The following is a 102684-nucleotide window of genomic DNA, read 5'->3' as shown; positions in this document are numbered from 1 at the left end:
CGGCTCCAGGGCGCACCCGAGGCACTGAACCGGCTCAAGGCATACGACTTCGAGCCCCCGTCGGCCTCCTTCGACGCGGCCTTCGGAGGCAACGACAAGTAGGTACTCCGCCGCTGGAGCACGGCGTACGAACGGGCTTCAGCGGCGCCGCCGTGGCCGGTCGTGCCGCGCGACGAAGCCGTACATGGCCGCAGGATGCGCCCAGTTGGGGCGCCGACGCACGGCGGCTGCTTTTCGTCGGCCCTGAGGGCCGGTCAGGTCGGGGCCCGGCGGCGGGTGAGTCGTCGGGCTGATCCGGGCTGCCCCAATGCCGCTTTGTCCTGAACCTGGAGAAAGTTCGTCCTCTTCGTGCACAAGGGGTTCCGGTCAAGGACGAACGCGGCTACGTTCCCCTCGTGCACAGGAACCACACAGTGGTCCGAAACTGACGGCTCATCCAGATCGTGTGCCACACCGCTCGACCGACCTACGAAGGAGGTCCTGCACAGCGCAGGGCCAAGGGCCTTCAGGTGTCCCGCATCTCTCACCGGCGGTCCATGTGCCGCCCACGTGCACGCCGTAACCGCGCCGACCACGGAGACAGCCCTCTTGGGGCCGCGGCCGAAGCCGCCCAAGTGCCGGCGGTGGGCGGGAGGCCATCGAGCCCCCACCCACCGCCCTCCACACCACATCGGAACATCGACATGGCAGGGAGGCAGCCCGTGAACAACGACGGGAACGCATCGGAACCCCAGATCGGCGAGCGGACCGCACGCAGCGGTGTCTGGTTCGTCGGAGCCCGCGGATCGGTGGCCACGACCGCCGTCGCCGGATGCGCGGCCGTCACCGCCGGATTGCATGCCCCGACGGGCATGGTCACCGAGACCCCACCGTTCGACGGCACCGGCCTGCCACCGCTGACCTCACTCGTCTTCGGAGGCCACGACACCGCCCACTGCCCGCTGCCCAAGCGGGCCGAACACCTCACCGACGCGGGCGTCCTGCCGCACGGCCTCGCCCCCGCCGTGCGCTCCGAACTCCGGGCCGCCGACGAGGAGATACGGCCCGGCGGCCCGCTCCCGGACGACCCGCGCGGCGACGAGGAACTCATCGCGGACTTCGCCGCCGACCTCACCTCGTTCCGCGAACGCAACGCACTGGCACGGGTGGTCGTCGTCAACGTCTCCTCCACCGAGCCGCTGCCCGCACCCGACGCCGAACGGTTGCCGCCCAGTTCCCTGTACGCGGCCGCCGCCGTGCGCGCCGGCTGCCCCTACGTCAACTTCACCCCGTCCACCGGGTTGCGCACCCCGGCCCTGACCGACGCCGCCGCGGCGACCGGACTTCCCCACGCGGGCCGTGACGGCAAGACCGGCCAGACGCTGCTGCGGGCCGTGCTCGCCCCGATGTTCGTCCAACGCGCCCTGCACGTACGGGCCTGGTCCGGCACCAACCTGTTGGGCGGAGGCGACGGGGCGGCGCTGGCCGACCCGGGGGCCGCCGCGGCGAAGAACGCCGGCAAGGAGCGCGTCCTGACGGAAACCCTCGGGCACACACCGCAGGGCGAGGTGCACATCGACGACGTACCGGCGCTCGGCGACTGGAAGACCGCTTGGGACCACGTCGCCTTCGAGGGCTTCCTCGGCACGCGCATGGTCCTCCAGACCATCTGGCAGGGCTGCGACTCGGCCCTGGCCGCACCGCTCGTGCTGGACCTGGCCCGCCTGGTCGCCCGCGCCCACGAGGCGGGCCTGTCCGGTCCGCTGCCTGAACTGGGCTTCTACTTCAAGGATCCCGACGGGGGCCCGGCGGGGCTGCCGGAGCAGTTCACCGCGCTGCTGTCGTTCGCCGAGCGACTGCGGGAGGCACGGTGATCCGCCTTCTGCAGGCCCGCCTCGCCCCGCCGGCCCTGACCCGCCTCGCCTCGCTCGCCCCGACCCGCCTCGCCCCGCCCACCACGGCGCGCACCCCACAGCCCGCCCGACTCCGAACCGGTCAGGGCCCCGTGGACGCCGGACCGATGCGCGGGCTGCGGACGCGGCTGCGGGACTGGACCGAACTGCTGCGCGTCTCCGCGCTGTTCACCGTCCCTGGCGACGCCCTCGCCGGTGCCGCGGCCCGCGGACTGCGGCCCAACCGAGGCACGGCATATGCGGTGGGCGCCTCGCTCTGCCTCTACGAGGCGGGCATGGCACTCAACGACTGGGCCGACCGCGACGAGGACGCCCTCGACCGCCCCCATCGACCCGTCCCCTCCGGCCGCATCTCGCCGAGGGCGGCGCTGGGCGCGGCCGGAGTCCTGACGGCGGCGGGCCTGGCCCTGGCCGCCCGCGCCGGCCGCCCAGCACTCGCGGTGGCGTCGGCGCTTACCGCCATGGTGTGGGCGTACGACCTGAGGCTGAAGCACACCCCTGCGGCCCCGGCGGCGATGGCCGCGGCCCGAGCCTTGGACCTTCTGCTCGGCGCCACGGCCACCATGTCCGCGGCCGGCGCGACGAGTTCGGGCCAAAGAGGCGCCACGACCACCACGCTGCCCGCTCACCGCACGCTGCGGAGCGCGGCTGTGGCCGGGAGCGGGGAGCAGCAGCGCCAGGGGCGAGCCCCCGGCTGGCGACGTCCCACCGCACCCGCACCCGCATCCGCATCCGCGCCGATGTCCGCGCCGATGTCCGCGCCGACGTCCGCGTCCGTATCGGTAGCCGCGTCCACCGTCGCCCTGGCCGCCCACACCTACGCCATCACCGCCGTCTCGCGACACGAGACGCACGGCGGCTCCCCAGCCACCCCCCTCGCCGCCCTCGGCGCGACCACGGTGCTCGGCGCGTTACTGGGACGGACCAGTGCGACGACGGGACCCCTCCCGGTACTGACCGCGGCCTCCTACGCCCGTACCGCAGCCGTTCCCTTCCTTCATGCCGCCCTCAATCCGTCCCCGCCCCTCACCCAACGCGCCGTCGGCGGCGGGATCCGCGCCCTGATCCCACTCCAAGCCGCGCTCGCCGCCCGGTCCGGGGCGAACGGCACCGCCCTCGCCCTGCTGGGGCTCGTCCCCCTGGCCCGCACCCTCGCACGGAAGGTGAGCCCCACATGAGCGGCCGACAGCGACTGCGCCTCGGTTACGGCACCAACGGCCTCACCGACCTCCGTCTGGACGACGCCCTCGGCCTGCTCGCGGAGCTGGGATACGACGGCGTCGGCCTCACGCTCGACCACATGCACCTCGACCCGCTTGCCCCCGACCTGGCCGCCCGCACCGCCCAAGTCGCCCGTCGGCTCGGCGCCTTGGGCCTCACCGTCACCATCGAGACGGGCGCCCGCTATGTGCTCGACCCGCGCCGCAAGCACGGCCCGTCGCTGCTGGACGCGGAGCCCGAGGGGCGCGCCGCCCGCACCCGGCTGTTGATCACGGCGGTCGAGGTCGCCGCCGACCTCGGTGCGCACGCCGTGCACTGCTTCAGCGGCATCATGCCGCCCGGCATCGACCGCGACACCGCGTGGCAGCGCCTGCGAGAGTCGCTCACGCCCGTGCTCGACGCCGCGGCCGCCGCCGGCGTACCACTGGCGATCGAACCCGAACCGGGCCACCTCCTGGCCACCCTCGCGGACTTCCATCACCTGCGCACCTCGCTCGGCAGCCCTCCTCCGCTCGGTCTGACCCTCGACATCGGCCACTGCCAGTGCCTGGAGCCGGACCCGCCCGCCGAGTGCGTCCGCGCGGCGGCGCCCTGGCTGCGCCATGTGCAGATCGAGGACATGCGCCGCGGGGTGCACGAGCATCTGCCGTTCGGCGACGGCGAGATCGACTTCCCGCCCGTGCTGGACGCCCTCGCCGCCACCGGCTACCAGGGCCTGACCGTCGTCGAACTGCCCCGGCACTCCCACGCCGGTCCTGAACTGGCCCGCACCTCCATGGAGTTCCTCCGCACCGTGGCAGCCACCACCATGAAGGGAGCGTCGGCAGCATGACGCACACCGCTCCCTGGACCCGCGGCGACGTCACCGCCTCGCTGGCCGCCGACACCGCGCGGGCCTGGCTCGACGAAGCGCCGGCGGATGCCGCGGCCGCCGTACAGGCAGCGCCGGCGGCCCACTCCCCGTACCTCACCCACAGCTGGGAGCTGTGCTTCGCCGCCGCCGGGCGGCACTGCGGCGACGACCACGCTGACGCCGTCCGTACGCTGCTGCTGTTCGAGGCCCGGGCGGGAGCCCAGACCTTGACCCGACTCCACCAGCAGGGCAGTGCCGCCGAAGGCCGAGCCGTGCTGCGGGCCCTGCCGGCGCTGGTCGACGGACCGCACGCCGTCCACCTCGTCGAGGACGCCCTGCGCAGCAACGACACCCGGCTCATCGCCGCCGCCGTAGGCTCCTACTCCGCCGCCCACCTCGATGCGCACGCCTGGCGTCACGCCGTCCTGAAGTGCCTGTTCACCGGCGTCCCCGTCGACGCGGTCGCGAACCTGGCGCAGCGGGCGGCAGGCGACGGCGAACTCGCCCGCATGCTTACCGACTTCGCCGCCGAGCGCACCGCCGCCGGCCGTGACGTCCCTGACGACCTCGGCCGCGTGCTGACCCTGACGGGCGGAGAGCCCAAGGAGGCGTGATGCGCATCTTCGACCCGCACATCCATATGACGTCCCGCACCACCGACGACTACGAGGCCATGCACGCCGCCGGTGTGCGCGCTGTCGTGGAACCGTCGTTCTGGCTGGGCCAGCCCCGCACCAGTCCGTCCAGCTTCCTCGACTACTTCGACGCCCTCCTCGGCTGGGAGCCCTTCCGCGCCGCCCAGCACGGCATCGCCCACCACTGCACTCTCGCGCTGAACCCCAAGGAGGCCAACGACCCGCGCTGCACACCGGTCCTGGACGCCCTGCCCCGCTACCTCGTCAAGGGCGGTGTCGTCGCCGTCGGCGAGATCGGCTACGACTCCATGACTCCGGCCGAGGACACCGCGCTGGCCGCCCAGCTCCAGCTCGCCGCGGACCACGGCATGCCCGCCCTCGTCCACACGCCCCACCGCGACAAGCTCGCCGGGCTCCGCCGCACCGTGGACGTGGTCCACGAGTCGAGCCTGCCCACCGAGCGGGTGCTGCTCGACCACCTCAACGAGACCACCGTCAAGGAGGCCAAGGCCAGCGGCTGCTGGCTCGGCTTCTCCGTCTACCCGGACACCAAGATGGACGAGGACCGCATGGTCGCCGTACTGAAGGAGTACGGACCGGAGAAGATCCTCGTCAACTCGGCCGCCGACTGGGGGAGAAGCGACCCGCTGAAGACCCGGAAGGTCGCCGACGCCATGCTCGCCGCCGGATTCGGCGAGGACGACGTCGACCAGGTGCTGTGGCGCAACCCGGTCGCCTTCTACGGACTCGGCGGCCGCCTCCGGCTCGACGTCCCGCAGGCGCGGAACCTGCACGAGGGCAACTCCATCCTGCGCGGGGGCGAGTAGAGCGATGCGCTTCCGCCACCCCGACGGCTCCACCCTCCACCTCGCCTACCGCACCAACGTCCACCCGGCCGAGACCCTCGACGGCGTCCTCGCCCTTTGATCTCTCCCCCATCCGCGGCAGCCACGGCCGCCGCCCCACGAGCGACGACGAAGGTCCGCTCGTCCTGGTCTCCACCCCCCGCGCAGTGTCCGGCCGCGTCGCGGCCACCGAAGTGAAGTCCCTTCTCCTGCGGCTCGCCGGCCTCTCCTGAGGCGGCGGACGTCAGGCACCCGCAGCACCGCGACAACGAAAGAGAGAACCACTGTGACCGCGTTCAACGACGAAGCCGTCACCGGCGACGCCCTGCGCCGCACCCTCGGCGTCAACCGCCGCCGTTTCCTCAGCACTTGCACGGCCGTCACCGCCGCGGCGATCGCCGCCCCGGTCTTCGGCGCCACACCCGCCCTGGCGCAGGACAGAGCACTGGCCGCAGGCCCCGACCGGGGCCGTTCCGCCCTGGTCCCGCCGAACAAGCGCGGCATCATCCTCTACACCGTCCGTGACGCGGTCGGCCGTGACCCGCTGGCCTCCGACCTGCCCTCCGGTTTCCGCGAGGTGTTCCGTCAGCTGTCGCGCTTCGGCTACCGCCAGGTGGAGTTCGCCGGCTACGGCCAGCACGCCAACGCGCCCGGCGGCGCCGATCTGGGCACCGTCGCGGGGGCCAAGCAGCTGCGTTCCTGGCTCGACGAGTACGGCCTGCGGGCGCAGGGCAGCCACGGCTACATCCCGCCGTCCTGGCCGCTCACCTCGTCCGACCTGGACACCTTCAAGCGCTTCCTGGAGATCTCCAACATCCTCGGCATGGAGCAGATGGGCACCGGCGCCGACCCCACCAACACCCCGTACCGGGCCGACTGGGACGTGGCCGCGGAGAAGTGGAACACCCTGGGCGCCATCGCCCGCCGCGAGGGCATCAAGCTCTACACCCACAACCACGACACGGCCTACGACTTCCTGCTCGACGGTGGCCCGCTCGACGCCCAGGGCCGGCCGACCCGCAGCTCCGGTATCCGCAAGCTGGAGTACTTCCTGAAGGTGACGGACCGCAAGAACGTCTATCTGGAGCTGGACGTCTTCTGGGCACACGTGGCCCAGTACAAGTTCCACACCTACACCGCCCACGACGGCTCCCAGCGCAAGGACGTCTTCGACCCGGCGGCGCTCGTGGTCCGCAACACCAACCGCTTCCCGCTCTTCCACGCCAAGGACGGCGTCGTCAACCTGCAGAGCGGCCTGGGCTACGACATGGTGCCCTTCGGCACGGGCGACATCGACTACCGGAGGTTCTTCACCCGGGTGGGTGCGAAGAACTACCACAACCCGATGGTCGAGCAGGACAACGCACCCAGCACGACGGTCCCCGCCCAGTCCCTGGAGTTCGCCAAGGTCGGCTACGACAACCTCGCGGGCCTGCGCGCCTGCAACTGACCGACTGTCACCCGCGGTGCCCCGCCCGCCGGCGTCTTGCCGTCGGGCGGGTCCCCGGCGTGCCCAAAAGGGCCCGGAAACCAAGAAAGACCGGGACAAACTTTCTTCGAATCCATCGAAACTTTGTCCTTGACGAGTTGAAAGTGGGCGCCCTAGCGTCCAACTCACGCATTTCGCCTGGCTTTTCACGTGCCGGCCAGACCAAAGGAGTTCTGAGTGCGCAACAGACGGATCGTCACCCTCATGGGGGCGGCTGCGATGGCCGGAGCCGTCGGGCTCCTGCCGCTCTCCCCGGCCCAGGCCGCCAAATCGGACCCCGTACCGCCGGCCGCGTCGGACTTCCAGAAGGTCACCCTCAACGACCGCCCGGGCGAGCCCATGGCCCTGGCCGTCCTGCCCGACCGTCGGGTCCTGCACACGGCGCGCACCGGAGAGGTGCGCATCCACGACCCCAAGAGCGGCGTGAACTTCCTCGCCGCCGACATGAAGAAGAGCCCCGCCGGGCTGTACCAGCACGACGAAGAAGGCGTGCAGGGCATCGCCGTGGACCCCGGCTTCGCGAAGAACCATTGGGTCTACCTCTACTACTCGCCCCGCCTGGACACCCCCATGGACGACCCGGCCACCCCGGGCGTCAACGAGGGGGACGCACCGCAGTTCGGCACGGACGCGGACTTCGCCAAGTACAAGGGCGTCACCCGCCTGTCGCGGTTCAAGCTCGTGGGCAACAAGCTCGACTTTGCCACCGAGCAGAAGGTCATCGACGTACCCGCCGACCGCGGCATCTGCTGCCACGTCGGCGGCAAGATCGACTTCGACCACAGGGGCAACCTGTTCCTGTCGACCGGCGACGACTCCAACCCGTTCTCCTCGGACGGTTACGCCCCGCTCGACGACCGCGCCGACCGCAACCCGGCCTACGACGCGCGGCGCACCGCGGGCAACACCAACGACCTGCGCGGCAAGGTCCTGCGGATCAAGGCCAAGCGCAACGGCGGCTACGCGATACCCGACGGCAACCTCTTCGCGCCGGGCACCGCCAAGACCCGCCCCGAGATCTACGCCATGGGTCTGCGCAACCCGTTCCGGTTCGGAGTGGACGAGAGGACCGGCGAGGTCTACGTCGGCGACTACTCGCCCGACGCGCAGAACGCCAACCCCGGCCGCGGCCCCGCCGGCCAGGGACGCTGGATGGTCATCGACCGCCCCGCCAATTACGGCTGGCCGTTCTGCGTGACCCGGGACATGCCCTACCAGGACTACGACTTCGCCACCCAGACCTCCGCCGGCGCCTTCAACTGCGCCAAGCCGGTCAACGACTCCCGCCACAACACCGGCCGCACCGAGCTGCCCCCGGTCGAGAACGCGGAGATCGTCTACGGCTACGGGGCCTCCGCCGAGTTCCCCGAACTCGGCACCGGCGGCATCGGCCCGATGGGCGGCCCGGCGTACCGCTACGACCAGCACAACAAGGCCGCCAACCGCTGGCCCCAGTACTTCGACGGCAAGCCGCTCTTCTACGAGTGGACGCGCGATCAGATGAAGGCCATCACCCTCGGCAAGAAGAACGAGGTACTGAAGATCGAGGACGCCATCCCCTCGATCAAGACGGACGGCCCGATCGACGCCGAGTTCGGCCCGGACGGCGCGCTCTACGTCCTGGAGTACGGCACCGGGTACTTCGCGGAGCTGCCCGAGGCCCAGCTCTCCCGCATCGACTTCACCCGCGGCAACCGGACCCCGGAGCCCAAGGTCGCCGCGGACGTGGTCAACGGCACCAGCCCGCTGACGGTGCAGTTCTCCAGCGCCGGCACGAAGGACGCCGACGGCGACGCACTGCGCTACGCCTGGGACTTCGACGCCGACGGCACCGTGGACTCCAGGGAGGCCAACCCGAAGCACACCTTCGACAAGAACGGTGTCTACGACGCCACGCTGAAGGTCACCGACAGCACCGGGCGCTCGGCCTCCGCGTCGGTTCCCGTCGTGGTCGGCAACAAGGCGCCGGTCGTCTCCCTCACCACCGACCCGGCCCCGCACGGCGGCACCGCGTTCCACTGGGGTGACACGGTCACCTGGCAGGTCACCGTCACCGACGACCAGCCGGTGGACTGCTCGAAGGTCACCGTCTCGTTCATCCTCGGCCACGACTCGCACGGCCACCCGCTGTCGTCGAGCAACGGCTGCTCCGGATCGTTCAAGACCTTCGTGGACGGCGGCCACAGCGGTTCGGACAACCTGAAGGCGGTCTTCAACGCCACCTACACCGACACGCCCCCGGCCGGCCTGCCGTCCCTCTCGGGCAGCGCCGAGGTCGCGCTGACACCGGCTGACTGACCTGGCGGAGAACAGATGCGGGGCGCCGACCCAGGGAGGGGCGGCGCCCCGCTGGCCTTGCCCGTGCCTGAGGACGCGCACCAGATCCCCCATGCCATGGTGGGGCCGGCCTCCAGGGTGCCGTGCGGGATGTCGGCCCGTTCCCGCAGGCGGCAGTCCATCCGTGAGCCTCGCACGAGTGCCGCTCGAGTCCACGAGCTGAGGTCGGCCAGGGTGGGTTGCGGAGTCGGCTCGGTGGCGTCGCTGCCGGAAGCACGCAACAGAACGGATCGCGGGAGCCGCCTCCTGTGCGTCCGCGTCGAGGGTGGCGGCGACCTGCATGGCTCCGGCCCGTACAGCGATCAGGCTGACCTGGTGGGAGACCACGCCGGCATCTCGCGGGCCAGTTGGGCACATGCCCGGGCCAGCACCGCCTGGGCGTGCAGCACCTGCTCGTGCTCCTGGCCTCCTCGATCTCGGCCAGCCGTCACGACAGGTCCCGTTGGGCCTGAAGGAGCTGGCCGTGGAGGACTGGGGCCGTGGTGGTCACCGGGTTGTAGACGAAGACGACCAGTGTCATGGCCCGGTCGTCCTCGGTCAGGGGCCAGAACGGTGCTCGTGACGGCGACCGGGGCGCTGCACACCGCCTTGGTGAGGCGGTGCCGGCGTCCACGCTGCGGCGGCATCTACGACGGATCCGCCGCCATCGGCGTTCGGTGAGAAGTGACACCGCTCCGCTCGGTGTCGTCGTGTTGCGTGCGCTGGTGCTGCGCCTGGGATCGGTCAGGAAGGCGTGATTGCCGATACGGCGGTGACGGTCACGGTGTCGTCGCACTCGGCGAACTGCCCGTCGTCTAGGGCCACCTGGTGCGCTCCGGACCCCGGCAGTCGGACGACCATCGTGGGATACAGCACAGGCGCCGAACCGGACACGCAGTACCCGTCGGCCTCTCCCTGCACCTGGACGAACGTCAGCTTCACCCACGCCTTGCCGCCGGGGGCCACCTTCACCGGTGCCGCGGCTCCGGTCGGCTTGACGGTGAGCGGCACGTTCATCTCGGGAGAGCCGTTCGCGGCGCCGGCAACTGTGGGGTGCCCCTGGAGGATGCACGTTTGTCCGGACACGTTGGTGAACTCGACGACGGCCGCCCCGGTCCCCGTACCGGTCGGCCGCACGGCGGCCTGGCGGGCGGTCGCCTTCAGACTGCCCGCGGCACAGGTCGCCGCCGAACCGCCCGAAGCGGACGCGGACGACGCAGGTGCGGAGGCGGAGGGGGTGGAGGAACCGGAGGCGGAGCTGCCGGGCTTGGGGGCGCCGGACGTGGAGGAGGAGGCCGCTGAGCTGATGGCCCCGGACGGGGTGACGTCGCCGTCTGAGGTGTCCGCACTGCCCCCACCGGGCTGACATCCCGCCACCGCCAGCGCCGCCGAAGCCACGACGACCGCCATCGCCGAACCGCGCATTCCGTTCATGTACCGCATGCTGTCCCCCGAGTTCCAGGTGTCCGGAGCATGGCTCCTTGCCGCTCCCGTCGAACCAGACAGAACCGTGGAGCCGGCAGTTCTCCCGCACTCCGACCTGTGACCCACCGGTGACGAAATCCGGCCACAACCATCGTGGAGCGCCGAGGACAGGCCAGCGCGCACGTCGGCTTCACCGGCGAAGAGCAACTCAGATCATCGGGACCGGTGAGGGACGCCCTGTTTCGAGGGCCCGGCAGGTTCTGGTGAGCTTCTTCTGGCGTGCCGATGAGTGCCAACGGTCCATTCGAGTCCCGGTGTTGGCCGGTGGAAGTCGTCGAGACGAACCACCGTCACACTGTGCGGGGGAAGGGTCAGAAGGCCGTCTGCGATCTCGGTCCGGACCTTGCTCGGTTGTATGACGTCCGGATGCCCCACGTCGTTGTACGAGTGGGGTGAGGGGGCTCCGAGAATGACCAGGTCGGCACGCGTGTTCACGAGGTCGCCGCCGATACGCAACCGCACCTGGGCCTCTCTGTCGTCCGACTTGTTGAGCAGGGCGATGGCGAGCGCACCCGTTTCTGGGTTACCGGTGGCGACGACGTCGACCAGGGGAACCTCTGTATCGCCGGTTGCCAGCCCGCAGCTCTGGGCCGACGTGGGCATGGTGTGAGTCTCCAGAAGAGACGCGTACATGGCGAAGATGTGGTACGTGGATCGTTTTACGATTCCGGACTCATGCACGAAGAGCGGTCCACGGGCGTTTACAGCGGGGGCGAAATTGGCCATTCGCACCCGATCGCCATGCCGTATGCAGGCGTTCAGGAAAGAAGCCGCGAATATGGCATCAGCCATGGTGTAGGTGGCGTTGTCGTCGTTGAGGTCCCGGGCGTTGATGGCATCGGGACCGTTACCGTCCGGATGGTGCCAGCCGCGAAGGTTCCACTCGTCGAACGCGATCGAGATGTGCGGCATGCCGGCAGTCTCCAGCAAGGCGACGAGCTTCTCGATCGTCCGCTCAGGCTCAAGAGTCTGAGCCATGCTGCGCATGTAGTTCGCCGGCTCGTTCACGTCGGCGAGCATGTCCCAGTAGCGGTGGACGGAAATGTAGTCGAGATACTTTCCGGCGCTGTGGAGCATGGGAAGAGTCCATTGCGGGTCGCCGTTGCTGGCCGCGATCAAGCGGATATCCGGGTCGACCCGGCGCATGATCTTGGCGGATTCTGTCACTCGTCGTGCCCAGGCATGAGGGTCCTCGGCACCGAGCTCCCACTCTTCGTAGTTCTCGTTCCCAACACTCCAGTAGCGGACTCCATAGGGCTGCGAATGCCCGTTCCGCGCCCGTTCGTCAGCCCATCTTGTTCCGGTGGGCGCGTTGCAGTACTCGACCCAGTCGCTCATCTCGTCGAGGGTGCCCGTACCCGCGTTTGTGCAGATGTACGCCTCGGCGCCGAGCTCGGCAGTCCACTCCAGAAATTCGTCCGTGCCGAATGTGTTCGGTTCGGGGACACGCCATGCCCGATCGAAGACGGTGGTTCGATTCGGTCCGATCGCGTTCTTCCAGTGATAGCCGGAAGCAAAGGAACCGCCTGGCCAACGCACCACAGGCGTGCGGAGATCGCGGAGTGCGTCGAGGACATCCTTCCGGAACCCCCGGTCGTCGGCCAGCGGCGACCCCGGGGCGTATATGCCGCCGTAGATCTCACGGTGGAAGTGCTCGATGAACTGGCCGAAGACCTTGCGGTCGTACGAAAAGAGGGGCGTGGTATCGATCGCGATGTCAGCGGCGAGAGGAGTTGCATTCACTTGACGGGGCTCGCGTTCTTTGCGATCGGCTCTGCGGACGCGGTCTCCTGGGCGCGGACAGCGCCGCGGGAAAGGAGCAGCGTGGCGACGAATCCGATGATCATCGCGACGAGGACGCCGAGGTTCGCGTAAGCCCATGCCCCTTCCCGGCCGCCCAGCCCGAACGGCTCCAGGAGGAATCCCTGCCAGTCGAGCCAGCCGGCGGACGTGTTCGTGACCAGTCCCCAGCCTGCGACCGTCGAGCCCGCGAGGATGAGCAAGGGAGCGATGGGCGTGGCTCCGTAACGGCCTCGAGGATCGTAGAGATCGCGTTCGGCATAGTCACTACGGCGCAGGGAGAGGTCGGCCAGGAAGATGCCGCACCATGCGGCGACGGGTACACCGAGGGTGATCAAGAAGCCCTGGAAGGGGCCGATGAAGTCGGTTGAGAAGAAGGCGACATAGATGGCGCCCAGGGTCATGATGATTCCGTCGAGACCGGCGGCCGCATACCGGGGAATCGGAATTCCTGCGCTCAGCAGGGCAAGCCCGGACGAGTAGATTCCGAGGACTGCTCCGCCGACCAGGCCGAGAACAGCGACAACGGCGAACGGAATGAGGAACCAGGTCGGCAGAAGTGTGGCGAGTGCGCCGACCGGATCGATCCCGATGGCCTTGTTGAGTTCGGGGGACGACCCTGCCAGCAGAATGCCGAAGACGAGCAGGATGGCCGGAGCGAGAGCTCCGCCGATCGTTGTCCAACCGACCACACGAGAGTATGGGGTACTCCGGGGCAGGTAACGTGAGAAGTCGGCGGCGGAAATGACCCAACCCAGGCCGAAGCCGGTCATGATGAAAACGCAGCCGCCCATGAGTGCCTGCGGAGAACCGGCCGGCAGATCGGCGACGACGCCGAAGTCGATGCGGTTCGCCACCAGCGCGATGTAGACAACCGTCAGGACGCCGGTGACGATCGTGATCCACTTGTGCATCTTCATGATGACGTTGAAGCCGGCGATTCCGCCTGCCAGGACCAGCACCACCACCACGGCGAGAGCCGCGATTTTCGTACCGAGACCTCCGTCCCATCCGAGTTGGACGAAGACGGTGGCCGTGGTCAGCACGGCCAGGGAGGTGAGAACGGTCTCCCATCCGACGGCAAGCAGCCAGGAAAGGACGGACGGAGCGCGATTCCCGTGCACGCCGAACGCCGCACGGCTGGTCACCATGGTGGGCGCTGATCCTCGCTTGCCCGCGATCGACACCAGCCCGCAGAGCAGGAAGGAGAACACGATCCCGACCAGACCGACGATCGTCGCCTGCCAGAGCGAGAGCCCGAAGGCGAGCAGGTATGAACCGTAACTCAGCCCGAGCACGGAGACATTGGCTCCGAACCATGGCCAGAAGAGCGAACTCGGCTTCTGGGTGCGCTCCTCCTCCGCGATGGTGTTGAGTGCGTTGAGCTCGACACCCAAGCCCTCGAGGCGTCTTGATTGATCAGGTGAGACACCTTCGAAATCCGACATATCTTCTCCGATGGGATAGCGCGATTCCTCAACCCCAGCAGCGCTTCCGCAGGTGGACGCGGCGAGGGACGGCTCTGGGGTAGCGGCACAGGACTTCGGAAAAGTGTCGGCGCCGGTCTATTACCTCGTTGTTTCGTGGTGGCAGGTACGGCACTATCCGAGCGAGGTGTGGCCAGATCGGTGGGGTGGGCGCTGTTGGCGCAGGTACTCCGACGGCGAGAATCCCGTGTGTGTGACGAAGGACCTGCGGAGCGCTTCGGGGGTTCCGAAGCCGGCGTTGGCCGCGGCGAAGGCCACGGAGTGCCCGCTCTCGACGAGTGCCTTCGCCACAGCGAACCGTGTGCTCTCCACATACTTCTGCGGTGTCGTGTTGAGCTCGGTGCGGAACAGGCGGCTGAGCTGCCGGGGGCTCATGTGGGCGTAGGCCGCGAGATCCGCGAGCGTATGAGGTCCGACCGGATCCTCGTTGATGTGCTGAAGGAGTTCCCGGAGGGCGATGTTGCGCGGGACGATCCCGGTGAGGAGCTCGGAGTGCGGGGCGCGGTGGGTTCGCCGCTGTTGAAAGACGATGAGGGAGCGGGCAACGTCCCGTGCCTCCGCAGTACCGTGCTCTTCGGCGAACAGAGCCAGAGCCAGGTCGATCGCAGCGGTGAAACAGCCGGAGCTGTACACCGTGCCGGACTTCACGTAGCTCCTGTCCGTTCGGACCGTGATCGTTGGGTGGCGTGTCGCGAGTTCCGCTGCGTGATCCGGGTGTGTTGTCGCCGTGTGTCCGCTGAGGAGACCCGCCGCCCCGAGAACGAAGGCTCCGGTACAGATCGAAGCCAGCCGGTGGGTGCGGGTGGAAAGGTGTCGTGCCGCTTCCACCAGGGGCGCGGTGACAGGACTTGTAGGGAAGATCTCGCCCCCGGCGACCAGCACCATGTCGAATTGCTCCGCCGCGAAGGCTGAGGCGTCGACGGGAATCCTCATACCCATCGACGCGGTGACGTCTTCGCCGCTGACCGAGAGTGTCTGCACTTCGTACTGTCGGCCGCGCTGATTGGCTTCGGCGAAGACTTCGAGCGGGCCGGCCAGATCGAGGAGGCAGGCTCCGGGGAAGACGAGTACGCCGATCTTGCGTGCGTCCGACATCTGCTCATCTTTCTTGGTGCCGCGGTGGAGACTGGTTGTCGGTCCCTTGGGGGGTTTGTCCTGGTCCGACGCACGGGACGCAGCCGTCGCCGCAGCGGTCGGCTGGGGTTGGGCCTGATGACCAGGACCATCAGCGTACTGAAGATCGCAGAGAAGACGGCTGTTCGGGCTCCTCCTTCCTGCGCACGCCGAGATCGCTGCCCGGCGCTACGGCGTCGACGCCCGCCCGCTGCTGCTGGAGGTCGGCCGGCGTGGTCTGGTCGGCGGCCAGGAGGACATCGCCCCCGACCTCGTGGCGGGCGGGGTGACCCCGGCCGACTGAGCACAGACTCGGCCATGCCGGTCGGCTCCGGTGGCTCGAGTCCTCCTGCTGCCGGGCGCCGAGGGCGCCCGGGCCGTGGCGGTGACGGAACCGATCCGCGCCGTCGCCGGACCCCGCACATATCCTCCGCCCGGCCGCCGCTGATCTGCCCGACACCGAAGCGAACACATAGGCAACCCGTCCTCCCCGATCTTCACCAGCTGCTGTACTTCCGCGATCTCGCCGTATGAGCCGCTGGCGGCTATGGCGTCGCCTGGTCCGGTGGATCGGGCCGACGGCCGCGACCAACGAGGCGACGAGGCGAATGACGCGAGGGGTCCTCATCGCGCCCCGGACGTGCGCGGCCCCCGCTGCCCGACAGGCCCCTTCGCAGGGTTCACGGGCGCCCGCGGAGCCATCACAGGGGTACTCGAGCCGCTGCCGCCGCTCTGCCGCTCCGCGACGGCCGATGTCGGCGTTGCGCCGGGCGGGCGCCGACAACGCGCGCGACCTGAGGGAGGCGTCCGACCGTCAGCGGAGAACCGCCGTGCGCCGGCCCTGGACGCACACCCGGCCTTCGCAGTGCCATCGGACCGGTCGGGCCAGGGCTGCCGACTGCGCGGCGCGGCCGACGGCGGCCAGGTCGTCGGGGTGTGGCTGTGGTCGACCTCGAAGCCGATCCGGTGCTTGCCGGCCAGGAGCAGGGTCTTGCTGTTCCGCACCTCCGCACCTCCGCGACCCGGTCATCGGCCCGGTCGGTGTCCACGGTGGCGGGATCCTCGTCCTCCAGTCCGAGCACGACTGCCTTGTCCGAGCCATGGCCGTGCACCGGTCGCGCCGAGTGACCCGAACAGTTCGGCCCGCACCCGGCTGACGGAGGGCAGCAGGCCCTCGCCGTCCAGACGCCGGACGAAGCGCCGGGCCGCCCGCATCGGCCCCACCGTGTGGGAGGAGGAGGGGCCGATGCCGACCGGGTACAGGTCGAAGTCGCTGAGCGCCGTCAGGGGATCTCGGGGCCGCGGTACTCGCTCATCGCGTCGATGAGCCAGCGGGCCAGGTAGTCGGCGAACGAGGACCGGGGGAACAGCCGGTACGTGGGCGTGTCGTCGACCTGCCAGAGCAGCACGGCGATGGGGCCCACCGTGGTCGACACGGCCTGGCCGGCTGCGAAGGCGCGGGGATGCAGGTCCAGCGGGCAGCCCTTCTCGAGGACTTCGCGGGCGGCCGGGCCGCTCAGCTCCAGCGTGGTGCGGTTCGCCGAGACGTCCACGACCGAGCCCGGGTCCGCCCCGAGTGCCTCCCGCAACTCGGCCGTCACGGCGGCCACTTCGGCCTGGGACACGACGAGCCATTCGTCGGGGCCGAGCCACAGGACCGTGTGGGGGCCGGATGTGGTGGTGTGACCGCACTCGCGGGGCAGTGCCGCGCCCAGGGTGTTCTCGATACGGCCGGCCGCTTCGGAAGCGGGGGCGACGCGCAGGTTCACCATGGTGAGGAACGGCCACTCGGTCAGCGTGACGCCGCGGGCGCCGGTGACGGCGGCGGTCCGCATCCGCTCTTCCAGGGGCGCCAACGGGCTCACCCGTGCGTCGATCGTCGGCTCAGCCATCTCGCCGGGTCCCTTCGGGGTCGTAGAGGACGAAGTCGGTCACCTCGACCGGCACAAGCGCCTCGCCCACCGGGGCGAGCAGGGTCTGGCCCTTCCTCGCCTGTCCGTCGGCGACGAGCGCGAGGGCGAAGGGGCGGCCGAGGGCCGGGCTGTGGTAGCTGGAGGTGACGTGGCCGAGCATCGGCACCGGCACCGTCCCCAAGTCGACGTCCGGCGCGACGAGTTGGGTGCCCTCGGGCAGCCGGGTCGTGCGGTCGGCCGGGAGCAGGCCGACGAGTTGCTTGCGGTCGGCGCGGGAGGTGTCGGCGCGGGCGAAGGACCGTTTGCCGATGAAGTCCTTCTGCTTCGAGACCACCCAGCTCATACCCGCGTCCTGCGGGGTGACCGTCCCGTCGGTGTCCTGGCCGACGATGATGTACCCCTTCTCGGCCCGCAGGACATGCATGGTCTCGGTGCCGTACGGGGTGATGCCGTAGGGCCGGCCGACCGCGTCCACCTCCTCCCAGACCGAAAGGCCGTACCAGGCGCAGACGTTGATCTCGTAGGCGAGTTCGCCGGAGAAGGAGATCCGGCAGATCCGGGCCGGGACGCCGGAGGCCAGGGTCGTCTCGCGGAAGGCCATGAACGGGAAGGCCTCGTTCGACAGATCGAGGTCCGGGGCGAGATGGGCGAGGACCGCGCGCGACCGGGGACCGACGACGGCGATCGTCGCCCACTGCTCGGTCACCGAGGTGCAGTGCACGTCGAGTTCGGGCCACTCCGTCTGCAGCCACTCCTCCAGCCAGTCCAGGACGTTCGCGGCGCCGCCGGTCGTGGTGGTCATGAAGTAGCGGTTGTCGTCGAGGCGCAGGGTCACACCGTCGTCGAAGATCATGCCGTCGGGCTTGCACATCACGCCGTAGCGCCCGGTGCCGGGCTTCAGCTTCTTGAAGGCGTTCGTGTAGATCCGGTTGAGGAACTCACCGGCGTCCGCACCCCAGATCTCGATCTTGCCGAGGGTGGAGGCGTCCATGAACGCCACCTCCTCCCGGGCCGCCCGGCACTCGCGTGCCACGGCCGCGTCCATGTCCTCACCGGCCTGCGGGTAGTACCGGGGGCGCTTCCACTGCCCGACGTCCTCGAACTCCGCGCCGTGCGCCACATGCCAACTGTGGATCGAGGTCGTGCGCTCCGGGTCGAACAGCTCGCCGCGCTCGCGGCCCGCCAGGGCGGCGAAGGCGATCGGCGTGTACGGCGCCCGGTAGGCCGTGGTGCCGATCTCGCCCAGCGAGCCGCCGAGGGCCTCGGCGATCACCCCGATCGCGTTGACGCCGGACGTCTTGCCCTGGTCGTTGGCCGTGCCGAGCGAGGTGTACCGCTTGACGTGCTCGACGCCGCGCATCCCGGCGCCGGTGGAGCGCCAGACGTCGGCGACGGTGACATCACGCTGGAGATCGACGAAGTGGCTGTCCCAGGTGCCCGGTTCACCCTCGGGGGAGGGCACCAGCCACAGCGCGCGCGTCGGGCCGGGAGCGGACGGCACACCGACGGCGGACGGTACGGGCACCGGGAACCCCGCCACTGTCGCCGCCACCGCACCGGCCCGCGCCCCCTCGGCCAGACAGCCGTCGAGGTCGTACGTCCCCTGGGCCGCCCCCACGACCTGCTGGTCCCGTACGGCCCCGTCCGGAACGAACGCGGCGAGCCCGGAGTCCCAGCGCAGCTTGCCCTGACGCTGGCTGTGCAGATGCACCACCGGGCTCCAGCCGCCCGACACGGCGAGCAGATCGCAGGCGAACGACTCGGGTTCACCGGTGAGTTGCCCGTCGGTGTCGAGGGTTTGCACGGTGACGCCGGTGATCCTGTGGCCGCCGGCGGTGTCGACCACCGCACTGCCGGTCAGCACCCGCACCCCGGTCGCCGCGGCCACCTCTGCGGCCCGCTCGGACAGTTCAGGGCGCGCGTCCACGACGACCTCAACGGGGATCCCGGCGGCACACAGGTCGGCGACCGTGTCGTAGGCGCTGTCGTTGGTCGTGCTCACCACGGCTCGCGAACCCGGTGCCACGGCATACCGGTTGAGGTACGTGCGTACGGCCCCGGCGAGCATCACGCCGGGCCGGTCGTTGCCCGCGAAGACCAGCGGACGCTCGTGCGCGCCCGTCGCCAGGATCACCTGGCGGGCCCGGATGTGCCACAGCCGCTGCCGCGAGACGTCTGCGGGAGCGTCCGCGCCGAGGTGGTCGGTGCGCCGCTCGAGCGCCAGCACGTAGTTGTCGTCGTACGACCCGAAGGCCGTGGTCCGATGCAGTACGACCGTCTCGGGCGCGGCATCGAGCATCGCACGCAGCTCGGCGGCCCGCTCCCATTCGCCTGACTCGGGCCGCTCGTCGACGAGGATCACGCGGGCCCCGGAGGCGGCGGCGGTGGCGGCCGCCGCGAGGCCGGCCGGGCCGGCGCCGACAACCAGGACGTCGGTGTGGACGTACTTCTTGTCGTAGACGGCGGGGTCGGGGGTGGGGTCGAGCCGGCCCATCCCCGACAGCGTGGTGGCGGACAGGCCCTCGTACAGTTCGACGGTGGTGGCCGGGAGCATGCCCTCCGAGTACGAACCGCCCAGCTGCACCAGGGCGTTGGGCTCCTCGACGCCTGCGGAGACGATGCCGCGCGGGCGGCCGCGGTAGAGCGAGGGGGCGACCTCGACGAGTCCGTGCGCCAGCATCGCGGAGGCGAGGGTGTCGCCGGGGTGGCCGGTCAGCTCCCGTCCGTCGACGGTGAATCGCAGCAGGGTGTCGCGGTCGACTCGGCCGCCTCGCGGCAGCCGGAAATGCTGGTCGGTCATCGGTTCCCTCCGGCCTGGGGCATCTCGGGGCGTGGCTCGTCGGGCCGGTACGAGGTCAGCACCTCGTGGGTGGCGGTGTCGCGCAGGACGTTGAACCAGCGGCGGCAGCCGATGCTGTGCATCCACCGTTCCGCGAAGGGGCCCTTGGGGTTGTCGCGGTAGAAGACGAACTCGGCCCACTGCTCGTCGGTGAGGTCGGCGGGGGAGTCGGCGTAGGGGACATGGGCCTGTCCGCCGTAGTGGTACTCGGTCTCGTTGCGCGGGCCGCACCATGGGCAGGTGATCAGCAGCATGGCGTTCTCCTCAAAGCCTCAGTGCTTCAGTGGGCCACGGCTGCTGCGCCGTGTTCGTCGATCAGTGCGCCCGTCGTGAAGCGGTCGAGGGCGAAGGGGGCGTTCAGGGGATGCGGTTCGCCTGTGGCGATGGTGTGCGCGAAGGTCCATCCGGCCGCCGGGGTGGCCTTGAAACCGCCGGTTCCCCAGCCGCAGTTGACGTAGAGGTTCTCGACGGGCGTGCTGCCGATGATCGGCGAGGCGTCCGGGGTGACGTCGACGATGCCGCCCCAGGTGCGCAGCACATGTGCCCGCGCGAAGACCGGGAACAGCTCGACTGCGGCGGCCATCTGCTGCTCGATCACATGGAACGAGCCGCGCTGGCCGTAGCCGTTGTACGAGTCGACGCCCGCGCCCATCACCAGCTCGCCCTTGTGGGCCTGGGAGACGTAGACGTGCACATGGTTCGACATGACGACGGTCGGGTGCACCGGCTCATGCAGTTCGGAGACCAGGGCCTGCAGGGGGTGGGACTGCACCGGCAGCCGTACGCCCGCCCGCTCGGCCAGCACGCTGCTGTGTCCGGCGGCCGCGAGACCGACCCGGCCGGCGTGGATGCGGCCGCGGTTGGTGTCGACGCCCACCACCCGGTCGCCGTCCTTGAGGAAGCCGGTGACCTCGCAGCCCTGGATCAGGTCCACGCCCAGCTCGTCCGCGCGGCGGGCCAGCGCCCAGGCCACGTGGTCGTGCTTGGCGATGCCGGCCCGGGGCTGGAAGGTGGCGCCGAGCACCGGGTACCGGGTGCGGGAGGAGACGTTGAGGATGGGGCAGACCTTGGCGACCTCGTCCGGCTCCAGCCACTCGGCGTCGACCCCGTTGAGCCGGTTGGCGTTGACTCGGCGTACGCCCTCGCGGACGTCCTGGAGGGTGTGCGCGAGGTTGAGGACTCCGCGCTGGCTGAACAGGAAGTCGTAGTCCAGCTCCTCCGGGAGCCGCTCCCACAGCTTCAACGCGTGCTCGTAGATCGCCGCGCTCTCGTCCCACAGGTAGTTGGAGCGGATGATCGTGGTGTTGCGGGCCATGTTGCCGCCCGCGAGCCAGCCCTTCTCCAGGACGGCCACGTTGGTGATGCCGTGGTTCTTGGCGAGGTAGTAGGCGGTGGCCAGCCCGTGCCCGCCCGCGCCGACGATGACGACGTCGTACGACCGCTTGGGGTCGGGGTTGCGCCAGAGGAAGTCCGGGTGCTCCGGCAGCGGTTCCGCGGTCATGCCGGGCCTCCGTCGAGGTGGGGGTAGAGGGGGAAGGCGGTGGCGAGTTTCTCGACCCGGGCGCGCAGTTCGTCGTCGGGCCGTTCGCCCTTCAGGGTCTCGGCGATGATGTCGGCGACCTCGCGGAACTCCGTCGCGCCGAAGCCGCGGGTGGCCAGGGCAGGGGTTCCGATCCGCAGGCCCGAGGAGACCATCGGCGGGCGGGGGTCGAAGGGCACGGCGTTGCGGTTGACGGTGATGCCGACGCGGTGCAGCCGGTCCTCGGCCTGCTTCCCGTCGAGCTCGGAGTTCCTCAAGTCGACCAGGACCAGGTGGACTTCGGTGCCGCCGGTGAGGACGGTGATCCCGGTCTCGGCGACGTCGTCGGCCAGCAGCCGGCCGGCGAGGATCTTGGCGCCCCGCAGCGTGCGCCGCTGGCGTTCCTTGAACTCCTCGCCCGCCGCCACCTTGAAGGCCACCGCCTTCGCCGCGATCACGTGCTCCAACGGGCCGCCCTGCTGGCCGGGGAAGACCGCCGAGTTGATCTTCTTGGCCAGGTCGGCGCGGCTGAGGATGACACCGCCGCGCGGGCCGCCGAGGGTCTTGTGCGTGGTCGTGGTGACGACGTCGGCGTAAGGCACCGGGCTCGGGTGCATGCCCGCGGCCACGAGCCCCGCGAAGTGCGCCATGTCCACCAGCAGATACGCGCCCACCGCGTCGGCGATCCGGCGGAACTCGGCGAAGTCCAGCTGCCTGGGGTAGGCCGACCAGCCCGCGACGATCATCTTCGGCCGATGGGCGAGAGCGAGCTGTTCGACCTCGTCCATGTCGACGCGCAGGTCGGACTCGCGTACGTGGTACGGGACGACGTCGTACAGCTTGCCCGAGTAGTTGAGGCGCATGCCGTGGGTCAGGTGCCCGCCGTGCGCCAGGTCGAGGCCGAGGATCGTGTCACCAGGCTTGAGCAGGGCGAACATGGCTGCCGCGTTGGCCTGGGCGCCCGAGTGCGGCTGGACGTTGGCGGCCTCGGCACCGAAGAGCTCCTTCACCCGGGCGATGGCCAACTGCTCGATGACGTCGACGTGTTCGCAGCCGCCGTAGTAGCGGCGCCCCGGGTAACCCTCGGCGTACTTGTTGGTCAGGACCGAGCCCTGGGCCTCCATCACGGCGGCCAGCGCGAAGTTCTCCGAGGCGATCATCTCGAGGGTGGACTGCTGGCGGCGCAGCTCGGCGGCCACGGCGTCGGCGACGTCCGGGTCGAGTTCGCGGAGGGGGAGGGAGAGCGGCGAGGGGGGCGTGGTGAGCGACGTTTGCGTTGCCATCTGTGCACCGTCCTGGTAACTGACTAGTGAGCAACTGATATATCAAGCTCTGCGGTAAGGTATGGGAGCTTGCCGGACAGGTCAAGGGGGCACTTATGCAGCAGACGGCGCTCGAGCCCGTCGAGGAGGAGCTGACCCTCGCCGAGCGCGCCTACCGGGCCATTCGTGACCGGCTGGTCATGCTGGAGATCCGGCCCGGCGCGCCGATCAACGAGGATCAGCTAGGACAGTCCCTCGGCGTCGGACGCACACCCGTACGTGAGGCGCTCAAGCGGCTCCAGTACGAGCGGCTGATCTCGACGTACCCCCGCCGCGGCACGTTCGCCACCGAGGTCAACATCACCGACCTGGCCCACATCTCCGAGGTCCGCCAGGAACTGGAACCCCTGGCCGCGGCGCAGGCCGCGCGACGCGCCACGGCCACCGACCGGGCGAAGCTGACGGCCCTGCGGCGGGAGCTCGAAACCGCCGGGACTCCCGGGCGGGACTCCACCGCGCTCATGCACTTGGACCTCCAGGTCCACCGCGCCATCTACACCGCCACGCACAACCCGTATCTGGAGGACACCCTCGTCCGCCACGACAACCTCGCCACCCGCATCTGGTGTCTCTTCGTCGACCGGCTCGCCGACATGGCCGGCCATGTCGAGGAGCACGGACCCCTGATCGACGCCATCGTCACCGGTGACGCCGGCAAGGCCGCACGACTCGCCCGCAGCCACGTCGAGGACTTCGAACAGGCCATCCGCGACGCCATCTGAGCATCAGCGATCACCGCGCGGCGCCCGGTCTCCGCATCCGCCGAGGACTGTGGCGCCGCATACCGTCGACGGCGCCGGCCGGCCACGGAACAGGCTGGCGCGAGGTCACAGGATGCTGTTGATGAAGGTGCGCGTGGACTCATGGACGGGTGCGTCGATCACCTGGGACGGCGGGCCCTTCTCGACCAGTCGGCCCTCGGACATGAAGACCACCTCGTCGGCGACACCGCGAGCGAAGCCGATCTCATGGGTGACCACGATCATCGTCATACCGCTGGTCGCCAGCCGCTTCATGACGCTCAGGACCTCACCGACCAACTCGGGGTCCAGGGCCGAGGTCGGCTCGTCGAACAGCATGACGCCGGGCTTCATGACCAGCGCCCGGGCGATCGCCACGCGCTGCTGCTGGCCGCCGGACAGGGTGCTCGGGTAGACGTCGGCCTTGTGGGCCATGCCCACCTCATCGAGTGCCCGCAGCGCGTCACGCACGGCCTCGGCCTTGTCCACGCCCTTGACCCGGCGCGGCGCCTCGATGAGGTTCTCCATGACCGTCATGTGCGGGAAGAGGTTGTAGGACTGGAAGACCATGCCGGTTCTGGTGCGCTGCTTCGCGATGGCCGACGGCGGCAGTTCGTGCAGCTTGCCGCCCTTGAGGCGGTAGCCGATCACCTCGCCCTCCACGATGACGCTGCCTCTCGACGGGCGTTCGAGGTGGTTGACACATCGCAGCATGGTGCTCTTGCCCGAGCCGGATCGGCCGAGGATGACGACCACCTGGCCACGGCGCACCTCCAGGTCGACGCCCTTGAGGACCTCGACCGGGCCGAAGCTCTTGTGGAGGTCGATGATCCGGACGATGGGGTCTGCCGTCGAGGCGTCGGTACTGCCGGGCGCGGGGGTTGTTGCGCTCATCAGGTGTTCACCGGTCCTTTCGTCACGCCGGAGTCGGGTTGTCGTTCGACCGGGACCGCTGCGAGAGCCGAGGGCCGAACGACCTGAGCTTCGCCAGGCCGCCCGGCCGGAGCGGGCCGACCTGCACGCCGCGCCCGTAGTGACGCTCGATGTGACTCTGGGCGTAGGACAGGACTGTGGTGCACAGCAGGTACCAGAGAGAGATCACGACGAGCAGCGGGATCGTGCGGAAGTTCTGCGAGTAGATCAGCTGCGCCGAGTACAGAAGGTCGGCGAGAGCGATGATGCTCACCAGCGAGGTGTGCTTCAGCATGCCGATGACCTGATTGCCGGTGGGCGGGACGATGACTCTCAGGGCCTGGGGCAGGACCACCCTGCGGAAGGTCAGCCACCGGTTCATGCCGAGCGCGACGGCCGCCTCCGTCTGGTGCCTGGGCACCGAGAGCAGCCCGCCACGGACGATCTCGGCCATGTAGGCCGACTCGTTGAGGGTCAGGCCGATGATGGCGACGGCCCACAGACTCAGCACGCTGTTGGTGGCCGCGCCGGCGATCTCAGGACCGCCGAACGGCACGCTGAGCGACAACCGGGGGTACAGGGCGGAGAGGTTGAACCAGAAGATCAGCTGGACGAGGAGCGGTGTGCCCCGGAAGAACCACAGGTAGGCGCCTGACAGGTAGGAGAGGACCCGGTTCTCCGACATCCGGCAGGCGGCCAGGACGATGCCGAGGATGATGCCCAGCGTCATGGCCACTGCGGTGAGGAGCAGTGTGGTGCCGAGACCCTTCATGATCTCGTGGTTGAACAGATACTCCCGGACGACGGGCCATTCGAAGTTGTCGTTGGTGAGCACGGAGTAGCCCAGGCTCGCCGCGGCCAGGAGAACGAGCAGGGCGGCGAGGCGCCGTCCGGGGTACCGCATCGGCACGAGTTCCGTGGGCGGGGTGGCTGACGGGTCCACACGGGTGGGGTCCATGACGGTAGCTGCTTTCATCGGAGGTCTCTCGTCGATCAGCCGGTGGCGGACGGAAGGATCTCGGCCTTCGTGATCAGGCCCTTTCCGGCGTTGAACTCGTCGAGGATCTTCTGCAGCTCACCGTTCCCGATCAGGTGGTCCGTGGCCGCCTGAATCGCCTTGGCGAACTTCGCCGTGTCACTGTTGCGCCCCAGCACCAGGCCGGTCTTGTACTTCGGGGCCCACGGCAGGTCGATCAGCGAGAACTGGTTCTTGGCCTGGCTCATCACATAGGCGATCTGGCTCGCGCTGCTCACCGCCGCCTCGACCCGGCCCCCGCGCAGAGCGAGGTTGACGTTGGCCTGGGAGTCGAAGGTCTTGACAGAGATCGGATCCTTGCCGGCGGCCTTGCACTTGCTCACCAGCCCTGAGGCCAACTTCGCCTCGGCGGAACCGAGCAGCGCGGCCACCGTGTGGCCGCAGAGGTCCGTCTCACTGGCGGCACTGCTGATCTTGCTGCCGACGGGCACCATGAGGGCGTCGCTCGACTCGTGGTTGGTCACGAACGTGACGGTCTCCGTGCGCTCGGCCGTCGCGTAGATCTCCCCGGTCGCGCCGTCATAACGGCCCGCCTGCAGACCGGCGATGATGCCGTTGAACGGGACGATCTTGACCTTGACCTTCAGACCCATGACCGCGGCGATCCGGTTCACGTTCTCGACGTCCCAGCCGGTGGGCGTCGCGCCGTTGGCGGGCTCGATCACCGCGGGCGGGTAGGTGGCGGCGGCGATCGTCAAGGCCCCCTTGTCGGCGATCGACTTCGGGACCATCGCGGCGATCGAGTCGACCTTCTTCGTCCCGCCCCCCGACGCGGCGGTCGACGAACTCGCGTCGGCGGACGAACCGCACGCGGCCGTCGAACCGACCAGGGCAACGGAACCGAAAATCGCCCCGAAGCGGACCAGACGTGAATCGCGAAGACGCTTCATGACTCTCCCTGTGGCTGAAATACCCGGGTGCATTAATCACGACATAGGCCCTGTTTCGGATGAGGTAGGGCGCGGTGATGGCAGGTAACTTCGCACCTTCATGGAGGTCTGACAAGATGTGATCACAGATCTTTTTTGCATCGTTGTCTGCGAAACCTGCTCCGACCTGGGAAATCTCGCCGGTGAGGAATTTTCAGGAGCGAGCGGAGGGCCGATCGCGACGATCAAGGCGCCGAAACGGGCGGGCAGGCGCATGGCGGCCCGCCTCGATCACTTACGGTCCGTCCATGTCGCGCAATTCGTAGCAAATGGGCAACCGGCCCGTAACCGGTGGGGCTGAAAATGGGCCACACATGCATGGCGCCGCTCGGGGCCGGGTGATCGCGTCGGCGCCGAAGTCCCTCGGCTGTGACTCGGGGACCGGAGCGTTGTGCCGTCCGGTGAGGCGTCTACCGCGAAACCAGCTGCGCCTTGATCCGGTCGGTGGCGTTGGCCAGCGACTCGTTGTTGATGGTGGCCGCCGCCTCGGCGTCACGCGCGTGGGCGGCCGTGAGCAGTTGCTCCTGGTATCGCCAGAGCGAGTCGTCGCCGGGTGTGTCGAGGGACGCCCGGGCTCCGACGATCTTGTAGGCGCGGCAGTGCTGCCAGAGGGTGCGAATGGTGTTCAACAGAACGGGGTTGCCGGATGCCTCGTAGAGAATCGCGAGCAGAGCCTCGTCGTGGTCGAGGTACGGGACCACGGCGCCCTCGTCGATCGCGCGGCGCATCAGCTCGAACTCCTCACGCATGCGCCCGACCTCGGCCTCGCCGATCTGCGCGGCGCCCCGGCGCGCTGCCTCGACCTCCAGGATCTGGCGCGTGTCGTAGATGTGGAGCAGTTCGGTGGGGTCCTGGCCCTTCACCACCGAGCCCCGGTGCGGAACGCGTTCGGCGAAGCCGGCCTCCTCAAGGCGCCGGATGGCCTCGCGTACCGGCATCACGCTGGTTCCGACCTCGGCAGCGAGATCACGGATGCGCAGGCGGTAGCCGGCCGGATACTCGCCGCTGGTGATCGCCTCGTGCAGCACCGCGTACACCCGGTCGGTGAGAGAGAGCGACGGCTCGACACGTTTGGACATACGCACGACTGAATCATAAACAGCCTGGTCGGTGGCAGAGGTTGGGCGAATGCTCACGTCAGCGGCGCCGCGCGACTGTCAACAGCCTTCGGTGACTCCATCTGAATTTCATTCCGACCCATTGTGTGATCTGTGATCACATCCTAAGGTGGCGGGCACCACCCAGGCGAGCTGCCCAGGCACGCGTGGCGACTTCCCCCGCCCGGTCGACCGGCTTGCACCGGGGCATCAGGGCCGGGCGTCTGCCACGAATCCTCAAGACATCAACACCGACGTGGCCCGGACCTGCCCCTGTAAGGGCATGCCCGGGAAGCGCTCCCGGAGGCTGTGATGACCGTGAACTCAGGACCGAACTCAGGAAATCGACTGGATGACGCGCCCCTGTCGCGCTTCCACAAGAAGCTCGCGCTGTACTCCTCCGGGGGCCCGTTCCTCGACGGCTACGTCCTGAGCATCATCGGCGTCGCCATGGTGCAGATCTCCGACCAGCAGCACCTGTCCGACTCCGCGCAGGGTCTCATCGGCGCGTCCGCGCTCATCGGCATCTTCCTCGGCGCGTTCGTGGGCGGCCGGCTCACCGACCGTTTCGGCCGCCAGCTCCTCTACACCATCGACCTGATCGCCATCGTCGTCTGCTCCCTCGCGCAGTTCTGGGCCGACGATCCGGTGTGGCTGTTCGTGCTGCGGCTGCTGATCGGCGTGGCGGTCGGCGCGGACTACCCCATCGCCACCTCGCTGCTGGCCGAGTTCACCCCGCGCCGCTTCCGCGGTCCGCTGCTGGGCGGCCTGGTCGTCATGTGGTTCGTCGGCGCGGCCGCGGCATACATCGTCGGCGAGATCATGCTGTCCTCGCTCGGCGACGACGCCTGGCGGTGGATGCTCGCCAGCGCCGCCCTGCCGGCGACGATCATCGTCCTCCTGCGCCACGGCACTCCCGAGTCCCCGCGCTGGCTGGCCAACAAGGGCCGCACCGAAGAGGCCGAGGTCGTCCTGAAGAAGGTCTACGGCCCCGACGTGACCATCGCCGACCTGTCGGACGAGGCGGAAGAGCGCGAGAACGTCGACCTCAGGGCGATACTGCGCTCCGGCTACGGCGGACGGATGCTCTACATCTCGGTCTTCTGGACCTGTTCCATCGTGCCGCTGTTCGCCATCTACGCCTTCGGCCCCAAGATCCTCGACGCACTCCGGCTCAAGGGCGGGCTCGCCAACATCGGCGAGGCCATGATCACCGTGATGTTCCTCATCGGCTGTGTCGTCGCCCTGTTCTGTGTGAACCGCCTGGGCCGACGCCCCCTGGTCATCCACAGCTTCGTCTGGTCGGGCCTGGCCCTGCTGCTCCTCGGGATCCTCCCGGACGCGCCGTCCGGCGTGATCATGACTTTGTTCGCCCTGTACGCCATCATCATCGGCGGCACCCAGATCCTGCAGTGGGTCTACCCCAACGAACTCTTCCCCACCGAGGTACGTGGCTCCGCCGTCGGCCTGGCCTCGTCCGCCAGCCGTATCGGCGCAGCCGTCGGCACCTACCTCGTCCCCATGGCCCTGACCGGCTGGGGAGTCGGCGGCACCATGCTCGCGGCCGCCGCCATCAACGCCGTCGGCGTCGTCGTCTCCGTCGCGTGGGCGCCCGAGACCCGCGGCATGGCCCTCCACGAGGCCGCCGCGCTGGCACCCCGGACCCGACCCGCGGTCCGCCCCGCGAACATCTGACCGGCCGACCGGGCCCCACCTGGTGGAGGTCCGACGGCCCTGGCCGCACGACCAGGACCTTCGTGCACGCATTCCTCACCCGTGAACCCGCAGGAGGGTACCGATGAAAGATGTAGTGATCGTGGGAGGTGGCATCGCGGGCCTGTCCGCGGGCTGGCGACTGCGGCACTGGGACACGCTCCTGCTCGAGTCGGAGGGACGGGTCGGCGGACGTATCCGATCGGAGCGCCGCGGACCGTACTGGCTCAACTGGGGCGGACATGTGTACGCCGGCGGGGACTCGGCGACGTCATGGCTGCTGAACAACACCGGCGTCGACTCGGTACCGGTGCCCGGTTCGCTGGCCGGACTGTCGATGAACGGCAAGCTGCTGCTCAAGGGCCGGGTGGAGAGCTATCCGTTCCGCATCCCGATGCCGATGTCGGCACGGGTGGGCATGGTCAAGGCGGGCGCCAAGGTCGCCCTGCACGTGGCCCGCTACGCCCGCATCGTGCAGCTGCGCAAGGGCGAGACCGAGGCCCAACGCCAGCAGCGGGTCTACGACTTCATGAACGACCGCTCCTTCAAGGACTTCATCGGCGACCTGCCCGAGGACGCCGAGGCCCTGTTCAAGCCCACCGTGACCCGCTCCGCCGCCGACATCGACCAGCTCTCCGCCGGCGCGGGCGTGGGTTACTTCAGCCTGGTGTGGAACATCGGCGCCGGCCTCTCGCAGAGCATCCTCGGCGGGCCGTCCACCCTCACCGAGAGCATCGCCGCGGCACTGGGTGACCGGGTGCGGCTGAACGCGAGCGTCGAAGAGATCGTCCAGAAGAACGGCTCGGTCGTCGTCCGTTACCGGCAGGACGGCGTCGAGCAGGAGGTCGAGGCCCGCTGCGTGGTCCTGGCCACCCCGGCGACCGTCACCCACCGGATCGCCGTCGACCTCGACCCCGCCGTCCGCGAAACCCTGTCGAAGATCGTCTACGGCCCCTACGTGAGCGCGGCGTTCCTCAGCGACGAATCCGAACGCCAGGTCTGGGACGACGCCTACGGCATCGCGACGCCGAAACGCTCCTTCAATGTCGCGCTGAACATGTCGAACGTCGTGCACGGGTACGAGCGGGAACGCACCCCCGGCAGCAGCATCATGACCTTCTCGCCGGGCAGCCTGGCCCGGGAACTGCTGGAGCACGACGACGACAAGATCCGCCGGATCTACCTGGACGACCTGGACCAGGTGCTGCCCGGCTTCGCCGACAAGGTCGTCGAGGCGGAGATCCAGCGCTGGCCCACCGGTGCGCCGTACTGCTTCCCCGGCCGCGGCAAGCTGCAGCAGACGCTGACCCGTCGCACCGGCCGCGTCCTCCTGGCCGGTGACTACCTCGGCACCCTCTACACCGAGACCGCGATCCAGAGCGGTCTGTCCGCCGCGCACGAAGCGCGCAGCCTGCTAGCCACCGAACGGCAGACCGCAGGCCGTGACCTGACCCCGATGGCTTCGTAAGTTCACCCCCGCCTGTTCACCATGCGCAGCTTCCCCCCGAGGAGATTCCACAATGTCGTCACAGCTCAGCGGTGTCCTGACCGCCCTCGCCACACCGTTCGCGCCGGACGGGGAGATCGACGAGAAGACGCTGCGCCGCCTGGTCGACCGCAGCATCGACGGCGGAGTCGACGGAGTCGTCGCCTGTGGATCCACCGGTGAGTTCGCGGCCATGAGTGGCGCGGAGCGGCGGCACCTCGTCGAGACCGTCATCGACCAGACGGCCGGACGCGTGCCGGTCGTCGCGCAGACCGGTGCGCTGAGCACCAGGGAGGCGGTCGAACTCTCCCGCCATGCCGAGGCCGCCGGAGCTTCGGTGCTGATGGTGGTCGCCCCGTACTACGAGCCGCTCACGCTCGAAGAGACCCTGCGCTACCTGCGCACGGTGGCCGACGCGGTCGACATCCCGATCATGCTCTACAACCTGCCCGGGGCCACCGGCGTCAATCTCTCGCCGGACACCGTCGGACAGCTCGCCCGTGAGGTCGAGAACATCCAATACATCAAGGACACCAGCGCCGACATGGCTCAGGCCGGGCAGCTGATCCACCGCCATGGCGACGTCATCTCCACCTTCGTCGGCTGGGACAGCCTCCTCCTCACAGCGATCTCCGAGGGCGCGGCCGGCGTCATGGCGGGGACCGCGAACGTGATGCCGGCCGAACTCGTCTCCATCCACCGGGCGTTGCGCTCCGGCGACCTCGACCGCGCGCGGGCCGAGTGGGCGCGGATCTACCCGCTGATGGACGCGATCATGTCCGCCCCTTTCATCCCGGCGGTCAAGGCCGCCCTGGACGCGGTCGGGTTCCCGGTCGGAGGCCCGCGTGAGCCGGTGCTCGGACTCGACGCCGCCACCACCGCCACGATCTCCTCCCTCGTCCAGACGCTCTCTCAGCCGTCTGAGTCCCACTGACCAAGGGTGCGGCTGCCGTGAGAATCCTCGACGAGCGGGACGTCCGTTCCGTGTTCGACATCGATACCGCGATCGCCTCGCAGCGGGCGGCGTTCCTCTCCCTTGCGCGAGGCGAGGCGTGGCAGCCCGAGAAGATCCTGGGCGGCCACGCCGGTGATCCCGACACGGTCTTCTGCTACGCCTCCCGCCTCGACGGCACCAGCGGACCCGTCTGCAAGTTCGGGAGCGTCACCCCCGGGAACGCGGGTGCGGGTCGGTCGACCATCCATGCCGTGGTCGCCGTGCTCGACCCGCACACCGGCGTCCCGCCGGCGTTCATGGACGGCACCGCGCTCACCACACTGCGCACGGCCGCCGCGAGCGCGGTCGCCGTCGAGGCGCCAGGAAGGAGGCTGGCCGCCTTCTCGTCCTGGGGTCCGGCGTCAAGGGGCAGGCGCACGTCGTGGCCCTGCAAGCCACCAGGCCCTACGCCTGGACCGGCATGTGGTCGCCGCGTCCCTCCTCGCTCCACGCGTCGGTCGACCGTCTCCGGGAGCGGGGATTCGACGTCGAGGCGGTGCCCTCCCTCGACGAGGCGATCGCCACGGCGGACGTCGTCGTCTGCGCCACCCTGGCCACCGAACCGCTCTTCTCCGCACGCTCCCTCTCTCCCGGCACCACCGTCGTCAGGATCGGTTCCTTCGACCGGCACCGCTGCGAGATCGGCTCCGACGTCCTCGACGCCAGTCACCGCGTCGTGGTCGATCACGAACCGACCGCCCGGCAGAACTGCGGGCCACTGCTTGCCGCCAGTGCGCGAGCCGAGAGGGCGGAGCCGGTCGTCGTCGAACGCGGCCATGTCCTGACCGGCGACGTCGGCGGCCGTGACAGCGACGACGACGCGGTGACGTACCTCAGCGCCGGCCTCGGCGTCCAGGACGCGGCGGCCGCGTGGAGCGTCTACCAGCGGGCCGAAGCACACGACATCGGCCGCGGCCTCTGACCCACCCAGCCCGGCGCCGCCCGTTCGCAATCCAGCTGTTCCACACGACCATTCTCAGGGAGTCACTGATCATGACCACTTCCACCGGCCCCACGACCGCCACCGTTCGACGCGCGGCGGACGCACCCCCTCTGATCACCACGGCCGACCTTCCTCCGGCCCGGCATTTCGTCGACGGGAAGTTCCTCGACGGATCGCCCGAGCGTCTCATCGACGTCGTCGACCCGAGCACGGAGAACGTCATCGCCCAGGTCCCCGAGGGCACCGCCGAGGACGTCGACCGAGCGGTCGCCGCCGCCGTTGAGGCCAAGGACCAGTGGGGACGGCTGGTCCCCAAGGCCCGCTCGGAGGTGCTGCACGCCATCGCCGACCGGGTGGCCGAGAACGCCGAGCTGCTCGCCAGGCTGGAGTCGGCGAACACCGGAAAGCCGTTCGCGGTGTCGCGGGACGACATAGGCATGACCGTCGACACCTTCCGCTTCATGGCCGGTGCGGTGCGGGCGACCACCTCCCTGGCCGCCGGTGACTACGCCGAGGACCATCTGTCGGTCATCCTGCGGGAACCGCTCGGTGTGATCGGCGTGGTCACGCCGTGGAACTACCCGCTCCTCATGGCGGCCTGGAAGATCGCACCCATTCTCGCCGCCGGCAACACCCTGGTCCTCAAGCCGTCCGAGCAGACTCCGCTGACCACCCTGAAGTTCGCCGAACTCGTCGCCGATCTCCTGCCGCCCGGCGTTCTCAACGTTGTCAATGGGTACGGCCCGGTGGTCGGTGCCCGGCTCGCCGAGCACCCGGACGTGAACATGATCGCCCTGACCGGATCGGTGCCCAGCGGTCGAGCCGTCGCCCGGGCCGCCGCCGACTCCCTCAAGCGGGTGCACCTCGAACTCGGCGGCAAGGCCCCGGTCGTGATCTTCCAGGACGCCGATCTCGCGGCTGCCGCGTCGTCCCTGCGTGTCGCGAGCTTCTGGAACTCCGGCCAGGAGTGCGGGGCCGCCTGCCGCGTCCTGGTCCACGAATCGGTCGCCGAGCAGTTCGTCGAGCAGCTCGTCGGCGAGGTCGGAGCCCTGGTCGTCGGTGAACCGAGCGCCGGCGACGACGTCGAGGTCGGCCCCATGGTCTCGAAGGCCCACTTCGAGCGTGTCACCGGGTACTTGGCGCGAGCCAAGAGCGAAGGCCTACGTGTGGCTGTGGGAGGCGGGGCCCTCGACGGGCCCGGTTACTTCGTGGCCCCGACGGTGCTGGTCGACGTACCCGAGGGGGCCGAAGCCGCCCGCGAGGAGATCTTCGGCCCCGTGGTCACGGTCGAGACCTTCAGCGACGAGGACGAAGCGGTACGGCGGGCCAACGACGTCCCCCTCGGTCTGTCGGCTTCGGTGTGGACCGAGAACGCCCGCCGCAGTCACGACGTCGCCGCCCGCCTCGACTTCGGAACCGTCTGGGTCAACTCCCATCTCGTGCTGGCCGGCGAAGTCCCCTGGGGCGGGTTCAAGGGATCCGGCTACGGCCGGGACCTGTCGATCTACGCGCTCGACGACTACTCGCGAACCAAGCACGTCATGCACAACCACGGGCGCTGACCGCGTCGTTCTCCTGGAGGTGCGGGGTGACCCTGACCGCCCGCTGATGACCCCGTTCGTGCGCCCCCAGCGCGTGGATCCGTTCGATCGTGGCCGGTGCCGACCGCGTCACGGGACCGGCCCTTCGATGGTGGGCGAGCGCGGTGGGCGTCGTAGCCCGACGGACGACCGAGGGATGTCTAGCGCTTGATCTCGGCGAGCTGCCGCTTCATTTCGGTCGGATCGAAGTAGTCGCGCCAGACTGTGATCATGCCGTCCTCGACAGTGATCGTTTCCATGACCGGCAGCGAGACCACCCTGCCACTGGAGTGATGGAAGTCATCGACTCGCTCGTTGAGTACGACGTTGCCGACGGCCGCGATGTTCACGATCTTCCAGTCCGCTCGGAAGTCCGTACCCATCCCGAAATCGAGATGGAACCCCGGACGTTGTGGCGGCCTGTGATGTCCGGATACGGCACATTGTCGTAGAGCACGTCGTCGGAGAGCATGGCCAGGGCCTCCTCGACGCGGTTGGCGTTCCAGTGCGCGATGAACGTCTCAGCGATCTCGGTCGGGGTTGCGGACATGGCTTGTCTCCTTTCGTGTGGGATTAGCGAGAGCGTCCATCTGATCCTCTGTCGTCATGCCGGCTGAGCGGGGGCGGCACTGATCTGCTGGGTCAGCTTGAGCAGTTCCTCGACGTGGTAGATCTCGGTGATCTTGCCGTCGACGATGCGCATGATGTCCTGGCCGTCGATGTCGACCGGGTTGCCGCTGGCGGCGAACCCGAAGGCGTCTCCGGTGTGGGTCGCGGTCATCCGCCAGCGGAGGACCACCCAGCCCCCGGGAAGCTCCTCCTGGAACAGGATCCGGTGCTGTGTGCCGGTGAATCCGTCGCGCACCGCGGCGATCGACGCGCGCATGCCGTCGATGCCCGAGACGGCTTCGGTGACGGGGTTGTGGTCGATCACGTTCGGGGCGAACACCTCGTCCGCCCCGGCGACGTTGCCCGTGTCGTAGAGCTCTAGCTCACGCGCGGCCACCCGCAACGCGGTGCTTGTCGCCGAGCGCACCATCTCGCTCGCGGTGTTGTTCGTACTGACGGTGCTGGACGGGACTTGGGCGACGCTGATCGTGCGGGAACTGCTGACCGGCCCGAAACGCTTCACCGAGTTGCGCGTCGCGCTACCGGGGATCAGCCCGAAGACCCTGTCCTCACGGCTACAGCGATTCGTACTCACCGGGCTGGTCACCCGCACCGCCTACCCGGAGATCCCGCCCCGAGTGGAGTACGAGCTCACCGAGGCAGGCGCACGACTTCAGGTCGTCTTCGACGCCATGGCCGCCTGGGCCGAACAAGACCTTCCCCGCAACTGAGCTCGGTGAACGCGGTGCCGCTGTCGAGCGCCTGGAATTCGGAGTGCTCCGTGGCGGTGTGCGGGGGCTCGGCGAGGGCGTCCACCACCCTGCGCGGGTCGGCAACCGGTCATGCGGGCCGCTGTGATGACGTGGGGACTCCGGCGGCGTGCCTTCTGAAGCGCCGCGCCTCGCTGGCGGCAGGTGACTTCATTCCAGGTCATGCGCCGGCGGTGGGGAGCGTCGGGGCCGGGTGGTTTCGGGGTGGGTGTACGTCTCCCACTCGCCGCGCACCACAGCAACCTCGTCCGCGGTCACACCCTCCCCCCAGCCCTACTGGTGTCAGTCGATCTGTACGATTCCCCGTTCGTCAGGCTTGTCGGGCTGTCGTCGTGGGACGCCGCGCTGGGACGTCCCGCCAGAAGACGAGACCGGCGCAGAGCACGGTCCACCCGGCCAGAATGGCGATGCCCTGCACGAGGCCGTCGTTGTCGAAGTGGGACAGGCCCTGGATGGCGCGCACTCCGACACCCACCGGAAGAATCTCCGACAGCGGGCGCAGCCAGCCGGGCAGGTAGGCGGCCGGCAGGGTGCCGCCGCTCGTGCTGTTGCCCAGGGTGAGCAGGATTACGGAGGCCAACGGCAAGCCGGCCCGGCCGAACAGCCGCATGATCGCCATCGTCGCACTGCCGACCGCGGCGCCCATCAGAGCGACGAGGCCCGCAATCCCGAGGAAGGGACCGGGCAGAGCACCGAAGCCGAGACTTCCCGTCAGCAGGGCCACGATCACGCCCCCGAGCACGCTGAAGGAGGCGAGGCTCGTCATGCGCCGGCGGAACTCCAGGCGGGGAGCCATCTGATAGGTCATCATGCCGAACAGGAAGCCGGCCAGGACGAGGCCGAAGGCAGCGTAGAACACCGACATGCTGCGGGTGTCCCCGTCCGCCGCGGGCACGACGTCCTCCTCGGCGAGCGTGTGCCCGCTTGTTCTGGCGACCGCTGAGAAAGCACTGCTGACCGTGGAGGTGACCGACGGCCCGTTGGCACCGGCATACAGCAGCTTGGCCGGGCCGTCAGTGCCTGTCACGTATGCGGCGTACACCGTGCGGTCCTGCACGGCGTGACGGGCGGTGCTCTCGTCGGCATACCGCTTCACTTCGAAGCCGCCCGGTATGCCGCGCTCCAGACCGTCGGCTGTCTGCCGGGTCTGCTGTGCGGTGCCGACGACGGCCACCGGCAGGTCGTGCGGCTCGGGTGCGTGGAAAGCCGCGAGGTACACGCTGACGAAGATGGAGCCGATGACTAGCACGACGACAACGGGCATCAGCACACCCTTCAGCCCGTCGGCGGGGCGCTGCGGCGGAGCTGTGTCCAGGACGTGATCATGATGCTTTGAGTGTGCCGTTGACGGCAGTGGCGTTGATGGGGTGGACACGGGGCCTCTTCGTTCGATGTGGGGCTCAACGAGGCGTACGAGGGGGTCGCCGCCAGTGATGTGCGCTGCCGGTTCGTGATCGACACCGCAACCTTCTGAGATCGGCCGTGCGAACGAGAGTCCTGGCGGATGTTCCGACAGGGCCCTCAGACGGACAGCGCACCGGCAGATGCGACCCCTGGCGTCAGGGCGGGGGAGGTGTTCCCGTTGACCTGGAGGTCGGTTCGGTCGTGGTGGATCGGTATGTGCGAACCGCTCAGCGGGAGACCTGTTCCGCCGTGGCGGGCGGCGACGATCTCGGCGGCGATGGACAGGGCGGTCTCCTCGGGTGTGCGGGCGCCGAGGTCGAGGCCGATGGGTGAGTGCAGGCGGGTCAGTTCGGCGTCGGTGAGGCCGATTTCGCGGAGTCTGCGGTCGCGGTCTTCGTGGGTGCGGCGGGAGCCCATCGCGCCGATGTAGGCGGCCGGCAGCCGCAGGGCCGTCTCCAGCAGGGGTACGTCGAACCTGGCGTCGTGGGTGAGCACGCACACCATCGTGCGCTCGTCGGTTCGGGTACGGCGCAGGTAGCGGTGTGGCCAGTCGACCACGATGTCGTCGGCCTCGGGAAAGCGCGTCCGGGTGGCGAAGACGGGTCGGGCGTCGCACACGGTGACGTGGTAGCCGAGGAACTTGCCCGCGCGTACCAGGGCCGCGGCGAAGTCGATGGCGCCGAATACGAGCATGCGGGGCGGCGGCACGCTCGACTCGACGAGCACGGTCAGGTCCGGCTCGCAGTGGGACCCGTCCTGCGCGATGTCGAAGGTGCCGGTGCGGCCCGCGTGCAGCAGGGAGCGGGTTTCCTCGACGATGGCGCGGTCCAGGTCCGGGCGTCCGCCGAGTCCGCCTTCGTAGGATCCGTCGGGACGGACCGCCAGCGCCCGGCCGAGGAGTTCTGCCGGGCCTCGGACCACGCGGGCGAGTGCCGTCGCCTCGCCCCGGGCGGCGGCCGACAGCGCCGTCTGGAATGTCTTCCTGCCGGGCGCGTCGGCGGGTATGGGTGTGACCAGAATGTCGAGGACGCCGCCGCAGGTCAGTCCTACGGCGAAGGCGTCCTCGTCGCTGTAGCCGAACCGCTCGCGCACCGCCTGGCCTTCCTTGAGCGCCTGGGTACACAGGTCGTAGACCGCGCCCTCCACGCAGCCGCCGGAGACCGAGCCGATGGCGGTGCCGTGGGCGTCTACGGCGAGCGCGGCGCCCGGCCCTCGCGGTGCGCTGCCGCTGACGGCCACGACTGTGGCGACGGCGAAGTCGCGTCCTTCCTCGATCCACCGGTTCAGCTCGTCCGCGATGTCCAGCATGGCGTTTCTTTCCTGTAGTGGTCGGATGGTGCGGATCTGCCGGGAGGCGGCTCAGTCCCTCGTCGCGCCGCAGGCGCCCGAACGGGCACGGCGCGACGAGGGCTTTTGACCGCCGGCGCTTCAGAGCAGTTTGTCCAGCGTGATCGGCAGGTCCCGCACCCGCTTGCCGGTCGCGTGGTACACGGCGTTCGCCACGGCCGCACCGACACCCACGATGCCCACCTCGCCCGCGCCGAGGATGCCGAGGGGCGTGTTCGGATCCGGGTGGTCGAGGAAGGACACGTCGATCGGCGGGACATCCGCGTGCACGGGGACGTGGTATTCGGCCAGGCTGGGGTTCATGATCCGTCCGGTGCGCGGGTCGAAGAGGGTCTCCTCGGCCATCGCCAGGCCCAGGCCCATCACGATGCCGCCGCGCACCTGGCTGGCCGCCGTCTTCGCATTGATCACCCTGCCGATGTCGAACACCCCGACCCAGCGCGACACCCGCGTCTCACCGGTCTCCGCATCCACGCGCACCTCGCAGAACTGCACACCGGAGGCAGCCTTGATCAACCGTTGGGCCCCGAGCAGGAATCCCGGGAGGAACCGTGCCCGTCCGGCGATGCGGCCGAGCCGCGTCTCGGATCCGATCTTGGCTTCGACGTGCGGCACCTTCGCGCGCCGGAGAATCTCCTCGTGGCTGTCGCCGCCGGTCTTGCGGGCCATGGACTTCAGCGTCTGCTTCAGCTCCTCGCACGCCTGCATCACACTGGCGGCGGTGCTCGCGGTCTGGACAGAGGAAGCGGCGGCCGGCCCCATCGGCAGATCGGAATCGCCGTACTCCACACGCACGGCGTCGAACGGCACACCCAGTGCGTCGGCCGTGATCTGGGCCTGGGCCGTGGCCGCGCCCATGCCCATCTCGTGGAAGGCGCAGCGCACCAGGACGCTTCCGTCGGCCGACAGACGGACCATGACGTTGACCGGCATCATCAACGCCGGGTGGAACGCCGTGGCCACGCCCGTCCCGACCAGCCACCGCCCCTCGCGCGTCGAACGAGGTTCGGGGTTGCGCTCATGCCAGCCGAACCGCTCCGCGCCCAGCGCGTACAGCTCTGGCAGCTTGCGGTGGGAGAACTTCTTCTTGCCGTCGATCGGGTCGACCGCGGTGTCATTGCCCAGGCGCAGCTCGATCGGGTCCATACCCAGCTCATAGGCCAGTTCGTCGATCGCGGACTCCAGCGCGAAGGTGCCGATCGCCTCGCCCGGCGCCCGCATGAAGGTGCTGGGCAGCAGGTCGAGCTGGACACGGTCATGCCGCGCGAGGATGTTCTCGGCCGCGTACAGATGCTGGGACGCAGAGGTGACCTGCTCGAAAGTACCGCCGATCTCGCTGGCGCGGGTGACGCTGGTATGCAGCAGCGAGGTCAGCCTGCAGTCACGGTCCGCTCCCAGCGCGACCCGCTGGATGGACGGGGTGCGTCCGCCCACCGTGCGGTAGACCGCCTCCCGCGACAGCACCAGCCGCACCGGCCTCTTGGTCGCCCGGGCCGCCAGCACCGCGAGAATGGTGCCGGGCCACATCGAGACCTTGCCGCCGAAAGCGCCGCCGACGAAAGGCGCCAGCACCCGTACGTTCGCCCTGGGCACGGAGAACCGCAGCGCGAGGTGGGTGCGGAGCCAGTCGATCGACTGCGTCGCGTCGTGAACGGTCAGCCGGTCGCCGTCCCAGACGGCGGTGGTGGCGTGCAGCTCCAGCGCGTTTTGGCTGTGCGGTGGGGTGGTGTACCGCAGGTCCAGCGACACCTGCGCGGTAGCCAGCGCCGCCTCCGCATCACCCCTGGTTGCTCCCCGGGGGAAGAACGAGTCGTTCGGCTGCGGCTGTGCGTCTTGTTCGGCCCCCTCGAAGTCCACCGAGGACTTGGTGACGGTGTACTCGGCGCGCACCAGCGCGGCTGCCTCCCGGGCGGCGGCGGAGGTCTCCGCGACGACCACCGCGATCGGCTGCCCCTCCCAGTGCACCTCGTCGCTCTGCAAGTAGTTCACCGAACTCCCGGAGAACAAACCGGCGAAGTTGAATGTTCCGGGCTTGTGCGCCGGTTTCATGGGAGGCGCGTTGAGGTGGGTGAGGACGGCGATCACGCCCGGCACCGCGCTCGCCTCGTCGGTGTGCAGGGCGGTGACCCGGCCGCGGCTGATGGTGGCGTGCACGAGTACGGCGTGCGTGAGGCCGGGATAGGAATGCTCGGCGGCGAACTTCGCCGCACCCGTCGTCTTGACCCCGCCGTCGACACGGTCGAGCGGTTGTCCGATCGTCGTCATGCCGCCCTGCCTTCCTCAGTACGGCCCGGGCGCACATCACGCGGAGGCCGCGCGGGCCGGGCAGGGATGGTTGTCACACTGACCGGGCGTGAACCGGTTGCCTTTGACCTCGACATCAGGCCGCGCTCCCGTCGGTCAGCAGCTGCCGCAGGGTGGCCACGATCGTGCGCTGCGCGAGCTCGATCTTGAAGGCGTTCTGCGGCCCGCCCACTGCGGCGGCGAGTTCGGCTTCCGCCGCCTGACGGAAGGCTTCCTCGGTCGCCGGCCGGCCGAGGAGCGCGCGTTCGGCTTGGGTGGCACGCCACGGTTTGGTGCCGACGCCTCCGAGTGCGAGGCGGACCTCGGCGACCCGGCCGTCCTCGACGGCCAGCGCGGCGGCGACGGAGACCAGGGCGAAGGCGTAGGACGCGCGGTCGCGGACCTTGCGGTAGCGCGAGTTCGCCGCCACCGGAACCGGCGGCAGCTCGACGGCCGTGATCAGCTCGTCGGCGGCCAGCACCGTCTCGATGTGCGGCGTGTCGCCGGGCAGCGTGTGGAAGTCGGCGACCGGGATACGCCGCACGCCGCGCACACTCTCCACCTCGACGACCGCGTCGAGCAGCACCAGCGCCACCGCCATGTCCGAGGGATGCGTCGCGTTGCAGTGCTCGCTCGCTCCCAGCACCGCACTGCCCCGGGAGAATCCGCCGATCGCGTCACAACCACTGCCGGGCGCGCGTTTGTTGCACGCCGAGGTCTCGTCGTAGAAGTACATGCAGCGGGTGCGCTGCAGCAGGTTCCCGCCCACCGTCGCCATGTTCCGCAACTGGGCGGACGCCCCCAGCAGGACCGCCTGCGCCAGCACCGGATAGCGGGTCCTGACCAGGGGGTCGGCCGCGAGCTGGCTGTTGCTCACCAGCGCCCCGACACGCAGGCTGCCGTCGGGGAGTTCCTCGATCCCGGTCAGCGGCAGGCGGGTGATGTCCACGACCGTCGCCGGATGCTCGATGCCCTCGCGCATGAGGTCGACGAGGTTCGTCCCGCCCGCCAGGAACTTCACGTCCTCGTGGTCCGCGATCGTGCGCAGCGCCGTGGCCGTGTCCGGGGCGCTGAGGTAGGAGAACGACTTCACTTCGCGACCTCCTTGATCGCCGAGACGATGCCGTTGTAGGCGCCGCAGCGGCACAGGTTGCCGCTCATCCGTTCCCGGATCTCCGCGTCGTCCAGCTCCCCGCCACGGTCGGCGAGATGCTCGGTCGCCGCGCTGGGCGCGCCGTCCTTGTACTCGGCGAGCATGCCGATCGCCGAACAGATCTGCCCCGGCGTGCAGTAGCCGCACTGAAAACCGTCCGTGCGGACGAACGCCGCCTGCAGCGGGTGGTCGACCCCTTCGATGGTCGTGATTTCACGGCCCTGGTACTGCACCGCCAGCGCGAGGCAGGCGTTGATCCGCCGGCCGTCGACCAGCACCGTGCAGGCACCGCACGCGCCTTGGTCGCAGCCCTTCTTGGTACCGGTCAGACCCAGATACTCCCGCAGCGCATCGAGCAGGCTCACCTGCGGCGCGACGTCCAGTCTTCGGGCGGACCCGTTGATCCGCAGCTCGATCTCCACCGTGTCATTCCTCCGGTTCACCCGAGGGCTCGTTCTCTTGAGGGGGGCGCCATCAGGCACCGGGCTGGATTGGAAGGACTCTGGCCTGCGGCCTGGACACCGCGTTCTGCCTCGTCATGCTCGCGAATGGTGATCTTTGTTCAGGTCATGCGCTGTCGGCGTGCAGCGCCGGGTAGTCGGTGTAGCCGTGGTGGTCGCCGCCGTAGAAGGTGGCCGGGTCGGGGGTGTTGTAGGGGCCGTCGGTGGCGAGGCGAGCCGGCAGGTCGGGGTTGGCCAGGAAGAGCGCGCCGAAGGCGATGATGTCGGCGGTGCCGTCCTCGATGAGGGTGAGAGCGTCGGGGCCGGTGGTCTCGGGGTGGGTGAAGGGGTTGAGGATGAAGGCGGTGGGCCAGTCCTTGCGCAGCCGGCTGGTCAGGTCGCGGTCCGGGCTTTCGAGCAGGTGCAGGTAGGCGAGGTCCAGCCGGGCGAGTCCGGCGGTCAGGGTGGTGTAGGTCTCCAGCACGTCGGCCGGGTCGGTTTCGGCGATGTCGTTGTAGGGGTTGCCGGGGGAGATGCGGAAGCCGGTGCGGTGGCCGCCGATCGCCTCCGCGACGGCTGTGGCGACCTCGATGCCGAAGCGGACCCGGTCCGCGGGCCCTCCTCCCCAACTGTCGGTGCGCAGATTGGTGTTGGGGGCGAGGAACTGGTGGATCAGGTAGCCGTTCGCCCCGTGGATCTCCACGCCGTCGAAGCCTGCGGTGATCGCGTTGCGCGAGGCGTCGGCGTAGTCGGCGATCGTCTGGGTGATGTCGCCGGGGGTCAGTTCCTTCGGTGTGACGTAGTCCTGGGGGCCCTGGTAGGTGAACACCTGGCCCGCCGCCGCGACGGCGGAGGGGGCGACGGGGATGAGTCCGTCGGGCAGCAGGCTGGGGTGGCTGATCCGGCCGGTGTGCATCAGCTGCGCGAAGATCGTGCCGCCCTGGGCGTGGACGGCGTCGGTCACCTTCCGCCAGGCGTCGACCTGTGCCGCGGAGTGCAGGCCGGGGGTGTTGGTGTAGCCCTGGCCGACGACCGACGGCTGGATGCCCTCGGTGATGATCAGGCCGGCACTCGCGCGCTGGGCGTAATAGGTGGCCATCAGTTCCGTCGCCGTGGCCGCGGAGGCGTCGGCGCGGCTGCGGGTCATCGGCGCCATCGCGATGCGGTTGGCCAGCGCCTTGCCGCTCAGGTCGATCGGGTCGAACGCGGTAGTCATAGCAGCTTCCTTGGATGAATGGGTCGGGTGAAGGAGGCCGGCGGCAGCCTGGCGGGTGCCGGTTCGCAGCACTTCGTTCGCGAAGCCTCCGTTGAGAGACCCTACATCCATGTGAGACTAAGTCTCAAGATGATTTGTCGTCCGAATGTGGTGGTGCTGGTGAGATGCTGCTCTCATTCGAGACTGAGTATCAGTTTGAGTCGTGAAGGTAGTATTGCTCGCATGACTGACTCCGCCGACACCGCCAAGCGCACCCCTCCGAAGCCGCCCGGTCTGCGTGAACGCATGCGGGCAACTGTCCGGGCGGAAGTCACCGAAGTGGCGCTCCGGCTCTTCACTGATCAGGGCTTCGACCAGACGACCGCGGACCAGATCGCCGCTGAAGCGGGACTGTCGCGCGCCAGCCTGTTCCGGTACTTCGGGACAAAGGAAGACATCGTGCTGAGCGGGCTGGAGGGCGATGGCCAGCAGGTCACGGAAGCGCTCGCCGCCCGCCCCGACGTGGAGCGGCCCTGGGTGGCGCTGCGCCGGGCCTTCGATGTCCTGGTGCGGGTGAACGGGGAAGCACCCGAGCGGGCGCTGATCTTTCTGCGCCTGCTGCAGCAGACGCCGTCACTGCGCGCCCGGCACTTCGAGAAGCAGTTGAAGTGGCAGGAACAGATGGTGCCGGAGATCGCCAGGCGACTGGACGCCAGTCCTGGCCGGCCGGAGGATCCCAGGCCGACCGCGCTCGTCGCAGCCGCCCTCGGCTGCCTGGACGCGGCCGCGAGAGGGTGGGTGGCCTGCGAGGGCACTGTTCCCCTCGCTGTCCTGCTCGATCGGGCCATGGGCGCACTGGCGGAGTAATCGCCCGCCAAGGCCCGCGAGCCGCCGGCTGTTCAGTAACAGTGGCCCGGTGCTTGGGAGTTCAGGCGAAGAGGCAGCCGATAATCAGGAAGAGATCGTCCAGTTCAGCGACAACTCATCCGGCGTCGGCGAAGAGTCCGCCTCAACGCGACTCTCCTGGGACGCTCAAAAGGGGGGACGGCGAGCAAGGCCCATCCGGCAGCGACCGCAAGTGCCGCCCGCTGGCGTTCGCGCTGATCGCGGGCCAGGCCGCGGACAGTCCGCGGTTCATCCCGGTGCCCAAGAAGTAACGGGTCCGCGGCCCCGGCGGCTGCCCCCGTAGGCGGCCGGAGTCGGTCACCGGGGCAAGGCCTACTTCTCCCGCAGCAACTGAGCCCACCTGCGCACGGACGCCGACCTCTGCAAAGAGAGGAACACCGTCTAGCGGGGGAAGGGGCCAGGACGGGAGCGTGAAACGCATCGGATCCGGACCGGACGGCGGGCCCCCGACAGGCTCGACGGACCGCAGGATCTCGACCCGTGTTCGATCCGGGACCGTCGGATTCTCCGATTCGCGGTGGACGACGGAGACGGCAGTGGCTCGGTCGGCAGACAACGTCCGGGCTGAGCAAAGCTGCGGCCGACAGCTCTCGTAGGGCTGTCGGCGGCAGCGAGTCTGGCAGTGTCCGGCCAGCCATGGGGTATCAGCGGCCGTCCCTGCTCTGCGTCAGCTGCGATTGTCAGAGGTGCGCATTACGGTCCTGCTATGGCAGCCAGAATCGATCTGACCCTTGATTGCGCAGACGCGAAACTCCTCGCCGCGTTCTGGAAAACGGCCCTGGGGTATGTAGACGAGCCGCCGCCTGCTCCCTTCGCAACCCGCGAGGAGTGGCTCGCGCAGTTCGACCTTCCGGAGGACGAATCCGAGGACGACGGTGCGTGGCTCTGCGATCCTGACGGAGCCGGTCCCCGGCTCTGCATCCTCAAGGTCCCCGAGGCGAAGACCGCGAAGAACCGACTCCACATCGACGTCCGGGTGCCGGGACACGGCAGCTCCGGCGAGCGGTGGGCACGAATCAGGACGGAGTCCGAGCGGCTGGTGGAGGCGGGCGGGGTCGTCCTGGAGGAGTTCGAGGGGCACCATGTGGTGATGGCCGACCCCGAGGGCAATGAGTTCTGCGTTGCCGCGGCCTCGGCTTGAGGCTCCGCCCGGTGGCGGCTCTGAGCGGCCACCGGGCGGCCGGGCCAATGTGCGCGTTGAAGGTGACCCGGTCCACGATCGCTGCGCAGAGCCGGGGGTAGATGAAGGTCTGCGTCCATTCCGAGAACGGGGCGTTGGAGGCGACAGCGATCGCCCGTCGTTCCTCCCGTTCGGTGAACACCTGGAACAGCAGCTTCGCGCCGGTCTTGTCCAGGTCGAGATACCCGAACTCGTCCAGGCAGCAGATCAATGCGCCCGTAGCGGGCGAGGGTCCGGCCGAGTTTCTTCTCGTCCGCGGCCTCGGCGAGCTCGTTCACGAGGTTGGCCGTGGTCGTGTAGCGGACCCGCAGGCCCGCCTCGGCGATCGCGGTACCGATCCCGATCCCGATCCGCAGGTGGTTACCGGTGCCGGAGTCGCCGATCAGGCAGAGCGGCAGACCGGCCTTCACCCCGCCGCCCTGGAGAGCCGCTCCGATGTGCTCACACGTGCCGCAACTTCGCCGAAGGGTTCCTCCGCCTGGATCTCGCCTCGCCCCTCGACCAGGTGCAGTCCGTACCCCTTCCGCGGGCTTTACCTGGGCGCGGAAACCTGATCCCCGGGCGGGCGGACAGCTGAGGAAGGCGGGCCGCATGCGCCCTGCCCCGAACTGAGCCCTTCCAGGAGGAGGTCCCCGAGTTCGGAGAAGGCGTCGCCGGCGGTCAGGCCAGTGCTCTCCAGAAGGACCCCCGACTGGACCGCGTCGATGGTCACTGCCACGACCTGGGCGGCGAAGTGCCCGTTGAGCGCGCGGAAGACGCCGGCCTCTACGCCTTCCTCGATGAGTTGGTGGACCCGGTGGGCGGCGGCGGCGGAGTTCTTGCGGTAGATCTGTGCGGTCGGTTCGTAGCCGACCATGTCGTCATAGAAGGCGTTGGAGTGGCGGCGCATGGCGGTGCCGACGCCGGTGAGGTAGACCCGGATACGCTGCCTGGGGTCGGGCTCGGCCTGGACGGCCTGCTCGATCTCGGCGGTCGCATCCCGGAAGAAGGCCCGGGTGACCGTCAGCACCAGCTGCTCCTTGGTGGAGGCCAGGCTGTACAGGGTCGCCTTAGAGCACTCCAGTCTCTGGGCGAGCTCGTCCATGGTCACCGCGGTGAAGCCCTCGGCCAGGATGATCGCCTCGGCCTGGCGCAGCAGTTCGTCGCGCCGGTGTGTGTCGACGACCCGCCTGCGCGTCGTTCGGCGCGGGCGTCGGTCACGCGAGTCGGTTGGGGCTGTCACCGCAGCAGTCTCCCATGAGCGTCTTCGCCGGAGGCGGCGGGTGGTCGTCCCGGCCGTAGGGTTGATCTTGCATGCGGGTACTAGCGTATCGTATAACGTACCCAGGCGGGGGCTCCAGCGGCGACTGGTTCGACGTCATTCCTCTGCCGTCGCTCCGTGCCGCCTTCGTCGTCGGTGACGTGATCGGTCACGGCCTGAAGGCCACAGCCACCATGGGACGCCGGCGCACCGCCGTGCAGACTCTGGCCGACCTGGAACTGGGTCTACGATCCGGTCACCCGCCGTTGGACCCTGGCCAGCGCCGGCCACCCGCCGCCCTTCGTCATACGGCCCGACGGCCCGACGGCCCGACGGCAGCGTCCGCCACGTGGAACTCTCTCCCGGGCCGCCGGTGGGAGTCGGTGGCATGCCTTTCGAGACGACGACTGTCGAACTGGAACCCGGCAACCTCCTGGCCCTGTACACCGACGGTCTCGTCCGCCGTTTCCCCCCGGACCCGTACGTCGGCCTCCGGCACCTGGCCGACCGCCCTGCCGCGTTCTCCGGCCGAGACTCCCGGCTGATCGACGTCGGCCGTTCGATGCTCGCCGATGCCGTCGCCCCGCCCCGCGACGACATCGCTCTCCTCCTCGCCCGGGTCCGCGCCTTGGCCGAGGACACTACGGCGTACTGGGAGTTCCCCGCCGTGGCCGATCGATCTGCGTCTCATTCACAACGAGAACCTGGTCTGCGAAGCCCAGAACCAGCACCAAGCGTGCCTGCGCGCTCTCCTCGACACCAGGCCCCCTGAGCCGTGACGGTCCCCGACGGCGAGCCCACCGTCACGGCCTGAGCGTCGAGGCGGCGCTATCGGATCGAGGATCCGATGGAGATGCCGCCGTCCACGTCCAGGACGACGCCGGTGATGTAGCCGGCGGCCTCGCTGGCGAGGAAGGTTGCGGCTTCGGCGATGTCCTCGGGGCGGCCGGTGTGGCGCATGGGGATCTTGTTGGTGAGTTTGTCGCGTGCGGGGCCGTTCATGGAGGCGAGCATGGGAGTTTCGATGAGGCCGGGGGCGATGGCGTTGGCCGTGATGCCGTGGCGGGCGCCCTCGAGCGCGAGGGTGCGGGTCATGCCGACGATGCCGGCTTTGGCGGCCACGTAGTTCGTCTGGCCGAAGTTTCCGCGCCAGGACATGGAGGAGAAGCTGACGATACGGCCGTAGCCCTGGCGTTTCATCGGTCCGAACGCGGCGCGGGCGCAGTGGAAGCCGCCGGTGAGGCTGACGCCGACGACCGCGTGCCAGTCGTCGTCGGTGATGTCCTCGACGCGGTTGTCGCGGATGATGCCGGCGTTGTTGACCAGCACGTCGAGGCGGCCGAGTTCGGTGGTGACCCGGTCGATCCAGGCGTTGACCTGGGCCGAGTCGGTCACGTCCACCTTGTCGGTGCGGAGGTTCGCGTCGTGGGCGTCGGTGATGGTCTCGGCGGCGTCGGTGAGGGCCTGTTCGTTGACGTCGGCGAGGGCAACCGTGGCTCCCTCCGCGGCGAACCGGGTGGCCATGGCGAGGCCGAGTCCCTGTGCGGCTCCGGTGATGGCGACAACGCGTCCCTGGTAGCGATTCACTTGATGTCCGCTTTCGTGGTGGAGGGAGCGAGGAAGGCCCGCAGGGCGTCGGCCACCGAGCTTGCCGACCAGTTGGCGGCGAAGGTGGCCAGTTCCTCGCGCAGGGCCTGCTCGGGGGCCATGCCGTCGATCCGGTGCAGGAGTGTCTTGAGGTGTTCCTGGGCTGGGCTGTGGCGGTCGGCCAACTGGCCGCAGATACGGGTGGCGGTGGCTTCGAGGTCGGCCTCGGGCACGATCGCGCGGATCCAGCCGGTGTTCTCGAAGGCGGTCGCGGGCAGCAGTTCGCCGGTGAGCAGGAGCCAGCGGGACAGGCCCCGTCCGACCGCGCCGGGCAGCCGGACGCTCGACCCGCCGGCCGGCACCAGGCGCCGGTTGAGGTGGCCGTCGCCGATGAGGGTGGTGTCGGCGGCGACGACGACATCGCAGGCCAGCGCGAGTTCGAGGCCCCCGGCGACGGCGTGACCGTGCAGCACGGCGACCCATGGCTTCGGGCTGGCCGCGATACGGCTGAAGCAGGCCGAGACATCGGTCAGGAAGCCGACCGGATTGTCGCCCGCATCGTGGAGCTCCAGGAACTGGTGGAAGTCTCCGCCGGCGCAGAAGCTCGGCCCTCTCCCCGCCACCGCGATGACCGCGGTGTCGGGGTCGGCCTCGGCGCTGCTGATCTGCTTGTCCAGGGCTTCTATGAGGGTGATGTCGAGGGCGTTGCGGCGCTCGGGGCGGTTGAGCAGCAGCCATCGGACGGGGCCGCGTTGCTCGACGAGCAGCGGTTCCATGCCGGTCAACGTGACTCCGGGGTGGTGAGTTCGGCGCGTCGGCGTTTCCGCAGCAGGTAGCGCTGCGTCTTGCCGCTGGGCGTCTTGGGCAGGCCGTCGATGAAGTGGATCGTGCGCGGGTAGGCATGGGCGGCGTAGCGGGTCTTGACCAACTGCTGGAGCTCGGTGGCCAGTTCCGGTGAACCGTCGCCGCCGTCGCGCAGGACGACGTACGCCTCGATGACCTCGCCGCGGACGTCGTCGGGTGCGCCGATCACGCTGCACTCGGCGACCGCGGGATGCTTGGCGAGGACGCTCTCGATCTCGAACGGCCCGATCCGGTAACCGGCCATGATGATGACGTCGTCGTCGCGGGAGGAGAAGAAGAAGTCGCCGTCGGCGTCCACGCGCCCGGCGTCGCCCGTGAGGTACCAGCGGTTGTCGGGAGTGAACTTGGAAGCGCTCTGCCCGGGAATCTGGTAGTCGCGGAAGGTCATCAGCGGGCTCGCCGCGACGTCGATCGCGACCCGGCCGAGCACTCCCTCTCCGGCGGGCTCGTTCTTCTCGTCGGCCAGGACGGTGAGGCTCCAGCCGGGTACCGGCCGGCCCATCGATCCTGTCTTGAGGGGACGGGCGAGTTCGGGATGGTGGTGGTTGGCCAGCGGCATGCCGACCTCGGTCTGGCCGAAGTGGTCGTGCACGGCAAGACCGAGCGCGGTGGCGGCCCACTCGTTGACCTCGGGAGTCAGGGGCTCGCCGGCGCTGGACGCCCGCTCCAGCCGCAGCCCCTCGGGCACCGGCACCGACGAGGAACGCAGCCCTCGGTACACGGTCGGGGCGGCGGTGAAGTCGGTGACCTGGTGCTCGACAAGGGTGCGCCAGGTCGTCTCGGCGGAGAACCCGCCGGACAGCAGCAGGCTGGGAATGCCGGCGGCCAGCGGAGCGACGATGGCGGAGTACAGCCCGTAGGCCCAGCCGGGGTCGGCCGCGCACCAGTAGCTGCTGCCTGGGGTGACGCCCAGGGCGTACTCCAGGTAGATCTGCCATCCCGTGATGTAGGAGACGGGGTGGATGACGCCCTTGGGCTTACCGGTGGTGCCGGAGGTGAACATGTGGACCAGGGGCCCGTCCCCGCTGGTCGTGACGGCGGGCACCGGCTCGGGCGACGCGGCCGCGACGAGGTCGGCCAGCGACAGGTCACCGTCCGACGTGCCGGGTCCGGTGACGACGATCCGGCGCTCGGGGTCGTCAGTCATGTCGGGGCCCGGGTCGAGTTTGTGGCGCTGGTCCGGGGCGACGACCACGACGTGCGCACCCGCCCCCTCCAGGCGCAGGGCGATGGCCTGGGGTGCGAACGCGGTGAACAGCGGGACGTAGACCGCGCCGAGCCGCCAGATCGCCAGGATGACGGTGACCAGCTCGGTGCCCTTGCCCATCAGGGTCGCCACCCTGTCACCCGGACCGACGCCGAGTCCCTGGAGCGCCCGCGCACAGCGGTGCGAGTCGGCGGCGAGCTCGCCGAAGGTCAGAGTGGAAGCCTTTCCCTCGCTGTCGACCACGGTGAACGCGACGCGGTCGGCGGGGTGCCGGTCGCACAGCAGATGGGCCACATCGAGGGAAGGAGCGGCGAAGGTCGCGGTCAGCTCGGCGACCCGGTCGGCGGCGCTCATGACTGGTCCTTGCGGTCGATGACCGGCAGCACCAGGCGGCTGGGGTGGTCCGGTCCGTGATGGATGTGGTTGATCGCGGGGATCATCTGCTCCTCGCCCTCACGGGCGATGACGCCGCCGGTGTTGGTGTTGCGGTCGTAGCGGGGGAAGTTGCTGCTGGAGACGTCCACGCGGATGCGGTGACCGGGAAGGAACACATTGGACGTGGCGGTCATGTCGACGGTGATCTCGTAGACCGAGCCCGGCTCCATCAGCTCTTCCGTGGCGAGGCCGCCGCGATAGCGGGTGCGCAGGATCCCGTCGCACAGGTTGATCGCCTTGCCGTCGGGGAAGACGTCGACGAGCTTGGCGGTGAAGTCGGTGTCCACTGCCGACGAGGAGACGAACAGGGTCAGGCTGACCGGACCGGTGACCTCGACGGCCTCTTCGAGTACGGGTGTGGCGAAGCACAGGACGTCCTCGCGGGCGGCGACGGTCCGCTGGTCGACCGGGCCGCAGAGTTCCAGTGTCACCGGCATGGTCGCCCCGCCGGCCGTGGGAACCGGACGGCGCGGGTCGTAGAGGTAGGTGTCGCGCCCTGCCCCGGTCGGAGCCTCGGTCGTCAACACGCCGTCGCCGTCCGCTGTGTTGGCATGGCCGGTGCTTGTGAGGTGGAAGTCGGTCCACCTGGTGTCGGGCAGTGGCCACTCCTGCTCGTCGCGCCACTGGTCGATGCCCATCACGAAGATCTTCACCGGTGCCACGCCGTCCAGAGCGGTGGTGTCGCCACGGAGCCAGCGGTCGAAGAACTTCACGTGCAGGCCGGTCAGACCCATCATCTGCGCACTGGCCGGCGGACCGAAGGAGCGGTCGGGATAGATGCCGGTCGAGGAGATGTGATCCCACGGACCGATGATCAACCGCTGCCCCTCACGCGCCTGCCCACTGCCCGCCTTCTGACGGGCGGTGGTGTAGGTGCGCACCGTCTGCCCGATGTAGAGGTCGTACCAGCCACCGATGTTGAGCGCCGGGACGGTGACGTTCTTGAGCTCGGGCGTGAGCTCCATGGCGTCCCAGTACTCGTCGTGGGAGGGGTGGGCCATCCAGTCGTCCCACCACTTCCCGTACTCCGCCAGTACCGGGACCTCGGCCGTCGGCAGCACGTCGTTCAGCGGCTCCGGGAACAGCGCCGCCTGACCGAGCTGCTGCAGCTGGGACACGGAGCCCTCGCCGGCCGCCAGGGACCGCTGGGCGTCGGCCATGTACATCATGGCGTTCCACAGCGTGACAAGGCTCAGTGAGAGCGCACCGCCCGGGCCGTACCAGGGTGCCTCGTAGTTGTCGATCGAGGTGACGGACGGTGCGATCGCCTTGAGGCCGGGGGCGCCGGTCACGGCGGTCTCCCACTGGACCATTCCCAGGTAGGACCCGCCGTACATGCCCACCGTGCCGTCGGACCAGGGCTGCTCGGTGATCCAGGCGACGGTGTCCTCGCCGTCGTCGCGGTCGGCCATGTGGGGCACGAACTCGCCCTCCGAGCGGTGTGTGCCCCGGCAGTCCTGCACCACCACCGCGTAGCCCGCCTCCAGCAAAGGCATGAGGTCGGGCATGGCCCCGCCCTGGGTGACGCCGACCGCGTCTTTGCCGTAGGGCATGCGCACGAGCAGCGTCGGAGCCTTCCCCCCGACTGGATGCCACACGTTGGCGGCGAGGGCTACACCGTCACGCATCGGAACTCGGACATCTATCTCGTAAAGGTGCTGCATCGGTGCTCCTCGTCGAGCCGCGGCGGCATTGCCCGGATGTGGGTACGTTAAGAGGTACGCGCGTACCCTGTCAATTACTGAACGGCAGGCCGACCTCCCCTCATTTCCCCTGCGCGGGGTCGATGGGCTGGGGGCGGGTGGGCAGCTCGCCCGGTCAATGGGAGCCGCCCGGCGGGCCCCCGACGCGTGAGAGGCATTTCGGTCCGTGGCCCTTCGCCGGGTCGGCGACGCCCGGACCTCATTCGTCGTAGGCGGCGAGTTCTCGGACGCCGGGCCTCGTTGTGCCTACTCCGGCACAGTCGTCAGAAGGCGCCCGCCGGTGAGCGGAGTCAGCCTCCGGTTGTCGTGGGTCACGCGGTAGGCGCCCCGGCCGATCTCTTGCACCTCCAGCCGCGGGCGGGGCGCAAAGCGCCTTCTCGTCCGGCCCGTTCAAGATCGCCTCTGCGACGGCAACCGGCGGCACCCTCGTCATCAAGCCGTCGCCGGAGACCGTGCTGGACTCCAACCTGTCGGCCGAGGTGGCCGAGGAAGGCGGGGTCATCAGCATCGTCTCCGCCGCGCAGGAAGTCGGCGCCTACCTCGTCTCCCACCCCGCCTTGGTCAAGGTGGCCTGCACCGGCTCCACTGCCGCCAGAGGCGGCCTCGCTGAGGCCCGCGGCCGTGTGCTGCGCCCCGTCACCCTTGAGCGCGGGGGCAAGTCCACGGCGGTCGTCCTCGACGACCACGTGGACCAGGCGAAGATCGGCGAAGGCCTGTGCGACTTCTCGACCGCCTTACGCGGGTTCTGCAACAGATGGAACCTGTCGGCGATGTGGACGGCGTCCGGAGCGGCCCTCCAGATGGTCTCGGCATACGCACTTGTGCGATCACGGCACACGATCTCCGCGCCAGGGTGCTGCTCGAGCCAGACGGTGAACGTCCAGGCAGTGCGGTCCGGCAGCACGTCGACGACGGGACCGCTCCCGATATCGATCAAGGCGGTGCCGTAGACGTGACCGCGTTCCAAATCTGACCACGACTGGTGTGGCGGCCGCCGATGACCTGTGATGTGTCTGGATGCGGCACCAACGGGTCGTCGGTCAGGCCTGATCGCGCGTTGAGGGTGATAGGGGCGGGCGGCGGGGGCTCGGTTATCCGGTGAGGACGACGTTGTACAGGCGGACGACGCCGAGCATGGCGTAGTGGACGCCGTACCCCTTCAGGCGGCAGTCGCGGAGGATCTTCCAGCCCTTCATCCGGGCGAAGCTGTGCTCGACGCGTGCCCGAACTCGCTTGTGCGAGCGGTTGTGTGCCCCCTGCCAGGCTGGGAGTTCCTTGCCCTTGGCGCGGCGGTGCGGAATGACGAGTCCGGCGTCCTTGGCGCCGGATTCCTCCCAGCCGACGCTTGCCGGGCACGGGCCGGCCGACTATCACGACCGCCCGGCTGTCGGCGTCGATGACGACCTGGTGGGCGGTGGAGCAGCGACAGTTCTTTGACTGCTCGGCAATGCTGCGGCCGCGGGTCGGTGCGTGGGTGCCGTTCACGATCGGCACTGTGTCCTTCGCGAACCGTTTGCGTGGTGTGAGCGCGAGCTTCGGACCCAGGTGGTCGATGATGCGACTGGCCGCGGACTTCGACACACCGAACAGCGGGGCAAGTTGACGTAGCGTCAGATTGGCCCGCCGTCACAGCGGCAGCCTCCACGGCCGCCCGCGACCCGGAGCGTCGGATCCCTCCCTCCGCAGCTAGGTCGCCAACTTGCTCAAGGTGCGCGGGCCCAGCCCCGTCATCCTCGATTGTTACGGCTGCCGCACCGGGAGATCCCCGCGCGAGGTTTTCCCATGATCGTCCCCTGTACCTGGCGATACCGCCCGTCAACTGTTCCGGTCAGGAGGCGCTGCGGGGCGATGGGGCGGCTGTGGCGTGCCGATGAGGGCGGAAACGGACGCGGGTGTGACCGTGGCCGGCCGGTTGGGGTGTGGGCCGGCCACGGGGGGCCTCAGGACTGCATGCTCAACTGGCGGCTGAGAACACGAAGGAGAACTCGGTCGGTTCGGCCCGCAGCCAGTACGGCGGCAGTACGCCCGGGCCGCAGGATCCGGTGCCGATGCCGTGCTGGCCGTGGTCGAGGTTGACCCAGACCGTCCCGCCCGGGGTGAGGTCGGTGAGGTGGGTGGCCGCGTCGAGCTGCTCGCTCGTCCAGGGCCGGGCGGTGAAGGAGAACTCCGGGTCACCCTCGATCCGCAGGCCGCCCAGTTCCACCCAGCGGACATCGGCGCGGGCGCCGTTCTCCTGCGGACGTAGGTACGGTGTCTGCAGCCCGTCGATCGTGGACTGCCAACGTCCGATCCTGGAAGCCGACTTGGTGTCCGGGTATCCCTCGCCGGGACCGCCGCCGTACCACTTAACGGCTTCCGCCTGTGCGAGCCCGAACCGCACGCCGAGCCGCGGCAGCGGCACCGGCCACTCGCCCTGGGGACCCACGGACACGGTGAGCTTCAGGCGGTTGCCGTCCGATGTCCAGCGGTATACCGCGCCGAGGCCGAACTCCCAGGCGGCCGGCGCCACCCGGGTCCGCACGGTCAGTGCGTCGTCACCGAGTTCCACGGAGTCGAGGCGGTGCCGCATGCGGTGCAGGCCGTACTTGCGCCACAGCTGCGCATAGCGGGTGCCGGTCTGCCAGTCGGCGCCCTCGTCGTTGTCGGTCGTCGCCCGCCACAGGTCCAGCCGCAGGGCGCTCACCTCGACCCCGCCGATGGTCTTCAGCGCACCGGTGCGGGCGTCGAACGAGGCGGGGCCGAGCGTGATCACACCGTCGCTGGCCAGCGGACCGTCGGTCGGGGCGACTACCGGCAACGGCCGTGCGGACAAGGCCACTTGGCCCCAGGCCACCTCGTGGCCCTGCGGGGCCCAGGCGGTGTCGGACGCCAGCAGCGCGCGTACCGTCCAGTGCGCCTCCGCGCTCTCGTGCGCGGGCTGTTCCGGCAGCTTCAGGTCCGCCGACTCACCCGGTGCCAGCGGCGGCACCGCGAGCGTGCCCGCCTCGACCGTCTCGCCGTCCACCTGGTACGACCACTCGAAGGCGAGATGGGACAGGTCCGCGAAGTCGTACGTGTTGGTGACGCGTACGGTGCCGTCGGCGCCGTCGATGCGGACCGGCTCGATGACCTTCTTGTACTCGGTCAGGCCGGGGGAGGGCGTGCGGTCCGGGAAGATGAGGCCGTCGCAGACGAAGTTGCCGTCGTGCAGCTCCTCGCCGAAGTCGCCGCCGTAGGCGTAGCCCAGTTCGGCGTGCTTGACGCCGTGGTCGATCCACTCCCAGACGAAGCCGCCCTGGAGGCGGTCGTACTTCTCGAAGAGGGTTTGGTAGTCGGCGAGGCCGCCGGGGCCGTTGCCCATGGCGTGGGCGTACTCGCACTGGATGAAGGGGAGTTCGCGGCGTTTCAGGGTGCCGCCGTCGAGCTTTTTGCCGATCTGCTCGACCTCGGCGTGGTTCGCGTACATCCGCGAATACACATCCGTGTCCCGGCAGTTCCAGTCGCCCTCGTAGTGCACCAGGCGCGAGGAGTCCCGGCCGTGGATCCACTCGGCCATGGCGGTCAGGCCGCGGCCGGTGCCGGCCTCGTTGCCCAGCGACCAGAAGACGATCGAGGGGTGGTTCTTGTCCCGTTCGACCATACGGGCCGCGCGGTCCAGGAGAGCCGGGGTCCAGCGGTCGTCGTCGACCGGGTTGTCCCGCCAGTCCTGCTCGGTGAAACCGTGGGTCTCCAGGTCGCACTCGTCGATGACCCACAGGCCGTACTCGTCGCACAGGTCCAGGAAGGCCGGGTGCGGCGGGTAGTGCGAGGTGCGCACGGCGTTGATGTTGTGCCGCTTCATCAGCAGCACGTCCTCGCGCATGGTCTCGAGGTCGAGGGTGCGGCCCTTCTCGGGGTGCCACTCGTGCCGGTTGACGCCCTTGAACAGGACCGCCTTGCCGTTGACCTTGATCAGGCCGTCCTCCAGGACGACCGTACGGAAGCCGATGCGCAGCGGGACCCGCTCGCCCTCGGTGACCAGTTCGCCGTCGTAGAGCCGGGGGCTCTCGGCGCTCCACGGGGCCACCAGGGCCGTCACGGACTCACCGGTGGCGACATCGATGCCCAGCGCGGGCACGAGCACCCGCCCGTCGACGTCGGAGTCGACGCACAGGGTGCCCTCGCCCGTGAGGTGGTCGTAGGAGGCGTGCACGAAGAAGTCCCCGGCGGAGCCGGCAGGCCGGTGCAGCAGGGTCACCTCACGGAAGATGCCCGGCAGCCACCACTGGTCCTGGTCCTCCAGATAGGACCCGGCCGACCACTGGTGCACCCGGACGGCGAGGACGTTGCCCGTCGGCTTCAGCAGATGGCCCACCGCGAACTCGTGCGCGAGGCGGGAGCCCTTGAACTCACCGATGTCCGTGCCGTTGAGCCAGACCCGCGCGCAGGACTCGACGCCGTCGAAGCGGACGACGGCACCGCCGTCCGAGGGCCAGTCCTCAGGGAGGTCGAAGACCCGCAGGTGGTCGCCGGTCGGGTTCTCGGTGGGGACGTGCGGCGGGTCCACCGGGAAGGGGTAGAGGTGGTTGGTGTAGATGGGCAGCCCGAAGGCGCCGTCGCCCTGGAGGACCCAGTGCCCGGGGACCGTGACCTCGGCCCAGCCGTCGGCGTCGTATCCCTCCTCGGCGAAGGAGTCGTCCTCGGCGTCGGCGGTCGCCGACAGCCGGAAGCGCCAGGCGCCGTCGAGGGGCAGGGCCTTCGCGTCGGAGGACGCGTACCAGGCGCGGGGCGGGAGGGCCCCGCTGCCCGGGGATACGTCCTCGACGTAGTCGAAAGCCGTGGTGGTGCGGAAAGACATCGGTCTCCAGGTCCTCAGAGAGGTGTCAGCCCTTGATGCCGGTCTGCGCGATTCCCTGGACCAGCCAGCGCTGGAGGAAGAGGAACACGAACACCAGGGGCAGGATGGAAATGGCGGTGGCCATGAAGATCAGGTGGAAGTTGACGGTCTGGTTGGTCATGAAGGAGGACAGTGCGACCTGGACGGTCCAGGAGCTCGGGTCCTGGCCGATGACCAACGGCCACAGGAAGGCGTTCCAGCCGCTGATGAACGTGATCGTGGCCATCGCCGCGAAGAAGTTCAGCGAGTTGGGTACGACAATGCGCCAGTATGCGCCCCAGTAACCGAGCCCATCCACGCGTGCCGCCTCCTCCAGCTCCTTCGGGAACCCGAGGAAGTACTGCCGGAACAGGAAGCAGGTGAAACCACTGAACAGGCCCGGGATGATCAGACCCCGGTAGGTGTCGATCCAGCCGAGGGACGAGACCAGCACGAAGCTGGGCACGAATGTGACGGCGGTCGGGACCATCAGGGTCGCGAGGACGACGTAGAAGACCTTGTTGGCGTGCTTGTAGGGGATACGGGCGAGGCCGTAGCCGGCCAGGGAGCAGATCAGCAGCGTGCCGACGGTCATGGAGACGGCGATCACTGTCGAGTTCCACATGGACCTGGCGAAGTCGACCGTCGGGTCGTCGAACAGCTCGCTGATGTTGCCCCACTGGAAGGAGGGGAGCAACTTCCAGTTCTCGCCGGTGATCTCTGGGTCAGTGGAGAGGGAGTTGCGGAGGATCAGGTAGAAGGGGAGCAGGAAGAGCAGGGCGGCGACGCTGACGGCGATGTACAGGCCCGTGTTGCCGAGGACGCCTCCGCGCTTCTTGCGGCTCTCCTTGCCCACCTGAGGTGCGGTGGTGGTCACTTGGAGTCCTCCCCCCTTCCGAAGCCCATGAACTTGCCCTGGAGGAGCGTGACGGCGCAGATCAGCACCGTGAGGATGACGGCGCCCGCGCTGCCGGCGCCGTAGTCCTGGTTCTCGCCGAGGGCGGTCTTGTACAGGACCATGAGCGGGGTCTGACCCCAGGTGGCCTTGGTCGTGATGATGTTGAAGAACTCGTCGAACGCCTGGTAGGCGGCGACGAGCAGCAGCAGGATCACCGCGGTCGAGGTGGCGCGCAGCTGGGGCAGCGTGATGTACCGGAAGGTCTGCCAGCCCGGCTTGGCGCCGTCGATCGCGGCCGCCTCGTACAGCTCCGCGGGGATGTTCTGCAGCGCGGCCAGGAACAGGATCATGTAGAAGCCGGCCTGAAGCCACAGGCGTACGGTCACGATGACCAGCCAGTACCAGGGAGGGTTCGGGTCGGACAGGTAGGCGATGTTGTCCACGCCGAACCAGCCGAGCACCGTGTTCATCAGGCCGAAGCGGACACCGGTGAAGATGGACATCTTCCAGATCAGCGCGGCGGCGACGTAGGACACGGCGGTCGGCAGGAAGAACACCGACCGGAAGAACGCCCGCATGAACCGCAGCCGGTGCACCAGCATCGCGAGGGCCAGCGACAGGGCCCAGGTGAGGGGCACGATGAGCGCGGCGAACACCGTGAACGTCACCAGGGAACCGGTGAAGTTGGAGTTCGTCAGCATGCTCTTGTAGTTGTCGAAGCCGATGAACTTGCTCGGCGTGACGGTGAAGCGTGCGTCGAAGAAGCTGAGCCAGATGCTCCAGATGATCGGCACGAAGACGAATATCGCCAGGCCGATGAGGAAGGGCCCGGTGAAGAGCCAGAAGTTGAAGGTCGGGTTGCCCCGAAGGCCCCGCCGCGGCCGGGCCGGTGAGGCCTTGGCCGGGGCGGGCTGGGCGACCCCGCGCGTGGTGGTGGTCGACATGTCGTGGTTTCTCCGTCGACCTAACCGAAGAGCTTCTTGAGCTCGGCGTTGACCTTCTTCTCCGCCGTGGCGAGCGCGGCGTTCGGGTCGCTGTTCTTACGGACGCTGTTGGTGAACGCGTCGGTGAGGGCGGTGATCATCGACTGGGTCCAGCCGATGTTGTCGAAGTGCCCGAACTCGTTGAAGAGCTTGACGCCCTCGGCCGGCAGACCCGACTTCAGCTTGGTGGCGGACTGGGCGATGGAGGTGCGCGGCGGGATGTGGAAGCCGTACGAGGTGGCCCAGTCCTCCTGGTACTGCTTCTGGTCGATCCACAGCCACTTGACGTACTCCTTGGCCGCGTCGACGTTCTTGCCCTTGGCGTTGACGAACATCGACCAGCCGCCGTTGTAGACCGACTGCTTGCCGTTGTCGCCGACCTTGGGGAAGGGGAAGACGCCGAGGTCGTCGCCGAGCGCCTGCTGCATGGCGGGCATCGCCCACATACCGCAGAACTGGATGGCACACAGGCCCTGGTTGATCGCGGACGGGTCCCAGTAGTCGGCCGGGGCGTCAAGGAGCAGGTTGCCGCTGGTGAACAGCTGGCGCAGCTGCTTCATGCCGGCGGCCACCGCGTCCGTGTGGAAGGCGGGCTTGTTGTCGGGGGTGAGGGTGTCGGCGCCGGCCGACCAGAGGAGCGGGTTGATGGCCGGGGTGAGGTCGTTGCCGAGGAAGACGCCCTTGACCTTGTTCGTGGTGAGCTTCTCCGCGGCCTCGAGCAGCTCGTCGAGGGTGGTCGGCACGTCGACCTTGGCCTTCTCCAGCATCGACTTCCGGTAGAAGAAGAACTGCGGGTCGTCGATCATGCGGACGCCGTATATCTTCCCGTCCACGGTGTGCGACTTGATGTCGGCCGGGTTGAAGTCGTCCTTGACCGGGTCGATGATGTCGGTCAGGTCTGCGACCTGGCCGCTCTTGACCATCTGGATCTGCGGGTGGAACTCGAAGACGTCGGGCGCCTGCTTGGTGAGCAGGGACGCGAACAGCTTGGCCTCGAAGTTGTTGCCCGTGATCCAGTTGGTGGTCACGTTGGCCTTCTTGTACGCCTTCGCGTACCGCTTGATCGCCTGCTCCGTGCCCGCTTCGCCGTAGGCGTGGAAGAACTGGACGAGCGCGTCGTCCGACCCACTGCTGCGGCCCGTGTTGCTGCCGCACGCGGCCAGCCCGCCGGCGGCGGCCAGGCCCATCGCGGCCCGCAGAACGTTTCGACGGTCCCAGTTGCTGTTGCTCAATGCCGACATGCTGACGTCCTTGTCTCGAATACGGCTACGGCTCTGCGCCATGGCTCTGCGGCTCAGTGCCAGTTGGCTCAAATGGACCTGCGGTGCGGGACGTTAACCTTCTGCTAATGCTTCGGCAAGAGGTTGGACGAAGTCTGCACGAAGCGTTGTGTGGCGTTCGGGATACCGGACGCCCCAGGGTCGCGGGCCGCCGCACCAGCGGCCCGCAACCCCCTTGCACAGGTGAGGTGTTACTGCCTGAACCAGGCCTGGTTGGTCCCGCCGTTGCAGGACCACAGGCCGACCTTGCTGCCCTCGGCCGTCGCCTGCCCGCCGACGTCCAGGCAGGTGCCGGACGCCTCGCTGACGACTTGGCCGTTGGAGTTCAGCAACCATCGCTGGCTGCCGTCACGGGTCGTCTCCGGGCTCGTGGTGAGCCCCGAACTCCCCGCGGTCAGATAGCCGTTCACGCCCTTCAGGCGGCCCGTCGAGTCGTACGACCACACCTGCTCCGACCCGCCCGTGCAACTGGTGATCACGGCGCCCGAGGCGTTCGCGGTCAGGCACTTGCCGGACTGCCTGCCCGCCAGCGCGCCCGTGACCGCCGAGGTGCTGCGGCCCTTCTGGTCCAGGACGTACGTCGTGATGGACCGGGCCGGCAGGGTCGCAGAGACGGTGTTGCCCTTGACCGACGGCTTGGTGACGTTCGCCCAGCTCTCGGTCGCCGAGGTCCGCACGGCCTTGCTCGCGCGCACCGGCGCCCTGCTGTTGAAGTGCAACTGCAGGGCGGTGTCGGTGGTGTTGTGGTTGTTGACCACCGCCACCCACGTGCCGTGGTCGTCGTACGTCGACACCTCGACGCCGTCCGGTGTGCCGGTCACGTTGTGGGCGACCGAGCCCGGCCGGACGAACTTGCTGTACTGGCCGAGCGCGTAGTAGCGCTTGGTGTAGTACAGGGTCTGGTTGCCGTTGGTGGCGTAGTTGGGGTCGTAGTAGATCAGGCCGTCGTTCCAGCCCTCGGAGTTCTTCGCGAGGGGGTCGGAGCCGACCATCTCCGACAGGGCGACCCACCACTGGAACGCCGAGTCGTGCGCGGTCGCGAAGTCCTTGTAGATGATCCGGGAGAGGTTCAGACCGCCGTCGATGGTGGGGTCGTACTCCTGGGCCCAGCCCGTGCCGCCGTTGCCGAAGCAGCAGATCTCCGTGGACCAGGACTGCTTGCCGACCGACCTGGACGTCTCGTAGATCTTCGCCCGCTGGTCGTCGCCCGGGTTGTTGTACGTGTGGTGGGCGAGCTTGTCGACGTACTGGGCGGTGTCGGGCTGCGAGATCCACTGGGGGACCTCGGTGTTGAAGCTCACCGTGCTGCTGGACTCGTCCGCGATGATGCCGGTCTTCTGACCGCGGGCCTGCTGCTCGGCGCCCAACGCCCGCACGATGTCGTCGCGTTGGCCGACCGGCACCAGCATGCCCTCCTGACCGCAGTCGTCGAAGCTGTTGGTCGGCTCGTTGAAGGGGCTGATGTAGTCGAACCGCACGCCCTGCTTGGCGAAGTGGTCGGTGACGTCGGCGACGTACTTCGCGTAGTCCTGTGTGTTCTCCGCCTTCAGATAGCCGCCGCAGCTCTTGGCGTTGGTCTTCCACTGCGCCGGCGCGCTGTTGACGAAGGCGATCAGGTCCTTCACGCCGTACTTGGCGGCCGCGTACAGGAACGTACGGCCCGCCTTGTCCTTGCTCCAGTCGTAGGACCCGTCGTCGTTCACGAAGGTCTCGGGGGCGCGTGGCGCGTAGCTCACGCCGGTGCCGCCACCGCCGATGTTGTAGCGGTAACTGCTGAGCGCCAGGCCGTCCTTGGAGAACAGCAGCCTGGACACCCGGGCCTGGACCTTCGGGTCGAAGTTCTTCAGGTCGTTGACCCACCAGGCGCCCGAGGCGCCGATGTTGTCGATGGTCTGGGCGGCGTGCGGGGACACTTCGGCCACCGTGGGGGTGGCGGCCGACGCGGGCGGAGCGGATATCAGCGGTCCCGCGACAGCGAACGCGGCTGCGGCTGTCAGCAGGGCCGATCTCTTGTGGTGGGGGTGAGACACGTGCATCCCTTCCGTCGTCATGAAGGTGCTGCGGTACGGCTCCTGGGCTGTGTCGTCGCATGTCCGCCCGCCCTGCCGGGCGAACGAACGCAAAGGTGAGGACGGGATCTAGCGCAGGTGCGTCTTGGCCCGCACCGGGGTGGTGCGTCTGGTCGTGGCCGGCTTCTGTCCGACGGACTGGAGCGCCCCTTCGAGCGCGAACGTCGCCGCGCCCAGACACACCGGGTCCGTCGGGATAGGGGAGAGGACGATCTCGGTGGCGGCCATCGGCCGGGGCAGCGCGTGCCGGGCGACGGCCTCGCGCACCTCCGCGGCCAGGGGCTCGCCGAGGGCGGTCGCGACCCAGCTGGCGAGCACGACCACCTCGGGGTTGAACAGGTTGACCAGGTGCGCGATGGAGGCGCCCAGATAGCGGGCGGTGTGCCGGACGACCTTGACCGCCACCGGGTCTCCGGTGCGCATCCCCCGGGCCAGCGCGGCGATCGTCGCAGTCTGGTCGCCCGGGTGCAGCAGCTCGCTGTCGGGGCTCAGCTCCCGCAGGTTCAGCATGATCCCGGGCGCGCCCACGTACGTCTCCACACAGCCGTGGTTGCCGCAGCGGCACAGGCGTCCGTCCAGGACGATCGTGTTGTGGCCCCACTCGCCGGCGCTGTTGGAGACACCGCGGTGCAGCGCGCCGCCCAGGACGAGACCGGCGCCCACGCCGGTGCCGAGGTTGACCACCACGGCGTTCTGGCTTCCGCGCGCGGCCCCGAACCAGAGCTCGGCCACGGCGGAGGCACGCAGCGGGTTGTCCAGGTAGAGGGGGTAGGCGATGCACTCGGAGAGCAGGTCGAGCAGCGGCACGTCGTGCCAGTCCCAGTTGGGCGCGTACTCCGAGATGCCGGTCTCGCGGTCCACCTGCCCCGGCACGCTCACGCCCACGCCGAGCACCCGGGCGCCCTCGATCCCGGCCTGCGTGACCACCGAGCCGACGGCGGCGGCGACATGGCCGACCACCTGTTCGGGGAGGCTCTCGCCTGGGCGGACATCCTCCTCGGCCCGGGCCAGGACGTTCAGCGCGAGGTCGAACAGCTCGACTCGGACGTAGGTCTCGGCGATGTCCACGCCGATCAACGCGCCTCCCGACGCGTTGACGGCCACGAGTCCCCGGGGGCGCCCGCCGGCCGAGTCCTCGAACCCGACCTCCGTGATCAACCCGAGGTCGAGCAGCTCGCCCACGAGCGTGGCAACCGTGGCGATGCTCAGTCCCGTGGCCGCCGCCAGCTCCTTCCGGGAGGTGGGAGACTCGGCGATGATCTGGCGCAGTACCTCGTAGCGGTTCGCGGTGCGGATGTCACGTGATGTGCGCTTCACCGGGGTCTTCACCAGGGGAGCCTCCATCCCTTCCCGATGCTGGGCCGGCCGGCCTCAGCGCCGACACGCCGCAAGACTAGGACCTGGAGGGAGTTTCAACAAGGGGTTAGGAAATGGGGTGAAAGAACCTCTGGCGGCCCGTGTCCGGGACGTGGCGGTGTCCCGGTATGTTTCTCGAGCTGGAGACTCCGTGACATGTGATCATCAATGCTCTGGAAACCGCCCAGGACGGGATTGACGGGCCGTCACGAAAGGCTTGCGGATGGCGAGCATCGGCTGCATCGCCATGTCAGGGGTGAAGTACGTCGCGTTGGCGGACGTGGCCCTGCTGCGGGCGCCGTGATCGTGCGGGTGGGCTCGTCGGCGGGGTGGAGCCAGGTCACCTGGGCGAGGTAGGGGAGTGGGCGCCCCTTTCCGCCGGTACCGCTACCGGCCACGGGCTGCTCACCACGTCCCGGGGATCTCGGCGAGACCCCCGGGAAGCCCGTCCGCTCGATGGCCGTGTGGTCAGGGCGCGTCGATGAGCATCCGGCCGTCAGCGGGCGCGAGCCCGGCAATTCCGCTTGCGTAGGCGGACTGTACGCGGGAGCGCTCGGTGGCATTCGGTGTGGCGTTGGTGCAGGCCGTGCCGGCGCTGGACCCCGACATCAGCTGTGAGCAGGGGCCGGGCTTGGTGTCCGGCAGGCCGAGGCTGTGCCCCAGTTCGTGAGCGGCGATCCGGGTCTTGTTGTAGCCCTGGTCCACGGCCTGGCTGCCGAGTTCGACGCGGACCTGACGGCCCGGGCGAACGGGGCCGAGCGTGGCCTGCGGCCAGCCCGTGGTGGCGACGATCACGATCTCGGCCGCGGTGCCGGGCGCCGCTTCCACCAGATGGACGTTGCTCACGTTCGCGTTCCACGAGGCGACACCGGCCGCGATCGAGGCCTCCCAGCCTGCGGCGCGGCTGTCGTCGTAGCGAAGGGTCACCGCTGCGGCCAGCGCGGCGGACGATTCACCCGCGGGAGCGGGAGAGGAGGCGGGGGCGGCGGTCGCGGCGCCCGCCATGGCGAGGACGAGCGCTGTGGCGGAAGTGCCTGCCTTGAGCCAAGTGCCGAGGGGCATTGCTGCTCCTTCATCCGTGGGGGGAATCCGGCCCCGGCGGGGCCGGGTACGCGAAGGAGCGGCACGGGTTGTCCGGTGGGGGCCGGACGCACCGTCGACCGCCCCTCCGGGGCGTTGTGATGGTATGCCCTGGAATCCCTCCCCGTCATGTACCTGACATGATGAATATCCGTCAGAAATCAGTTTTCAGCGGAGGTTGGCCGGCGGGTCTCCGAACGCCACCCGTTATGCCGGCGGGACCGCCAGTCAGGGCAGGCGGGATCCGGCTCGACCAGGAGGGACGCCAGGGCCGGCACTGCGTCTTGACCAGCCTTGACTCCACCCGGAGGAGGGAGGGCGCGCGGTATGTGCGCGCCAGGCGCCACCGTCTTCCGCCGCAGCCGCCTGAGGCTGGGCATCTTTCCGGCTGCCGCAGGACGCCACCGCTTTCGAGGGGGAGCCCGGCAGCGGTGTGCAGCTGATGATCTGGGTAGGTGGGAGGTGGAGCTGCGGGACCGCCGACCGTCCCGGTCACTCCGGCATCCGGGTGATGGTCCGGGGGTCGACGGGGCGGCCGGTGCGGGCGGATTCGAGGGCCGCGAAGCAGAGTTGCAGGCCGGGCAGGGCCGAGCGGGCGGCGTTCGACGGGATGCGGTGTTCGTGGGCGGCGGTCAGGAGTTCCGCCATGGCTCCGTGCATGCCGTTGTCCCACCAGTCGCCGATCAGGGGAGTCACCTGATCGATGTCGTCGGTGACCAGCCTGACGGTCTCTCCGCCGAGGGAGAGGCCGTCGTGGATGATCACCCCCTTGGTGCCGTCGACGCGGTAGCGCCCTTCCTCCAGCCGGTGTGCCGCGCCGCGCAGGACCAGCGTGGCCGCCGCGTTCTCGAAGGTGATGGACACCTGCGCCCAGGTCGGTACCGGGATGGTCTGGTCGGGGGTGGTGCCCTTGACGGCGTAGACCTCGACGGCGGGGCCCTGGGCCCGGAAGAGCTGGGCGATGATGTCGAACCAGTGGATGGCGAAGTCGTAGATGATCAGGTCCTCCATGGTGGAGAACACCGGGTGTCCGGACACGACCAGGTCGTGCGGCCAGTGGACGGCGAAGTCGGCCGCGACCACTTCGCCGATCAGGCCCTGGGCCGACGCCTGGAGGAGGTAGGCGAAGTGGGGCGCCCAGCGGCCGTTCTGGTTCACGGCCAGGACCCGGCCCGCCTCGTCGGCCCGTCGGGCGAGCTCCTCTCCGACGCTCAGGTCCTTGACGTAGGGCTTCTGGCTCAGCACATGCTTGCCCGCGTCGATCGCGGCCCGCACGATGGCCGGTCTGTCCTCCACATGGACCGTGATGTCCACGACCTGGATGTCCGCCCGGGCCAGGAGTTCCCGGTAGTCGGTGCAGACGACGGCCTGCGGGTAGAACTCGGTGCGGCGGGTCTCGGCGGCCCGCGCGTCGAGGTCGCAGAGGGCGACGACGTCGTAGCCGGCGCGCCGGTAGGCGGCCAGGTGCATGCCGCTGATGTTGCCGCAGCCGATCATGCCGATCGCCGGCCGGAAACCGATCGGGTCGGAGGGCAGGTAGTCGACCTCGACGCCGGGGGTGCTCAGAACGGCGCTCGTATCGGCGCTCACGTCGGCGCCCATATCGGCGCTCGCTTCGGCGCTCGCATCGGTGGTCATGGTCTCTCCCCTAGAGCGAGGCGCCGAGTTCGACGGTGCGGCGTTTGGTGACGCTGATCATGGCGGCGTCCACGATGCACTGGCCCGCCCGCGAGATCGCCGGTGAGATCGGCCCCGCCACCGGCGCGCCGGTGTCCAGGGCGTGGATGAAGTGGGCGACGCCGTTCTGCTCGCTGAGCGGGAGGGCGTCGACGGGGACCCGTTCGCCGGCAGGGTGGTCGGGTGTCTGGACGGTGACATGGTCCTCGTAGTCGAAGCTCGCGATGGTGCCGTGCGTGCCCATGACCACGAACCCGCAGCGGGGATACGGCTGTTGGGTCCAGGGGTCGGTGAAGGTCCCCCAGCGGGTCTGGAAGGTGGAGAGCCCGGCGGGGTAGGCGGCGATGGTCACCGACTGCTCGTCGACCTCGTCGCCGTCCGCCACGTGGGTGCGGGTGGTGACCTCGATGGGCAGCTCGCCGTCCCGGAACCAGGTCGCGAGGGTGGCGCCGTAGCCGAGGTAGTCGAGCAGGGAACCGCCGCCGTCGGCGGCGCGGTACCACCACGTGCTCTGCTTGTCCCGCGGGCCGACGTCGTCCACTGACTTCTTGTCGTGCAGATGGTGCAGCGGGCCGCGGTTGCCGTCGTAGTAGTGCACCTCCGTGACGGCTCCGATGCGCCCTTCGGTGATCAGGCGGCGGGTGGTGCGGTGCACCGGGTACCACGCCAGCGGCCAGTTCACGGCGAGACGGATGCCCGCCTTCTCCGCGGCGGAGATCATGCGGTCGGCCTCGGCCAGGGAGACGGCGAAGGGCTTCTCGACCATGACGTGGATGCCTCGGGTGGCGAAGTGCTCGACCCACAGGGTGTGTTCGTGGGTCGTGGAGCAGACGACGGCGAAGTCCGGTTCCGTCGCCGCCAGTTCGTCGATGTCCTCGAAACGGACGTGCGCGGGGACGCCCAGGTCGTCGCAGACCGCGTCCCGCCGGAGCGGATCGCTGTCCCACACACCACAGATCTCGGCCGTGGGGTGGTCGAGGACCGTCCTGATGAAATCGCCGGCGTGCATGTGGTCGAAACCGACCACCGCCACCGCGCGGGTGCGCTGGGACATCTGCTCTCCGTTCGAAGGCTGGGGGTACGGGCCGCCGTTGCCCTGCCGGGTGTTCACTTCACGGAGCCCGAGGCGAGGCCGGCGACGATGCGGCGCTGGAAGATCAGGACGACGACGATCAGGGGCACGGTCACCAGGACTCCGGCGGCCATCTGGCTGCCGAACGGGGCGACGAACTGGGAGACGCCGGAGAACTTCGAGATGGCGACGGGAGCGGTCTCGTAGTCGGGGCTGTCGGTCATGGAGAGCGCGATGAGGAACTCGTTCCAGGCGCTCACGAAGGTGATGATCGCGGTGGTGAACACACCGGGCGCGGCCACCGGGAGGACCACCCTGAAGAAGGCCTGTCCCTTGGTGCAGCCGTCGACCATCGCGGCCTGTTCCAGCTCGGTCGGCATCTGTTTGAAGAAGGTGGTGAGCGTCCAGACGGCGAGGGGGAGCGCGAACGACAGCGACGGCAGGATCATCGACTGGTAGGTGTTGATCCAGCCGATGTCGGTGAACAGCTTCAAAAGCGGTACGACCAGGGCGATCTGCGGGAACATCGACGTCGCGATCACCAGGGTCAGCAGCACCCGCTTGAACCGGAAGCGGAGTCTGGCCAGCGCGTACGAGGTGCTGATGGCGATGACGAGGGCGACCGCGGTGGTCACCCCGGCGACGATCACACTGTTGAGCAGCGCGCGCAGGAAGGTCGAGTCGGCGCCCAGCACCGCCCGGTAGTTCTCCATCGACCACGGCCGGGGCAACGGCGTGAGGTCGAAGATGTCCGAGGTGCGGCGCAGGCTGGAGACCACCATCCAGTAGAACGGCGCCACGCAGTAGACGATGATCCCGGCGATGCCCGCGTAGAAGGCGAGGTCGGACCAGCGGGTGCGCGGCCGGTACCGGTAGGAGGACGTGGGCGTCGTCATACGGCGACTCCGACGGGGACCTCGGCACGACGGCTCCGGCGCACGCGCCGCGGCTCCTTCTCGGGCCGTGCCTCGTCGTCGAAGACGTTCGCGCCGAGCAGGCCGATGAAGACGAACGCGACGGCGAAGACGTACAGGAAGAGGATGACCGCGTAGGCGGCCGCGGCTCCGTAGCGGACGTTCGCCGCCTCCTGCTGGGCGAGCATCGAGAGGGTCTCCACGGACGGTTTCCGCGGCCCCACCAGCACGTACGGCAGGTCGAACATGCGCAGCGCGTCCAGCAGGCGGAAGAGCACGGCGACCAGCAGCGCGGGCTTCACGAGCGGCAGGGTGAGGGCCGTGAAGCGCCGCCAGGCATTGGCACCGTCGATCCGTGCCGCCTCGTAGACCTCCTCGGGGATCATCTGGAGGCCGGCGAGGACGAGCAGGCCGATGAACGGCGCGGTCTTCCACACGTCGGCGATGATGACGGAGGCCTGGGCGGCGAAGCCGTCGGCCGACCACAGGATGTGCGTGCCGAGTACGGCGTTCGCCACTCCCTGGGAGTCGAAGATCCACCGCCAGAGCAGTCCCGACACCACGGTGGGGATGGCCCAGGGGATGAGGATCGAGGCGCGGACGATGCCGCGTCCGCGCAGGGCGTGGTTCATGACGAGGGCCATGGTGACGCCCAGGACGGTCTCCAGTGCGACCGTGGTGACCGCGAAGAAGCTGGTGTTCTCCAGGGCGTTCCAGAAGCGGTCCCCGGCGGGGCCGAAGATGTCCGTGAAGTTCCGCAGTCCGACGAACGGTTCGGTGTCCGAGACGAATCCGGTCTTCTCGTCGAACCCCGGCGCCCCGAAGAAGGACTGCGCGATGGCGGCGATGATCGGGTAACCGATGACGAGCACGAGGACGAGGACCGTGGGGGACACCAGGACGGCGCCGAGGCGGTTGTCGCCGGCCGGCGCTCTGTGTGGAGAGCGCCGGGGGAGGGGGTTGCGCATCAGTGTTCCTGTTCGTCAGCCGGTGATCAGCCGGTGATCGCCGTGAGTTCGCTCTGCAACGCCTTCAGTGCCTGCTCCGGTGTCTTCTTGCCGGTGATCGCCGCGTACGCCTGCTCCTGGATCGCGGCCGTGATGTCGCCGTAGCTGACGCTGATCGGCCTGGGCATCGCGTTCTCCAGGACCTTCTTCGAGGTGGGGAGGAAGGGGTACTTCTTGATGAGCGCCGGGTCGTCGTAGGTCTCGGCGGTCGCGGGGGAGATGGAGAAGTTCTCCAGGCCCGCGCGCTGGGAGGCGGCGTCGGAGAGGTAGGCGACGAAGTCACTCGCCGTCTTGCTGTTCTTGCCGAAGGCCGAGATCGCGAGCACATGGCCGCCGAGCGAGGAGACACCGGGGTGACCGCCGATCCCGGGAAGAGTGGTGACCGCGAACTTGCCGGCGACCTTGCTCGATCCGTCGCGGGCGTTGGCCAGTGAGTACTGGTAGGACCACTGGCGGTGGAAGAGGAGCTTGCCGTCCTGGAAGGCCTGGCGGCCGGACTCCTCCTGGAGCGTGATCGCGTTCTTGGGCACCATGCCGTTCTTGAAGGCGTCCACGAGCGTGGTGAGGCCCTCCAACGCCTGCGGGGTGTCCACGTCCGGCTTTCCGTCCTTGTCGAGGATGACGCCGCCCGCGGAGTTCACCGCCTCCGCGAAGTTGACGGTCAGGCCCTCGTACTTGTCGAACTGTCCGGCGTAGCAGTCCACTTGGGCGCCCTGCTTGGTGGCCTTGACCTTGGTGCAGTCCGCCTGCATCTCCCCCCAGGTCGTCGGCGGGGCCTTGATGCCCGCGGCCTTGAGCAGGTCGGTGCGGTAGTAGAGGAGGCCGCCCTCGATGTTGGTGGGGACGGCGTAGAGCTTGCCCCGGTAGGTCGAGGCGGCGATGCCGGACTTGAGCATCTGGTCCATCGCGTAGAGCTTGGGGTCGAGTTCGCGTATCCACCGGTGGGCGGCGAACTCACCGGTCCAGATCACGTCGAGGTTGAGTACCGCGTACTGCGAGGACTTGGTCTGCAGGCTCTGGATCAGCAGTTGCCGGGCCTGGTCGGCGACCGCGCCGAGGTTGACGACGGTCACCTTCTGGTCGGGGTGCTTGGCGTTCCACGCCTTCACGAGCGGTGCCGCGGCCGTCACCTCGGTCTTGGCGGCGGCGTAGGTGATGGGCCCGCGGCCTTCGAGTTGACCTGAGCCCGCGTCGGAGCCGGAGTCGGTCGAGCCGCAGCCGGTGAGGGCCAGTGCGATGGTCGTGGCGGTGGCCACGGCTCCTGTAAAGCGGGTCATGCGGGTGTTCTTCACGGTACTTCTCCTCGGTCGAACGCACCCGTCGCTCCGACGGCCTGTATGGTTGTATAGCTCGGATGGGGAGTCAAGAGATCCGACAGAACTCACCTAGCCAACTAGCCAGATAAGGACCTAGGGCAGTCCGCCGGTCAGGAAGCGGGCGGGGTTGCCCACGCTGACCAGCTCCTCGATGTCCGCACCGAGCTCCCGCCGCAGCCGGGGCAGGAACGTCCTGCCGAGGACGTCCATCCCGGGCCCTCCTCCGTAGGCACGCAGCATCGAGTTCCTGCCGACATCCGTGCCGAGCAGCACATGCCCCTGCCGTCCGCGCTCCGCGACCCGTGCGATCAGCTCGATCACGGCCGCGTCGGCGTGGTACTTGGTCCGCCCGACGGTGTCGTAGCCCAGGAAGGCGCCCCGGGAGGCGAGTTCGTCGTGCAGCACCACGTCGATGTTGCGGTCCATGTGGGCGAGCATCACGCGCGTCGGCGGTACGCCGAACTTGTCGAGGAGGTCGAGCACGTCGTGGGCGGCGGTGCCGACCTCGCAGTGGACGGCGACCGGTACGCCGGTGGCGAGCGCGGCCCGGGCGCCGGCCTCGAGCCACACCCGTTCCGGTGGGGCGATCGCGTGGTAGCTCGCCCCCAGTTTGATGATCCCGGCCCGCACCGTGCCGGGGCGCGGTGTGGGCCCCTGCCAGTCGCGCTCGTCGATGCCGACGGTGAGGTCCTCGGTCATGAGAGCGGTCAGCTCGTCGACGCCGATCTCGTGGACCCAGTGACCGCGCGGATAGTGGGCCGTGCGGTGGATCCCCGTCGCCAGCACGATGTTCACCCCGCTGCGGCGGCTGACCGCCGCGGTCCAGCCGGGGCGGCGCCCCAGCCCGATCGGGGTCAGATCGACGACCGTGTCGATACCCGACACCCGGACGGCCCTGACCTCCTCCTCGACCTTCGCCCGGTCCTGGATCTCGTCACCGACGAGGAGGGGGCTGCGCAGGAAGAGGTGTTCGTGGGTGTCCACCCGGCCCAGCTCGCCCGGCTCGACGGAACCCAGCACCGTGGTGACGGTCGTCGCCGCGTTCTCAGACAATTGCCCCCGCCTCCTTCAACCGGCTGCGCAGCAGCTCGTGGTCGACCTTCCGGGGCTGTACGCCCGCGTCGGCGGCGAGCGCGGCGGCGGTACCGGCCGCCTGGCCCATGGCCGTGCACTGGCCGATCGAGCGGGCGGACGCGTGCGCCTCGTGGCTCGCGGAGAAGAAGCGCCCGGCGGCGAGCAGCCCGTCCAGGCGCACGGGGACCAGCGTGCGGTACGGGATCCCGTACGTGGCGTCGTCCGGCTCGGCCCGGCCGCCGACGTACTCCCACCGGGTCGCCGTACCCGCGGCGTGGTCCTCGATGGGCGCGCCGCAGCGGGCGATGTCGTCGGCGTGCGAGAGCGCGCCCCGGAAGTCGGCTCCCGTCAGGACGTACTCGCCCTCCAGGCGGCGGGTCTCGCGGATCCCGAGGCGGGAGGAGGTGCCGAGGAGGTAGGCGTGCTCGTAGCCGGGGACCCGGTCGACCAGGAACCGCACGTACTCCCGGCTCTGGCGGCGGCCCTCCTGCTCGGCCCACGTCAACTCCCAGGGATCGGTGAGGTCCTTGCCCGCGACCCGGGTCATGTTGGCGTGCCGTACACCTGGCAGCTTGGTGATGTGGATGGACCCCTCGCGCCGGGGCAGGTCGTAGGTGTCCTGGCCGGCTGCGATCAGCTGGTGGAGTTCTCCGGTGGTCGCGGTCTTCCCGGCGACGCCTCCGACCCTGAAGGTCGAGGTCGCGGGCTGCACGGAGGCCGGCGGCAGACTGGGCGCCAGCTCGGCACCGGCCCGCCAGGCGACCTCGCCCTCGCCGGTGGCGTCCACGACGGTCCTCGCCCGGAGCAGCGCCGGACCGCGCCGGGTCTCCACGACCCCACCGGTCACGGCACCGTCGTCGACCACGGCGGCCGTGAACAGCGCGTACAGGAGCACCCGCGCACCGGACTCCCGGACCATGTCGTCCCAGACCAGCTTCAGTGCCTCGGGCTCATAGGTGACCCCGGTACCGGCTCCATAGGTGTTGGGCCGCTCGAACGACATGTCGGCGTCCCGCAGCCGCTCGCAGACTTCCCAGCCGACGCCGCCGACCACGCGGTCGCCGGCGGGTCCCGGGGCGTAGAAGCCGTAGAACGTGTCCAGGACCCGGGTCCCGGTGCCGCCGAGGAACCCCCCGGACTCCACGAGCAGGGTCCGGGCGCCCCGCCGTGCCGCGGCGACCGCGGCGGAGCTGCCCGCGGAGCCGCCGCCCACTACGAGTACGTCCCCCTCCCACAGGCAGGGCAGGCCGGCGAGATCGTCGGAGGTGTGGCGGGTGCCGGGGATCATCGGGCGTACCTCTCGGAGGTCGCTGGAGCGGGTGAAGTCGCTGGAGCTGAGGGAGCCGGCGAAGACGCCCGCAGGTGCCATCCGCCGTCCACCGGGAGGACCGCCCCGGTGGTCTGGGGCGCCTCCGGAGAGGTCAGCCAGGCCACCGCGGCGGCGACCTCGTCGGCCGAGGCGGGACGGTGGGTGAGCGGCATCAGAGAGGGGAAACGCGTGCGGATCGCCGGATCGCTCAACGCTCTTCGTGCCATGGGCGTGTCCACGAGTCCCGGCGCCACGACGTTGACGCGGATGCCACGGCTCGCCCCCTCGAAGGCCGCGGCCTCCACCAGCGGCACCAACCCGGCCTTGGCGACCCGGTAGGCCGCCGTCAGGAACGACTCGTCGAGCGACGACGCGAGCGCCGAACCGATCAGGACGATCGAGGCGCCGTCCTCGGCATGCCGAAGACATGCACGCAGGAACCGGAACGCCGAGGTCAGATCCACCCTCAGCACCTCGTCCCAGCCCTCGTCGGTGCACAGGCCCACGGGCCCGTCGCCCTGTCGGCGACCGCTCATCCCGATGGCGTGCACGGCGGCGCGGAAACCTCCACCGGCGGCGAGACGCGCGGCGACGGACTCCGCCGTGCCGGGCGCGGTGACGTCCTCGTCCGGCCGGTCGGAGCCGTGCACCCGCCACCCCTCTGCATCGAGCCGGTCGCCGCACGCCCGCCCGATGCCGCCGTCCGCTCCGACGACCCAGGCGGTCCCGGGCCCGGTCATGAACTCACCTTCAGCACACCGGCCTTGCGGCGCGCGTGCTCCAGGTACGCGTTCTCGAACAGCTCGGCCGACCGCTCCGCACCCGCGATCTGGGCGCCGGTGAGAACGGGAAGCTCGATGCCGCGCTCGGCGAGCCTGCGGGCGGTGAGCACCTTGACCGTGTTGACGATGGCGACGTTCGCGATCGTGCTGGTGGGCCCGACCTTCTGCTCCCAGCCCTCGACGACGCACGCCGCGTCGCCCGTCGGGGTGCACAGGTCGATCACCACGTCCGCGTTGTCGGCCAGGACCGTGCCCGAGGAATGGGTCGCGGGGACGGACCGCGCCTCGGCGAGCGAGGTGACGGCGACGACCTTCAGACCCGCCTTGCGGGCCAGCAGCGCGGCCTCCACCGGGAAGGCGTTCCGGCCCCCCGCGCTGAAGATCATGATCGCGTCGGTGGGCCGGAGTTCGAAGTTGGAGAAGACCACCTCGGCGAGACCGGGCACCCGCTCGATGAACATCGCCTGCCGCTGCCCGTTGGCGCCCGCGACCTCGGTGTGGAACGTCATCGACAGTTCGACAATGGGGTGCCAGCCGGGGTAGGAGCCGTAGCGCGGGAACATCTCCTCGACGGGGATACGCGAGTGGCCGGTGCCCAGCATGTGCACCACACCACCGCCGCCGATCGCGTCCGCGGCTATGTCCGCGGCGGCCTCCATGACCTCCTGCTGGGTGCGCTCGATCACGTCGAGGAGATGGCGTGCGTGCTGAATCCAGTCCATGGGTCTCTCAGTTCGTCGCGTGGTTCTGCGCGGGGTTCGTCGCGTGCTTCTTGGCGTCCGACAGGTGTGGGCTCCGCGCGCCGGTGGGGGAGGCCCCGGCGTAGAGGGCCGCTCCGACGGCGCCGGCGTGGGAGCCGAGCTCCGCCTTGAGGAGGCGGACGGGCCCGATGATGTCCACCCGCTCGGCGAGGACCCGTTCGGCGGCCGGAGCGATGTGGTGGAACGCGCCGGAAAGGCCGCCGCCTACGACGACCACTGGTGTCTGGAGCAGCACGCAGGCGTTCGCCACCGCCATGCCCAGATATCCGCCGACGCGGGCGAAGGCGTCGAGGGCCCAGGGGTCCCCTTCGTCGGCGGCCTCGGCGCACATCCGGGCGGTGAGGCGGGCCAGACTGCCGCCGGACAGCCGGTGCAGGACGGCGGACTGCCCGGTGAGAACCGCCCGCGCGCACCGCCCGACCAGGGCGGACGCGGAGGCGACGGTTTCCAGGCAGCCGACGGCGCCACAGCCGCACCGCTCGCCGAACGGATCGACGGCCAGATGGCCCAGCTCCGGCACGCGGTCGACAGCCCGGATGACGATGTCGCCGTCCCGGGCGAGGGCCCCGCCGACCCCGGTTCCCACGGTCACGAAGAGCGCGTCGAGAGCGCCCCGCCCCGCGCCCAGCCGCAACTCGCCGTACCCGAACGCCCGGGCGTCGTTGAGGAGCCGCACCCGCACCCCGGCCACCCGCTTCTCCACCCGCTCGGCGACCGGACAACGGTCCCAGTCACCCGGCAGGTTCGGCACGAACAGGGTCTCGCGGCGCACGGTGTCGACCAGTCCGGGCATGGCCAGGCCTACGAGGTCCACCTGCGCGCCGACACGGTTCACCAGGCCGCCCAGCTGGTCGACGAGGGCGTCCCCGCCCTGGCGAGCCGTGGGTTCCTCGCCCGTGCGGACGACCTCCCCCTCCGTCGTCAGCGCCCACTTCACATGGGTACCGCCGACGTCGATGCCCAGTTGGGCCGTGTCCTGGCTCGACACCGTGCCTCCTGACCCGGGGATCACCATCGACCCCACTAGCTGTCTATACGGCTCGTTACCGTAGGAGGGGGTGGTAGGAGTGTCAAGACCATCGACGGGACCGTTGTTTTCCCGCCCTGACTAGTCGGCCATACCGTTGGATAGCATGGGTCCGGCACATCGCCGGACGCCCCGAGCAAAGGAGTCATCATTGGCAGGCGCAAGCTCTCCCCGTTACGTCGAGATCGCGAACGCTCTCCGGCAGCAGGCGCGTCGCACCCCCGCGGGCCGGCCGTTGCCGAGCGAGAGTGAACTCGCGGCCACGTTCGGGGTGAGCCGCATGACCGCCCGTCAGGCCGTGAAGGCCCTCCAGGCCGAGGGGCTCGTCTACCGGGTCCCGGGAGCCGGAACCTTCTCCTCGGGCTCCGAGAAGCACCGCGCCATGGGCCAACTCCGGTCGTTCACCCGGGACATGACCGACAAGGGGTACCGGGTCCGCTCACAGGTGCTGACGGCGGAGTGGTTCCAGCCCACCGCCGAGGAGGCCGCCGACCTCGCACTCTCGCCGCAGAGCCGCGCGATCCGCATCGACCGGGTGCGCTACGCCGACGACACCCCGATGGCCCTGGAGCGAGTCCGTCTCGCACCGCGCTGCTCCTTCGTGCTCACCCACGATCTCGCCACCAACTCCCTGCACGCGATCATGGAGGAGCGGGACATTGTCCCCACCGAAGCCTTCGGCACCCTCGTCGCGGCGAGCGCCGACTCCGAGGACGCGGCTCGCCTGGGAGTCGACGTCGGCTCACCACTTCTCGTCGAGCGCCGACAGATCGACGACCAGCACGGCACCCGCATCGAGAGCACCGAGACGCGTTACGTCGGCAGCGAGTACGTCTTCGACGTCCACCTGCGACGACCCAGGTAGGGCATGGGGGACGCGACGGGGAGGGTTTCGGGCGACGGTCAGTTGTTGCGGGTCATGACCGCATCACGGCGGTCAGCTCGCCGGGGGCCACCGCCGGCACCGCCGCGGGCTTCGCCGGTGTCGCAGATGCGGCGAGCCGCATCGTCGTCAGGACTGCGGGCCACGGCTTCGGTCCTCTCGTCCACACAGGTCAGTGAGCGAACGCTTCGGTCAGGCTGATGCGGTAGCCGTCCTCTTCCATCAGAACGACGGTGACGCCGAAGGGGGAGGGGTGGTCGATCTCGATCGGGATGAAGGAATAGTTCACCGCGGCTTGGATCGGTGGCACTAGTTCGGCGCCCGGCTGCGGTGCGGGGGCAGGACTCCAGTCCGGAGAGATCGATGCCCAGCCCTCGGGGCTGCGGGACAGGAGCTGCTCGATGTAGGGGAACTGGTGCAGGACATGCCCGTCACGCGTGGCGAGCACCATGTTCAGGCACGGCGCCGGGCCGACGACCGGCAGCTCGCAGGCGGTGGCAACGTCATGGGTTTCCCAGACGAGGACGACCTCGTCCGCGCCGGCGGCCGCGGCGATGTTCGCGAGTTCCGCGATCCCGGTGAGCGCGTCCTGGCCCACCTTGATCGGGCGGACCCAGATCATCCCGACCAGCTCGCCGCGCACCAGCGGCATGATGAGCGGGCGCGGCACCGTCCCCTCGCCCAGCCCGGCCGTGTACGCCTGCTTCGCCACACCGACCAGTGCGTCCCACATTCGCGCTTCCATGGACGCCCTCTCCGTTTGCCGACTCTGATCATCGCACCCTGCCACGAAGGCTGAGGTTGTGTCAGTGATGCCGTCGACCGGGCTGAAAGTGACCAGCGTGCGGACCCGTGCCTGGGCCGCGCACAACGCCTTCGTCGGTGCGGCAGATCAGCTCGTACGGGTCCGTTTGGAAGCCGGCAAATGTCACCGGAGCGCGTGCCCGATGGGGCCGGGGCGGATCGGTCATGACCGATCCGGCGGCGTGACCGATGACCGATTGCCCGTCGACCGGTCGTCGGTCATGACCGGTCGGCGCGGGCCGTGGTCGGGGGTCGCCGCCTGTCCGGTCGCGGATGTCCAGCAGGAAGGAAGACTGAGTCCGCCGCGGTCGGCCTCGCCGCGCCAGATCTAGTACGGACGTCGGGTGCACCGGTCACTCGACCGCGGCCACCCCGACCCCGATGGCGATGAACAGGCAGCCGCTGATCCGCTCGCAGCGGCGGCGCCACGCAGGACGGCCCAGTACGGCGCGCAGCCGGGCGGCAAGGCCCACCACGGCCTGCCAGTAGACGATGCCGATGACGATGTCGAGCGCGCCGAGCAGGAAGATCTGCTCCGTCGGCGAAGCGCCTCGGTCGACGAACTGCGGCAGAACGCTCAGGAAGAACAACGCGGCCTTCGGATTGAGCACATTGGTGAGAAACCCCTGGGTGAAGCCGGTCCGGCGGCCGACCGGCGCGACGGCGCCCGACCGCGGGGCATGACCATCCCGTGGCCGCCACCGCTGGGCCCTCTGCGGACCGACGCCCGCGCGGGCATGCTCACGGGCGTCGAGCAGGGCACGTACACCGAGGTAGACCAGGTACGCGGCGCCTGCGAGCTTGATGACGGTGAAGGCAAGGGCCGAGCGGGTGGCGATCACCGACAGGCCCAGCGCCGCGGCGCACATGTGGACGCACAATCCCGTCTGCGCGCCCAGGGCGGCTGCCCGGCCCAGCGAGGTGCTCCGTGCTGCGGCCCGCACGATCACCAGGAAATCGGGGCCGGGTACCAGGTAGGCGAGCAGGACCACACCGAGGAACCCCGCGAGATCGACCGACATCGTCCGCTCCGCTCCGCGTCCGTCCGTCGGACGCGCCTCGTTCGTGGGTTCCACCGATGCCGGCTTTCATGCGGCCGGCTCGGTCACGGCGACTCAGTGGGGGTTCATCGATCTTGAAAGGCTGCGCCGTGACCGACCCGGACCGCTTGAAGCGGGTCGAGGGCCCGGCGCCACATGGCGGCAGGCCATCCCCGCTTCGAGGCGGACCGTGCGGAGCGCGAGGAACTGGCGTCCCGCTTCTTCGACGCCCTGCGCGAGGAAGACGTGGGCGGACTCCGAGGCCTCCTCGCCGCCGACGTGTCCATGGTCGGCGACGGCGGCGGCGGCAAGGCACCGCAGCCGGCCAGGGCGGTCGCCGGGGCGCGGAACGTGGCCCGGCTGCTCGGCTCGGGCTGCCCGCGGATGGCCCGGATCGAGGTGACTTTCGAGCCGCACGAGCTCAACGGCCGGCCCGGAGCGGTCTTCTACGACCGTGACGGCAGGGTCCTGCACACCCTGCCCCTGGACATCCTCGACGGCCGTGTCCAGATGATCTGCACGGTGATCAACCCCACCCAAACTCCGCCACGTGGGCCCGGTGGCCGACGCGTGGGCGATCCACCGGGAGGTCCGGGCGAGTCGCCCCTGAACCGGGTCAGAACCCCACGTCCGCTCCCCGGTAGCCCGGCACCCGCCGCACCCGGCTCGCCCGCTCGTACGCGTGCGCGAGCCGCAGCAGCACCGGCTCGCTCCAGGCCGTCCCCATGAACGTCACCCCCACCGGCAGGCCGAACGCGAAGCCCGCAGGCACGCTCACCGCGGGGTACCCGGCGAGCGCCGCGGGTGTGGACGCGCCGCCGCCGTACGTGTCCCCCCGGATCAGGTCGATCTTGGCCGGAGGACCGGTCGTCGGCATCACGAGGGCGTCGAGGCGGTACCGGCGCAGCACCGCGTCGATGCCCTCCGTGCGGGACAGCCGGTGGTTCACCGCCAGCGCCTCCTCGTACTCCCGTTCCGAGAAGTCCAGCCGCTGCACCGCCTCCAGCCCGTCCTGCCGGACATAGCGCAGCTCACGGTCGGCGTGCGCGCGGTTGAAGGCGATCAACTCCGCCAGGTCGCGCGGGTGTTCACCGCCGGCTGCGGCCAGATAGGTGTTCAGGGCGCGCTTGAACTCGTAGGCCTGGACGACCATCGAGCCGGGCAGGTCCTCCAGCTGCTCGGCCGTGGGGATGTCCGCCGGGTCGACGATCACCGCTCCGGCCGCGCGAAGTACCCCGATCGCCCGTTCCGCGATCTCGTCGGCGTGATCGCTGTACCCGAAGTAGACGGTCCGCGGGACCCCGATCCGCGCCCCGCGCAGCCCGTCCGCATTCAGGAAACGGGTGTAGTCGCGGTGGAAGTGTCCCCGGCTCGCCGTCGTGGCCGGGTCCCTCCCGTCGACCCCGACCAGCGTGCCGAGCATGATCGCCGCGTCCCGGACCGTGCGTGCCATGGGCCCCACGCTGTCCTGACTGGGCACCCCGGGGATCACCCCGCCCCGGCCGACCAGTCCGACGGTCGGTTTGACCCCGACGACACAGTTCGCCGACGACGGGTCGATGATCGAGCCGTTGGTCTCGGTGCCGATGCCGGCGACGCACAGGTTGGCCGCGACGGCGGCACCGGTGCCGGAGCTGGACTCGTTGGGCGAGCGGTCCAGCTTGTACGGGTTGCGGGTCTGGCCGCCGCGCGCGCTCCACCCGGCGTGGTGGGTGAGAGAGAGGCCGCCCGCCCACTCGCTGAGGTTGGTCTTGCCGAGGACGACGGCACCGGCGGCCCGCAGCCGGGCGGCGACCGTGGCGTCCCGCGAGGGCCGCAGCCCCTCCAGGGCCAGCGAGCCGGCCGTGGTGTGCATCCGGTCCGCGGTCTCGACCAGGTCCTTCAACAGCACGGGCATGCCGTGCAGCGGGCCCCGGGGGCCGCCGCTCGCGTCCAGCCGCCGGGCCTCGCGCAGGGCGTCGGGGTTGACCTCGATCACCGCGTGCAGGAGCGGGTCGAGGCGCTCGATCCGCTCCAGGTAGTAGCGGGTGAGCCGCTCGGCGTCGAGCCGCCCTTCCGCCATCAGCCCGCGCAGCTCGGTGATGTCCAGCTCGTCGAACTCCCCGCCGACCGTGTCGGCCCGGGCCGGGGCGGTGCCCAGCCAGGGCGTGACCGCCGCCGCGGTACCGAGCGCCAGCACGTTCCGCCGCGTGGCGCGGATCCCCTCCATACGTGTCATGTACTGCACGCTAGAGACGAAACCGCCCCGACTCCCTCCGGCTGTCCCCCGATTCCACACGGGAGCAATCCCCCCACAAGCAGGTGGTTGCCTTGAGCGCACTCGAAGGCGTTGGCTGAGGAGTCATGAAGTACACGCAGCTCGGACGCACCGGACTCAAGGTCGGCCGACTCGTCCTGCGCTCGCGGTACTTGTAGTAGCCGCTGAAGGCTGCTGACAGCGTGACAATGAAGCCGATGGCGACGATCGTGACGTTCTGCCATGTCAGTTTGCCGCCGGTACGAACTCCCCTTCACCGTCAGGCTGTTCACGATCACCTGCCCCCTCCACGCAGGTTGTTGCCTGTCGGCGACATGCTCGATCAGTTGCAAACCAGCACTCCTGTCACTGGTGATTGTCACGGCGTAGCGTGACGGGTGCACGTCTGGTTACGACGTGGTGCTCGATTGAGGTCGAGCCGTGCTGGCCTGGCGGGTTGGCCGGTGGTGATCAGCTCTCGGCGACGCGGTCGGAGACCGGACCGGCCACGGCGGAGTAGGTCTCGGCGAATACTCCCGGCGTCCGATGTACCGCTGGAGGGGCCGCCACTGCTTATGTTCGGCGTGGGCGTGCTCGACGCAGATCCGTTCTGAGGACTGCTGATGGCGGGCCGCTTCCCACGCTGCGACGTCCTCTGCCGGCGCGTCCTTCCTCGGCTTCAGCTGCGGGGCCTGGACCTGGTCGGGGAACCGCTTGGCCAGTCCCCGGCAGCCCACATCGTCCTGTGCCTTGACCTGCGGGTACCGCTCGAACAGGTCGCAGATCCCCGCGGTCTTCACAGCCGTCCGGTCGTGCATGCGCCCGGGGCGGAACGCCCCGGCCCACAGGGTGCGGCCCTTCTCGCCGGTGACGACGATGGTCTTCTTGGTGTTCTGCCGCATCTTCCCCGAGACGAAGGCGCGGCGGCCGGGCTTGCTTCCCCGCGGACGGCGTACCCGGACCTCCGTACCATCCAGTCGCAGCTCGACGCCCTCCGCCGCGGCATAGGCGAAGACATCCGCCGGCGTGCGAAGCCGCACGTCGGGACGGCCCGGCACGGCGAAGCTACGGGCAGCCGGCAGCGGGCGGATCTCGTGGACGGCCCGGGTGATCGTGCAGTGGTCCACGCCGTAGAGCACGGCCGGCGCCGCGTGGGGGAGTTGGAAGCGCAGGATGACCGAAGCAGCGATGAGCGGTCGGTGAACACCAACTGGTGACGGGGTCCTGCTCCAGTCGCACGCATGCGGCCGTGGCCCCGGCGGTCGTGCGGTCGCCCCTCTTCCGAGGCCGTCCACGCGTCTGCCAACTCGCCGATCAGCGCGCCGAGTCGATGGCGCTGGAGACCAGTGAGGACACGATGGGACAAGGCCGCGCGGGCCAGGTATGACGCCATAACAACACCAACTCGCGCGCCTTCTCCACATCCCCGACCCCTGGAACGGCATTGCCGGTGCTCGTCAGCCTTGCCGCCGACGCCGCCGCAGAACACCAACGGTGCCGCTGAGGGCCACGAACAGAGAGCCGCCCACCACCCAAGGCAGGTTCGAGGTGACCGATGCCGCGGGGTGGTGCTCGAAGACCATCCGCGACATGGCTTCCCCGAGGAGCCCGCCGGTCAGCGTGACCCCCCAGAAGATCAGAAGGATCGTCCAACCGTTCCGGGCACGCATCCAGTCATTCACACGATGATCATGCGCCCAGCATCCCATCGGTTACAAGCCGGCCCGATGAAAGGCAATGACCGCCGGTACCAAGATCACGACGCCCCACCCACAGTCGAGCACAACCTCGTCAGCGCTGAGCGCGGGAAGGGGGAGCGGTGCAGGAAGGACCTGTGCTGGACGGGCGCTACGGGCTGATCGAGGCGATCGGTGCGGGCGGGTTCGGACAGGTCTGGGGAGCACACGATCCCAAGATCAACCGCTTTGTGGCGGTCAAGGTGCTCACCGGTGACGTGAGCAGCAGCTGGCAGGTGGCCTTACCTCGGCTGCGTCGCCGCGCCCTAGTCGGCGTTGTGTCTGAGCACCGGCCCGTAACCGTTCCAGCGCGTGGGCAGCGGTATCGGGGTTTGCCATCGCGGTCACCACTCCGGCTCCCGGGATCAGTGACGCAGCGCCCGGCGCGGCCTGCGTGACCACGCGGCTCGACACCAAGGCCTCGCCGTCCGCTGCGACCGGCTCGGCAAGGGCTGGCCGGCGTGGCGGAGTCCAACACCGAGTGCGCGGACAAGGACCTTGAGCTGATCGTGGATTACGCCGGGTTCGGCACCACCACCAAGGCGGTGGAGGCGCTCGGCCAGAAGCCCTGCGTCACTGGCTCGACCGAGTGATCGACTACGCCGAGATCAAGCGCGGCGTCCTGGCAGCGCTCGAGCCGACGGCGTGGCAGGACCTCGTCGCCCACAGCCACGACCCCATCGAAGGCGCCCTCGCTCACCTGCTGGATGCCGGGAAAACGGCCGGTTCCATCCGCACGGACGTAGACGCCCACGGGTTCCTCCTGCTGATCGCCTACCTCAGCCGCCTGGAATGGAACGAATGGAAAACCACGGCACGGCCACTGATGAACGTCATCCTCGACGGCCTTCGACGACAGGACGCCGACCGGTGATGACAGCAGACCACTGAGGACCTCCCGAAGAGCAACCCCAACGTCACCACACAGCAGAGGAAAGACATCGACTCCGCCACCGAGCGGTGTCAGTTCTCATCGACATGTCACGGCTCGCTGATCGATAAGTGCTGCCCAAACTCGTCGACAAGCGGTGTCCGCTCCCACCTACAAAGCCAGAAGAGGGAACGCGACCTGAGTGCCAGTCATGTACGCCGCAAGGGTGAGCTGCCGTTCACCGGCGACGTGAAGAGACAAAGATCACTCTCTACGGCAGGGGAGCAGCCACGCCCGGCGATCACCTCAGCGATCTTCACGGGATGTACGCAGTCGGACGAGACCGTTCCCAGTTCCTGACCAAGAGTCAAGTTCTCGCCAAGTTAGTGAGCCTCGCATGCGCGTTAAGGAATCAAACAGTCCACTTCGCACGGTATCTGACGTCCCGTCTTGTCGTGTCCTCGACCTATGCTCACCTCTCGACCCATCACAGGGTCTTCACACGGAGGTTGAGAGTGCATCAGCACCTTCCCCCGTCGCCCACATGGCGGCGGGGGCTTTTTCGAAAAGTGGCCGTGCCCATAGCCGGTTCACTCGCCCTGGCTGTATCCGTCTCACTGCTCCAGGGAAGCGAGTCGGCCTTCGCAGCACCTCATGCCGCGGCGGCCAAGGCTGATCGGCACTGGGCGACGCAGGCGGCCGACCTGGCGTCGGCGCGGGTGGCCGCGCGGTTGTCGGGCAAGCGGGTCGAGGCGCTGTCGGAGCGTTCGGAGACGTCCACGACGTGGGTGAACCCGAACGGGTCGCTGACCACGGAGCTCGCGGCCGGCCCGGTGCGGTTCAAGCGCGGCGGACAGTGGACCGACGTGGACCTGGACCTGGCGGCTCGTGCCGACGGCACGGTCGCTCCCGCCGCTCACCCCGAGGGTCTGGTCCTGGGTGGCAAGGGCGGCAGCAGGCCGGCCTCGCTGAAGGCGGCGGGCAAGGCCGCGGCGCGCACCCTGGTAACTCTCGGGCAGGGCCAGGAGCAGGTCGAACTGCAATGGAAGGGCGGCCTGCCCACCCCCGTCCTGGACGGTCCGAAGGCGACCTACCGTGATGCGGTGCCCGGCGCGGACGTGGTCGTGGAGGCCACCCGGTCCGGGTTCGAGCAGTACGTGACCATCAAGCAGCGCCCTTCCGCGGGCGGTTACGCCTACACGATGCCGCTCAGGGCCAAGGGCCTCAAAGCTGCGCAGCAGGCCGACGGCAGTGTGGTGTTCACCGACGCCAAGTCGGGTAAGAAGCGTGCGGTGATGCCCGCTCCGGTGATGTGGGACGCCACCGTGGACCCGGTCTCCGGTGAGCACACCCACCGGGCGAAGGTCGCCTTGAAGGTCGTCCAGCACGGCTCCAGCATCGACCTGGTCTTCACCCCGGACGCCGCCTTCCTCACCGACAAGGCGACGAAGTTCCCGGTCACGGTGGACCCCTCCACCACGGCGCTGAGCAACGTCTTCGACACCTACGTGCAGCAGGGCGAGACGGTCGACTGGTCCGCGGACACCGAACTCGACTTCGGCAACCCCGGCACGAAGAACACCGACGGCAGCGCACGCACCGCCCGGTCGTTCATCACGTGGAACACCGCGCCGTTCGCCGACGCGCTGGTCTCCTCGGCGAAGCTGTCGCTGTGGGACTTCCACTCGGGCAACACCGACTGCAAGGCGTACCCGTGGGAGGTGTGGGACACCGCCAAGCCCTCGACCGCCTCGCGCTGGGCCGGGTCCGCGCAGCCCGCCTGGAATCAGAAGTTCGCTACGTCGACCGCGACGACCGGCAACCCGGGCTGCTCGACGCAGCCGGACGGCTGGATCAGCGCGGATGTGACCACGTTGGCGCAGACGTGGGCGTCGGCGAAGAACACGACGTCCAACATGGGTCTGCGGGCCACGGACGAGGCCTCGAGCATGCCGTGGAAGCGGGTCAACTCCGCGAACGCGGCGTCCAATCCGCCCAAGCTGTCGGTCACGTACAACTACCGTCCGCGTACCGGCACGGACCAGCAGGCGGGCCCGCCGTTCTTCAAGGACTCCAAGGGCGCCTGGTACGTCAACACCCTCACCCCCACCCTGCGGGACACCTTCGCCGACCCGAACAACGACAAGGTCCAGGGCTTCTTCCAGATAGCCGACAACGCCACGGGCACGCAGGTCGGCTCCAACCTCACCTCGGCGTTCGTGCCGGCCGGGCAGCCGGCGTCGGTGAAGGTGCCGGCGGGGCTGCTGGCCAACGGCAAGACGTACAAGTTCCGCACCACCCCCTACGACGGCACCAGCTACAACCTCGAGTGGTCCCCGTACGCAGTCTTCACCGTCGACACCTCCGCTCCCTCCGCCCCGGCGTCGGTGACCTCCACCGACTACCCCACCGACCAGTGGGTCAAGGGCGCGGGCCAGGCCGGCAAGTTCACCGTCACCCCGCCCTCCGGTGACCAGAACGGCATCGAGTGGTCGCTGGACGGCACCACCTGGACCAAGGTCGCCACCTCCGGCGTCAATCCGGTGACCTTCAGCGTCACCCCCGCCAAGGCCGGCACCAACACCCTCCAGGTACGGGCCACCGACAAGGCGGACAACAAGTCCGAAGCCGTGTCGTACACCTTCCACGTCGGCCCGGGCGGCGTCACCGCCCCCGACGACGGCACCCGCACCGCCGCCCGCGTCCCGCTCGCAGCGGAAGCCGACGCCGCCAAGTACGACAAGGTCACCTTCTCCTGGCGCCGCGGCGACGCCGACACCTGGACCCCCGTCCCGGCAGCCGACGTCACCAACGCCGGACAGCCGGTCGCCTCATGGCCCCTGGCCCTGACCGGCGGCAAGAGCCCGAAGCTCACCTGGAACGCCACCTCCACCGTGGACCCGGACGGCAGCGTGCAGGTGCGCGCCGACTTCACCGGCCCCAACAACGCGGCCACCTCGTCGGACCCGATCAGCGTGATCGTGGACCGCGCCGCCGACGGCGCGGCCACCGACAACATCGGGCCGGGTTCGGTGAACCTGCTCACCGGCGACTACGCCCTCTCCGGTACCGACGCGTCCTTCTACGGCATGACGGTGACCCGCACCGCTTCCTCCCGCACCCCGCAGGCCGGTGCGGCTCAGGAGGGTCAGGCGCCGATCTTCGGCAAGGAGTGGCTGTCCGGCACGGTCGCCGAGGCCGTCGACTCCGACTACACGCAGATCGTGAAGACCTCCGCCACCTCGCTGAACGTGGCGACCGTCGACGGCGGCACGATCAAGTTCACCTCCAACGCGGCCAAGACCGGCTGGGTGCCGGAGACCGGCTCCGAGGACCTCACCCTGAAGGGTTCCTTCACCTCCGGCGACTTCACCCTGTCCGACACCGACGGCACGGTGACCACCTTCTCCAAGGTGAACTCCGCGGCCACGGCGTGGACGGTGACCAGCTCGCTGGCCGACGGCCTGGCCAACTCCACCACCAAGGTCGTCTCCGAGGCCGTCACCGTCGGCGGCAAGACCCTGGCCCGCCCGAAGCGGGTCATTGCCGCGACCACCGCGACCACGCCGGCCGCGTGTGAGACCGACCCGTCGGTCAAGGGCTGCCGGGTGCTGGAGTTCGTCTACCCGACGACCACCACGGCCACCTCCAGCGCTTTCGGTAACTTCGCCGGCCAGGTGAGCCAGATCAAGCTGTGGTCCACCGCTCCCGGCGCCTCCGCCGCGACGGCCGTCGCTGTGGCCCAGTACGCCTACGACGACGCCGGCCGACTGCGCGAGCAGTGGGACCCGCGCGTCAGCCCCGCGCTGAAGACCGCCTACGCCTACGACAGCGCCGGACGCGTCAACACGCTTACGCCGCCCGGACAGCTGCCGTGGAGCTTCACCTACGGCAAGGCGGGCTCCAACCCGGCGACCGGCGACGGAATGCTGCTGAAGGTGTCCCGCGCCACCCTCACCCCCGGCAGCGCGAGCCAGACCAACGGCACCGCCACCAGCACCGTCGTCTACGGCGTCCCGGTCAGCGGCAGCAGCGCACCCGAGGACCTGGGCACGAGCGCGGTCGCCTCCTGGGGGCAGAGCGACCTGCCCACCGACGCCACCGCCGTCTTCCCCGCCGACCAGGTACCCGCCTCCAACGACGGGACCGGCCTGGCGTCCGGCGCATACACCCGCGCCACCCTGCACTACCTGAACGCCTCCGGCCGCGAAGTCGACACCGCCAACCCGGGCCACCACATCGCGGTGACCGAGTACGACCAGTTCGGCAACACCGTCCGCACCCTGACTGCGGCCAACCGCGAACTCGCCCTGGGCGCCACGCAGGCGCAGAAGGACGAGCTCACCGACCTGGGCATCAACGCCCTGTCCACCGGCGAGCGAGCCCAGTTGTTGTCCACCGCCTCGGTCTACGACGCCAATGGCGTCCGAGAGCTGGACAGCTACGGCCAGCTGCACCAGATCACCCTCGCGGCCGACCTGACCAGCGGTGCCACCACCCTGGCCGCTGCGGGAAGCCAGCTCATGGCCCGCCAGCACACGGTCAAGGAGTACGACAACGGCCGTCCCACCGACGGCACCGCCGTCGTGAAGGACCAGATCACCAAGCAGACCGTCGGCGCCCAGCCGCGCTCCTGGCCCGACCTCCTCGCCGACCCCCGCGCCGTCGCCACCGGCTTCGACTGGTCGATGGGTCTGCCCACCAGCGTGACCAGCGACCCCGGTGGCCTGGCGATCACGGCGACCACCAGCTACGACAACCAGGGCCGGGTCACCAAGACCGCCAAGCCCGCCTCGACCGGCGCCGACGCCGGAACCACCATCACCAGCTACTACACCGGCGACGGAACCGGCACCTGCGGCGGACGTCCGGAGTGGGCGGACGCCGTCTGCCAGACCGGCCCGGCCGCGGCCATCACCGGCGGCGGCTCCAACCCGACGCAGCTGCCCGTCAAGACCGTCCAGTACGGCGCGTTCGGACAGACCACCACGGTCATCGAGACCGCCAACGGCGTCACCCGCACCACCACCACCGACTACGACACCGCCGGCCGACCCACGACCGTCACCACCTCCGGCGGGCTTGGTGCGGCCGTCCCGGCCACCACCACGTCCTACGACGCCGCCACCGGCGAAGAGGTCAAGCAGACCTCCACCACCGGCGGCACCATCACCAAGTCGTACGACCAACTCGACCGGCAGATGTCCTACACCGACGCTGACGGCGCGACCACCACCACCAAGTACGACGCACTCGACAGGCCCACCGTCGTCTCCGACAGCGTGCCGTCGACCACCAACTACACCTACGACACCGGCATCGACCCCCGAGGCCTGGCCACCTCGGTCACCGACTCCGTCGCCGGCGCCTTCTCCACCCGCTACGACGCCGACGGCACCGTAGCGAGCCAGGGCCTGCCCGGCGGTTACACCATGGAGCAGGACCAGGACCCGGCCGGAACACCCGTCGCCCGCACCTACACCCGGGACAACGACGGCACCGTGCTGGTCTCCGACAGCATCACCGCCACGGTGCAGGGCCAGGTGGCCACCCATACCGGCACCCCCGGTGTGACGGCCTCCCAGTCCTACTCCTACGACAAGGTCGGCCGCCTCACCCAGGTGCAGGACACCGGTACCGACGCGGTCTGCACGACCCGCTCGTACACCTTCGACAAGAACAGCAACCGCAAGGCACTCGCGACCGCCGTCGCCGCGCCCAACGCCGTCTGCGCCACCACGGGCGGCACCACCGGCAGCTACGCCTACGACAGCGCCGACCGCCTGGTGAACACCGGCTACACCTACGACGCCTTCGGTCGCACCACCGCGCTGCCGGGCACCACGATGGCCTACTACGCCAACGACCTCGCCCAGCAGCAGACCGCCGGCGCCCAGCGCCAGACCTGGGCCCTGGACTCCAACCTCCGGTTCCGCTCCTGGACCACCGAGTCCAACGCCTCCGGCACCTGGACCCAGACCGGATCCAAGCTCAACCACTACGACTCCGACGGGGACAATCCGCGTTGGATCGTGGAGAACACCGCCACCGGGGCTCTGACGCGCAACGTCGACGGCCTCGACGGCAACCTCGCCGCCACCACCAGCAAGACCGGCGACACGGTCCTGCTGCTGGCGAATCTGCACGGCGACATCACGCTCGCCCTGCCGACCGACACCAGCCTGGCGCCGACCGTCCTCGACACCGACGAGTACGGCAACCCGCGCGCGGGCCAAGCGGCGACCCGCTACGAGTGGCTGGGCGATGAGCAGCGCTCTGCCGAAACCCTCACCGGCCTCACCCTGATGGGCGTCCGCCTGTACGACCCGACAGCCGGCCGGTTCCTCCAGGTCGACCCCGTCGCCGGCGGCAGCTGCAACAGCTACGACTACGTGTGCGGCGACCCGGTCAACATGGTCGACCTCGACGGAAGAATGGCCGCGATCGCCCTTGTCGGACTCGCCGTGGGCGGCGTGAGCGCCAGCACGGTACTTACGATCATCGGCGTCGGTGCCGTCCTGGCGATCATCGGCCTCATCTGGTGGTACGGCAAGAGCTGGGCGATCCACAAGGTCCAGGTCCTCTGGAAGGAAGCCAAGAAGTCCGGCAAGGCCAAGGGGAACGATGTCCCCGACTTCGCGAAGGGTCAGCGCAGGCACTCCGGTGAATCGCTGGATCACGCGACAGACCGGGTGATGAAGCACGGCGGCTATCGCCCGCCCTACAAGAAGGGGCCCGGCTCCATCTATAACAAGGTGAGGAAGTACCTGTCCCGCAACTAGTCGCGCCTACTGCGATCAGTTGCCCCGGGCGGCCGGTCCACCGACCGGCCGCCCGGGCCCACTTCTCGAAGAGGAAAAAGGAAAGGATGCGAAGATCGTGAGCGGACTCGCCAACGTCTACCTGCTCTGGCACGTGCACCACCAGGCCGAAGAGGACGGAGAGGTACGGCACTTCACCAACCCCGACGACTTCTGGTCCGACGAAGAAGCCGGAGACGATGTCAAACATCTCGGCACCTATTCGAGCCGCGAACGGGCACAGGAACGTATTGAACGCGCTCGGAGTCTCCCCGGATTCGCCGACGAGCCCAACTGCTTCTACATCGAGGAAGCAGTGATCGATGAGGACCACTGGACAGAGGGATACATCACGGAATCCTGAGGATCCTTGAGGACCTTGAGGACCTTGAGGACCTTGAGGACAGAGCATCGGGCGGGTCGGGAAGCGGACCGCAGAGCGGTCCAGGCGCCGGACACGCCAGCTTGCCATTCCAGGTTGCGGCCGCGGTGGTGAGATGAACACTTTGCCGTGGTCACAGACGGTGCGGCAGTGGTATCCCAGCCGTCAGGAACACCGGGTGATCTGGCGCGGCCCGTACGTCAAGGGGCCCGCGGACGCGCCGCTGATGATGGGGGAGAAGGTCTGCCTGGTCGACTCATGACGTACCCGGCGCGGGAGCGCTGGTTGGGGGCCTGGTCGAATCCGTGCGCGGAACTCGGTGCCTCCCTCCCTCGCATTCGGCCTCGCGCAGAGTCACTCGCGGCTGCCCAGCAGGAGTTGGTGCGCAAGGCGTAGGCCTGCCGCGGCGAGGCAGCCTCCGTGGTCCGGGCCGGGACGGCGGCCCGCCGCTCGAGCCGGCCGGCACTCTTCGGGGCGGTGTCCGCGCTGCCCGTACGGTCAACGCGGACACGGCCCTGCACCTGGTCAGGGAGCCGGCACAGTGGGCTGGACACCGGCTACAGGCCGTCCGCGGCCTTCCTGGAGGCCTCCGGAATGGTGGCCCCAACCGCGGCGTACACCGCCGCTGGGGCCCGTATGCCCTCTGCCGCCCGGCGGTTGGCAGCCCTGGCCGAACAGACCGCAGGCCGCCTTGTTCGCGCCCGCGTGTGGGGAGCTGTCGCCGGCGCTGTGCGTGCTGTACGCGGGCGTTGCCGGGCCCTGCGCTAGAAGGTCAGGTTCCAGGCGTCGATCTTGCCGGTGTCGGAGGCGGCGTTGTCGTTGACGCGCAGCTTCCAGGTGCCGTTCGCGACCTCCGAGGAGGCGTTCACGGTGTAGGTCTGTGCGATGTTGTCGGCGCTGCCGCCGGCGTGGTTGTGCAGCGTGTAGACGGTGCCGTCCGGCGCCACCAGGTCGACCTTCAGGTCACCGATGTAGGTGTGCTTGATGTCCACACCCACCTTGAGGGTGGCCGGGGCGTTGCCGGTCACTCCGGTTACGGCGATTGGGCTCTCCACGGTCGCGTTGTCGTTGATGGCGAAGTCCGCGAGGTTCTCGAAGTATTTGCCGGGCGGCGGGGTGGTCCCAACCGCCTTGAGGGCGTCGACCTGTCCTTCGCCGAAGAACGAGTTGTTGGCCGTCGTGCCCGTGCAGCGGCTGTCCGAGGGACAGGCGATGTCGTTGGCCTGCTCGGCCAGCTTGGTGCGGAGCTGCGCCGGGGTGATGCCCGGGTTGGCGCTGGCGATGAGTGCCGCCACGCCGACCACGTGCGGGGTGGCCATCGAGGTGCCGCTCTTGCTGCCGTAGCCGCCGCCGGGGACGGTGGAGTACACGTTGCTGCCAGGCGCCGCGACGTCGATGACGCCCTGACCGTAGTTGGAGAACGAGGCCTTGGTGACGCCCGTGCCGTTGGCGGCGACCGTGACCACGCCCGGCAGCTCGGTCGGGATGTCGAGGCAGGCATTGGTGATGGTGCGGGTGACCGGTGTCGAGTCGTTCGGGCTCGCGGAGTCGGTCGTCTTGTGTGCGAGGTCGTAGTTCTCGTTGCCCGCTGCGGCGATCTGGAGGGAGCCCTTGCTCTCGGCGTACTCCTGGGCGCGCTTGACGCCCTCGATGATGGCGGCCTGGTCGATGTTGTCCGGGCAGTTGAACTGCCACGGGTCCGTGTAATAGCTGTTGTTGGTGACCTTGAAGCCGTGGTCACCGGCCCAGACGAAGCCGCAGATGGTGTTCTCGGCGAAGAAGAAGGAGTTGCCCGGCTCGGCGACCCGGACCGCGGCGATCTTCACCCCGGGGGCCACGCCGACGACGCCCTTGCCGTTCTTGGCCGCGGCGATGGTGCCCGCTACGTGGGTCCCGTGCGTGTCGACGTCCCGCCACGCGCCGGCACGGGTGTCGGGCTTGCCGTAGGCGCAGGAGACCGAGTCGGCCGCGTCGAAGTTGGGCGCCAGGTCCTGGTGCTGGTCGTCCACACCGGTGTCCAGGATGCCGACCGTGACGGAGGCGGAGCCTGGGTTCACGGCCCAGGCCTGGTCGGCCTTGATCTGGCTCATGTCGGCGCGGACCGGCTCTCCGGCCGGGGTCGAGGCCTGAGCCGGATTGGCCGGGAGCGCCGGGTTGTAGGCCTCGGCCGGGACGTCCGAGGTACGCGTGGCGCCGACCTGCTGCACGCCGGTGACGCCGCGCATGGTGGCGGCGAATCCGCTGGACGCCGAGTGGGCGACGATCACGCCGATGGCGTCGAAGTTCGAGAAGACGGTGCCGCCGTTGTCCGTGATCGCCGAGCGGACCGCCGAACTGTCACCGGGGGCGGTGATCACCAGATAGGCACGTGTCCCGGCCACCCAGGCCGCACTCTGCGAAGCCGGCACGGCGGCCGGAGCGTGGGCCTTGGCGGCCGGCGCGGTGGAGGGGACGACGGGGAGCGTGCCCGCGAGGGCGCCCGGGGCGCCGAACGCGAGGGCGGCGCCGAGCGTGGCCGCCAGCACCAGCGTGCGTCTGGGTCGGCCGGCTATGTGGGGTATCAATGCGTCCTCCGGAGACGGCCCGGCCGTGCTGAGTTGGCACCGGCCGGATCGTACGAAACGAGTGGTGGATGCAAGATGTCAGGTGCATGCTCATGTGCGGAAGTACCTTTCCGTGCAGGGACCTTATAGAGGCATGGCTGAAAACAGACGTACTCCGGGCATCCGGGGGGTCGGGATCCAACGGGAGCTCGGCGACATCGACCGCGTCACCCTGGTGGCCGGCTGCGACTCGACGCGTTCCTGGACATCCCGGCAACCGTGCAGTCCAACCCGACAAACATGTCTGCCACCGCGCCATAAGGCGGTCGTCTGGAACGTCGACCAGGGATGCAGGACAACCTTTCAAAGCTGTCCAGCTAAGGACTTTGCCGCCTTGCGGGCTCAGAGGAAGATCAGCGGGACGCGCTTCTCGACGCAGATCCGCAGGACGCCGGCCAACTGGCGGGCGTCCTCGACGTGCCGGCGGAGGAGCGGGTCGCTGCTGCCCTGTGCCCAGTCATCGGCGATCGCCTCCAGCCGGGGCAGGATTACCCGGCAGGCGGCAGGCGTGAGGTCGCCGCCACCGTCATCAGGATGATCGAGCAGTGGCTCCAGCACGGTGGACACCTCGCTCCAGAGCCGATCGCCGCCGAAGCCCCGCATCTCGGAGAGCGTGAATCCCTCGGCATGAGCCAGGCGCCGCCGAAACGCGTCAAAGCCACCGTAGGACCAGGAGACATCCAGGCTGCTGTTGTCCCCATCGCCCGGGAAGAGAACCAACCCCATGTGCCCTCCCTGTCCTACATGCTGAGTCCACAGGATCGATGGGATCGGCCCTCCCCTGCAACTGAGATGATCTCGGCCGGAGCCCGTCGCAGACCTGGTGCGGACGTAGATCCAGTCCCGCCAGTAACTGCCCTAGCCAGCAGCAGAAGTTCACAGTGGCTCTTCCCCGGCCGCCGGCCCGGACTGTCGTCCCCGATAGGGTCACGTGTCTGTCAGCCCGGCTCGACAGGGTCCGCATCGCAGCCGGCCGCGAAAGGACTCTCATGCCAACGTTTGACGAACTCACTGCCTGGGCCGGCCCCGGGAACGTCACAAGGGCAGACTCGGCAGCCGTGTCGGGCTGGCAGATCCCCGACGAACAGAAGGCACTATTTGTTGATGTCGGGATCCCTGTCGTTGATCAGTTGATCGAGTGCGTACCGTTCCAGGCCGAGGCGGCTCCGGTACTCCAGACGTCAGCCGGCAAGTCGCTCTACCTCCTCACCCAGAATCACCATGGCCACCTCGTGCCGGGACTGCAATGGTCGTTCGGCGTCGAACCCGGTACAGGGACGGTCTACTACGTCCTTCCTCAAGGCGAGGCATGGTTCGCCAACTCCTCCGTCGACCTGTGGCTGCGGACTCTGCACCACTACGGCCTGCACGTCAGCGAATCCGAGATCCTCAGCGATCCGGATGACCGCGAGGACGAAGCCCTGGCCGAGCTCAGCATCCTCGCTGACGAACTCAAGAAGATCGATCCACCTGCCTTCGACGGCTGCCACGGGTTCATCTGGGCCGAGTTCCTCGACCGCTGGCTCTGGTAGTTGCATGAGGCCGCCACGGCCCCCAAGCGATCACTCACCGTGCCCACGCATCGAGCGGCTCGCGAATACGCGACACATCAACACGCGAGCTGCGCGGCCATCGTCGAGCGGCTAAACGGCGGCCGGGCCGATGACGCCGGGGCCGAACCTGTCCCGGACGTGGTCGAGGCTGCTCTGCATGGTGACCTGGCCAGTGCCGATGAGGTCCTCGTCCCTGAGGGCGAGGACGGCCGGCTTCCGCCGCAGCAGCGCTGTCTCCTGCCCACACATCCGGTGTCGTAGGGCACGGCGCTTCCGGGCAGACAGCCCTTGCGTCCTCACTTTCCGACGGACGCAAAGGGGAGGATCGCATGGTGGGTACCGGTCGCCAACGGACTACGGCGGTACGACTGGCCAGGTGGCGGCCGGGACCTGGCCGGGTCCGAGCCAGATCCCGCAGGCCACCAGGACCCCTTCGAAAGTGGCACAGCATCGACTGGGGCAGAGCCGGCACCATCACGGCGGTCGTCGCCGCTCTCGCAGGACTGCTCCTCACGGGTGTGTCCACGCTCTACGACGCGCTCGTCTCTCAGGGCGAGTTGGAGCAGGCGCACGAGGCGGCCGATGAGGAAACCCGGTCCCAGGCCCTGCGCGTGTCCTACTGGACGGAATACCCGACCCCTTTCGTCAAGCGCTTACATGTCATCAACAGTTCGCCCGATCCGGTGTCGGAAGCCGATCTGCTCCTGTCGCCCGCAGAAGCGGGGCCGGTTCATGTGCTGCAGCTCCCGGTCCTGGCGCCCTGCTCCGAAACGGTTGTGACGGAAAAGGGGTGGACCGACAAGGAAGGTCAGGGGCCGCCCTACGCGCCGGATGACCGGCCACCCGGCGTCGTCCGCTGGATGGTGTTCCGCGACCGGAACGGTGTCATCTGGAAACGGGACGCCGAAGGGCTCTCCCGCATGCCTGATGACTGGACCGTGAAGAGCGTGGGCCGTCGCGACGCCGCCTTGAACATCACGGGTGTCACCGAGGGCGAGCCCGGTGTCCTGCCGGTCAAACGTGCCCCGTCCTGCGGAGACGGCTGACACCCTGACACGCCCCGCTGTGGCACGTCACTTCACGGCTGGCCCGGTCCGCGGTGGACAGCCTGCACGTCGCCGGTCTCGTCGACCACCAGCACCGCCTCGTCGTCGTGCAGATGCTCCACCACGTAATCACCCACCTCGTCGCGGACCTGGTCGGCATCCCAATTCGCCCTCCCGAGCAGGTGCTGCATGTCGTCCGGGGGCCTGTCCCCGGCCCACTCGGCGATGGTCCAGCAGTTCTTGCGCGGCAGGTCCGACAACAGGCCGAGTACCAACTCCCGGGCCCGGCGTCGGGATTCGACCCGTGTGAAGCGTCCCCCTATCCGGCTCATTAGGCCCTCGAACGCCTCCTGCCAGCAGGCAGGGTCTACGCTATGACCTGCGGCCACCGCATGATCGTTTGCCTTCACACACCGATGATCAACGGCGCCGCACCCGTCTCCACACCGCGTCAGGTCGCGCAGCGTCTGCCTGCCGTCCTGTGTATCGGAGGGCTTGTGCAACGTGGCGAAGTCTGGTGGGTCCAGTTCGACGAGCGGAGGTTGGTCGTACTGCTGTCAGGAGACGAGGCGTCCGGGTTCCAGGTGATGCAGGTCGTCGCTCCGGCGGGCCTCGACATCAGCGGTGTGGGCATCGAAGTGACGGTCGGCGCCGGTGAAGGACTGCCGCTGGAAGGCGTGCTGCGGCTCGCGTTCCCGCGTCCAGGCTTCACCCCGTGCACGTGGCTGACCACCGTGTCCCGGGACGACCTGATAGAGCGGGCGGCCGTCCTGTCCTCCAGGAAGCTCAGCGAGATCGACGATGCCCTCCGACTCGCTGAACAAGCACAAGAGCGGACCCCGGCAACGACCGCGAAGCTCAGCGAGATAAGGGACGCCCTCCGTCGCGGTGAACTCGGGTAGACGGAGAAGGGGCCGACGCCCGCGACGACATGGGTGATCTCGGGCGAGATGATCCACGCTGGACACCTGCCGCCTCGACGCCCCTCACCATCGAGAGCGCGTGGGGGTGGTCTTCGCCCAGGTCGCGGATCTGGTCGGTGAGAAGTTCGGCGAAGGCGAATGCGGTTCCGGCGGTGTCCCCGGTACGCCCGGTCCAGTCGGCCAGGTTTTTGGTCTTGATGAGGTGGTGAATGTGGTCTTGGGCGGAGCCATCCTGGCCTGCTTCACCGAGGCTGCGGCCGGCGGTACGGCACCACGTGCGCGTCAGGGCGGTGCAGTTCGGCTTCCGCCTCTGCTGTGAGAGCGGGGGTGTTGGCGCGTAGGGCTTGGGCGCGTCGGGTGTCCCGTTCGACGGCGGGCCACGAGTCGAGCAGTGAGCGTTTCGGCGTTGCCGCTCCAGGGTGAGGACGGCTTGGCGATCGACGACATTCGGTTCGGGCTGCACCGGGCCTTGCGGAAGATCTGCCAGGACTTGAGTCGGATGATCCGGGGGGTGCGGGCCGCGGTCAGGTCGTGAGTGCGGCTGTGCAGGGCGGGCGAGATCCACAGCAGTCGTCCCGCCAGTACCTCAGAACGGTCTCGTACACGACCTCGAGCCGTTCCGCTGCGATGAGGGGGGCAACTCGAGTCCACCGAACTCGGGACAGTCCGGAGCCTCCATCAGACCCGCAGCGGTTCACCACGGACGACGACGCCGATCTGGTGGTGGCTGATGCTGAGCACATGTCCGGACAGCGTCGTGGGGTCCCGTGTCCTCGCCGCCTGTGTGATCGCTGGTCGGCGGGTGCGTGTCGAGCCGGCGTCGGCAGCGGCGGTCCAGGGGGTCCACGACCGTACGGGACACGCCGCTGACGAGATACACCCGGCGCCGCCCATCGTGTGAGGCGGCGCGCGACCCCAGCATCCGTCAATGCACCCTCAGTGCGAGGAACGGCAGGTGTTGCGGTGGGCGATGTCGAGGACGAAACGCTCGGGGCGGTGCAGCTGCTTCGTCGTGTAGGAGGGCCTGGTGTTGAACGCGGCGCCGAAGGTGACGACGCCCTCGAAGTCGCCGGTCAGTGCGAAGCCCTTGAGTTTCGGCAGATTCAGCTTGATCAGGCGCGGGCCCTTGTAGACGTTCCTGCCCGCGTTGTTGTGGGCTGCGGCTGGGGAGAGCTTGATCTCCAGGAAGTGCTTCCCGGCCAGCGGGACCTTCTTCCCCGAGCTGTCGTAGCGGAGTTCCTTGACACGCGTGACGGTGGTCGGCGGCAGTTTGCCCTTCACATCGATGACGACCCGGTCGAAGGAGCAGTGACCGGAGATCCTGGCGTTGACCACGAGACTCGTGGACGGTGCCGGGGATGCGGCGGCGGCAGAGGTCGACGCCGCGGTGCCGGCCAGGAGGAGTGCGCTCGCGGTGATGGCCGTGAGGCGATGGCGGGTGTACATGACGCCCCCTTATGAGACGTCGGGGACTGGTGGTCACAGTATGAGACATATGTGAGGGTCGTACGGTTGCACGCTTGGGCGAACGATTCTCATGTACTGGAGTGCGATCGCCTACCTCGACCGACCGCCTGATCCTGCAAGCGTGTGTGCTGGCGGCTGCATCAGGCATGCCGCCCGACTCGCAGTCCATCCGTCCCGCTGACACCGTCCCCGCCGCAACCAGGGGCTTCGACGCCGACAGAGAGGTCAAGGGTCGCAAGAGGTTCCTGGTCACTGGCGTCCTCGGCCTGCTCATTGCGTCCGCGTCGTCGCCGCGAGCGTCCAGGACCGCGACGGCGCCCGTCAACAGTTCTTGTGGGCCCGGCTCGACCACCCGCAGATCCAGAAGTTCTGGGCGGATCAGGGCTTCGCCGGCCGCCTGGTCGATCGGACTGCCCAGATCCCTGGCCGCGAGCTGGTCATCGTCCGCAAAGTCCCTGGCCAGCGTGGCTTCCAAGTCCCACCCAAGCGGTGGGCGATCGAGCGCACCTTCTCCTGGCTCACCGCCCACCGCCGCCTCGCCCGCGACTACGAGACCATTCCGGCCCGGTACGAGACCGTGATCCGCTGGGCGATGATCGGCATCATGGTCCGTCGACTCACCCGTGGCAGTCCGGCGACGCGGCCGGGCCTTACCGGCTCGTACGCACCGCAGCCGGACAAGCTACCTGACTCAGCTGAGCGGTTCGAGGACGTCGGGTGTGCCGTCCACGGCGGGACCGCAGCCTGCAGGAAGGTGTGAGGCTACGAGTTTGACTGCATCTTCGGCGGAGTCGGCTTCACCGACCTGTTCCTGTCCCGAGCCTTGCGGTCCATGCAGCTGCCGCACGCGAAATCGTCCACCGAAGAGGGGGAAGATCATGGGCAGGTCTTGCGACCAAGGGAAGCGGGTGCACCGGCTGAACTGCAGCGATCCATGGCTGACCAGGGGAAACAGAGCCCGGAGGGCAGGGTTTGCGTATGCCGCCTCTACAAGGGCCTTGTCGATGAGGCCCGCGTCCATCTCACGCACGACCTGCCACTTGGCTGCCACAGGGTCATCTGGCGCTGTCCCGAGTATGTCCTTCTCCGCCATGCTCGGACATTAGCCGACTCTGCAACCACTGGTTCTGAGAAGCTGTTGTCCTTCCGGGCTTGAGGGTCGTGTTTCCGCTGGTCAGGCGTAGGTTCGGCGGTCTCGGGGAGTGGTGACCTGTCGAGTTGTTGCTCTGGAGGAGGTCGGGGATGCCATCGGTCGTGGGGCTGCTGGAACAGCGTGAGCTCACCGCTCGCCGTCGTATGGACGGTCTGCGGGAGGAGGCCGACCGTATCCAGGCCGAGCTGGTCGTAGCGGAGCGGGAGTGGAACGAGTGGGTCATCGCCCGTTCACGCGTCGACGAGGTGCTGTCTCCGGGCGGAGGAAACGCCGCCGACCCGGATGCCGTCGAGGAGCCGTCGGATCGCGGTGAACCGCCGGTGCGGCCTGCGTCTTCGGAGGCGGCGAAACCGAAATCGGTGGTGCCGATGTGGCGTGCGGGGCTGGCCTGGTCGGCCCTGTCCGCGGACTACCAGCGGATCCGGCAGGCTCTCGCGGACCGGAACCGTCTCGGTCAAGGCCCGCTGACCTGCCAGGAGATGGCGGCCTACTTCGGTCTGGACCTGGTGCCCGCGCAGATCGAGGCGTTGCGGTCGAAGGCGAAGCGGCTGACAGCGCGCGGGTGGCTGGCCGAGCCGGCGCCGGGCCGGTTCACGATCGCGAAGAGCGTGGCCGGGCCAGGCGGCGGGTCATGAGCTGAGTCATCGACCAGTAGACCATCGCCTCCGCGCTGCTGGTGGACCGTTCGTAGTCCCGCACGAGGCGGCGGCTTCGCATCAGATGGGCGAAGAACCGCTCCACGATCCAGCGCTTGGGAAGCACGACGAAGCCCCACATGTCGTCGCTGCGCTTGACGAGAACAGTCGCGACGGGTGGTCGGGGTGGAAGCAGGAGACGCCGGCGATGGACACCCTGCCCCGACTGCCGCCACGGATCCCGCACCACCGGCCGCTGCCCGCGTAGTGCCCAGGTCCGGCCCTTCGGCGGCCTCAGCCCCTGACCTGCCTCGTCCTCGAAGCAGATTCAGGCGTTCCGGGCCGCCGCGGTGCTTTACCCGGGGCCACACCTCCCCCTTCCACGCCTGGACCGCCCCGTCGTCGCGCTCCAGCGCGCGGCGGGCCGAGACCTGCGCGGACCAGCCGTGCCGACGCATCAGCTTCCACGCCCCGCACCGTGTACCCGACGTGGAAGAGCCGGGCGATCAGCGTACGGATTCGACCCAGCGTCCAGCACTGGTCCTCCTCCCAGCCGTGCGCCGGCGGACCACGCCCGAGCTCCCGCTCCAGCCGCTCCCACCGCCCAAGGCTCGAGTTGGCCGTCCGGGACGGGGCCGCCGGTGAGGATGTCCCACTCGTCGCCGGGGTGTACTTGGACGGCGATGTGGATCGGGCCGTCGGGGCGGCTGCGGGTGCCGGGGAGCGGGGATCGGGCTGCGGAGGGTCTCGATGGCGGGAGTGAAGGGCCGGCACCGGGCGGCTCTCCTGCGCTGTCCCTGTGTGTCAGCGGACGAGCCGTCGGGCGTCCCAGACGAGGATGGAGGCGCTGCCCAGGTGCCAGGTGGCCAGGTACCGGCCGTCGGGCGAGGTCCGCACGTGGTGGGCGTCCTTGCCGCGGCGGTCCGGGGTGAACTCGCCGAGCAGTTCGCCGGTGTCGGTCCGGTGGATGCGGACGGTGTCCCCCGGGACGGCGAGCCAGCGGCCGCCATCGCCGAGGGCGAACCGGTGCGAGCCCGGGATGTGCAGGCGCTCCCGGCCGCCGGGCAGACCCAGGATCCGGACCCCGTCCAGGGTGACGGTGGCCAGCCAGCTGCCGTCGGGGGCGAAGGCCAGGCGGTAGACGGACCCCGGTGACGTGGGGAGTTCGGCCCGCAGTTTGCCGGAGACGGGATCCCACAGCTGGATCCGCCCGTTCTGGTCGCCGACGGCGACGGTCCGGCCGTCCGGGGAGCAGGCCATGGCGCCGACGAGGGCGCGGGGGTCCGACTTCTTCCCGAGCCGTCTGATCGCGTAGGTCGTGCTGTCGATGACCGCGGGGCGGGGCGAGGTGTTGGTGGCGACCCAGGCACCGCCTGGGTCGAGGGCGAGTTGGGTGGTCCAGCCGTCGACCGACCGCAGGTGCCGGCCGGTGGCGGCGTCCCACCAACGGGCGGCGTCGTAGTCCCCGGTGATGACCCGGCTGCCGTCCGGCGTGATCGCGCACACCTCGTGGATCCCCTCGGTCGGGCCCAGGACGTGCCGCACGCTCCGGTCGGCAACGTCGTGGATCCGGCTGGCCTTGTGGCCCGAGGCCGTCACCAGCCAGCTGCCGTCCGCCGCCAGGGCGACGTCCTTGACGTACGACGGGGACGGCAGCACGCCCACCAGGGCTGACGTCAGGTCGGTGGCGACGCGACCCGGGGCCTCCTCCTGCAGTTCCTGCCGGAGGAGGTCGGCCTCCGCCCGCAGGACGGCCTCGCCGGCCAGGGCGTCGAGCAGCAGCCCGGCCCGGAGAACCGGGTCCGGGCAGGCGCGGCGCTCCAGGCGGTGGGCGACGCGGTCCACGGCCCGGCGGGCCGCGTCGATCTCGGGGGTGTCGAACATCGCCAGGTCCGCGCGGAGTGCGGCCACGCCGCAGACCCTGACCTTCGCGGCCTGCCAGCGGGGGTTTTGGACCAGTCGTTCGGCGGCGGCGCGGTCGTGGGCGGCGATGTGCCAGGGCAGGTGGTGCCAGAGGTAGGTCTCGGCGACCGGCAGCTGCCACCAGTGGCCGCCCTCCGGCGGCAGGGTGACGGCCCGGGCGAGGACGCGGCGGTGCCCGGCGCGGATCTCCTCCGGGGTGCGGTGGGAGGAGATGAGGGCGTGCAGCCGTCCGGGGAACGTGATCCGCCGCAGTCCGTCGCCGCCCCGGGGCAGGGCGACGAGTCCCCGGCTTTCCATCATCGGCAGGACGGTCAGGGCGGGGCGCTCCGGCGTGACGTCCTCCCAGCCGACGGCCAGGTCCGACAGCAGGATTTCGACGTCCGGGGGGAGGGCGGTGAGCGCCAGGACCTCGTCCCGGAAGGTGTGGAGGTCGGCCAGCGCCTCCCCCTCCGGGCCGCCGCCCCACTCCGCCGCCCGGGCGGCCGCTGCGGCAGCTCGGGCCCGTTCGTACCGTTTCCCGCGCCGGAACCAGTCCATGTGCCGCCCCTCCCCACCTGACTGCCGGACAGTCAATCAGAGCTCTGCCCGGTGCACACCGCCGGACGGCCATGCCCTAGGGCCTGTCTGACAAATGATCACCCGGCTGGTTCGCGGAGCCAGAGGATGAGTGCTGCGAGGCGAAGTCCGGCGCGGTAGCGGTCTGCGAGC

At 69.3% G+C, this 102684-nt stretch carries 82 protein-coding genes and 16 pseudogenes; 35 read left to right on the top strand and 63 right to left on the bottom strand.

The features are described from left to right. The first annotated feature begins 701 nt into the window (after nucleotides 1–701). The 8 genes and pseudogenes from ABZT93_RS31390 to ABZT93_RS31355 all read left to right on the top strand — a co-directional run bounded on the left by ABZT93_RS31390 (nucleotide 702) and on the right by ABZT93_RS31355 (nucleotide 9233). Nucleotides 702–1853, top strand: a complete 1152-nt coding sequence (locus ABZT93_RS31390; protein ID WP_356111040.1) for an inositol-3-phosphate synthase — start codon at nucleotides 702–704, stop codon at nucleotides 1851–1853. A 146-nt stretch (nucleotides 1854–1999) separates the two neighbouring features. Then, nucleotides 2000–3070 carry an SCO3242 family prenyltransferase gene (locus tag ABZT93_RS31385; RefSeq protein WP_356111051.1) on the top strand — a complete coding sequence of 357 codons (1071 nt, stop codon included), beginning with the start codon at nucleotides 2000–2002 and terminating at the stop codon, nucleotides 3068–3070. Further along, nucleotides 3067–3945, top strand: a complete 879-nt coding sequence (locus tag ABZT93_RS31380) for a sugar phosphate isomerase/epimerase family protein (protein ID WP_356111038.1) — start codon at nucleotides 3067–3069, stop codon at nucleotides 3943–3945. The genes ABZT93_RS31385 and ABZT93_RS31380 overlap by 4 nt, the downstream gene beginning before the upstream one ends. Beyond that, nucleotides 3942–4580 (top strand): EboA domain-containing protein, encoded by a 639-nt coding sequence (locus ABZT93_RS31375; protein WP_356111036.1) that lies wholly within the window; start codon nucleotides 3942–3944, stop codon nucleotides 4578–4580. Before ABZT93_RS31380 ends, ABZT93_RS31375 begins: the two co-directional genes overlap by 4 nt. Continuing rightward, the gene (locus tag ABZT93_RS31370) at nucleotides 4580–5428 is read left to right on the top strand and encodes a TatD family hydrolase (protein ID WP_356111034.1); all 849 of its coding nucleotides are present in this window, start codon (nucleotides 4580–4582) and stop codon (nucleotides 5426–5428) included. Before ABZT93_RS31375 ends, ABZT93_RS31370 begins: the two co-directional genes overlap by 1 nt. A gap of 92 nt (nucleotides 5429–5520) precedes the next feature. Further along, nucleotides 5521–5679 (top strand): annotated as a pseudogene (locus ABZT93_RS31365) (alkaline phosphatase family protein); the annotation flags it as partial. A 53-nt stretch (nucleotides 5680–5732) separates the two neighbouring features. Further along, complete coding sequence (locus ABZT93_RS31360; RefSeq protein ID WP_356111032.1) at nucleotides 5733–6896, top strand: sugar phosphate isomerase/epimerase family protein; 1164 nt, start codon at nucleotides 5733–5735, stop codon at nucleotides 6894–6896. A gap of 216 nt (nucleotides 6897–7112) precedes the next feature. Continuing rightward, nucleotides 7113–9233 (top strand): PQQ-dependent sugar dehydrogenase, encoded by a 2121-nt coding sequence (locus ABZT93_RS31355; protein WP_356111030.1) that lies wholly within the window; start codon nucleotides 7113–7115, stop codon nucleotides 9231–9233. Between the two features lie 147 nt (nucleotides 9234–9380). Here the strand turns inward: ABZT93_RS31355 and ABZT93_RS31350 are convergent. The 5 genes and pseudogenes from ABZT93_RS31350 to ABZT93_RS31330 form a co-directional block, all read right to left on the bottom strand. Further along, nucleotides 9381–9819, bottom strand: a pseudogene (locus ABZT93_RS31350) (two-component sensor histidine kinase); the annotation flags it as partial. A gap of 176 nt (nucleotides 9820–9995) precedes the next feature. Further along, nucleotides 9996–10694 (bottom strand): DUF4232 domain-containing protein, encoded by a 699-nt coding sequence (locus ABZT93_RS31345; RefSeq protein WP_356111029.1) that lies wholly within the window; start codon nucleotides 10692–10694, stop codon nucleotides 9996–9998. A 195-nt stretch (nucleotides 10695–10889) separates the two neighbouring features. Beyond that, a complete protein-coding gene (locus tag ABZT93_RS31340; protein WP_356111027.1) occupies nucleotides 10890–12479 on the bottom strand; it encodes an alpha-L-arabinofuranosidase C-terminal domain-containing protein in 1590 nt (529 codons plus the stop codon). Further along, nucleotides 12476–13984 (bottom strand): cytosine permease, encoded by a 1509-nt coding sequence (locus tag ABZT93_RS31335; RefSeq protein WP_356111025.1) that lies wholly within the window; start codon nucleotides 13982–13984, stop codon nucleotides 12476–12478. The genes ABZT93_RS31340 and ABZT93_RS31335 overlap by 4 nt, the downstream gene beginning before the upstream one ends. Before the next feature lie 153 nt (nucleotides 13985–14137). After that, the gene (locus tag ABZT93_RS31330) at nucleotides 14138–15118 is read right to left on the bottom strand and encodes a DJ-1/PfpI family protein (protein WP_356111023.1); all 981 of its coding nucleotides are present in this window, start codon (nucleotides 15116–15118) and stop codon (nucleotides 14138–14140) included. A gap of 170 nt (nucleotides 15119–15288) precedes the next feature. Here ABZT93_RS31330 and ABZT93_RS31325 point away from each other — a divergent pair. After that, nucleotides 15289–15440 (top strand): annotated as a pseudogene (locus tag ABZT93_RS31325) (4-hydroxy-2-oxovalerate aldolase); the annotation flags it as partial. Between the two features lie 730 nt (nucleotides 15441–16170). Here the strand turns inward: ABZT93_RS31325 and ABZT93_RS31320 are convergent. The 6 genes and pseudogenes from ABZT93_RS31320 to glyA all read right to left on the bottom strand — a co-directional run. Beyond that, nucleotides 16171–16423, bottom strand: a pseudogene (locus ABZT93_RS31320) (serine dehydratase beta chain); the annotation flags it as partial. Beyond that, nucleotides 16420–17028 (bottom strand): sarcosine oxidase subunit gamma family protein, encoded by a 609-nt coding sequence (gene soxG / locus ABZT93_RS31315; protein ID WP_356111021.1) that lies wholly within the window; start codon nucleotides 17026–17028, stop codon nucleotides 16420–16422. The pseudogene ABZT93_RS31320 and the gene soxG, both read right to left, overlap by 4 nt. Then, a complete protein-coding gene (locus ABZT93_RS31310) occupies nucleotides 17021–19849 on the bottom strand; it encodes a sarcosine oxidase subunit alpha family protein (RefSeq protein ID WP_356111020.1) in 2829 nt (942 codons plus the stop codon). Before ABZT93_RS31310 ends, soxG begins: the two co-directional genes overlap by 8 nt. Then, nucleotides 19846–20142, bottom strand: a complete 297-nt coding sequence (locus ABZT93_RS31305; protein ID WP_356111018.1) for a sarcosine oxidase subunit delta — start codon at nucleotides 20140–20142, stop codon at nucleotides 19846–19848. Before ABZT93_RS31305 ends, ABZT93_RS31310 begins: the two co-directional genes overlap by 4 nt. A gap of 26 nt (nucleotides 20143–20168) precedes the next feature. Continuing rightward, nucleotides 20169–21389, bottom strand: coding sequence for a sarcosine oxidase subunit beta family protein (locus ABZT93_RS31300; RefSeq protein ID WP_356111016.1), 1221 nt, complete (start codon nucleotides 21387–21389; stop codon nucleotides 20169–20171). Next, nucleotides 21386–22690: a serine hydroxymethyltransferase gene (glyA, locus tag ABZT93_RS31295; protein WP_356111015.1), complete on the bottom strand. Its 1305-nt coding sequence runs from the start codon at nucleotides 22688–22690 to the stop codon at nucleotides 21386–21388. Before glyA ends, ABZT93_RS31300 begins: the two co-directional genes overlap by 4 nt. Before the next feature lie 95 nt (nucleotides 22691–22785). On the opposite strand from glyA, the gene ABZT93_RS31290 reads away from it, so the two are divergent. Beyond that, entirely contained in the window at nucleotides 22786–23451 is a 666-nt protein-coding gene (locus ABZT93_RS31290) for a GntR family transcriptional regulator (protein ID WP_356111014.1), read from the top strand. A 105-nt stretch (nucleotides 23452–23556) separates the two neighbouring features. Here the strand turns inward: ABZT93_RS31290 and ABZT93_RS31285 are convergent, their stop codons facing one another. The 4 genes from ABZT93_RS31285 to ABZT93_RS31270 all read right to left on the bottom strand — a co-directional run bounded on the left by ABZT93_RS31285 (nucleotide 23557) and on the right by ABZT93_RS31270 (nucleotide 27425). Continuing rightward, nucleotides 23557–24363, bottom strand: coding sequence for an amino acid ABC transporter ATP-binding protein (locus tag ABZT93_RS31285; RefSeq protein ID WP_356111012.1), 807 nt, complete (start codon nucleotides 24361–24363; stop codon nucleotides 23557–23559). A gap of 22 nt (nucleotides 24364–24385) precedes the next feature. Beyond that, nucleotides 24386–25339, bottom strand: a complete 954-nt coding sequence (locus ABZT93_RS31280; protein ID WP_356111010.1) for an amino acid ABC transporter permease — start codon at nucleotides 25337–25339, stop codon at nucleotides 24386–24388. A gap of 35 nt (nucleotides 25340–25374) precedes the next feature. Continuing rightward, on the bottom strand, nucleotides 25375–26307 hold the full coding sequence (locus ABZT93_RS31275; RefSeq protein WP_356111008.1) for a transporter substrate-binding domain-containing protein: 933 nt from the start codon (nucleotides 26305–26307) through the stop codon (nucleotides 25375–25377). 449 nt (nucleotides 26308–26756) lie between these two features. After that, on the bottom strand, nucleotides 26757–27425 hold the full coding sequence (locus tag ABZT93_RS31270) for a GntR family transcriptional regulator (RefSeq protein WP_356111049.1): 669 nt from the start codon (nucleotides 27423–27425) through the stop codon (nucleotides 26757–26759). Between the two features lie 330 nt (nucleotides 27426–27755). Here ABZT93_RS31270 and ABZT93_RS31265 point away from each other — a divergent pair, with 330 nt between their 5' ends. From ABZT93_RS31265 to ABZT93_RS31240, 6 genes and pseudogenes are all read left to right on the top strand, one after another. Further along, nucleotides 27756–29138, top strand: a complete 1383-nt coding sequence (locus tag ABZT93_RS31265; protein WP_356111006.1) for an MFS transporter — start codon at nucleotides 27756–27758, stop codon at nucleotides 29136–29138. A gap of 103 nt (nucleotides 29139–29241) precedes the next feature. Further along, the gene (locus tag ABZT93_RS31260) at nucleotides 29242–30624 is read left to right on the top strand and encodes an NAD(P)/FAD-dependent oxidoreductase (protein ID WP_356111004.1); all 1383 of its coding nucleotides are present in this window, start codon (nucleotides 29242–29244) and stop codon (nucleotides 30622–30624) included. 52 nt (nucleotides 30625–30676) lie between these two features. Beyond that, nucleotides 30677–31576, top strand: coding sequence for a 4-hydroxy-tetrahydrodipicolinate synthase (dapA, locus tag ABZT93_RS31255; protein ID WP_356111003.1), 900 nt, complete (start codon nucleotides 30677–30679; stop codon nucleotides 31574–31576). Nucleotides 31577–31593: 17 nt separating this feature from the next. After that, nucleotides 31594–31890: pseudogene (locus tag ABZT93_RS31250) on the top strand (ornithine cyclodeaminase family protein); the annotation flags it as partial. Next, nucleotides 31788–32558 carry a hypothetical protein gene (locus ABZT93_RS31245; RefSeq protein WP_356111047.1) on the top strand — a complete coding sequence of 257 codons (771 nt, stop codon included), beginning with the start codon at nucleotides 31788–31790 and terminating at the stop codon, nucleotides 32556–32558. The pseudogene ABZT93_RS31250 and the gene ABZT93_RS31245, both read left to right, overlap by 103 nt. Before the next feature lie 71 nt (nucleotides 32559–32629). Then, nucleotides 32630–34141 carry an aminobutyraldehyde dehydrogenase gene (locus ABZT93_RS31240; protein WP_356111002.1) on the top strand — a complete coding sequence of 504 codons (1512 nt, stop codon included), beginning with the start codon at nucleotides 32630–32632 and terminating at the stop codon, nucleotides 34139–34141. Nucleotides 34142–34320: 179 nt separating this feature from the next. Here the strand turns inward: ABZT93_RS31240 and ABZT93_RS31235 are convergent, their stop codons facing one another. From ABZT93_RS31235 to ABZT93_RS31225, 3 genes are read right to left on the bottom strand one after another with little or no spacing between them, the layout of a single operon-like run. After that, nucleotides 34321–34509: a limonene-1,2-epoxide hydrolase family protein gene (locus ABZT93_RS31235; protein WP_356111001.1), complete on the bottom strand. Its 189-nt coding sequence runs from the start codon at nucleotides 34507–34509 to the stop codon at nucleotides 34321–34323. Then, nucleotides 34506–34709, bottom strand: a complete 204-nt coding sequence (locus ABZT93_RS31230; RefSeq protein ID WP_356110999.1) for a hypothetical protein — start codon at nucleotides 34707–34709, stop codon at nucleotides 34506–34508. The genes ABZT93_RS31235 and ABZT93_RS31230 overlap by 4 nt, the downstream gene beginning before the upstream one ends. Nucleotides 34710–34763: 54 nt before the next feature. Continuing rightward, nucleotides 34764–35165, bottom strand: coding sequence for an ester cyclase (locus ABZT93_RS31225; protein WP_356110998.1), 402 nt, complete (start codon nucleotides 35163–35165; stop codon nucleotides 34764–34766). 10 nt (nucleotides 35166–35175) lie between these two features. On the opposite strand from ABZT93_RS31225, the gene ABZT93_RS31220 reads away from it, so the two are divergent. Beyond that, nucleotides 35176–35499: a winged helix-turn-helix transcriptional regulator gene (locus tag ABZT93_RS31220; RefSeq protein ID WP_356110996.1), complete on the top strand. Its 324-nt coding sequence runs from the start codon at nucleotides 35176–35178 to the stop codon at nucleotides 35497–35499. 349 nt (nucleotides 35500–35848) lie between these two features. Here ABZT93_RS31220 and ABZT93_RS31215 read toward each other — a convergent pair whose 3' ends face one another. The 6 genes from ABZT93_RS31215 to ABZT93_RS31190 all read right to left on the bottom strand — a co-directional run bounded on the left by ABZT93_RS31215 (nucleotide 35849) and on the right by ABZT93_RS31190 (nucleotide 43381). Next, nucleotides 35849–36802, bottom strand: a complete 954-nt coding sequence (locus ABZT93_RS31215) for an ABC transporter permease (RefSeq protein WP_356110995.1) — start codon at nucleotides 36800–36802, stop codon at nucleotides 35849–35851. 257 nt (nucleotides 36803–37059) lie between these two features. Further along, nucleotides 37060–38250 carry an XdhC/CoxI family protein gene (locus tag ABZT93_RS31210; protein WP_356110993.1) on the bottom strand — a complete coding sequence of 397 codons (1191 nt, stop codon included), beginning with the start codon at nucleotides 38248–38250 and terminating at the stop codon, nucleotides 37060–37062. Nucleotides 38251–38370: 120 nt separating this feature from the next. Then, nucleotides 38371–40554, bottom strand: a complete 2184-nt coding sequence (locus ABZT93_RS31205) for a xanthine dehydrogenase family protein molybdopterin-binding subunit (RefSeq protein ID WP_356110991.1) — start codon at nucleotides 40552–40554, stop codon at nucleotides 38371–38373. 115 nt (nucleotides 40555–40669) lie between these two features. After that, nucleotides 40670–41665 (bottom strand): xanthine dehydrogenase family protein subunit M, encoded by a 996-nt coding sequence (locus ABZT93_RS31200; RefSeq protein WP_356110990.1) that lies wholly within the window; start codon nucleotides 41663–41665, stop codon nucleotides 40670–40672. Next, nucleotides 41662–42147, bottom strand: coding sequence for a 2Fe-2S iron-sulfur cluster-binding protein (locus ABZT93_RS31195; protein WP_356110988.1), 486 nt, complete (start codon nucleotides 42145–42147; stop codon nucleotides 41662–41664). Before ABZT93_RS31195 ends, ABZT93_RS31200 begins: the two co-directional genes overlap by 4 nt. Before the next feature lie 145 nt (nucleotides 42148–42292). Then, the gene (locus ABZT93_RS31190) at nucleotides 42293–43381 is read right to left on the bottom strand and encodes an alkene reductase (RefSeq protein WP_356110986.1); all 1089 of its coding nucleotides are present in this window, start codon (nucleotides 43379–43381) and stop codon (nucleotides 42293–42295) included. Between the two features lie 222 nt (nucleotides 43382–43603). Here ABZT93_RS31190 and ABZT93_RS31185 point away from each other — a divergent pair, with 222 nt between their 5' ends. Together ABZT93_RS31185 and ABZT93_RS31180 are read left to right on the top strand one after the other, a co-directional pair. Further along, a complete protein-coding gene (locus ABZT93_RS31185; RefSeq protein WP_356110984.1) occupies nucleotides 43604–44227 on the top strand; it encodes a TetR family transcriptional regulator in 624 nt (207 codons plus the stop codon). A 745-nt stretch (nucleotides 44228–44972) separates the two neighbouring features. Further along, nucleotides 44973–45407 carry a VOC family protein gene (locus tag ABZT93_RS31180; RefSeq protein ID WP_356110983.1) on the top strand — a complete coding sequence of 145 codons (435 nt, stop codon included), beginning with the start codon at nucleotides 44973–44975 and terminating at the stop codon, nucleotides 45405–45407. A gap of 55 nt (nucleotides 45408–45462) precedes the next feature. On the opposite strand, the pseudogene ABZT93_RS31175 reads toward ABZT93_RS31180, so the two are convergent. Together ABZT93_RS31175 and ABZT93_RS31170 are read right to left on the bottom strand one after the other, a co-directional pair. Further along, nucleotides 45463–45856 (bottom strand): annotated as a pseudogene (locus ABZT93_RS31175) (ATP-binding protein); the annotation flags it as partial. Nucleotides 45857–45978: 122 nt separating this feature from the next. Continuing rightward, nucleotides 45979–46668 (bottom strand): TetR/AcrR family transcriptional regulator, encoded by a 690-nt coding sequence (locus ABZT93_RS31170; protein WP_356110981.1) that lies wholly within the window; start codon nucleotides 46666–46668, stop codon nucleotides 45979–45981. Between the two features lie 71 nt (nucleotides 46669–46739). Between ABZT93_RS31170 and ABZT93_RS31165 the strand changes: the two are divergent. Both ABZT93_RS31165 and ABZT93_RS31160 read left to right on the top strand, forming a co-directional pair. Continuing rightward, nucleotides 46740–46880, top strand: a pseudogene (locus tag ABZT93_RS31165) (hypothetical protein); the annotation flags it as partial. Nucleotides 46881–47035: 155 nt separating this feature from the next. Beyond that, nucleotides 47036–47458 (top strand): SpoIIE family protein phosphatase, encoded by a 423-nt coding sequence (locus ABZT93_RS31160; protein ID WP_356110979.1) that lies wholly within the window; start codon nucleotides 47036–47038, stop codon nucleotides 47456–47458. 56 nt (nucleotides 47459–47514) lie between these two features. Here ABZT93_RS31160 and ABZT93_RS31155 read toward each other — a convergent pair whose 3' ends face one another. The 4 genes from ABZT93_RS31155 to ABZT93_RS31140 are packed head-to-tail and all read right to left on the bottom strand — an operon-like array spanning nucleotide 47515 to nucleotide 52407. Further along, the gene (locus tag ABZT93_RS31155) at nucleotides 47515–48273 is read right to left on the bottom strand and encodes an SDR family NAD(P)-dependent oxidoreductase (RefSeq protein ID WP_356110976.1); all 759 of its coding nucleotides are present in this window, start codon (nucleotides 48271–48273) and stop codon (nucleotides 47515–47517) included. Further along, the gene (locus ABZT93_RS31150) at nucleotides 48270–49049 is read right to left on the bottom strand and encodes an enoyl-CoA hydratase/isomerase family protein (protein ID WP_356110974.1); all 780 of its coding nucleotides are present in this window, start codon (nucleotides 49047–49049) and stop codon (nucleotides 48270–48272) included. Before ABZT93_RS31150 ends, ABZT93_RS31155 begins: the two co-directional genes overlap by 4 nt. A 5-nt stretch (nucleotides 49050–49054) precedes the next feature. Continuing rightward, complete coding sequence (locus ABZT93_RS31145) at nucleotides 49055–50698, bottom strand: AMP-binding protein (protein WP_356110972.1); 1644 nt, start codon at nucleotides 50696–50698, stop codon at nucleotides 49055–49057. Beyond that, entirely contained in the window at nucleotides 50695–52407 is a 1713-nt protein-coding gene (locus ABZT93_RS31140; protein WP_356111045.1) for a CocE/NonD family hydrolase, read from the bottom strand. Before ABZT93_RS31140 ends, ABZT93_RS31145 begins: the two co-directional genes overlap by 4 nt. A 470-nt stretch (nucleotides 52408–52877) precedes the next feature. Between ABZT93_RS31140 and ABZT93_RS31135 the strand changes: the two are divergent. Then, a pseudogene (locus ABZT93_RS31135) lies at nucleotides 52878–53165 on the top strand (aldehyde dehydrogenase family protein); the annotation flags it as partial. Nucleotides 53166–53233: 68 nt separating this feature from the next. On the opposite strand, the pseudogene ABZT93_RS31130 reads toward ABZT93_RS31135, so the two are convergent. The 19 genes and pseudogenes from ABZT93_RS31130 to ABZT93_RS31040 form a co-directional block, all read right to left on the bottom strand. Then, nucleotides 53234–53392 (bottom strand): annotated as a pseudogene (locus ABZT93_RS31130) (transposase); the annotation flags it as partial. Between the two features lie 181 nt (nucleotides 53393–53573). Beyond that, nucleotides 53574–54213: pseudogene (locus ABZT93_RS31125) on the bottom strand (transposase family protein). A 223-nt stretch (nucleotides 54214–54436) separates the two neighbouring features. After that, nucleotides 54437–57298, bottom strand: coding sequence for a glycoside hydrolase family 2 TIM barrel-domain containing protein (locus ABZT93_RS31120; RefSeq protein ID WP_356110970.1), 2862 nt, complete (start codon nucleotides 57296–57298; stop codon nucleotides 54437–54439). Nucleotides 57299–57323: 25 nt separating this feature from the next. Then, nucleotides 57324–58193 (bottom strand): carbohydrate ABC transporter permease, encoded by an 870-nt coding sequence (locus ABZT93_RS31115; RefSeq protein WP_356110968.1) that lies wholly within the window; start codon nucleotides 58191–58193, stop codon nucleotides 57324–57326. Then, nucleotides 58190–59158: a sugar ABC transporter permease gene (locus ABZT93_RS31110; RefSeq protein WP_356110967.1), complete on the bottom strand. Its 969-nt coding sequence runs from the start codon at nucleotides 59156–59158 to the stop codon at nucleotides 58190–58192. Before ABZT93_RS31110 ends, ABZT93_RS31115 begins: the two co-directional genes overlap by 4 nt. Nucleotides 59159–59178: 20 nt before the next feature. After that, nucleotides 59179–60438 carry a sugar ABC transporter substrate-binding protein gene (locus ABZT93_RS31105; RefSeq protein ID WP_356110966.1) on the bottom strand — a complete coding sequence of 420 codons (1260 nt, stop codon included), beginning with the start codon at nucleotides 60436–60438 and terminating at the stop codon, nucleotides 59179–59181. Between the two features lie 230 nt (nucleotides 60439–60668). After that, nucleotides 60669–62513 (bottom strand): glycoside hydrolase, encoded by a 1845-nt coding sequence (locus ABZT93_RS31100; RefSeq protein ID WP_356110964.1) that lies wholly within the window; start codon nucleotides 62511–62513, stop codon nucleotides 60669–60671. 102 nt (nucleotides 62514–62615) lie between these two features. Then, entirely contained in the window at nucleotides 62616–63890 is a 1275-nt protein-coding gene (locus ABZT93_RS31095) for an ROK family transcriptional regulator (RefSeq protein WP_356110962.1), read from the bottom strand. A 480-nt stretch (nucleotides 63891–64370) separates the two neighbouring features. Further along, on the bottom strand, nucleotides 64371–64964 hold the full coding sequence (locus ABZT93_RS31090; protein WP_356110960.1) for a snapalysin family zinc-dependent metalloprotease: 594 nt from the start codon (nucleotides 64962–64964) through the stop codon (nucleotides 64371–64373). Between the two features lie 510 nt (nucleotides 64965–65474). Continuing rightward, nucleotides 65475–66620, bottom strand: coding sequence for a Gfo/Idh/MocA family oxidoreductase (locus ABZT93_RS31085; protein ID WP_356110958.1), 1146 nt, complete (start codon nucleotides 66618–66620; stop codon nucleotides 65475–65477). A gap of 10 nt (nucleotides 66621–66630) precedes the next feature. After that, nucleotides 66631–67713 carry a Gfo/Idh/MocA family oxidoreductase gene (locus tag ABZT93_RS31080; RefSeq protein WP_356110956.1) on the bottom strand — a complete coding sequence of 361 codons (1083 nt, stop codon included), beginning with the start codon at nucleotides 67711–67713 and terminating at the stop codon, nucleotides 66631–66633. Between the two features lie 53 nt (nucleotides 67714–67766). Then, a complete protein-coding gene (locus ABZT93_RS31075) occupies nucleotides 67767–68627 on the bottom strand; it encodes a carbohydrate ABC transporter permease (RefSeq protein ID WP_356110954.1) in 861 nt (286 codons plus the stop codon). Continuing rightward, a complete protein-coding gene (locus ABZT93_RS31070) occupies nucleotides 68624–69613 on the bottom strand; it encodes a sugar ABC transporter permease (RefSeq protein ID WP_356110952.1) in 990 nt (329 codons plus the stop codon). The genes ABZT93_RS31075 and ABZT93_RS31070 overlap by 4 nt, the downstream gene beginning before the upstream one ends. A 26-nt stretch (nucleotides 69614–69639) precedes the next feature. Further along, nucleotides 69640–70929: an ABC transporter substrate-binding protein gene (locus ABZT93_RS31065; protein WP_356110950.1), complete on the bottom strand. Its 1290-nt coding sequence runs from the start codon at nucleotides 70927–70929 to the stop codon at nucleotides 69640–69642. A gap of 132 nt (nucleotides 70930–71061) precedes the next feature. After that, on the bottom strand, nucleotides 71062–72021 hold the full coding sequence (locus ABZT93_RS31060) for an aryldialkylphosphatase (protein WP_356110948.1): 960 nt from the start codon (nucleotides 72019–72021) through the stop codon (nucleotides 71062–71064). Beyond that, the gene (locus ABZT93_RS31055; RefSeq protein ID WP_356110947.1) at nucleotides 72014–73411 is read right to left on the bottom strand and encodes an FAD-dependent oxidoreductase; all 1398 of its coding nucleotides are present in this window, start codon (nucleotides 73409–73411) and stop codon (nucleotides 72014–72016) included. The genes ABZT93_RS31060 and ABZT93_RS31055 overlap by 8 nt, the downstream gene beginning before the upstream one ends. Next, the gene (locus ABZT93_RS31050) at nucleotides 73327–74091 is read right to left on the bottom strand and encodes an SDR family oxidoreductase (protein ID WP_356110945.1); all 765 of its coding nucleotides are present in this window, start codon (nucleotides 74089–74091) and stop codon (nucleotides 73327–73329) included. Before ABZT93_RS31050 ends, ABZT93_RS31055 begins: the two co-directional genes overlap by 85 nt. Further along, complete coding sequence (locus ABZT93_RS31045; RefSeq protein WP_356110943.1) at nucleotides 74088–74855, bottom strand: sugar isomerase domain-containing protein; 768 nt, start codon at nucleotides 74853–74855, stop codon at nucleotides 74088–74090. The genes ABZT93_RS31050 and ABZT93_RS31045 overlap by 4 nt, the downstream gene beginning before the upstream one ends. A gap of 7 nt (nucleotides 74856–74862) precedes the next feature. Further along, complete coding sequence (locus ABZT93_RS31040) at nucleotides 74863–75882, bottom strand: ROK family protein (protein WP_356110939.1); 1020 nt, start codon at nucleotides 75880–75882, stop codon at nucleotides 74863–74865. A gap of 190 nt (nucleotides 75883–76072) precedes the next feature. Between ABZT93_RS31040 and ABZT93_RS31035 the strand changes: the two genes are divergently transcribed. Next, complete coding sequence (locus ABZT93_RS31035; RefSeq protein ID WP_356110937.1) at nucleotides 76073–76786, top strand: GntR family transcriptional regulator; 714 nt, start codon at nucleotides 76073–76075, stop codon at nucleotides 76784–76786. A 190-nt stretch (nucleotides 76787–76976) separates the two neighbouring features. On the opposite strand, the gene ABZT93_RS31030 is transcribed toward ABZT93_RS31035, so the two are convergent. Together ABZT93_RS31030 and ABZT93_RS31025 are read right to left on the bottom strand one after the other, a co-directional pair. Next, nucleotides 76977–77549 (bottom strand): hypothetical protein, encoded by a 573-nt coding sequence (locus ABZT93_RS31030; protein WP_356110935.1) that lies wholly within the window; start codon nucleotides 77547–77549, stop codon nucleotides 76977–76979. Between the two features lie 412 nt (nucleotides 77550–77961). Further along, nucleotides 77962–78630 carry a LysE family translocator gene (locus ABZT93_RS31025; RefSeq protein ID WP_356110933.1) on the bottom strand — a complete coding sequence of 223 codons (669 nt, stop codon included), beginning with the start codon at nucleotides 78628–78630 and terminating at the stop codon, nucleotides 77962–77964. Nucleotides 78631–78789: 159 nt separating this feature from the next. Between ABZT93_RS31025 and ABZT93_RS31020 the strand changes: the two are divergent. Next, a pseudogene (locus ABZT93_RS31020) lies at nucleotides 78790–79258 on the top strand (RNA polymerase subunit sigma-24); the annotation flags it as partial. A gap of 6 nt (nucleotides 79259–79264) precedes the next feature. On the opposite strand, the gene ABZT93_RS31015 reads toward ABZT93_RS31020, so the two are convergent. From ABZT93_RS31015 to ABZT93_RS31005, 3 genes and pseudogenes are all read right to left on the bottom strand, one after another. Beyond that, on the bottom strand, nucleotides 79265–80857 hold the full coding sequence (locus ABZT93_RS31015; protein WP_356111044.1) for an amidase: 1593 nt from the start codon (nucleotides 80855–80857) through the stop codon (nucleotides 79265–79267). 498 nt (nucleotides 80858–81355) lie between these two features. Next, nucleotides 81356–82277 (bottom strand): annotated as a pseudogene (locus ABZT93_RS31010) (transposase family protein). A gap of 64 nt (nucleotides 82278–82341) precedes the next feature. Then, complete coding sequence (locus tag ABZT93_RS31005; RefSeq protein WP_356110932.1) at nucleotides 82342–82566, bottom strand: hypothetical protein; 225 nt, start codon at nucleotides 82564–82566, stop codon at nucleotides 82342–82344. 515 nt (nucleotides 82567–83081) lie between these two features. Between ABZT93_RS31005 and ABZT93_RS31000 the strand changes: the two genes are divergently transcribed. The 5 genes from ABZT93_RS31000 (at nucleotide 83082) to ABZT93_RS30980 (ending at nucleotide 90935) form a co-directional block, all read left to right on the top strand. After that, the gene (locus ABZT93_RS31000; RefSeq protein WP_356110931.1) at nucleotides 83082–83213 is read left to right on the top strand and encodes a hypothetical protein; all 132 of its coding nucleotides are present in this window, start codon (nucleotides 83082–83084) and stop codon (nucleotides 83211–83213) included. Continuing rightward, nucleotides 83210–83494 (top strand): hypothetical protein, encoded by a 285-nt coding sequence (locus ABZT93_RS30995; RefSeq protein WP_356110929.1) that lies wholly within the window; start codon nucleotides 83210–83212, stop codon nucleotides 83492–83494. Before ABZT93_RS31000 ends, ABZT93_RS30995 begins: the two co-directional genes overlap by 4 nt. A gap of 572 nt (nucleotides 83495–84066) precedes the next feature. Next, on the top strand, nucleotides 84067–90273 hold the full coding sequence (locus tag ABZT93_RS30990; protein ID WP_356110927.1) for an RHS repeat-associated core domain-containing protein: 6207 nt from the start codon (nucleotides 84067–84069) through the stop codon (nucleotides 90271–90273). Between the two features lie 97 nt (nucleotides 90274–90370). Continuing rightward, entirely contained in the window at nucleotides 90371–90655 is a 285-nt protein-coding gene (locus ABZT93_RS30985; protein ID WP_356110925.1) for a hypothetical protein, read from the top strand. Nucleotides 90656–90788: 133 nt separating this feature from the next. After that, nucleotides 90789–90935, top strand: coding sequence for a hypothetical protein (locus ABZT93_RS30980; protein WP_356110924.1), 147 nt, complete (start codon nucleotides 90789–90791; stop codon nucleotides 90933–90935). A gap of 502 nt (nucleotides 90936–91437) precedes the next feature. Here the strand turns inward: ABZT93_RS30980 and ABZT93_RS30975 are convergent. Continuing rightward, complete coding sequence (locus ABZT93_RS30975; protein ID WP_356111043.1) at nucleotides 91438–93198, bottom strand: S8 family serine peptidase; 1761 nt, start codon at nucleotides 93196–93198, stop codon at nucleotides 91438–91440. Between the two features lie 420 nt (nucleotides 93199–93618). Continuing rightward, nucleotides 93619–94002: a hypothetical protein gene (locus ABZT93_RS30970; RefSeq protein WP_356110922.1), complete on the bottom strand. Its 384-nt coding sequence runs from the start codon at nucleotides 94000–94002 to the stop codon at nucleotides 93619–93621. Nucleotides 94003–94265: 263 nt separating this feature from the next. Between ABZT93_RS30970 and ABZT93_RS30965 the strand changes: the two genes are divergently transcribed. After that, the gene (locus ABZT93_RS30965) at nucleotides 94266–94808 is read left to right on the top strand and encodes an SUKH-4 family immunity protein (RefSeq protein WP_356110920.1); all 543 of its coding nucleotides are present in this window, start codon (nucleotides 94266–94268) and stop codon (nucleotides 94806–94808) included. Between the two features lie 111 nt (nucleotides 94809–94919). On the opposite strand, the gene ABZT93_RS30960 is transcribed toward ABZT93_RS30965, so the two are convergent. Next, nucleotides 94920–95078: a hypothetical protein gene (locus tag ABZT93_RS30960; RefSeq protein WP_356110918.1), complete on the bottom strand. Its 159-nt coding sequence runs from the start codon at nucleotides 95076–95078 to the stop codon at nucleotides 94920–94922. Between the two features lie 269 nt (nucleotides 95079–95347). On the opposite strand from ABZT93_RS30960, the gene ABZT93_RS30955 reads away from it, so the two are divergent. Continuing rightward, a complete protein-coding gene (locus ABZT93_RS30955) occupies nucleotides 95348–95875 on the top strand; it encodes a hypothetical protein (protein ID WP_356110917.1) in 528 nt (175 codons plus the stop codon). Between the two features lie 62 nt (nucleotides 95876–95937). On the opposite strand, the pseudogene ABZT93_RS30950 reads toward ABZT93_RS30955, so the two are convergent. Then, nucleotides 95938–96207 (bottom strand): annotated as a pseudogene (locus ABZT93_RS30950) (transposase); the annotation flags it as partial. Nucleotides 96208–96372: 165 nt separating this feature from the next. Here ABZT93_RS30950 and ABZT93_RS30945 point away from each other — a divergent pair. After that, nucleotides 96373–96777, top strand: coding sequence for a type II toxin-antitoxin system PemK/MazF family toxin (locus ABZT93_RS30945; protein WP_356110915.1), 405 nt, complete (start codon nucleotides 96373–96375; stop codon nucleotides 96775–96777). A gap of 100 nt (nucleotides 96778–96877) precedes the next feature. Next, nucleotides 96878–97117 carry a hypothetical protein gene (locus ABZT93_RS30940; protein WP_356111053.1) on the top strand — a complete coding sequence of 80 codons (240 nt, stop codon included), beginning with the start codon at nucleotides 96878–96880 and terminating at the stop codon, nucleotides 97115–97117. Nucleotides 97118–97201: 84 nt separating this feature from the next. On the opposite strand, the pseudogene ABZT93_RS30935 reads toward ABZT93_RS30940, so the two are convergent. Both ABZT93_RS30935 and ABZT93_RS30930 read right to left on the bottom strand, forming a co-directional pair. Then, nucleotides 97202–97374 (bottom strand): annotated as a pseudogene (locus ABZT93_RS30935) (IS5/IS1182 family transposase); the annotation flags it as partial. Nucleotides 97375–97734: 360 nt separating this feature from the next. Then, nucleotides 97735–98244 (bottom strand): hypothetical protein, encoded by a 510-nt coding sequence (locus ABZT93_RS30930; protein WP_356110913.1) that lies wholly within the window; start codon nucleotides 98242–98244, stop codon nucleotides 97735–97737. 304 nt (nucleotides 98245–98548) lie between these two features. Here ABZT93_RS30930 and ABZT93_RS30925 point away from each other — a divergent pair. Continuing rightward, a pseudogene (locus tag ABZT93_RS30925) lies at nucleotides 98549–99025 on the top strand (transposase); the annotation flags it as partial. Here ABZT93_RS30925 and ABZT93_RS30920 read toward each other — a convergent pair. After that, nucleotides 98957–99286, bottom strand: a complete 330-nt coding sequence (locus ABZT93_RS30920) for a DUF6193 family natural product biosynthesis protein (RefSeq protein ID WP_356111041.1) — start codon at nucleotides 99284–99286, stop codon at nucleotides 98957–98959. The pseudogene ABZT93_RS30925 and the gene ABZT93_RS30920 sit on opposite strands and share 69 nt — an antisense overlap. Nucleotides 99287–99507: 221 nt before the next feature. On the opposite strand from ABZT93_RS30920, the gene ABZT93_RS30915 reads away from it, so the two are divergent. Continuing rightward, nucleotides 99508–100053, top strand: a complete 546-nt coding sequence (locus tag ABZT93_RS30915; protein WP_356110912.1) for a hypothetical protein — start codon at nucleotides 99508–99510, stop codon at nucleotides 100051–100053. 294 nt (nucleotides 100054–100347) lie between these two features. On the opposite strand, the pseudogene ABZT93_RS30910 reads toward ABZT93_RS30915, so the two are convergent. Together ABZT93_RS30910 and ABZT93_RS30905 are read right to left on the bottom strand one after the other, a co-directional pair. After that, a pseudogene (locus ABZT93_RS30910) lies at nucleotides 100348–100644 on the bottom strand (winged helix-turn-helix domain-containing protein); the annotation flags it as partial. A gap of 213 nt (nucleotides 100645–100857) precedes the next feature. Next, nucleotides 100858–102513, bottom strand: a complete 1656-nt coding sequence (locus ABZT93_RS30905) for a hypothetical protein (RefSeq protein WP_356110910.1) — start codon at nucleotides 102511–102513, stop codon at nucleotides 100858–100860. Between the last annotated feature and the right edge of the window lie 171 nt (nucleotides 102514–102684).

This window comes from Streptomyces sp. NPDC005303, from assembly GCF_040607335.1.
Taxonomy (GTDB): domain Bacteria; phylum Actinomycetota; class Actinomycetes; order Streptomycetales; family Streptomycetaceae; genus Streptomyces.
The sequence above is the reverse complement of the archived record's forward strand: the minus strand, read 5'-3'. Positions and strand labels throughout refer to the sequence as shown.

Excerpts from the sequence above, each read along its gene's own strand:
- ABZT93_RS31190 (WP_356110986.1), bottom strand. The coding sequence starts at position 43,381 with ATGACTACCGCGTTCGACCCGATCGACCTGAGCGGCAAGGCGCTGGCC.
- ABZT93_RS31275 (WP_356111008.1), bottom strand. The coding sequence starts at position 26,307 with ATGAAGCGTCTTCGCGATTCACGTCTGGTCCGCTTCGGGGCGATTTTC.
- ABZT93_RS31100 (WP_356110964.1), bottom strand. The coding sequence starts at position 62,513 with ATGCACGTGTCTCACCCCCACCACAAGAGATCGGCCCTGCTGACAGCC.
- ABZT93_RS31280 (WP_356111010.1), bottom strand. The coding sequence starts at position 25,339 with ATGGACCCCACCCGTGTGGACCCGTCAGCCACCCCGCCCACGGAACTC.
- ABZT93_RS31070 (WP_356110952.1), bottom strand. The coding sequence starts at position 69,613 with ATGCGCAACCCCCTCCCCCGGCGCTCTCCACACAGAGCGCCGGCCGGC.
- ABZT93_RS31145 (WP_356110972.1), bottom strand. The coding sequence starts at position 50,698 with ATGAGCGCCGCCGACCGGGTCGCCGAGCTGACCGCGACCTTCGCCGCT.
- ABZT93_RS30965 (WP_356110920.1), top strand. The coding sequence starts at position 94,266 with ATGCCAACGTTTGACGAACTCACTGCCTGGGCCGGCCCCGGGAACGTC.
- ABZT93_RS31095 (WP_356110962.1), bottom strand. The coding sequence starts at position 63,890 with ATGGAGGCTCCCCTGGTGAAGACCCCGGTGAAGCGCACATCACGTGAC.
- ABZT93_RS31380 (WP_356111038.1), top strand. The coding sequence starts at position 3,067 with ATGAGCGGCCGACAGCGACTGCGCCTCGGTTACGGCACCAACGGCCTC.
- ABZT93_RS31330 (WP_356111023.1), bottom strand. The coding sequence starts at position 15,118 with ATGTCGGACGCACGCAAGATCGGCGTACTCGTCTTCCCCGGAGCCTGC.
- ABZT93_RS31335 (WP_356111025.1), bottom strand. The coding sequence starts at position 13,984 with ATGTCGGATTTCGAAGGTGTCTCACCTGATCAATCAAGACGCCTCGAG.
- ABZT93_RS31230 (WP_356110999.1), bottom strand. The coding sequence starts at position 34,709 with ATGTCCGCAACCCCGACCGAGATCGCTGAGACGTTCATCGCGCACTGG.
- ABZT93_RS31265 (WP_356111006.1), top strand. The coding sequence starts at position 27,756 with ATGACCGTGAACTCAGGACCGAACTCAGGAAATCGACTGGATGACGCG.
- ABZT93_RS31150 (WP_356110974.1), bottom strand. The coding sequence starts at position 49,049 with ATGGAACCGCTGCTCGTCGAGCAACGCGGCCCCGTCCGATGGCTGCTG.
- ABZT93_RS30960 (WP_356110918.1), bottom strand. The coding sequence starts at position 95,078 with ATGTGTGGGCAGGAGACAGCGCTGCTGCGGCGGAAGCCGGCCGTCCTC.
- ABZT93_RS31205 (WP_356110991.1), bottom strand. The coding sequence starts at position 40,554 with ATGACGACGATCGGACAACCGCTCGACCGTGTCGACGGCGGGGTCAAG.
- ABZT93_RS31025 (WP_356110933.1), bottom strand. The coding sequence starts at position 78,630 with ATGTCGGTCGATCTCGCGGGGTTCCTCGGTGTGGTCCTGCTCGCCTAC.
- ABZT93_RS31180 (WP_356110983.1), top strand. The coding sequence starts at position 44,973 with ATGGCAGCCAGAATCGATCTGACCCTTGATTGCGCAGACGCGAAACTC.
- ABZT93_RS31015 (WP_356111044.1), bottom strand. The coding sequence starts at position 80,857 with ATGGAGGGGATCCGCGCCACGCGGCGGAACGTGCTGGCGCTCGGTACC.
- dapA (WP_356111003.1), top strand. The coding sequence starts at position 30,677 with ATGTCGTCACAGCTCAGCGGTGTCCTGACCGCCCTCGCCACACCGTTC.
- ABZT93_RS31050 (WP_356110945.1), bottom strand. The coding sequence starts at position 74,091 with ATGACCGGGCCCGGGACCGCCTGGGTCGTCGGAGCGGACGGCGGCATC.
- ABZT93_RS30970 (WP_356110922.1), bottom strand. The coding sequence starts at position 94,002 with ATGGGGTTGGTTCTCTTCCCGGGCGATGGGGACAACAGCAGCCTGGAT.
- ABZT93_RS31240 (WP_356111002.1), top strand. The coding sequence starts at position 32,630 with ATGACCACTTCCACCGGCCCCACGACCGCCACCGTTCGACGCGCGGCG.
- ABZT93_RS31285 (WP_356111012.1), bottom strand. The coding sequence starts at position 24,363 with ATGAGCGCAACAACCCCCGCGCCCGGCAGTACCGACGCCTCGACGGCA.
- ABZT93_RS31375 (WP_356111036.1), top strand. The coding sequence starts at position 3,942 with ATGACGCACACCGCTCCCTGGACCCGCGGCGACGTCACCGCCTCGCTG.
- ABZT93_RS31110 (WP_356110967.1), bottom strand. The coding sequence starts at position 59,158 with ATGTCGACCACCACCACGCGCGGGGTCGCCCAGCCCGCCCCGGCCAAG.
- ABZT93_RS31105 (WP_356110966.1), bottom strand. The coding sequence starts at position 60,438 with ATGTCGGCATTGAGCAACAGCAACTGGGACCGTCGAAACGTTCTGCGG.
- ABZT93_RS31210 (WP_356110993.1), bottom strand. The coding sequence starts at position 38,250 with ATGCTGGACATCGCGGACGAGCTGAACCGGTGGATCGAGGAAGGACGC.
- ABZT93_RS31080 (WP_356110956.1), bottom strand. The coding sequence starts at position 67,713 with ATGTCCCAGCGCACCCGCGCGGTGGCGGTGGTCGGTTTCGACCACATG.
- ABZT93_RS31030 (WP_356110935.1), bottom strand. The coding sequence starts at position 77,549 with ATGGAAGCGCGAATGTGGGACGCACTGGTCGGTGTGGCGAAGCAGGCG.
- ABZT93_RS31385 (WP_356111051.1), top strand. The coding sequence starts at position 2,000 with ATGCGCGGGCTGCGGACGCGGCTGCGGGACTGGACCGAACTGCTGCGC.
- soxG (WP_356111021.1), bottom strand. The coding sequence starts at position 17,028 with ATGGCTGAGCCGACGATCGACGCACGGGTGAGCCCGTTGGCGCCCCTG.
- ABZT93_RS31085 (WP_356110958.1), bottom strand. The coding sequence starts at position 66,620 with ATGACCACCGATGCGAGCGCCGAAGCGAGCGCCGATATGGGCGCCGAC.
- ABZT93_RS31260 (WP_356111004.1), top strand. The coding sequence starts at position 29,242 with ATGAAAGATGTAGTGATCGTGGGAGGTGGCATCGCGGGCCTGTCCGCG.
- ABZT93_RS31065 (WP_356110950.1), bottom strand. The coding sequence starts at position 70,929 with ATGACCCGCTTTACAGGAGCCGTGGCCACCGCCACGACCATCGCACTG.
- ABZT93_RS31310 (WP_356111020.1), bottom strand. The coding sequence starts at position 19,849 with ATGACCGACCAGCATTTCCGGCTGCCGCGAGGCGGCCGAGTCGACCGC.
- ABZT93_RS31345 (WP_356111029.1), bottom strand. The coding sequence starts at position 10,694 with ATGCGGTACATGAACGGAATGCGCGGTTCGGCGATGGCGGTCGTCGTG.
- ABZT93_RS31140 (WP_356111045.1), bottom strand. The coding sequence starts at position 52,407 with ATGCGTGACGGTGTAGCCCTCGCCGCCAACGTGTGGCATCCAGTCGGG.
- ABZT93_RS30980 (WP_356110924.1), top strand. The coding sequence starts at position 90,789 with ATGAACACTTTGCCGTGGTCACAGACGGTGCGGCAGTGGTATCCCAGC.
- ABZT93_RS30915 (WP_356110912.1), top strand. The coding sequence starts at position 99,508 with ATGCCATCGGTCGTGGGGCTGCTGGAACAGCGTGAGCTCACCGCTCGC.
- ABZT93_RS31215 (WP_356110995.1), bottom strand. The coding sequence starts at position 36,802 with ATGCCCGTTGTCGTCGTGCTAGTCATCGGCTCCATCTTCGTCAGCGTG.
- ABZT93_RS31305 (WP_356111018.1), bottom strand. The coding sequence starts at position 20,142 with ATGCTGCTGATCACCTGCCCATGGTGCGGCCCGCGCAACGAGACCGAG.
- ABZT93_RS31290 (WP_356111014.1), top strand. The coding sequence starts at position 22,786 with ATGCAGCAGACGGCGCTCGAGCCCGTCGAGGAGGAGCTGACCCTCGCC.
- ABZT93_RS30920 (WP_356111041.1), bottom strand. The coding sequence starts at position 99,286 with ATGGACGCGGGCCTCATCGACAAGGCCCTTGTAGAGGCGGCATACGCA.
- ABZT93_RS31270 (WP_356111049.1), bottom strand. The coding sequence starts at position 27,425 with ATGTCCAAACGTGTCGAGCCGTCGCTCTCTCTCACCGACCGGGTGTAC.
- ABZT93_RS31120 (WP_356110970.1), bottom strand. The coding sequence starts at position 57,298 with ATGTCTTTCCGCACCACCACGGCTTTCGACTACGTCGAGGACGTATCC.
- ABZT93_RS31075 (WP_356110954.1), bottom strand. The coding sequence starts at position 68,627 with ATGACGACGCCCACGTCCTCCTACCGGTACCGGCCGCGCACCCGCTGG.
- ABZT93_RS30905 (WP_356110910.1), bottom strand. The coding sequence starts at position 102,513 with ATGGACTGGTTCCGGCGCGGGAAACGGTACGAACGGGCCCGAGCTGCC.
- ABZT93_RS31370 (WP_356111034.1), top strand. The coding sequence starts at position 4,580 with ATGCGCATCTTCGACCCGCACATCCATATGACGTCCCGCACCACCGAC.
- glyA (WP_356111015.1), bottom strand. The coding sequence starts at position 22,690 with ATGGCAACGCAAACGTCGCTCACCACGCCCCCCTCGCCGCTCTCCCTC.
- ABZT93_RS31300 (WP_356111016.1), bottom strand. The coding sequence starts at position 21,389 with ATGACCGCGGAACCGCTGCCGGAGCACCCGGACTTCCTCTGGCGCAAC.
- ABZT93_RS31055 (WP_356110947.1), bottom strand. The coding sequence starts at position 73,411 with ATGGCACCTGCGGGCGTCTTCGCCGGCTCCCTCAGCTCCAGCGACTTC.
- ABZT93_RS31045 (WP_356110943.1), bottom strand. The coding sequence starts at position 74,855 with ATGGACTGGATTCAGCACGCACGCCATCTCCTCGACGTGATCGAGCGC.
- ABZT93_RS31185 (WP_356110984.1), top strand. The coding sequence starts at position 43,604 with ATGACTGACTCCGCCGACACCGCCAAGCGCACCCCTCCGAAGCCGCCC.
- ABZT93_RS30930 (WP_356110913.1), bottom strand. The coding sequence starts at position 98,244 with ATGTACACCCGCCATCGCCTCACGGCCATCACCGCGAGCGCACTCCTC.
- ABZT93_RS31090 (WP_356110960.1), bottom strand. The coding sequence starts at position 64,964 with ATGCCCCTCGGCACTTGGCTCAAGGCAGGCACTTCCGCCACAGCGCTC.